Annotated in this window: 104 protein-coding genes (2 of these 104 running past the window's edge); 54 read left to right on the top strand and 50 right to left on the bottom strand. The window is 71.2% G+C overall.

What is annotated here, in order from left to right:
* The 7 genes from ACZ7PG_RS09405 to ACZ7PG_RS09375 form a co-directional block, all read right to left on the bottom strand.
* Positions 1–179, bottom strand: partial view of an MBL fold metallo-hydrolase gene (locus ACZ7PG_RS09405; RefSeq protein ID WP_470238591.1) — the beginning only. 883 nt of this gene lie to the left of the window's left edge; only the first 179 of its 1,062 coding nucleotides appear in the window; its start codon is at positions 177–179; the stop codon falls past the left edge of the window.
* 10 nt (positions 180–189) lie between these two features.
* Positions 190–1,266: a fatty acid desaturase family protein gene (locus tag ACZ7PG_RS09400; RefSeq protein ID WP_470238590.1), complete on the bottom strand. Its 1,077-nt coding sequence runs from the start codon at positions 1,264–1,266 to the stop codon at positions 190–192.
* Positions 1,267–1,312: 46 nt separating this feature from the next.
* Positions 1,313–3,688 (bottom strand): ATP-binding cassette domain-containing protein, encoded by a 2,376-nt coding sequence (locus tag ACZ7PG_RS09395; RefSeq protein ID WP_470238589.1) that lies wholly within the window; start codon positions 3,686–3,688, stop codon positions 1,313–1,315.
* 23 nt (positions 3,689–3,711) lie between these two features.
* Positions 3,712–3,957 carry an AraC family transcriptional regulator gene (locus ACZ7PG_RS09390; RefSeq protein WP_470238588.1) on the bottom strand — a complete coding sequence of 82 codons (246 nt, stop codon included), beginning with the start codon at positions 3,955–3,957 and terminating at the stop codon, positions 3,712–3,714.
* A 10-nt stretch (positions 3,958–3,967) separates the two neighbouring features.
* Entirely contained in the window at positions 3,968–4,378 is a 411-nt protein-coding gene (locus tag ACZ7PG_RS09385; protein ID WP_470238587.1) for a VOC family protein, read from the bottom strand.
* 10 nt (positions 4,379–4,388) lie between these two features.
* On the bottom strand, positions 4,389–4,847 hold the full coding sequence (locus tag ACZ7PG_RS09380; RefSeq protein WP_470238586.1) for a helix-turn-helix transcriptional regulator: 459 nt from the start codon (positions 4,845–4,847) through the stop codon (positions 4,389–4,391).
* Positions 4,848–5,072: 225 nt separating this feature from the next.
* On the bottom strand, positions 5,073–5,963 hold the full coding sequence (locus ACZ7PG_RS09375; RefSeq protein ID WP_470238585.1) for a LysR family transcriptional regulator: 891 nt from the start codon (positions 5,961–5,963) through the stop codon (positions 5,073–5,075).
* Positions 5,964–6,074: 111 nt separating this feature from the next.
* On the opposite strand from ACZ7PG_RS09375, the gene ACZ7PG_RS09370 reads away from it, so the two are divergent.
* The gene (locus ACZ7PG_RS09370) at positions 6,075–7,421 is read left to right on the top strand and encodes an MFS transporter (protein ID WP_470239025.1); all 1,347 of its coding nucleotides are present in this window, start codon (positions 6,075–6,077) and stop codon (positions 7,419–7,421) included.
* Between the two features lie 399 nt (positions 7,422–7,820).
* Here ACZ7PG_RS09370 and ACZ7PG_RS09365 read toward each other — a convergent pair whose 3' ends face one another.
* From ACZ7PG_RS09365 to ACZ7PG_RS09345, 5 genes are read right to left on the bottom strand one after another with little or no spacing between them, the layout of a single operon-like run.
* Positions 7,821–9,257: an NAD(P)/FAD-dependent oxidoreductase gene (locus ACZ7PG_RS09365; protein WP_470238584.1), complete on the bottom strand. Its 1,437-nt coding sequence runs from the start codon at positions 9,255–9,257 to the stop codon at positions 7,821–7,823.
* Positions 9,250–9,480, bottom strand: coding sequence for a ferredoxin (locus ACZ7PG_RS09360; RefSeq protein WP_086675010.1), 231 nt, complete (start codon positions 9,478–9,480; stop codon positions 9,250–9,252). The genes ACZ7PG_RS09365 and ACZ7PG_RS09360 overlap by 8 nt, the downstream gene beginning before the upstream one ends.
* Before the next feature lies 1 nt (position 9,481).
* Entirely contained in the window at positions 9,482–10,099 is a 618-nt protein-coding gene (locus ACZ7PG_RS09355) for a ferric reductase-like transmembrane domain-containing protein (protein ID WP_360679319.1), read from the bottom strand.
* Positions 10,092–10,895, bottom strand: coding sequence for a DUF4142 domain-containing protein (locus ACZ7PG_RS09350; RefSeq protein WP_470238583.1), 804 nt, complete (start codon positions 10,893–10,895; stop codon positions 10,092–10,094). The genes ACZ7PG_RS09355 and ACZ7PG_RS09350 overlap by 8 nt, the downstream gene beginning before the upstream one ends.
* A complete protein-coding gene (locus ACZ7PG_RS09345; protein WP_470238582.1) occupies positions 10,879–11,436 on the bottom strand; it encodes a hypothetical protein in 558 nt (185 codons plus the stop codon). The genes ACZ7PG_RS09350 and ACZ7PG_RS09345 overlap by 17 nt, the downstream gene beginning before the upstream one ends.
* 266 nt (positions 11,437–11,702) lie before the next feature.
* On the opposite strand from ACZ7PG_RS09345, the gene ACZ7PG_RS09340 reads away from it, so the two are divergent.
* The 4 genes from ACZ7PG_RS09340 to ACZ7PG_RS09325 all read left to right on the top strand — a co-directional run bounded on the left by ACZ7PG_RS09340 (position 11,703) and on the right by ACZ7PG_RS09325 (position 15,930).
* A complete protein-coding gene (locus tag ACZ7PG_RS09340) occupies positions 11,703–12,266 on the top strand; it encodes a sigma-70 family RNA polymerase sigma factor (protein WP_470238581.1) in 564 nt (187 codons plus the stop codon).
* A gap of 7 nt (positions 12,267–12,273) precedes the next feature.
* A complete protein-coding gene (locus ACZ7PG_RS09335; RefSeq protein WP_470238580.1) occupies positions 12,274–13,068 on the top strand; it encodes a zf-HC2 domain-containing protein in 795 nt (264 codons plus the stop codon).
* 356 nt (positions 13,069–13,424) lie between these two features.
* Entirely contained in the window at positions 13,425–14,927 is a 1,503-nt protein-coding gene (locus ACZ7PG_RS09330) for a DUF1996 domain-containing protein (RefSeq protein WP_470238579.1), read from the top strand.
* Positions 14,928–14,970: 43 nt separating this feature from the next.
* The gene (locus ACZ7PG_RS09325; RefSeq protein WP_470238578.1) at positions 14,971–15,930 is read left to right on the top strand and encodes an SCO0930 family lipoprotein; all 960 of its coding nucleotides are present in this window, start codon (positions 14,971–14,973) and stop codon (positions 15,928–15,930) included.
* A gap of 838 nt (positions 15,931–16,768) precedes the next feature.
* Here the strand turns inward: ACZ7PG_RS09325 and ACZ7PG_RS09320 are convergent.
* Positions 16,769–17,833, bottom strand: a complete 1,065-nt coding sequence (locus ACZ7PG_RS09320; RefSeq protein WP_470238577.1) for an Lrp/AsnC family transcriptional regulator — start codon at positions 17,831–17,833, stop codon at positions 16,769–16,771.
* A 68-nt stretch (positions 17,834–17,901) separates the two neighbouring features.
* On the opposite strand from ACZ7PG_RS09320, the gene ACZ7PG_RS09315 reads away from it, so the two are divergent.
* The 4 genes from ACZ7PG_RS09315 to ACZ7PG_RS09300 are packed head-to-tail and all read left to right on the top strand — an operon-like array spanning position 17,902 to position 21,909.
* On the top strand, positions 17,902–19,095 hold the full coding sequence (locus tag ACZ7PG_RS09315) for a M20 metallopeptidase family protein (protein ID WP_470238576.1): 1,194 nt from the start codon (positions 17,902–17,904) through the stop codon (positions 19,093–19,095).
* Positions 19,092–19,298, top strand: a complete 207-nt coding sequence (locus ACZ7PG_RS09310) for a hypothetical protein (protein ID WP_470238575.1) — start codon at positions 19,092–19,094, stop codon at positions 19,296–19,298. Before ACZ7PG_RS09315 ends, ACZ7PG_RS09310 begins: the two co-directional genes overlap by 4 nt.
* On the top strand, positions 19,295–20,710 hold the full coding sequence (locus ACZ7PG_RS09305; RefSeq protein WP_470238574.1) for a sodium:solute symporter family protein: 1,416 nt from the start codon (positions 19,295–19,297) through the stop codon (positions 20,708–20,710). The genes ACZ7PG_RS09310 and ACZ7PG_RS09305 overlap by 4 nt, the downstream gene beginning before the upstream one ends.
* Positions 20,707–21,909: a metal-dependent hydrolase family protein gene (locus ACZ7PG_RS09300; RefSeq protein ID WP_470238573.1), complete on the top strand. Its 1,203-nt coding sequence runs from the start codon at positions 20,707–20,709 to the stop codon at positions 21,907–21,909. The genes ACZ7PG_RS09305 and ACZ7PG_RS09300 overlap by 4 nt, the downstream gene beginning before the upstream one ends.
* Here the strand turns inward: ACZ7PG_RS09300 and ACZ7PG_RS09295 are convergent.
* Positions 21,906–22,175, bottom strand: coding sequence for a DUF2255 family protein (locus ACZ7PG_RS09295; protein WP_470238572.1), 270 nt, complete (start codon positions 22,173–22,175; stop codon positions 21,906–21,908). The two genes, ACZ7PG_RS09300 and ACZ7PG_RS09295, sit on opposite strands and share 4 nt — an antisense overlap.
* A gap of 100 nt (positions 22,176–22,275) precedes the next feature.
* Positions 22,276–23,073 (bottom strand): alpha/beta fold hydrolase, encoded by a 798-nt coding sequence (locus ACZ7PG_RS09290; protein WP_470238571.1) that lies wholly within the window; start codon positions 23,071–23,073, stop codon positions 22,276–22,278.
* Between the two features lie 63 nt (positions 23,074–23,136).
* Between ACZ7PG_RS09290 and ACZ7PG_RS09285 the strand changes: the two genes are divergently transcribed.
* Positions 23,137–23,523, top strand: coding sequence for a RidA family protein (locus tag ACZ7PG_RS09285; protein WP_470238570.1), 387 nt, complete (start codon positions 23,137–23,139; stop codon positions 23,521–23,523).
* On the opposite strand, the gene ACZ7PG_RS09280 is transcribed toward ACZ7PG_RS09285, so the two are convergent.
* The gene (locus tag ACZ7PG_RS09280; protein WP_470238569.1) at positions 23,520–24,677 is read right to left on the bottom strand and encodes a steroid 3-ketoacyl-CoA thiolase; all 1,158 of its coding nucleotides are present in this window, start codon (positions 24,675–24,677) and stop codon (positions 23,520–23,522) included. The genes ACZ7PG_RS09285 and ACZ7PG_RS09280 overlap by 4 nt on opposite strands.
* A gap of 231 nt (positions 24,678–24,908) precedes the next feature.
* On the opposite strand from ACZ7PG_RS09280, the gene ACZ7PG_RS09275 reads away from it, so the two are divergent.
* The gene (locus ACZ7PG_RS09275) at positions 24,909–26,135 is read left to right on the top strand and encodes a cytochrome P450 (RefSeq protein ID WP_470238568.1); all 1,227 of its coding nucleotides are present in this window, start codon (positions 24,909–24,911) and stop codon (positions 26,133–26,135) included.
* Here the strand turns inward: ACZ7PG_RS09275 and ACZ7PG_RS09270 are convergent.
* Complete coding sequence (locus ACZ7PG_RS09270; RefSeq protein WP_470238567.1) at positions 26,107–26,286, bottom strand: hypothetical protein; 180 nt, start codon at positions 26,284–26,286, stop codon at positions 26,107–26,109. The genes ACZ7PG_RS09275 and ACZ7PG_RS09270 overlap by 29 nt on opposite strands.
* 122 nt (positions 26,287–26,408) lie before the next feature.
* Between ACZ7PG_RS09270 and ACZ7PG_RS09265 the strand changes: the two genes are divergently transcribed.
* Both ACZ7PG_RS09265 and ACZ7PG_RS09260 read left to right on the top strand, forming a co-directional pair.
* Positions 26,409–27,200 carry a transglutaminase-like domain-containing protein gene (locus ACZ7PG_RS09265; RefSeq protein ID WP_470238566.1) on the top strand — a complete coding sequence of 264 codons (792 nt, stop codon included), beginning with the start codon at positions 26,409–26,411 and terminating at the stop codon, positions 27,198–27,200.
* Positions 27,201–27,266: 66 nt separating this feature from the next.
* On the top strand, positions 27,267–28,286 hold the full coding sequence (locus tag ACZ7PG_RS09260; protein ID WP_470238565.1) for a YhjD/YihY/BrkB family envelope integrity protein: 1,020 nt from the start codon (positions 27,267–27,269) through the stop codon (positions 28,284–28,286).
* Here ACZ7PG_RS09260 and ACZ7PG_RS09255 read toward each other — a convergent pair.
* The 6 genes from ACZ7PG_RS09255 to ACZ7PG_RS09230 all read right to left on the bottom strand — a co-directional run bounded on the left by ACZ7PG_RS09255 (position 28,261) and on the right by ACZ7PG_RS09230 (position 33,266).
* Positions 28,261–28,872 (bottom strand): TetR/AcrR family transcriptional regulator, encoded by a 612-nt coding sequence (locus ACZ7PG_RS09255; protein WP_470238564.1) that lies wholly within the window; start codon positions 28,870–28,872, stop codon positions 28,261–28,263. The genes ACZ7PG_RS09260 and ACZ7PG_RS09255 overlap by 26 nt on opposite strands.
* A 15-nt stretch (positions 28,873–28,887) precedes the next feature.
* Positions 28,888–30,051 (bottom strand): thiolase domain-containing protein, encoded by a 1,164-nt coding sequence (locus tag ACZ7PG_RS09250; RefSeq protein ID WP_470238563.1) that lies wholly within the window; start codon positions 30,049–30,051, stop codon positions 28,888–28,890.
* Positions 30,048–31,061, bottom strand: coding sequence for a thiolase domain-containing protein (locus ACZ7PG_RS09245; RefSeq protein ID WP_470238562.1), 1,014 nt, complete (start codon positions 31,059–31,061; stop codon positions 30,048–30,050). The genes ACZ7PG_RS09250 and ACZ7PG_RS09245 overlap by 4 nt, the downstream gene beginning before the upstream one ends.
* A gap of 7 nt (positions 31,062–31,068) precedes the next feature.
* Positions 31,069–32,046 (bottom strand): Zn-ribbon domain-containing OB-fold protein, encoded by a 978-nt coding sequence (locus ACZ7PG_RS09240; RefSeq protein WP_470238561.1) that lies wholly within the window; start codon positions 32,044–32,046, stop codon positions 31,069–31,071.
* 64 nt (positions 32,047–32,110) lie between these two features.
* Complete coding sequence (locus ACZ7PG_RS09235; protein WP_470238560.1) at positions 32,111–32,443, bottom strand: hypothetical protein; 333 nt, start codon at positions 32,441–32,443, stop codon at positions 32,111–32,113.
* Positions 32,444–32,477: 34 nt separating this feature from the next.
* The gene (locus tag ACZ7PG_RS09230; RefSeq protein ID WP_470238559.1) at positions 32,478–33,266 is read right to left on the bottom strand and encodes a crotonase/enoyl-CoA hydratase family protein; all 789 of its coding nucleotides are present in this window, start codon (positions 33,264–33,266) and stop codon (positions 32,478–32,480) included.
* A 61-nt stretch (positions 33,267–33,327) separates the two neighbouring features.
* Here ACZ7PG_RS09230 and ACZ7PG_RS09225 point away from each other — a divergent pair, with 61 nt between their 5' ends.
* Both ACZ7PG_RS09225 and ACZ7PG_RS09220 read left to right on the top strand, forming a co-directional pair.
* Positions 33,328–34,944, top strand: coding sequence for an acyl-CoA synthetase (locus tag ACZ7PG_RS09225; protein WP_470238558.1), 1,617 nt, complete (start codon positions 33,328–33,330; stop codon positions 34,942–34,944).
* A 13-nt stretch (positions 34,945–34,957) separates the two neighbouring features.
* Complete coding sequence (locus ACZ7PG_RS09220) at positions 34,958–36,058, top strand: NAD(P)H-dependent flavin oxidoreductase (RefSeq protein ID WP_470238557.1); 1,101 nt, start codon at positions 34,958–34,960, stop codon at positions 36,056–36,058.
* A 40-nt stretch (positions 36,059–36,098) separates the two neighbouring features.
* On the opposite strand, the gene ACZ7PG_RS09215 is transcribed toward ACZ7PG_RS09220, so the two are convergent.
* Entirely contained in the window at positions 36,099–36,899 is an 801-nt protein-coding gene (locus ACZ7PG_RS09215; protein WP_470238556.1) for a S1 family peptidase, read from the bottom strand.
* Between the two features lie 412 nt (positions 36,900–37,311).
* Between ACZ7PG_RS09215 and ACZ7PG_RS09210 the strand changes: the two genes are divergently transcribed.
* The 7 genes from ACZ7PG_RS09210 to ACZ7PG_RS09180 all read left to right on the top strand — a co-directional run bounded on the left by ACZ7PG_RS09210 (position 37,312) and on the right by ACZ7PG_RS09180 (position 42,461).
* On the top strand, positions 37,312–38,085 hold the full coding sequence (locus ACZ7PG_RS09210; RefSeq protein ID WP_470238555.1) for a GntR family transcriptional regulator: 774 nt from the start codon (positions 37,312–37,314) through the stop codon (positions 38,083–38,085).
* Positions 38,086–38,143: 58 nt separating this feature from the next.
* A complete protein-coding gene (locus ACZ7PG_RS09205; protein ID WP_470238554.1) occupies positions 38,144–38,524 on the top strand; it encodes a DoxX family protein in 381 nt (126 codons plus the stop codon).
* 43 nt (positions 38,525–38,567) lie between these two features.
* Positions 38,568–39,077, top strand: a complete 510-nt coding sequence (locus ACZ7PG_RS09200) for a hypothetical protein (protein WP_470238553.1) — start codon at positions 38,568–38,570, stop codon at positions 39,075–39,077.
* A 138-nt stretch (positions 39,078–39,215) separates the two neighbouring features.
* Positions 39,216–39,740, top strand: coding sequence for a hypothetical protein (locus ACZ7PG_RS09195; RefSeq protein ID WP_470238552.1), 525 nt, complete (start codon positions 39,216–39,218; stop codon positions 39,738–39,740).
* 23 nt (positions 39,741–39,763) lie between these two features.
* A complete protein-coding gene (locus ACZ7PG_RS09190; protein WP_470238551.1) occupies positions 39,764–40,198 on the top strand; it encodes an SRPBCC family protein in 435 nt (144 codons plus the stop codon).
* Positions 40,195–41,610, top strand: coding sequence for an MFS transporter (locus ACZ7PG_RS09185; protein ID WP_470238550.1), 1,416 nt, complete (start codon positions 40,195–40,197; stop codon positions 41,608–41,610). Before ACZ7PG_RS09190 ends, ACZ7PG_RS09185 begins: the two co-directional genes overlap by 4 nt.
* 164 nt (positions 41,611–41,774) lie before the next feature.
* Positions 41,775–42,461 (top strand): RlpA-like double-psi beta-barrel domain-containing protein, encoded by a 687-nt coding sequence (locus ACZ7PG_RS09180; protein ID WP_470238549.1) that lies wholly within the window; start codon positions 41,775–41,777, stop codon positions 42,459–42,461.
* A 57-nt stretch (positions 42,462–42,518) separates the two neighbouring features.
* On the opposite strand, the gene ACZ7PG_RS09175 is transcribed toward ACZ7PG_RS09180, so the two are convergent.
* The 4 genes from ACZ7PG_RS09175 to ACZ7PG_RS09160 form a co-directional block, all read right to left on the bottom strand.
* The gene (locus tag ACZ7PG_RS09175) at positions 42,519–44,180 is read right to left on the bottom strand and encodes a fumarate hydratase (RefSeq protein ID WP_470238548.1); all 1,662 of its coding nucleotides are present in this window, start codon (positions 44,178–44,180) and stop codon (positions 42,519–42,521) included.
* Between the two features lie 618 nt (positions 44,181–44,798).
* Positions 44,799–45,827 carry a sigma-70 family RNA polymerase sigma factor gene (locus tag ACZ7PG_RS09170; protein WP_155542247.1) on the bottom strand — a complete coding sequence of 343 codons (1,029 nt, stop codon included), beginning with the start codon at positions 45,825–45,827 and terminating at the stop codon, positions 44,799–44,801.
* 289 nt (positions 45,828–46,116) lie between these two features.
* Complete coding sequence (gene dtd, locus ACZ7PG_RS09165) at positions 46,117–46,542, bottom strand: D-aminoacyl-tRNA deacylase (RefSeq protein WP_470238547.1); 426 nt, start codon at positions 46,540–46,542, stop codon at positions 46,117–46,119.
* Complete coding sequence (locus tag ACZ7PG_RS09160) at positions 46,539–48,041, bottom strand: DUF7782 domain-containing protein (RefSeq protein WP_470238546.1); 1,503 nt, start codon at positions 48,039–48,041, stop codon at positions 46,539–46,541. Before ACZ7PG_RS09160 ends, dtd begins: the two co-directional genes overlap by 4 nt.
* Before the next feature lie 28 nt (positions 48,042–48,069).
* Here ACZ7PG_RS09160 and ACZ7PG_RS09155 point away from each other — a divergent pair, with 28 nt between their 5' ends.
* Both ACZ7PG_RS09155 and ACZ7PG_RS09150 read left to right on the top strand, forming a co-directional pair.
* Entirely contained in the window at positions 48,070–49,335 is a 1,266-nt protein-coding gene (locus tag ACZ7PG_RS09155) for an amidohydrolase (RefSeq protein WP_470238545.1), read from the top strand.
* A 17-nt stretch (positions 49,336–49,352) separates the two neighbouring features.
* Positions 49,353–49,688 (top strand): DUF3099 domain-containing protein, encoded by a 336-nt coding sequence (locus ACZ7PG_RS09150; protein WP_470238544.1) that lies wholly within the window; start codon positions 49,353–49,355, stop codon positions 49,686–49,688.
* Between the two features lie 3 nt (positions 49,689–49,691).
* On the opposite strand, the gene ACZ7PG_RS09145 is transcribed toward ACZ7PG_RS09150, so the two are convergent.
* From ACZ7PG_RS09145 to ACZ7PG_RS09125, 5 genes are read right to left on the bottom strand one after another with little or no spacing between them, the layout of a single operon-like run.
* Positions 49,692–50,564, bottom strand: coding sequence for a carbohydrate kinase family protein (locus tag ACZ7PG_RS09145; protein WP_470238543.1), 873 nt, complete (start codon positions 50,562–50,564; stop codon positions 49,692–49,694).
* A complete protein-coding gene (locus ACZ7PG_RS09140; RefSeq protein WP_470238542.1) occupies positions 50,561–51,466 on the bottom strand; it encodes a pseudouridine-5'-phosphate glycosidase in 906 nt (301 codons plus the stop codon). Before ACZ7PG_RS09140 ends, ACZ7PG_RS09145 begins: the two co-directional genes overlap by 4 nt.
* Positions 51,467–51,475: 9 nt before the next feature.
* Complete coding sequence (locus tag ACZ7PG_RS09135) at positions 51,476–52,087, bottom strand: HD domain-containing protein (RefSeq protein WP_470238541.1); 612 nt, start codon at positions 52,085–52,087, stop codon at positions 51,476–51,478.
* Complete coding sequence (locus tag ACZ7PG_RS09130; RefSeq protein WP_470238540.1) at positions 52,084–52,566, bottom strand: pyridoxamine 5'-phosphate oxidase family protein; 483 nt, start codon at positions 52,564–52,566, stop codon at positions 52,084–52,086. The genes ACZ7PG_RS09135 and ACZ7PG_RS09130 overlap by 4 nt, the downstream gene beginning before the upstream one ends.
* Entirely contained in the window at positions 52,566–53,354 is a 789-nt protein-coding gene (locus ACZ7PG_RS09125; RefSeq protein WP_470238539.1) for a sporulation protein, read from the bottom strand. Before ACZ7PG_RS09125 ends, ACZ7PG_RS09130 begins: the two co-directional genes overlap by 1 nt.
* Positions 53,355–53,421: 67 nt before the next feature.
* On the opposite strand from ACZ7PG_RS09125, the gene ACZ7PG_RS09120 reads away from it, so the two are divergent.
* Both ACZ7PG_RS09120 and ACZ7PG_RS09115 read left to right on the top strand, forming a co-directional pair.
* Entirely contained in the window at positions 53,422–53,664 is a 243-nt protein-coding gene (locus ACZ7PG_RS09120; RefSeq protein ID WP_470238538.1) for a DUF3039 domain-containing protein, read from the top strand.
* A 163-nt stretch (positions 53,665–53,827) separates the two neighbouring features.
* On the top strand, positions 53,828–54,664 hold the full coding sequence (locus ACZ7PG_RS09115; protein WP_470238537.1) for a hypothetical protein: 837 nt from the start codon (positions 53,828–53,830) through the stop codon (positions 54,662–54,664).
* Positions 54,665–54,725: 61 nt separating this feature from the next.
* On the opposite strand, the gene ACZ7PG_RS09110 is transcribed toward ACZ7PG_RS09115, so the two are convergent.
* The gene (locus tag ACZ7PG_RS09110; protein WP_470238536.1) at positions 54,726–57,875 is read right to left on the bottom strand and encodes an efflux RND transporter permease subunit; all 3,150 of its coding nucleotides are present in this window, start codon (positions 57,873–57,875) and stop codon (positions 54,726–54,728) included.
* Between the two features lie 88 nt (positions 57,876–57,963).
* Complete coding sequence (locus tag ACZ7PG_RS09105; RefSeq protein WP_470238535.1) at positions 57,964–59,127, bottom strand: YihY/virulence factor BrkB family protein; 1,164 nt, start codon at positions 59,125–59,127, stop codon at positions 57,964–57,966.
* A 236-nt stretch (positions 59,128–59,363) separates the two neighbouring features.
* Here ACZ7PG_RS09105 and ACZ7PG_RS09100 point away from each other — a divergent pair, with 236 nt between their 5' ends.
* The 5 genes from ACZ7PG_RS09100 to ACZ7PG_RS09080 all read left to right on the top strand — a co-directional run bounded on the left by ACZ7PG_RS09100 (position 59,364) and on the right by ACZ7PG_RS09080 (position 66,595).
* Positions 59,364–61,100 carry a DEAD/DEAH box helicase gene (locus ACZ7PG_RS09100; RefSeq protein WP_470238534.1) on the top strand — a complete coding sequence of 579 codons (1,737 nt, stop codon included), beginning with the start codon at positions 59,364–59,366 and terminating at the stop codon, positions 61,098–61,100.
* 659 nt (positions 61,101–61,759) lie between these two features.
* On the top strand, positions 61,760–62,899 hold the full coding sequence (locus tag ACZ7PG_RS09095) for a sugar ABC transporter substrate-binding protein (protein ID WP_470238533.1): 1,140 nt from the start codon (positions 61,760–61,762) through the stop codon (positions 62,897–62,899).
* A 242-nt stretch (positions 62,900–63,141) separates the two neighbouring features.
* Positions 63,142–63,915 (top strand): ATP-binding cassette domain-containing protein, encoded by a 774-nt coding sequence (locus tag ACZ7PG_RS09090; RefSeq protein ID WP_323334881.1) that lies wholly within the window; start codon positions 63,142–63,144, stop codon positions 63,913–63,915.
* Positions 63,916–63,935: 20 nt separating this feature from the next.
* Complete coding sequence (locus ACZ7PG_RS09085) at positions 63,936–65,402, top strand: sugar ABC transporter permease (protein ID WP_470238532.1); 1,467 nt, start codon at positions 63,936–63,938, stop codon at positions 65,400–65,402.
* Between the two features lie 11 nt (positions 65,403–65,413).
* Positions 65,414–66,595, top strand: coding sequence for an ROK family protein (locus ACZ7PG_RS09080; protein WP_470238531.1), 1,182 nt, complete (start codon positions 65,414–65,416; stop codon positions 66,593–66,595).
* A gap of 138 nt (positions 66,596–66,733) precedes the next feature.
* On the opposite strand, the gene ACZ7PG_RS09075 is transcribed toward ACZ7PG_RS09080, so the two are convergent.
* On the bottom strand, positions 66,734–66,910 hold the full coding sequence (locus ACZ7PG_RS09075) for a DUF7455 domain-containing protein (RefSeq protein WP_284745229.1): 177 nt from the start codon (positions 66,908–66,910) through the stop codon (positions 66,734–66,736).
* Between the two features lie 342 nt (positions 66,911–67,252).
* Between ACZ7PG_RS09075 and ACZ7PG_RS09070 the strand changes: the two genes are divergently transcribed.
* The 3 genes from ACZ7PG_RS09070 (at position 67,253) to ACZ7PG_RS09060 (ending at position 71,092) form a co-directional block, all read left to right on the top strand.
* Positions 67,253–68,059, top strand: coding sequence for an EamA family transporter (locus ACZ7PG_RS09070; RefSeq protein WP_470238530.1), 807 nt, complete (start codon positions 67,253–67,255; stop codon positions 68,057–68,059).
* Between the two features lie 854 nt (positions 68,060–68,913).
* Positions 68,914–70,260, top strand: a complete 1,347-nt coding sequence (locus tag ACZ7PG_RS09065; protein ID WP_470238529.1) for a type I glutamate--ammonia ligase — start codon at positions 68,914–68,916, stop codon at positions 70,258–70,260.
* 49 nt (positions 70,261–70,309) lie between these two features.
* The gene (locus tag ACZ7PG_RS09060) at positions 70,310–71,092 is read left to right on the top strand and encodes a DUF6885 family protein (protein ID WP_470238528.1); all 783 of its coding nucleotides are present in this window, start codon (positions 70,310–70,312) and stop codon (positions 71,090–71,092) included.
* Here the strand turns inward: ACZ7PG_RS09060 and ACZ7PG_RS09055 are convergent.
* Positions 71,070–72,515: an amino acid permease gene (locus tag ACZ7PG_RS09055; RefSeq protein WP_470239024.1), complete on the bottom strand. Its 1,446-nt coding sequence runs from the start codon at positions 72,513–72,515 to the stop codon at positions 71,070–71,072. The genes ACZ7PG_RS09060 and ACZ7PG_RS09055 overlap by 23 nt on opposite strands.
* Before the next feature lie 126 nt (positions 72,516–72,641).
* Here ACZ7PG_RS09055 and malQ point away from each other — a divergent pair, with 126 nt between their 5' ends.
* The 9 genes from malQ (at position 72,642) to glgB (ending at position 90,752) form a co-directional block, all read left to right on the top strand.
* Positions 72,642–74,594 carry a 4-alpha-glucanotransferase gene (gene malQ / locus ACZ7PG_RS09050; protein WP_470238527.1) on the top strand — a complete coding sequence of 651 codons (1,953 nt, stop codon included), beginning with the start codon at positions 72,642–72,644 and terminating at the stop codon, positions 74,592–74,594.
* A 78-nt stretch (positions 74,595–74,672) separates the two neighbouring features.
* Positions 74,673–76,799 carry a glycogen debranching protein GlgX gene (glgX, locus tag ACZ7PG_RS09045; RefSeq protein WP_470238526.1) on the top strand — a complete coding sequence of 709 codons (2,127 nt, stop codon included), beginning with the start codon at positions 74,673–74,675 and terminating at the stop codon, positions 76,797–76,799.
* Positions 76,796–79,072: a malto-oligosyltrehalose synthase gene (gene treY, locus ACZ7PG_RS09040; RefSeq protein WP_470238525.1), complete on the top strand. Its 2,277-nt coding sequence runs from the start codon at positions 76,796–76,798 to the stop codon at positions 79,070–79,072. The genes glgX (ACZ7PG_RS09045) and treY overlap by 4 nt, the downstream gene beginning before the upstream one ends.
* On the top strand, positions 79,069–80,781 hold the full coding sequence (gene treZ / locus ACZ7PG_RS09035; protein WP_470238524.1) for a malto-oligosyltrehalose trehalohydrolase: 1,713 nt from the start codon (positions 79,069–79,071) through the stop codon (positions 80,779–80,781). The genes treY and treZ overlap by 4 nt, the downstream gene beginning before the upstream one ends.
* A gap of 50 nt (positions 80,782–80,831) precedes the next feature.
* On the top strand, positions 80,832–82,979 hold the full coding sequence (gene glgX / locus ACZ7PG_RS09030; protein WP_470238523.1) for a glycogen debranching protein GlgX: 2,148 nt from the start codon (positions 80,832–80,834) through the stop codon (positions 82,977–82,979).
* Between the two features lie 352 nt (positions 82,980–83,331).
* A complete protein-coding gene (locus ACZ7PG_RS09025; RefSeq protein WP_470238522.1) occupies positions 83,332–85,314 on the top strand; it encodes a maltotransferase domain-containing protein in 1,983 nt (660 codons plus the stop codon).
* A 38-nt stretch (positions 85,315–85,352) separates the two neighbouring features.
* On the top strand, positions 85,353–87,161 hold the full coding sequence (gene treS / locus ACZ7PG_RS09020; RefSeq protein ID WP_470238521.1) for a maltose alpha-D-glucosyltransferase: 1,809 nt from the start codon (positions 85,353–85,355) through the stop codon (positions 87,159–87,161).
* A 5-nt stretch (positions 87,162–87,166) separates the two neighbouring features.
* Positions 87,167–88,540 (top strand): maltokinase N-terminal cap-like domain-containing protein, encoded by a 1,374-nt coding sequence (locus tag ACZ7PG_RS09015; RefSeq protein ID WP_470238520.1) that lies wholly within the window; start codon positions 87,167–87,169, stop codon positions 88,538–88,540.
* Between the two features lie 4 nt (positions 88,541–88,544).
* On the top strand, positions 88,545–90,752 hold the full coding sequence (glgB, locus tag ACZ7PG_RS09010) for a 1,4-alpha-glucan branching protein GlgB (RefSeq protein WP_470238519.1): 2,208 nt from the start codon (positions 88,545–88,547) through the stop codon (positions 90,750–90,752).
* 49 nt (positions 90,753–90,801) lie between these two features.
* Here glgB and ACZ7PG_RS09005 read toward each other — a convergent pair whose 3' ends face one another.
* Complete coding sequence (locus ACZ7PG_RS09005) at positions 90,802–91,440, bottom strand: hypothetical protein (protein ID WP_470238518.1); 639 nt, start codon at positions 91,438–91,440, stop codon at positions 90,802–90,804.
* 95 nt (positions 91,441–91,535) lie between these two features.
* On the opposite strand from ACZ7PG_RS09005, the gene ACZ7PG_RS09000 reads away from it, so the two are divergent.
* Entirely contained in the window at positions 91,536–91,928 is a 393-nt protein-coding gene (locus ACZ7PG_RS09000) for a hypothetical protein (protein ID WP_470238517.1), read from the top strand.
* A gap of 66 nt (positions 91,929–91,994) precedes the next feature.
* On the opposite strand, the gene ACZ7PG_RS08995 is transcribed toward ACZ7PG_RS09000, so the two are convergent.
* Positions 91,995–93,386 carry an RNA polymerase sigma factor gene (locus ACZ7PG_RS08995; RefSeq protein WP_470238516.1) on the bottom strand — a complete coding sequence of 464 codons (1,392 nt, stop codon included), beginning with the start codon at positions 93,384–93,386 and terminating at the stop codon, positions 91,995–91,997.
* A 209-nt stretch (positions 93,387–93,595) separates the two neighbouring features.
* A complete protein-coding gene (gene ppgK / locus ACZ7PG_RS08990) occupies positions 93,596–94,363 on the bottom strand; it encodes a polyphosphate--glucose phosphotransferase (protein WP_470239023.1) in 768 nt (255 codons plus the stop codon).
* A 64-nt stretch (positions 94,364–94,427) separates the two neighbouring features.
* On the opposite strand from ppgK, the gene ACZ7PG_RS08985 reads away from it, so the two are divergent.
* Complete coding sequence (locus tag ACZ7PG_RS08985) at positions 94,428–95,246, top strand: inositol monophosphatase family protein (RefSeq protein WP_470238515.1); 819 nt, start codon at positions 94,428–94,430, stop codon at positions 95,244–95,246.
* 205 nt (positions 95,247–95,451) lie between these two features.
* Here ACZ7PG_RS08985 and cei read toward each other — a convergent pair whose 3' ends face one another.
* Positions 95,452–96,135 carry an envelope integrity protein Cei gene (gene cei / locus ACZ7PG_RS08980; RefSeq protein WP_470238514.1) on the bottom strand — a complete coding sequence of 228 codons (684 nt, stop codon included), beginning with the start codon at positions 96,133–96,135 and terminating at the stop codon, positions 95,452–95,454.
* A 516-nt stretch (positions 96,136–96,651) separates the two neighbouring features.
* On the opposite strand from cei, the gene ACZ7PG_RS08975 reads away from it, so the two are divergent.
* Complete coding sequence (locus tag ACZ7PG_RS08975; RefSeq protein WP_470238513.1) at positions 96,652–96,960, top strand: DUF4193 domain-containing protein; 309 nt, start codon at positions 96,652–96,654, stop codon at positions 96,958–96,960.
* Between the two features lie 140 nt (positions 96,961–97,100).
* Here ACZ7PG_RS08975 and ACZ7PG_RS08970 read toward each other — a convergent pair whose 3' ends face one another.
* Entirely contained in the window at positions 97,101–97,583 is a 483-nt protein-coding gene (locus ACZ7PG_RS08970) for a DUF3093 domain-containing protein (protein WP_470238512.1), read from the bottom strand.
* 24 nt (positions 97,584–97,607) lie between these two features.
* Between ACZ7PG_RS08970 and dut the strand changes: the two genes are divergently transcribed.
* A complete protein-coding gene (dut, locus tag ACZ7PG_RS08965; RefSeq protein WP_470238511.1) occupies positions 97,608–98,111 on the top strand; it encodes a dUTP diphosphatase in 504 nt (167 codons plus the stop codon).
* Positions 98,111–98,773, top strand: coding sequence for a DUF3710 domain-containing protein (locus ACZ7PG_RS08960; RefSeq protein WP_470238510.1), 663 nt, complete (start codon positions 98,111–98,113; stop codon positions 98,771–98,773). Before dut ends, ACZ7PG_RS08960 begins: the two co-directional genes overlap by 1 nt.
* A gap of 44 nt (positions 98,774–98,817) precedes the next feature.
* On the opposite strand, the gene ACZ7PG_RS08955 is transcribed toward ACZ7PG_RS08960, so the two are convergent.
* Positions 98,818–99,501 (bottom strand): alpha/beta fold hydrolase, encoded by a 684-nt coding sequence (locus ACZ7PG_RS08955; protein WP_470239022.1) that lies wholly within the window; start codon positions 99,499–99,501, stop codon positions 98,818–98,820.
* Positions 99,502–99,637: 136 nt separating this feature from the next.
* Here ACZ7PG_RS08955 and ACZ7PG_RS08950 point away from each other — a divergent pair, with 136 nt between their 5' ends.
* A complete protein-coding gene (locus ACZ7PG_RS08950) occupies positions 99,638–100,018 on the top strand; it encodes an OB-fold nucleic acid binding domain-containing protein (protein ID WP_072480405.1) in 381 nt (126 codons plus the stop codon).
* A gap of 9 nt (positions 100,019–100,027) precedes the next feature.
* On the top strand, positions 100,028–100,753 hold the full coding sequence (locus ACZ7PG_RS08945; RefSeq protein WP_470238509.1) for a DUF3159 domain-containing protein: 726 nt from the start codon (positions 100,028–100,030) through the stop codon (positions 100,751–100,753).
* A gap of 149 nt (positions 100,754–100,902) precedes the next feature.
* Here the strand turns inward: ACZ7PG_RS08945 and ACZ7PG_RS08940 are convergent, their stop codons facing one another.
* Together ACZ7PG_RS08940 and ACZ7PG_RS08935 are read right to left on the bottom strand one after the other, a co-directional pair.
* Positions 100,903–101,559, bottom strand: a complete 657-nt coding sequence (locus tag ACZ7PG_RS08940) for a potassium channel family protein (RefSeq protein ID WP_470238508.1) — start codon at positions 101,557–101,559, stop codon at positions 100,903–100,905.
* Positions 101,556–102,221 (bottom strand): potassium channel family protein, encoded by a 666-nt coding sequence (locus ACZ7PG_RS08935; RefSeq protein ID WP_442875848.1) that lies wholly within the window; start codon positions 102,219–102,221, stop codon positions 101,556–101,558. The genes ACZ7PG_RS08940 and ACZ7PG_RS08935 overlap by 4 nt, the downstream gene beginning before the upstream one ends.
* Positions 102,222–102,314: 93 nt before the next feature.
* Here ACZ7PG_RS08935 and ACZ7PG_RS08930 point away from each other — a divergent pair, with 93 nt between their 5' ends.
* Genes ACZ7PG_RS08930 through ACZ7PG_RS08920 form a run of 3 tightly spaced genes read left to right on the top strand, consistent with a single transcriptional unit; the run spans position 102,315 to position 106,128 of the window.
* Entirely contained in the window at positions 102,315–104,348 is a 2,034-nt protein-coding gene (locus ACZ7PG_RS08930) for an APC family permease (RefSeq protein WP_470238507.1), read from the top strand.
* The gene (locus ACZ7PG_RS08925; protein WP_470238506.1) at positions 104,345–105,532 is read left to right on the top strand and encodes a class I SAM-dependent RNA methyltransferase; all 1,188 of its coding nucleotides are present in this window, start codon (positions 104,345–104,347) and stop codon (positions 105,530–105,532) included. The genes ACZ7PG_RS08930 and ACZ7PG_RS08925 overlap by 4 nt, the downstream gene beginning before the upstream one ends.
* Positions 105,533–105,564: 32 nt before the next feature.
* The gene (locus tag ACZ7PG_RS08920) at positions 105,565–106,128 is read left to right on the top strand and encodes a TIGR03086 family metal-binding protein (protein WP_470238505.1); all 564 of its coding nucleotides are present in this window, start codon (positions 105,565–105,567) and stop codon (positions 106,126–106,128) included.
* Here ACZ7PG_RS08920 and ACZ7PG_RS08915 read toward each other — a convergent pair whose 3' ends face one another.
* The 4 genes from ACZ7PG_RS08915 to ACZ7PG_RS08900 all read right to left on the bottom strand — a co-directional run bounded on the left by ACZ7PG_RS08915 (position 106,129) and on the right by ACZ7PG_RS08900 (position 109,723).
* Complete coding sequence (locus ACZ7PG_RS08915) at positions 106,129–106,581, bottom strand: hypothetical protein (protein WP_470238504.1); 453 nt, start codon at positions 106,579–106,581, stop codon at positions 106,129–106,131.
* Between the two features lies 1 nt (position 106,582).
* A complete protein-coding gene (locus ACZ7PG_RS08910) occupies positions 106,583–107,065 on the bottom strand; it encodes a MarR family winged helix-turn-helix transcriptional regulator (protein ID WP_470238503.1) in 483 nt (160 codons plus the stop codon).
* Positions 107,066–107,702: 637 nt separating this feature from the next.
* Positions 107,703–108,140 carry a hypothetical protein gene (locus tag ACZ7PG_RS08905; protein WP_470238502.1) on the bottom strand — a complete coding sequence of 146 codons (438 nt, stop codon included), beginning with the start codon at positions 108,138–108,140 and terminating at the stop codon, positions 107,703–107,705.
* A 113-nt stretch (positions 108,141–108,253) separates the two neighbouring features.
* Entirely contained in the window at positions 108,254–109,723 is a 1,470-nt protein-coding gene (locus tag ACZ7PG_RS08900; protein ID WP_470238501.1) for an aldehyde dehydrogenase family protein, read from the bottom strand.
* A 185-nt stretch (positions 109,724–109,908) separates the two neighbouring features.
* On the opposite strand from ACZ7PG_RS08900, the gene dxs reads away from it, so the two are divergent.
* Positions 109,909–111,822, top strand: coding sequence for a 1-deoxy-D-xylulose-5-phosphate synthase (gene dxs / locus ACZ7PG_RS08895; protein WP_470238500.1), 1,914 nt, complete (start codon positions 109,909–109,911; stop codon positions 111,820–111,822).
* Between the two features lie 127 nt (positions 111,823–111,949).
* Here dxs and ACZ7PG_RS08890 read toward each other — a convergent pair whose 3' ends face one another.
* Positions 111,950–113,229, bottom strand: the 3' portion of a protein-coding gene (locus ACZ7PG_RS08890; RefSeq protein WP_470238499.1) for a purine-cytosine permease family protein. The gene runs 22 nt beyond the window's last position; only the last 1,280 of its 1,302 coding nucleotides appear in the window; its start codon lies off the right edge, out of view — the gene reads right to left on this strand; it ends in the stop codon at positions 111,950–111,952.

Raw genomic sequence — 113,229 nt, 5'->3', positions numbered from 1 at the left:
AACATCTCGCGGAAGATGGTCCGCATCGACGCCACGGTCATCGGGAGCCGGGGCGCGGCGTTGCGGAACACCTTGCCGTCGAACTGCGGCGACGTGCGGACCCGCTCGGCCCGCGCGCCGGTGGCCTTCGCACCGAACGCCGCCGGCAGGTCGCGCAGAGCAGCGATCGTCTTCCTCATGCCTCCGAGTCTACGAACGGTTCCTGAGAGGTGCCCCAGCTTCATGCAGGTGGGTGAGGGCCTGCCGGTAGGACTCGACGAGGCTCGTCTGCAGGTAGGGGACGCCCAGCTCGGCGCAGTACCCCTCGACGATCGGCTGGGCCAGCCGCAGGTGCCGCGACGGCATGCTCGGGAACAGGTGGTGCTCGATCTGGTAGTTGAGGCCGCCGAGGGCGACGTCGGTGACGAGGCCGCCGCGGACGTTGCGCGAAGTCAGCACCTGCTTGCGGAGGAAGTCGAGCGCGGGCTGCCCGGTCAGCGTCGGCATGCCCTTGTGGTTGGGCGCGAAGATCGATCCCATGTAGACGCCCCAGAGCGCCTGGTGGACCACGAAGAACAGGACCGCCTTGCCGGGGGAGAGCACGGTGATCAGCGCGCCGAGGTAGACGACGACGTGCGTGGCCAGCAGCGAGGCTTCCACCCAGCGGCGGCGCAGGCCCGGCTTGACCACCGCGCGGATCCCCGAAACGTGCAGGTTGAGCCCTTCGAGCGTCAGCATCGGGAAGAACAGGAACGCCTGGTACCGCCCGATGAACCGCGCGACCCCGCCCGCGTTGCGGGCCTGGTTCTCGGACCACACGAAGATGTCCGGGTCGACGTCGGGGTCGAGGTCCTCGTGGTTCGGGTTGGCGTGGTGGCGGGTGTGCTTGTCCATCCACCAGCCGTAGCTCATCCCGATGCCGAGGTTGCCGACGAGCATCCCGGCGATCTCGGTGGGCCGCCGCCGCCGGAAGACCTGCTTGTGCGCGAGGTCGTGCGAGAGCAGCGCGATCTGCGCGAACATGACGGCCTGGAACGCGGCGACGGCCAGCTGCCACCACGAGTCCCCGAGTAGCGCGAAGGCGACCCACCCGGCGGCGAACAGCCCGCCCACGACGGCGAACCGGGCGGTGTAGTAGCCGGGGCGGCGCGTCATCAGGCCGGCGGCGGAGATGCGTTGGCTCAGCCGGGCGAAGTCGCTGCCGGTGTGCACGAGGTTCTCTGTGGTCACCGGCAGCAGTCTTCCTGGTAGGGGTTCGTCGCGGAACCCGGAGTGCCCCCGGCACATTCCGGGGGCCTGCCCTACCGCCGAATCTGGTATAGGGGCTCCTTGATCAGCCGACGTACTCCGCGAGGTGCTCGCCGGTGAGCGTCTTGCGCGATTTCACCAGGTCAGCGGGGGTGCCTTCGAAGACGACGCGGCCGCCGTCGTGGCCCGCGCCCGGGCCGAGGTCGATGATCCGGTCCGCGTGGGCCATGACCGCCTGATGATGTTCGATGACGATCACCGATTTGCCCGAGTCCACAAGTCGGTCCAGGAGGCCAAGCAGCTGCTCGACGTCGGCCAGGTGCAGGCCCGCCGTCGGCTCGTCGAGGACGTAGATCCCGCCCTTTTCCGCCATGTGCGTCGCCAGCTTGATCCGCTGCCGCTCGCCGCCGGACAGCGTCGTGAGCGGCTGGCCGAGCGTCAGGTAGCCGAGGCCGACGTCGGACAGGTGTGTAAGGATCTTGTGAGCCGCGGGGAGCGTCGCCTCGCCTTCGGCGAAGAACTCCTCCGCTTCGGCCACGGACATCGTGAGCACTTCGCTGATGTCGCGTCCGCCGAACTTGTAGTCCAGCACCTCCGCCATGAACCGCTTGCCTTCGCAGACCTCGCACGGCGTGGCGGTGCCGGCCATGATCCCCAGGTCCGTGTAGACGACGCCGGCGCCGTTGCAGTTCGGGCACGCACCTTCGGAGTTCGCGCTGAACAGCGCCGGCTTGACGCCGTTGGCCTTGGCGAACGCCTTGCGGATCGGCTCCAGCAAGCCGGTGTAGGTCGCCGGGTTGCTCCGGCGCGAGCCGCGGATGCCCGTCTGGTCGACGGTCACGACACCTTCGCCGCCGGACACCGAGCCGTGGATCAGCGAGCTCTTGCCCGAGCCCGCCACCCCGGTCACGACGGTCAGCACGCCGAGCGGGATGTCGACGTCGACGTCCTGCAGGTTGTGCGTCGACGCGCCGCGCACCTCGAGGAAGCCCGACGGCGACCGCACCGACGACTTCAGCGACGCGCGGTCGTCCAGGTGCCGTCCGGTGAGCGTCCTGCTCTTGCGCAGAGCCGCCACGGTGCCCTCGAACACGACCTCGCCGCCGGCCGAACCGGCGTGCGGCCCGAGGTCGACGACGTGGTCGGCGATCGCGATCGCCTCCGGCTTGTGCTCGACGACCAGCACCGTGTTGCCCTTGTCCCGCAGCTGCAGCAGCAGGTCGTTCATCCGCTGGATGTCGTGCGGGTGCAGGCCGATCGTCGGCTCGTCGAAGACGTAGGTGACGTCGGTGAGCGACGACCCGAGGTGGCGGATCATCTTGGTGCGCTGGGCTTCCCCGCCCGAGAGCGTGCCGGACGGCCGGTCGAGCGAGAGGTAGCCGAGCCCGATCTCGACGAACGAGTCGAGGGTCCGCCGTAGCGCGTCCAGCAGTGGCGCGACCGACGGCTCGGCCAGCTTCCCGACCCAGCCGGCGAGGTCGCTGATCTGCATCGCGCACGCGTCGGCGATGCTGATCCCGTCGATCTTCGACGACCGGGCCTCCGCCGACAGCCGCGTTCCCTCGCAGTCCGGGCACGTGGTGAACGTGACCGCTCGCTCGACGAACGCGCGGATGTGCGGCTGCATCGAGTCGACGTCCTTCGACAGCATCGACTTCTGGATCGCCGGGACCAGCCCCGAGAACGTCAGGTTGATGCCCTCGACCTTGATCTTGGTCGGTTCCTTGTAGACCAGGTCGTTGAACTGCTTCTTCGTGAACTTCTTGATCGGCTTGTCCGGGTCGAAGAAGCCGGAGCCGCGGAAGATGCGGCCGAACCAGCCCTCCATGCTGTAGCCCGGAATCGTGATCGCGCCTTCGTTGAGCGACTTGTCCTCGTCGAACAGCGCGGTCAGGTCGATGTCGTTGACCTTGCCGCGGCCCTCGCAGCGCGGGCACATGCCGCCGGTGATGCTGAAGCTGCGCCGCTCTTTGATCTGCCGCCCGGCCTTCTCGATGGTGACCGCGCCCGCGCCGCTGATCGAAGCGACGTTGAACGAGAACGCCTGCGGCGAGCCGATGTGCGGCTGCCCGAGCCGGCTGAACAGGATGCGCAGCATCGCGTTCGCGTCGGTCGCGGTGCCGACGGTGGAGTGCGGGTTGGCGCCCATCCGCTCCTGGTCGACGATGATCGCCGTCGTGATCCCGTCGAGGACGTCGACGTCCGGCCGGGCCAGCGTCGGCATGAACCCCTGCACGAAGGTGCTGTAGGTCTCGTTGATCAGCCGCTGCGACTCCGCGGCGATCGTGCTGAACACCAGGGACGACTTGCCGGAGCCGGAGACGCCGGTGAACACCGTCAGGCGCCGCTTCGGCAGCTCGACGCTGACGTCCTTGAGGTTGTTCACGCGCGCGCCGTGGACGCGGATCAGGTCGTGGCTGTCGGCGACGTGCGGCGCGGACTTCCTCGTGGGCTTGGTCATCGGGTCTCCAGCGTTCGGGGCGGTCAGCGTGGTTCTGGGACGAGGTCTGCGGCGGGGACGCGGGCGCGGCGGTGGTAGTCCTGCGGGGAAATCCCGTACGCCAGCCGGAAGCGGTGCACGAACCGGGGCACCGGCAGCTCGGCCAGCCGGGCCAGTGCCTCGAGGTCGAGGGGACGCGCGTGGGTGCGGTCGATGTGGTCGCGGACGCGCCGCAGCCGCGTCAGCTCACGGAAGTGCTCGCGGGCGGCGACGGTCAGGCCGAGGCACATGCGGGCCGCCTCAGCGCAGTTCTTGGATGCGCAGGAGGTTGCCGGCCGGGTCGCGGAAGGAGCAGTCGCGGACGCCGTAGGGCTGGTCGACCGGCTCCTGGACGACCTCGGCGTTGCCCGCTTCGAGCTTCGCGAAGAGCGCGTCGAGGTCCGTGCTGGCGAGGTTGATGGAGGCGTAGGTGCCCTTGGCCATCATCTCGGCGATCATGCGGCGCTCGTCGTCGGTGAGGCCGGGTGTCGCGGACACCGGGCTCAGCACGATCGCCGTGTCGGGCTGGTTCGGCGGGCCGACGGTGATCCAGTTCAGCTCGCCGTACTTGACGTTCATCCGGACCTCGAAGCCGAGCAGGTCGCGGTAGAAGGCGAGCGACGCTTCCGGGTCGGTGTGGGGGAGGAAGCTCGAGTGAATGGTGACGTCCATGACGGTCACCCTAGGTGGCCGCCGAGGGCCGCGCTTCTCGATTCCTGATCGGTCTGGTGACCTGTTTGGCCACGCACGGCACCATGCCCGCGGTCGCCTCGGCCTGCTCCTCGCGGTAGACGCTCGGCGGCACGCCGACCAGCTCGGCGAACCGCGTGCTGAAGGTGCCCAGCGACGAGAAGCCGACGGTGAAGCAGACCTCGGTGACGCTCAGTTCGCCCTTGCGCAGCAACGCCATCGCACGCTCGATCCGCCGCGTCATCAGGTACGAGTACGGTGACTCTCCGTAGGCCTTGCGGAACTGCCGGCTGAGGTGCCCGCCGGACATGTTGACCCCGCGCGCGAGCGCTTCGACGTCGAGCGGCTGGGCGTACTCCCGGTCGATCCGGTCCCGGACCCGGCGCAGCAGCGCGAGGTCGCGCAGGTACTGGGCCGTGGCGGTGCTGGTCACGCTCGAATCGTGCCACATCGGACAGCTCCGGCGGAGAGCTTCGTGTCGTCCCCCCAAACACGCGTGTCGTCCTTCCGATCACGCGTGTCGACCGTTTCCGCACGACATCGGGCGTGCGCCGAGGGGCATCACGCGTGATTGAGGGGGCATCTCGCGTGACTGAGGAGGCATCACGCGTGATTGGAGGGGCATCACGCGTGATTGTCGACCCTCCAATCACGCGTGATTGGAGGGTCGACACGGTCAGCGGAGGGCGTCGCGGATCGTGTCGCGCAGCCAGCGCTGGGCCGGGTCCGCGTCCAGGCGGGCGTGCCAGTGCAGCCGGACGTCGACCTCCGGCAGGTCCACCGGCATCGGGAACCAGCGCAGGCCCAGCGCCGGGCCGTGCTGCTCGGCGAGGCGGCCGGGGACCATGCCGACGTAGCCGCTCGACGCCACCAGCAGCGTCGCCACCGCCGACGTCGGGACCACCGCCGCCACGTGCCGGCGCAGGCCGAGCGCGGCCAGTGCCTCGTCCAGCGGACCGCGGGCCAGGCCGCGCCGGGACGCCGACACGTGCGGGTGCCGGCACAGCTGCGACGGCGTCGGGCGGCGGCCGCGGCCCAGCGGGCTGTCGGCGCGGACGATGCCGACCAGCTGTTCGCGGTACAGCACCGCGGTCCGGATGTCCGGCGCCGGGGCGTCGCCGACGCCGATGTCGAGGTCGATCGAGCCGTCTCGCAGCGCCTCCGGGCTTTCGCTGCCCTCCGCGACGAAGCGCAGCGTGACGCCCGGGGCGGCCGCCGCCGTCGCCTCCACCGCCGCCGACGCCAGGGTCGCCGCCACGCCGTCGTTGATCCGGATCGTGAACGTCCGCTCGAGGCCGGCGACCGAGAAGTCCACGTTGACCAGCGACGCGGCCTCGTCCAGCAGTGACCGCACCCGCGGCGCCGTGCGGAGCGCGAACGGCGTCGGCGCCATCGCGCGGCCGGCGCGCACCAGGATCGGGTCGCCCATCGCCCGCCGCAGCCGGCCCAGCGCCCGGCTCGTCGCCGGGATGGACAGGTGGAGGCGCTCGGCCGCCGCCGTCACGCTCCCGTCTCGTAGCAGCGCGTCGAACACGCGCAGGAGGTTGAGGTCGAGCTGGTCGGACATGGTTGCATCGTACGCAATCCAGGGTTGCCGAAGTTGCGTGGCGCGAACAGTCCGGCGTTTCCTACCGTCGGCCGCATGGATCTCGGGAAACGAAGTGGCCTGCTCACGCTCATGTGCGCCTGCGTGGTGCTCGTCGTCGGCATGGTCGCGGCGGTCAACCTCGCCGTCCCGATGCTCGCGGCGAGCGCGCTGCACCCGTCGGCGGCCGCGCTGGTCTGGATCGTCGACACCTACGTCATCGTGTTCGCCTGCCTGGTGATCCCGGGCGGCGCTGCGGGCGACCGGTTCGGCCGCAAGGGCGTCCTGCTGGCCGGGCTCGGGCTGTTCGCCGCCGGCGCGCTGCTCTCGGCGGTGGCCCCGGACGTCGTATCGCTGCTGGCCGGCCGGGCGCTCACCGGGGCCGGGGCCGCCGCCGTGCTGCCCAACTCGCTCGCCGTCCTGCTGCACGCCGTCCCGCCGGAGAAGAAGGCCGCGACCATCGCGACCTGGGCGTCGATGACCGGCATCGGCGGTGTCCTCGGCAACGTCGGCGGCGGGCTGGTCCTCACCGGCGGCTCGTGGCGCTGGCTGTTCGCCGCCGTCGTGCCGCTCGCCCTGGTGACCGCCGCCCTGGTGGCGCGCACGGCGCCGGTGTCGTCGCGCCACGACCGCGGGCTGGACCCGCTGGGCACGGTGCTGCTGGTCGGCGCGTCGGTCGCTCTGCTGGTCGGGATCGTCCAAGGTCCCGAGGCGGGCTGGGGGAGCGCGGTCGTCGTGACCGGGTTCGCCGGCGCCGCCGTGCTGTTCGCCGCGTGGACGTTCGTCGAACTGCGCGTGGCGCACCCGCTGCTGGACCCGCGGCTGTTCCGGATCGCGGGCCTGCGCAGCGCCTGCCTCGGGATGACGACGATCTTCTTCGGCATGTTCGCGCTGTTCTACGTCAACGCGTCGTTCCTGCAGTACGCCAAGGGGTTCGGCGTCCTGGGCACCGGGCTGGGGATCATCCCGCTGACCGTCCCGATCATCCTCGGCGGCCGCCACGCCGGCCCGCTGGCGCGGCGGATCGGCCTCGACACCACGGTGGCACTGGCCTTCGCGTTCGTCGGCGGTGGCCTGCTCGGACTGTCCACGAGCGACGCGCGGACGCCGTACGCGGGCTACGCGGCTTGGCTGGTGGTGACCGGGATCGGCGTGACACTGGCGCTGCCGACACTCTCGGGCGTGATCGCCGGCTCGCTGCCGCCGGACCGGGCGGGTGTCGGCACCGGGCTGCAGGCCACCACCCGCGAGTTCGGCAGCGCGCTCGGCGTCGCCGTCATCGGCACGGTCATGACCGCGGCGAGCCACGGGCCCGACTTCGTCACGGCGTTCGTCGCGGGCGCGGACGCCGGGCTGCGGGTGGTCGGGATCGTGGTGCTGGTGCTCGGCGTGCTCGTGGTGGCCGAATCGAAGGTCTCACAGGGGGTCAGGACGAGGTGAAGGCCGTCTCGAGGGTTCCCGTTTCCCTCGAGACGGCCTTCGCCGGTGCAACCCCGAACCCGACTTTCGACCGTGACGGCCTTTCCGGCGGCATACCCTTCCGCCGGAAAGGCCGTCACGGACGTGCACGCCGCGGCGGCGGAACCGCCGTGACGTTCGACCCCGGACCCCCGCCCGGTGCGCCGGGAGAAGGCCACCCCGGGGGCGTCGGGTTCCCTCGGGATGGCCCTCTCCTGGCCCGCCGGACGCTCGGTCTTCGACTTCGGGCGGAAAGCCCTGTCACCGGACGCGAGGCGGGCAGAGGGACGTTGGGGGCCGGTCACCACACCGCCCAGCCGCGGAGGGGATGTGGTGACCGGCAAGGGACGATGGCCGCCGCGCGCAGCCACGTCCCGGCTTTTACCTCCCCATCGGAATGGCCATCGTCGGCAGCGCCGCTCCGGGCTGTGCGGCGAACGCCGTGGTGGGCGGGGCCGCGAGGGCGGGGAACGCCGTCGTGGGGATGTTGTTGGCGAACTCGCTCTCGAACTCGCGCTCGAAGGCCTGCTGGTCGAAGCCGCTCTCGAACTCCGTCGGCACCTCGGCCGCCAGTGCCGCGATGGCCGGTTCGACCGTCGGGACCTCGGCCACCTCGGGGGCGGGAGCGGGCTCCGGCTCCGGCACGTACTCGGGCGCGGGCAGCCGGCGGTCCAGCTCGGCCATCCAGTCGAGCATCGCGCGCGGCTTGTCCCACGCGGAGATGCCGACGAGCCTGCCGTCGCGGATGAAGCCGGTGATGCCGTCGGCCAGCGTGACCGTGTCCTCGGCCAGCGAAGGCATCCCGCACATCTGCAGCCGGGTGTCGTACAGCGTCGACCAGGCGCGGGGGAGCGGGGTGAACGGCTTCGCGCTGGACTGGCCCATCAGCAGGTTGTCCGCCGCGTGCCGGGCCGACTCGACGGCGTTGATCCAGTGCTCGACGCGGCGCGGGGTCTCGTCGAACCGCAGGTTCGGCCAGCGCGCGATGTCGCCGGCGATGACGACGTCGGACGCGCCCTCGGCGAACAGCTTCGAGTCGCAGAGCACGCCGTCGCTGATGTCGAGGCCGGAGCCGCGCATCCAGTCGACCGACGGGACGCTGCCGATGGCGAGCACGACGACGCTGGCGACCAGCAGCTGGTTGTTCGTCAGGTGCAGCCCGACGGTGTCCTTCGTGCTGATCCAGTGCCGCACTTCGCTCTTCATCGACAGCTTCGCGCGGTGCTCGTGGTGCGCCTCGACGACGCCGTTGGAGACGCGGTCGCCGAAGCGGTGCAGCGGGGCCTTCGCGTGCCCGATGAGCGTGACGTCCCGGCCGATGTGCCGCATGCTCGCGGCGAACTCGTTGCCGATCAGGCCGGCGCCGATCACGACGGCCGGCTTCTTGCTGGCGTTGAGGCAGCGCCGCACGGCCATCGAGTCCTCGACCGTGCGCAGGATCCGCACGCGCGGGTCGTGCCGCGGCGTCCCGGGCAGGTGCCGCGGGTAGACGCCGGTCGCGGCGATCAGGCCGTCGTACCAGAGGGACTCGCCGCCGGGCAGGTGCACGACCCGCTCGGTGGTGTCCAGGTGCGTGACCCGCGCGCCGAGGCGCCAGTGGACGTCGAGGTCCGGCAGGTAGTGCGAAAGGCCCACGTCGCTGGGCCGTTCGGTCCCCATCACGAGTGCCTTGGAGACCATCGGCCGGTGGTAGGGCCGCCGCGCTTCGTCGCCGATGAGGACGATCTCGCCGTCGAAGTTCTGCTCGCGCAGCCGTTCCGCGGCGCGCAACCCGGCGACACCCGCGCCGACGATGACGATCCGGTCGCCGTCAGCCATCGAGCTCTCCTCTCATCACGACCGCCTGCATCGGGCAGCAGCGGGCCGCCATCTTCGCCTGTTCAATCGTGGTCTCGTCCAGCAGCCGCGTGTGGAAGCGCAGGCGGCCGTCCTGGCCGAGGTCGAACACGTCCGGCGCCTCCATGGCGCAGATGCCGTAGAGCTCGCACCGGTCGTTGTCGACGCTGATCCGGGGCCCGCCACCGGGCAAACGGAAGGGCATGTCAAGCCACCTGCTCTTCCACGAGTCCGATGCGTTCGAGGGTCCGCGCGGGCATGAACCGCAGCAGCGACGTCGTGACCGCCGGGACGAGCAGCGTGATGCCGCCCAGCCAGACGACCGCGAGGTGGCCGTTGGCGATCGAACCGAACCACGCGTGGAGCGCGGTCAGCGCGACGGCCGGGTAGGCGCAGCGGTGCAGCCACAGCCAGCGGCGGTAGGAGGTGAACCGCTGCAGGCCCGCCGTGAGCGCGATGGCCAGCATGACCTCGAAGCCGACGATGCCGATGCTGTGCCGGGTCTCCTGGCCCGACAGGAAGGGGAGGAACAGGTACTGCAGGCTGTACGGCTGGACCGTCAGGTAGAAGAAGCCCAGCGCGTGGATGCCACCGAAGATGATCGTGCCGGTGGCGAGCACCATGTGGGAGCTGCGCAGTGCCTTGCGGCCGGTGACCGAGCGCACCCAGCCGGTGGCGGTGAGCACACCCCAGGTGAGCGTCAGCATCATCGCCGCGTAGGACGCCCGGGCGGCGAAGGCCGCGAGGCCGCGGGCCGCCGGGTCGGTCTTCGGCTGGAACTGCTGCGTGAGGAAGATCGTCGCGTCGTGCCAGGTCTCAACCATGGGTGCCCCCGGTTCTCACCGTGGCCGGCCGGCGCGTGGCCCGGCCGCGGCCGCGGTTGCCCTTGATCTGGCGCAGCACGTAGAAGAGACCGCCGCCGACCAGCAGGAACAACGCCGCCACCACGGCGATCTGGGACGTGTCGAGGCCGAGCGGCTGCCCGGCGGGCGCGGACGTGGCGGAGACGACCGGCGCGGGAAGCGCCGTGTAGTCGACCATGCCGGTGCTCTCGAGCATCGTCATGTGCCGCATGACCGCCTGGTTGCCGACGGTCGCGAACGCGCGCACGTCGTCGTTGCGGGTGCCGGCGCGCAGCTGCGCGAGGACGGCGAACACGGCGCCGTGCGCCGAGCGCAGCCGGTTGGCGAAGACGCTGTCGAACGACGGCCCGGGGGGCGCGTTCATCTCTTCGAGGAGCCAGCCGCGCTGCTCGTCGGAGGGCTGGTCGGGCACCGGCGAGTTGAGCTTCGCCGACAGCGCGCGGGTCGCGACGTCGAGGCGGCCGTGGTCCATCATGATCGCGAAGCCGACCGCCTGGACCTTCGGGCTGCCCTTCTGCATCGCCATCATGCCCGAGGGCATCTCCCACAGACCGGCCTGGCGGACCTTGTTCAGCAGGATGGCGTCTTCGGGCGAGATGGCGGTGGAGCTCGTCTGGGCGATCGAGGCCGGGGACACCGACGCGAGCAGCGTCAGCACCGCGACCAGCACGAACAGGATCCGGACCAGCGGGCGGGAGCGTTCGAGCGGGGACGGAGGGATGAGCTCCGGGCCGGCGAACTCAGAGGCCGAAAGCATTTTCCCTCCACTGGTCCTGGGTCAGCGTGATCTTCTTGCCGTCGGGCGCGATCGGGTACCAGGCCTGGTCGGCGCCCTGACCGGACGTGTCGGCCGGCTCGCTGTCACCGACGAAGTGGTACAGCGGCCAGCCGGCGAGGGTGGCCTGCTGGGTGCCGTCGTCGCGGGTGAGCTCACCGATCAGCGACTGGTCGACGTCGATCGGCGCGGGACCGCCGGTCTTGACGGGGATCCACTTGGTCGCGCAGGCGTCGTTGCAGTTCGACCGCGGCGGGTTGGTCGAGTCGCGGTCGTATCGGTAGATCGTGTAGCCGGTCCCGTCGACGAGCATGAGGCCGAGGTCGAAGGTCTTCGCACCCCTGAGCTGGCTCTTCATCGGGTCGTTGGGGTTGGCCGTGATCGGCTGCGGCATGGCGAGGGTCATGGGGGCCTGCATACCGGGCATCTGCATGCCGGCACCGCTGCCTGCGGCGTAGCCACCCGAGGTGGTGGCGGCGCCGGCGGTACAGGCGGTGAGCAGGGCGAGTGCGGTGAGGCACACGGCGGCGGGGACCACCGTACGGGGAATGCGTATCACTGCTCCTCCGGAGGGCATGACTACGCGCAGTAGCCTGGGGTGAGGCGAAAATGCGCGCGAAAGATCCACAGTGGACGAACAGTCCGGAGTGGATGTGGAGCGTTGCGGGGGACAACGCGTTGTCGGGGGTCTTCGGTAGGGGATACGGACACGGTTCGGAAACGGTTCAAAAAAGTTTCGCTGCATATTGGTACTGGACGTAGGCCGTCCGGACCACCAGGATGTCCCGCGTGGGACGGCACACTCGAGCGCTGAGACCCGTCGAAGATCAGGAAGTCGTGGGTGTTGAGCCCAACGACGCCCATGATGATCTGGCGAAGGCGCTCTACCAGGAGTTCGGCGGGTCCCTCATGGCGTTCGCGCTCCGCCTGACCGGCCACGACCGGCAGTGGGCCGAAGACGTCGTGCAGGAGACCCTGATCAAGGCGTGGCGGAACGCGGACAAGCTCGACCGCCAGCCGGAGATGCTGCGCGCCTGGTTGTTCACGGTCGCGCGGCGCATCGTCATCGACGGCTGGCGCAGCCGGAGCGTGCGCCCCCAGGAGCTCGAGGAGATCGAATCCGACGCGATCACGGTGTCCGACGAGTCGGACCGGACGCTCGCCGCGATGATCGTTTACGAGGCGCTGCAGGGCCTTTCGCCCGAGCAGCGGGAGGCCATCCAGCAGACCTACCTGCGGGATCGGACCGTGAACGAGGTGGCGGCGACCCTCGGCGTGCCCCCGGGCACCATCAAGTCCCGCATCCACCACGCCGTCCGCGCGCTGCGCCGGGCCCTGCGTGAGCGGGGGTGAACTGAGGGTGGCCGGGTCCGCACACACCGACGTCGCCGCGTACGTGCTCGGCGTCCTCAGCGAGGCCGAGAGCACCCAGTTCGAAGCCCACCTCATGAACTGCCCGCACTGCCAGCTCGACCTGATCGAGCTGTACCAGCTGCCGGACGTCCTCGACCTCGTGAAGCGCAGCTGGCCCGAGCCGCCGATGCCGGCGCCCAGTCCGCGCACCCTCGCGCCCGGGCCCCGCGTGCTGCGCGGCCTGATGGAAGAGGCCTCGGTCAAGCGCCGCCGGCGCAAGCGGCTCGGCATCATCGCCGGCACCGCGGCCGCCGCGCTCGTCGTGGCCGGCCCGCTGGTGACCCTCGCGGTCCGCCCGGCCGACGCCGTCCCGCCCGCGTCGCTCTCGGCGCCGAGCACCAAGCAGCCCCCGCCGGTGACGAGCGTCCTGGCGACGAGCATCCCGGCGCCGCCGTCCACCGGTGCGCCGGCGGGCAGCGGCCAGACCTACGGCCGGGGCAGCGGCAGCGGCGGGTCCGCGGTCAGCGCCGTCGTGACGGTGTCCCCTGTGGAGTGGGGCAGCCGCGTCGACCTCGAGCTGCGCGGCATCGTCGGGCCGCTGAAGTGCCAGCTGTTCGCCATCTCGACGACGGGTGACGCCCGCGTCGTGTCCGGCTGGTCGGTGCCGCCCAAGGGCTTCGGCATCCCCGGCTCCCCGGAGCCGTTGCGGCTGCAGGGTTCCATCTCGCTGCCGATGGACCAGATCGCCCGCTTCGAGGTCCGCGGCGACGACGGCACGGTCCTCGTCGTCGTGCAGCGCTGACTTTCTTCTTCCGCACCCTGTCTTGTCTGAACCACGTCTTGCCTGAACCACGGTCGTGATCCGGCCGTGGTTCAAGGCATGGACCAGACTTCCTTTTCCGGCCCGCAGCGCGGTGACCTCGATGAATGGCGCGCGGTTGCGTTTCACTTGATAACGAACAGATAACGGGCTGGTCGCTTTTGAACCTCGGAGCGCTCACGTCCGTATCCCCCAATGCATCCCCCGATGCGTCCCGACAGCCGGAACCAGAGCTCCCCGCGGGTTCCGTGCGATCTCGACCTCAACCAACGGTAGTTCTTGCCCGGGCCGCCGCGCTATTCGGCGTGCCCGGAATAACGAACGAGGTGAACTAGTCTATGGCCCGGAATTCTCGGTCCCCCGTGACGGGCAAGCATCGCGTCGCCCGCCGTACCAAGATCGCCATGGGCGCGATCGGCCTGGCGATCGCCGTCGGCGCACTCGCCGTCGCGGTCTCGACGGGCCGCACGGGCGAGGCCAGCGCGGACCCCGCGGACCCGTCGTTCTTCATCGACATCAACAAGGTTCCCGCCGGCAACAACGTCAACGCGGCCTTGAAGAAGAAGGGCACCCAAGGGTCCTTCACCGTCGACTGTGGAACGAACGCGGACGGCGCGCACCACAACCCGGACAACTTCATCGCCCAGCCCGGGATCAAGAACGGCGCGCAGCACCTGCACGACTACGTCGGCAACGTGACCACTGACGCCGATTCGAGCCTCAAGAGCCTGCTGGCCGGCGACACCACCTGCAAGAACGGTGACCAGTCGGCCTACTTCTGGCCCGTGATCCGCATCGACCGCGAGGACAACGCGGCCAACGAGAGCGAGAACCAGAAGGCGCAGCAGAACCAGCAGGGCAAGACCGGCGACGTCCAGCAGGACCAGAGCGCCAAGGACGCGCAGGCCGCGGACGACGCCGGGCAGGGCCAGGACGCCCAGAACCAGGACGCGCAGGACCCGAACGCGCAGGACCAGCAGGACGCGCAGGACCCCAACGCGCAGGACCAGCAGGACCCGAACGCGCAGGACCAGAACGGTCAGCAGCAGAAGAAAAAGAACACCGGTGGCGGCGCGACCCGCAACGGTGACGCGAGCGCCCAGCAGCAGGACGGGCAGAACCAGCAGGACCAGCAGCAGGCCCAGGACCGCCGTCGTGGCGGTCAGAACGGTGGCCAGAACAACGGCGGCAAGAACAACGGCGGTCAGAACAACGGTGGCCAGAACGGCAACCAGAGCAGCTCCGCCGCCGCACCGCCGGCCGAAGAGCTGGGCGGCCCCGAGGGCGCGAACGAAGAGGTCGGCGACAACGACGGCGAGATCGTCGAGCCGGAGTCCGCGACGCTGAAGTTCATCGGCGGTGGCGCCCAGAAGGTCGTCGCGATGCCGCTCGGCCTGAAGATCCTTTACGGTGACGCCAAGCAGAGCACCAACGGCCCGGCCAACGCCCGGCCCAGCTGGACCTGCACCGGGTTCGAGGACCGCCTGACCGACCTTTACCCGATCTGCCCGCAGGGCAGCAAGGTCGAGCGGATCCACAACTTCCCGAACTGCTGGGACGGCAAGAACACCGACAGCGCCAACCACCGCACGCACATCGTGTTCGCGAACCAGCAGGGCAAGTGCCCGCAGGGCTTCAAGAACGTGCCGCAGCTGCAGGTGACGCTGGTCTACGACGTCCCGCAGGACGTCCAGCAGAAGGGCCAGTACAAAGTGGACGCCTTCGCCCAGGAAAAGCACAACCCGCGGTCCGATCACGACGACTTCGCGAACGTGATGAGCCGGAAGATCATGGGCCGTCTGGTCAACTGCATCAACTCCGGCAAGGCCTGCGCGGAATAACCCTTCCGCACCAGTCACTCCACGCCAGGAGGGAGAACGTCCGATGAACCGTGCTCGTCCGAGTGCCGTTGCACTGCCCGCCGCCATCGCCGGTCTCGCGCTGGTCGCGGCCTGCGGGACCAACCCGTACGCCACGTCCGGTGCGGTCCAGCCGGTGTCGCTCGGCGCACAGCAGCAGCTCTCGGCGAGCACGGTTCAGCCGGCCCCCGGGGCCGGCCAGGCCCAGCTGGTGAAGTCCACTGTGGATGGTCTCGGCGCGGTCCTCGCCGACGCCGAAGGCCACACGCTCTACCGCTACGCCAAGGACTCCGGCAATCCGCCGAAGGCCACCTGCGTGGCCGCCTGCGCGCAGATGTGGCCACCGCTGCTGTCCGACTCCCCGGCACTGGCCGCCGGGGTGGACGCGCAGCTCGTCGGCCTGGTCACCCGGCCCGACGGCCGCAAGCAGGTGACGGTCGGCGGCTGGCCCGTCTACTCCTACGCCAAGGACACCGGTTCCGGGATCGCGCTCGGCCAGAACGTCAGCGCGGACTGGGCGGCGATCACGCCGGTGGGGGAGAAGGCGGCCGCGGAAAGCCGGCCCGCCGCCCGGACCAGCATCGGGACCGCCGACATCGGCGGCCTCGGCTCGGTCCTGACCGACGAGGCCGGCCGCACGCTCTACCTCTTCACCCGGGACGGCCGAGGGTCCGGAACGTCCACTTGCGACGGTGCCTGCGCACGGACGTGGCCGCCCCTGCTCGTCGACGGCCGGATCACCGTCGCCGAAGACATCGACACCGGACTGGTCGGCCAGGTCACCCGGACCGACGGGAGCAAGCAGGTGACCGTCGGCGGCTGGCCCGTCTACACCTACGCCAAGGACGGCGCGCCCGGCGAGGCGACCGGCCACGGCGCGGGGAACACCTGGTACGCCATGGAACCCGATGGCTGCCGGGTCGACCCGTCGCGCCGGCCGGACGACTCCGTCGCGACGGCGTCCGCCTCCACCGGCGGGTACTGACCCGCCCCACGAACCCCGGCCCGGCGGACACTTCCCTCCACCTCACCCCCCCGAGTCCGCCGGGCCGGTAGCACCACCCGAAGTACCGCGGGACCCCCGTCCCGCGCCCCGAGCCCCGGCCCGGGTGGACGCTTCCCTCCACCTCACCCCCCAAGTCCCCCGGGCCGGGATTCCTCACCCCACACCGATCCGGCAGCCGCCGGGTCAGCGAAGGAGGAAACAGGCGGGCGCCTCCCCGCCCCGCGAGTTCCGGCCGGTGGACACTTCCCTCCACCTCACCCCCCCAGTCCACCGAGCCGGAACTCCTCCCCATGTCGACCCCCCGATCACGAGTGATGCCCCTCCAATCACGCGAGATGCCCTCCCGATCACGCGAGATGCCTCCCCAGTCACGCGAGATGCCCCTTCAGTCACGCGAGTCCCGCCCAGTCCCGAGTGATGCCCCTCCAATCACGTGCGATGCCTCCGCAATCACGCGAGATGCCCTCCGAGTCACGCGAGTCCCGCCCAGTCGCGAGTGATGCCTCCCCAGTCACGCGAGATGCCCCGTCAGTCACGCGAGATGCCTCCGCAATCACGCGAGTTCCGCCCAGGATCACGCGAGATCCGCTCCCAGCCACACGAGATCCGCACCAGGCACGCGAACCGACCGTCCGGCTACGCGAGCCGACTTCCCAGGTACGTGAGATCCGCGCGAGTCACCACTCCGCTCACGCGAGATCCGCCCAGACCTCCCAGATCTCCCAGACTTCCCGGCCCGCCGGCCGCCCCGCGGTCACCCGGCCGGAATCCCCCGAAGACCCCGGTCCGGTGGATGCTTCCCTCCACCTCACCCCCCTCATCCCCCGGACCGGCCCACGCTGCGGTCCCCGTGCTCCGGCACGGGGACCGCGGCCCAGAAGTCCAGCGGCACGCGCCCGGTCCCGCGCCCGGCCGCGTCGAGCAGGCGGCCCATCAGCTTGACGCTCCGCAGCGTCACCGCCCGGCCGGTGATCTCCAGCCACGGCAGCTTCGCCGCCAGAACCGCCTCCAGCGGCAGCGTGTCGTGGTGCGACGGCAGCCACACCACCAGCATCAGGTTCGCCGCCCCGGTCAGGCCCGCGCACATGCGCACCTCCGGCAGCATCGCCAGCGACCGCGCGGTCGTCTCCAGCTTGTCCGGCGGCACCCGCAGCCACAGCGTCACCGTGACCGGCGCGGGCGACACCGACCGCGCGATCTCGCACCGGATGCGGATCGCGCCCCGTCCGAGCAGGGCGTCCAGCCGGCGCCGCACGGTCGTCGCGCCGACGCCGAGCTCGATCGCCAGCGCCGCCGCCGACGCGCGGGCGTCCACGCCGAGGGCCAGGATCAGCGCCCGGTCCGCGTCGTCGAACCGCAGGGGCGCGCGGTTCTTCACCGGCTTCACCGACAACGCTTCGCGCTGCCCCGGCGAGATCGCCCGCACCCGCCACCGGCTGCCCTCGGTGAACATCCGCGGCGACAGCACCGTGCGCGCCCGCGTCACCCCGGGCACCGTCGCCACCCGGTCCAGCACGTGCGCCCCCAGCTCGCGCAGGGTCGGCGCGACGACGTGGGCGAGCAGGTCGCACGGCCCGGCCACGTGCTCGACGGTGACGACGTGGACGTCCGCGGCCAGCGCCGCCGCGACCCGCAACGCAGCGCCCGGCGCACAGTCGATCTCGACGAACGCCAGCGCCAGCTGCGCGGTCAGCTCCCCGCCGATGTAGGCGGTGAGCCACGCGTCCCCGCGCTCGACCAGCGTGTCCCAGTGCCGGGCGGCGGTCACCGCGCCCAGGCCGAGCGCGCGGCCCACCGTCGACCACGACGCCCGCGGCGCGGCCTGCAGCGCGTCGACCAGTTTGAGGTCCTGCTCGGTCAACATGGCGGATTCTTCGCTCATCGACCCTCACAGCGGTGGTTTCGGGTAATTCCTGCGGCTATTGTGCTCGACACTTGCATGATCTGCGGATGACCCTGCGCTCGGACGCCGCCGCCCTGCTCGACGACCTGGTCGCCCTCCGCCGCGACCTGCACCGCATCCCCGAGATCGGCCTACACCTGCCGCGCACCCAGGAGCGGGTCCTCGCCGCCCTCGACGGCCTGCCCCTGGAGATCAGCCTGGGCAAGAACCTCTCGTCGATCACCGGGGTCCTCCGCGGCGGCAAGCCCGGCGGAACCGTCCTCCTGCGCGGCGACATGGACGCGCTCCCGGTCACCGAGGCCAGCGGTGAGGAGTTCAGCTCGACCCTCGACGGCGCCATGCACGCCTGCGGCCACGACCTGCACACGGCGGGCCTGGTCGGCGCGGCCCGGCTGCTCGCCGCCCGCAAGGCCGACCTCCCCGGCGACGTCGTCTTCATGTTCCAGCCCGGCGAAGAAGGCTGGGACGGCGCCGGCCACATGATCGAGGAGGGCGTCCTGACGGCGTCCGGCAAGCACGTCGACGCCGCCTACGGCCTGCACGTCTCGGCCGCGAGCTACGCGAAGGGCCAGTTCGTCGCCCGGCCCGGCACGCTGATGGCGGCGTCCGGTGCCCTCGAAGTCCGCGTACGGGGCGAAGGCGGCCACGGCTCGTCGCCGCACGACGCCCGCGACCCGATCCCGGCGGCGTGCGAGATGGTGACCGCCCTGCAGACGATGGTGACGCGCACCTTCGACGTCTTCGACCCGGTGGTGGTCACCGTCGGCTCGTTCCACGCCGGCACCCGGCGCAACATCATCCCGGACGACGCGGTGTTCGAGGCGACGCTGCGGTCGTTCTCACCGGAGGTCGCGGCCCGGGTGGGGGAGCGGGCAGTGCAGGTCTGCCGGGGCATCGCCGACGCGCACGGCCTCGACATCGACGTCACCTACGAGCCGGAGTACCCGGCGACGGTCAACGACGCCGCCGCGTACGACTTCGTCGCCGCCACGATCCGTGACGTCTTCGGCGAAGAGCGGTTCACCGAGATGGCCGACCCGATCACCGGTTCGGAGGACTTCTCGCGCGTGCTCGAACGCGTCCCCGGCGCGTACCTGTTCCTCGGCGCGTGCCCGACGGACCCGGACTCCGCGCCGGACAACCATTCCCCGCGCGCGAGGTTCGACGACAGCGTGCTGGGCGACGGCGCCGCGCTGCTGGCCGAGCTCGCCGTCCGCCGCCTCGGGCTCCTGGCCGGGTGACGGGAGTGCGCAGCTACCACTGGCCCCCGCTGCTGCCCGTGCTCGCGCTGGTCGTGATGCCGTTCCTGCCGTTCGTCAACACCACCGGGCTGTGGCTCGGGCTGCCGCGGATGATCGTGTGGGGCGCGTTCTGGTGCCTCATGTTCACCCCGGCGCTGCTGCTGTCCGAGCGCCTGATGCGCGGGCGGGAGGAGGACTCGTGATCCTCACCTTCACCCTCGCCGGCATCGTCCTGATCGGCGTCCTCGGCTTCGTCGGCCGCCGCAAGCCCGTCGCCGACCTGGCCGAGTGGACCGTCGGCGGCCGCCGCTTCGGCGCGCTCACCATGTGGTTCCTGCAGGCGGGCGAGGTGTTCACCACCTTCACCTTCCTGGGCATGGCCGGCCTCGCGTTCTCCGGCGGCGTCGCGGCGATGTACGCGCTGCCGTACGTGCCGATCGCCTACGTCGTGCTGTTCTTCCTCGCGAAACGCCTCTGGACGATGGGCAAGGAGCGCGGCTACCTCACCCAGGGCGACTTCCTCGAGGACCGCTACTCCAGCCGGGCGCTCGGGACGGTGTCCGCGGTGCTCGGCGTCGTGTTCGTGCTGCCGTACCTGCAGCTGCAGATCACCGGGCTCGGCCTGATCGTCCGGCTGGTCACCGGCGACAGCGCGTCCGGCACGCTGAGCATGGTGACCGGCAGCGTGCTGGTGGTCGCGTTCGTGCTGTGGGCCGGGCTGCGCGGCGTCGCGGCGACGTCCTACTTCAAGGACGGGATCATGCTCGTCGCGCTGGTGGTGCTGGCCATCGCGGTGCCGACGCACTTCGCCGGCGGGATCAGCGGGGTGTTCCACAAGATCGAACAGCTGCACCCGGAGAAGCTGATCATCCACAGTGGACCGAACGACCACGTCTGGTTCGTGACGAGCATGCTGGTCAGCGCGATCGGCGTCGGGCTGATGACGCTGCCGCACTCGTGGCCGGCGCTGATGTCGGCGCGCGACCCGAAGGTGCTGCGGCGCAACTACGCCTGGATGCCGGTGTACGAGCTGTGCCTGCTGCTGCCGATGATCATCGGGTTCGCGGCGATCCTCGTGGTGTCGAAGGGGAGTGACCCGAACGGCGTATTGCTGACGCTGTCGAAGGACGCGCTGCCGGGGTGGGTGACGGGGATCATCGTCGTCGCCGCGACGGCCACCGCGATGGTCCCGGCGGCCGGGATCCTGATCGGCATCTCGTCGCTGGTGGCGCGCAACATAGTCCGTGTCCGCAGTGGCCGCAAGCAGTTCTGGATCAACCACGGCACGGTTGTGCTCGCGAGTACTCTTGCCCTCGTGCTGGGCATCTTCCGGCCGGACCTGCTGGCCAACCTGCTGTTGCTCACCTATTCGGGGTCGGTCCAGCTGGCGCCGGCCAACCTGCTGGGCTTCCTGCGGCGGGTGCCGGTCGGCAAGGGCCCGGTGTTCGCCGGGCTGATCGCCGGCGAGCTCGTGGTCGTCTGGCTGACCTTTGTGGACACTCATTTCGCCGGCACGGTCAACGTGGGCCTGATCGGGCTCGGCGTCAACGTCGTCGTGCTGGCTCTGACCGCCGCTGCCGTGAGCCGGCGGACTTCTTCCGTGGAGGCGGCGTGACACGCACGGTTTTCACCGGTGGTTCGATCTTCGACGGCACGGGTGCCGAGCCGGCGGCGGCGGACGTCGTCGTCGAGCACGGCCGGATCGTCGACGTCGGCACGGACCTGGACGGCGACGAGGGCGTCGACTGTTCCGGCGCGGTGCTGCTGCCCGGGCTCTTCGACTGCCACGTGCACGTCACGGTGTCGGAGATCGGGCTGCTGTCCCGGGTGCAGAAGCCGTTCTCCTACCAGTTCTACGAAGCGGCGCGGAACCTGTGGGCGACGCTCGGGCTGGGCATCACCACGGTGCGCGACGCGTCGGGCGCGGACCTCGGCATCAAGCAGGCGGTGGACGACGGGCTGATCCCGGGGCCGCGGCTGCAGATCTCGATCGGGCTGATCAGCCAGACCGGCGGCCACGGCGACAGCTGGAACCCGTCGAGCATCTGCGTTCCGCTGCTGGTACCGCACCCGGGCCGCCCGGACGCGACGGCCGACGGCCCCGACGAGATGCGCCGCGTCGCTCGTACGCTGCTGCGCGCGGGCGCGGACGTGCTGAAGGTGTGCACGACCGGCGGCGTGCTCTCCCCGCGCGACGACCCGCGACATTCGCAGTACACGCCGGAGGAGCTGGAGGTCCTGGTCGCCGAGGCGGCCGCCCAGGGGCGCCCGGTGATGGCGCACGCACAGGGGTCGGCGGGCATCAAGAACGCGGTCCGGGCGGGCGTGCGGTCCATCGAGCACGGCATCTACCTCGACGACGAGGCGATCGAGCTGATGCTGGGCCACGGGACGTGGCTGGTCCCGACGCTGATCGCCCCGGTCAACGTGGTCCGCGCGGCTGATGCCGGGGTGGATTTGCCTGCGTCGGTGGTGGCGAAGGCGCGGGAGGTGGTGGAGGTGCACCGGGACTCGGTGCGCCGCGCGTACGCGGCGGGGGTCCGCATCGCGATGGGGACGGACAGCGGGGTCGGGCCGCACGGTACGAACCTGGAGGAGCTGGCGTTGATGGCGGCGTGCGGGATGACGCCGGCGGACGTGTTGGAGGCGACGACGTCGTCGGCGGCGCGGCTGATGGGGTTGGACGGCGAGCTGGGGCGGCTCGAGCCGGGGCTGCGGGCGGATGTCGTGGTGGTGGCGGGGGATCCTTATGACTTCCCGGCTTTGGCGTCGAACATCCGGGAAGTCTGGAAGGACGGGATCCGGGTGGTTTAGCGGCGATCGAGGCGCAGGGTGGTCGCCGCGGCTCCGGCCGTCACCATGGCGTCGGTGCCGCCGCCGGTGTACTTGGTGCGGTAGGCGGCATCCACGTCCGCGGTGACCCGCGCGGAAGCGTTGCCGATGTCCTCGATGGCGACTTCGGCTTCCAGACCCGGCACGCGGATGTGCGCCGAGCGCGACCGCACCGCGTCCCCGAACCAGCCGGTACTTGGGCCGCGTGCATGCGGCAGTTGTACACAGCCCTCGCCGGATGTGGACAACCTCGGCGCCAGAGTCCCGATTCGCGTGCTTTGTCGTGGCCTGCCGGTAAACTGGGCATGGGCACGCCCCCCAGGGAAGGGCGGGGCTGCTCGCGTTCGATCAGAGCTCCGGGGAAAGCAGGTCCTTCAACGCCACCGCGAACTTCGCCGGGTTCCGTTGCGGCGCCAGATGGGCCCCCGGCATCTCGGTGAACGGCAAACCCAGCTCCAGCGCCAGGATCTTCGCCGGCTGGTAGTGGTACCGGCCGCGGCTGCCCTCGCCCGCCGCCGGGATGATCTCCGTGCTTGCCTTGCGCAGCGCGCGCAAGTCCGGGAGGTAGTCGAAGAACTCCGTCAGCTCGCGGTCGAACAGGCGGACCCAGTCGGCCTCGTGGGGGAGGCGGAGGTTCGGGAGGTCGGGCAGGGCCGCTCCCGCGATCGCGTCGGCGAAGCGCGTCACCGCCGTCAGGAGCTCGCCCGAACGGGCCAGCCGGACCTGCTCCGCGGCCGCCTCGAGCCAGCCGGCCGCGTCCGGCATCAGGTGTACCGCCGGGGGTTCGTGGGCTACCAGCGTCGTCACGCTGGCCGGGTACCGGGCCACCAGGTCGAGGCCGATCAGCGCGCCCGCGCTCGAGCCGAACACCAGCGCCGGGCCGTCGGTCGCGTGGTTCAGCACTGCCCGCGCGTCGGTGGCCTGGCGCGATACCGGGACCGGGCCCGTGGTGGTGTCCGTGCTGCCGAAGTGGCCGCGCCGGTCGTACGTGATGACGGTGTAGTCCGCGTACAGCTGCTTCGCCAGCGCGCGGTAGGAGTCACCCGATCCGGTGCCGCCCGCGATCAGCAGCAGCGCCGGGCCCTCGCCGCCGCGGCGGACGAGGAGCTCGCCGTCCTCCACCGGGCAACGGCTTTCCGAGATCATGCCTGAAGTCAAGCACAGACAATGAAGTGGACGGCGCGGTGGTCGATCCCTAGCGTGCGCGGCATGGCTGAACGGCGAGCGATCCTCAGCGGGTCGACCTTCGAGGACCAGATCGGCTACGCCCGCGCGGTGGTCGACGGCGACCGCGTGTACGTCTCGGGCACGACCGGCTTCGACTACACGACCATGACGATCCCCGACGACGTCGTCGAGCAGGCGGCCCAGTGCCTGCGCAACATCGAGGCGGCGCTGACGGAAGCGGGCTGCACGTTCGCGGACGTGGTCCGCGTGCGCTACCTGCTCCCGGCGCGCGAGGACTTCGAGCCGTGCTGGCCGGTGCTGCGCAAGGCTTTCGCGGACGTCCGCCCGGCGGCGACGATGCTGCAGTGCGGCCTGGCGGACCCGCGCATGAAGATCGAGGTCGAGGTGGACGCCCACCTGCCCGGCTAGAGCCGTTCGATGATGGTCGCCGTCGAGAGGGCGCCGCCGGCGCACATCGTCACCAGCGCTGTCGATGCGTCGCGGCGTTCCAGCTCGTGCAACGCCGTCGTCAGCAGGCGGGCTCCCGTGCTGCCCACCGGGTGGCCCAGCGCGATCGCGCCGCCGTTGACGTTGACCCGGGCCGGATCCGGCGCCATGACCTGCTGCCACGACAACGCCACCGAAGCGAACGCCTCGTTCACCTCGAACAGGTCCGGGTCGGCGATGGTCATGCCCGTCTTCAAGAGCACGCGTTCGGTCGCGCGGATCGGGCCGTCCAGGTGGTAGTACGGCTCCGCGCCGACCAATGCCTGCGCCACGATCCGGGCCCGCGGACGCAGTCCCAGCGCAGCCGCCCGCGAAGCGTCCATCAGGAGCAGCGCCGCCGCGCCGTCGGAGATCTGGGATGACGTTCCCGCCGTGTGGACGCCGTCCTCCACCACCGGCTTCAACTGCGCCAGGCCCTCGACCGTCGTCTCGCGGAGGCCCTGGTCGCGGCCGACCAGGCGCGTCTCCCCGGTCGCCTCCCCCGAGGAGTCGAGGACCGGAGCCTTCACCGGCGCCACTTCGCGATCGAAGTGCCCCGCCTCCCACGCGGCCGCCGCCTTCTGCTGGGAGGCGGCGCCGAACGCGTCGACGTCGGCTCGCGTCAGTCCGCGCCGGACCGCGATCCGCTCGGCCGCTCCGTACTGGTTGGGCAGGTCGATCGACCACGACGCCGGTCGCGGGGACGTGCCCGCGCGGTTCGTGCCCAGCGGCACCCGGCTCATCGCCTCGACCCCGCACGCGACGCCCACCTCGATGGCGTCCGCCGCGATCAGGCCCGCGACCAGGTGGGTCGCCTGCTGTGCCGAGCCGCACTGGGCGTCGATCGTCGTCGCGCCCGCCGTCTCCGGGAGGCCCGCGTGCAGCCACGCCGTGCGCGTCACGTTGCCGGACTGCTCGCCGGCCTGCGTGACGCAGCCGCCGATCAGCTGCTCGACCAGGGCCGGGTCGATCCCGGCGTGGTCGAGCAGGGCCAGTTGCGCGGCGCCCAGCAGCTCGGCCGCGTGGAGGCCGGCCAGCAGGCCGCCCCGCTTGCCGATCGGGGTCCGCACGGCTTCGACGATGACCGGCACACCCATGTCGTCCCTTTCGTCGGGCAACGCTCTTCAGACACTCAAAAACTAGAACAAGTTATCGTTCCGTGCAAGCGTCCCCAGGGACGACGTGATCTTGATCTTTGTCGACTGAGCATTCGCTCACCTGGCCTCATCGGTAAAGTTAACGGGTTTCACTGAACGTCTTCCGCAAGTGAACACCGTATGCTCTAATCGCTGTTAGAACGTGTTTCAAGGCGAACCGTGGGAGGCAACGTGGCCGCTCCGCTCATCCCCGCCGGTTTCGACTTCACGGACCCGGACCTCTACGCCGAACGGCTGCCGCTGGCGGAGTTCGCTGAGCTCCGGCGCACGGCCCCCGTGTGGTGGAACCCTCAGAAGACCAACACCGCAGGCTTCGGCGACGACGGCTACTGGGTCGTCTCGCGCCACGAAGACGTGAAGGAGGTCTCGCGCGACAGCACGCTCTACTCGTCCAGCGAGAAGACCGCGATCATCCGCTTCGACGAGAGCATGACCGAGGACCGCCTCAACGCGAACCGCCTCGTGCTGCTCAACATGGACGCGCCGCAGCACACGAAGCTGCGGAAGATCGTGTCCAAGGGCTTCACCCCGCGCTCGATCGCGAAGCTCGAGGACACCCTGCGCGACCGCGCGGAGCGGATCGTCTCCGAGGCGCGCAAGAAGGGGTCCGGCGACTTCGTCACCGACGTCGCGTGCGAGCTGCCCCTGCAGGCCATCGCCGAGCTGATCGGCATCCCGCAGGAAGACCGGCTCAAGATCTTCGACTGGTCGAACCAGATGGTCGCCTACGACGACCCGGAGTACGAGGTCGAGCCACTGGAGGCGTCCACGCAGCTCATCGGCTACGCGTGGAACATGGCCGAGGACCGGCGCAAGTGCCCGATGGACGACATCGTCACGAAGCTGATCCAGGCCGACGTCGACGGTGAGGCGCTCGGCTCGGACGAGTTCGGCTTCTTCGTCATCCTGCTCGCGGTGGCCGGCAACGAGACCACGCGCAACGCCATCACGCACGGCATGAAGGCGTTCCTCGACCACCCGGACCAGTGGGAGCTCTTCAAGGAGCAGCGGCCGAAGACGGCGCCGGACGAGATCGTCCGCTGGGCCACCCCGGTGGTCGCGTTCCAGCGCACCGCCACCCGCGACACCGAACTGGGTGGCGCGCACATCCGCAAGGGCGACCGCGTCGGCATGTTCTACAGCTCCGCCAACTTCGACCACGAGGTCTTCGCGGACCCGGAGAAGTTCGACATCCTCCGTGAGGACAACCCGCACGTCGGCTTCGGCGGCACGGGTTCGCACTACTGCATCGGCGCCAACCTGGCCCGGCTGGAGATCGACCTGATCTTCAACGCGATCGCGGACGTGATGCCGGCGATCACGGAGGCGGCGCCCCCGGTGCGGCTGCGGTCCAGCTGGCTCAACGGGATCAAGCACTACCCGGTTCGCTACGCCTGAGGAATTCGAGGACCCGCCGCCGGGTGAGCCCGGCGGCGGGTTCGTCGTGCTCGGGGCCGCCGGAGTTGGTGTAGAGGTGGCCGATGCCCGGGTAGCGGAACACCTCCGCGCCGGCGGCGGTCCGGGCCCAGCCGGCCAGTGCTTCCGACACGCCGGGCGCGGACGAGTCGCCTGCCTGAGTTCGTGCGGCCGCCTGCGCGGCATCGGGACCTTTTTTCGTGAACCGGGCGTCGACGGACAACGATACCGGCCGGGGGATGACATCATGAAGCGATGTCCCCGCGAGCGACCGTCGACGTCGAGTTCTCCGTCCGGGTCACCGAGCCCGGTCTCGCCGCGATCTCGGTCGCCGCCGCGCACGCGGACACCGAGGAGCTCACCGTTTCCTGGCACGGCGAGAGCGAGGTCGCCGAGTTCGAGCACGGGACCCGGGCCGAGGTCTTCGAGCTGCCCGCCGGGGAGCACCGCATCACCTACCACGCCGAGCGGGCCGTCACCGACGGTGAACCGGAGCCGGTGACGCTCGTCGAGCGCGCCGTCTTCACGCGGCCGAGCCGGTACTGCCCGTCCGACCGGATCGCCGGGCTGGTGCCGCCGGAGCTGTTTTCCCTCCGGAACACCAAGAAACAGGTCGACACGATCGTCCGCAACGTCCACGAGCGACTGTCCTACGTGGTCGGTTCCAGCCGTCCGAACACCGACGCGGTCGACACGCTCCTCGCCGGGGAGGGGGTCTGCCGCGACTTCGCGCACGTCTGCATCACCCTGTGCCGGTTCCTCGACATCCCCGCGCGCTACGTCGGCGTCTACGCGCCCGGACTGTCCCCGATGGACTTCCACGCCGTCTTCGAGGCCGGGATCGACGGGCACTGGTACGTCTTCGACGCCACCCACCTGGCACCGCGCCAGACGATGCTGCGCATCTCCACCGGCCGCGACGCCGCGGACACGTCGTTCCTCGCCACCCTCGGCTGCGAGCTCGACTTCCTGGGCAGCACGGTGTTCGCGACGACGGACACCGCGCTGCCCCAGGACGACTGGCAAGAGCTGGTCGTCCTGGGCTGATCCGATCGGATGGTCCGACCGCGTGTTGTCTGCGCGAAGTGGCCTTCAGCTGGGTAGACAGTGTCCGTGAAGAGTTCCCCCAAGGCCCCGAGCCCCTGGGCGCGGGCCCGTGCCCGGTACCGGTGGCTGGACCACATCGCCCGCGCGACCAACCGCTACATCGAGTGCGGCGGCTACCACTACGTCGCCTCGATCACCTACTTCAGCCTGCTGTCGCTGGTGCCGCTGCTGATGGTCGCCTCGTCGGTCGCCGGGTTCGTGCTGGCCAGCCAGCCGCACCTGCTCGACACGATGGTCCACGCGATCGTGTCGACGCTGCCCGGCGGGCTCGGCGACAAGGCCACCGACCTGCTCACCGGGTTCGTCGAGCAGCGCACCAGCGTCGGCGCGTTCGGTCTGGTCATCGGCCTCTACTCGGGCTGGAACTGGATGAACGCGCTACGGGACTCGCTGACCGCGCTGTGGGGGCAGAACCGCTCCGACCAGCCGCTGTACCGGCTCATCGCCGTCGACCTGCTCGCGCTGCTCGGCCTGAGCGCGGCGCTGCTCGTGTCGTTCACGCTCACCCTCTCCGGCACCGCGCTCGGCGGCTACCTGCTGCGGCTGGCCGGGCTGGACGACACGAGCTGGGGCCACCAGCTCGTGTCGGCGTCCTCGGTGCCGCTCTCGCTGGCCGCCGACTGGCTGGTGTTCCTGTGGGTGCTCACGCGGCTGCCGCGGCAGAAGGTGGGCGTGCGCAGCGCGGTGCGGGGCGCGATCGCCCTCGCCGTCGGGTTCGAGGTGCTCAAGCTGGCCGGGGGCATCTACCTCCGGCTGATCGGCGACTCGCCGACCGGCATCGCGTTCGGCTCGGTGATCGGCCTGATCTTCTTCATCTCGCTCGTCGCGCGGCTGCTCGTGTACGTCACGGCGTGGACCGCGACCGGCTCCGACGCGCCGCCGCGGCCGATCCAGCCGCCGGCGCCGGTCGTGCTCGAGCCGGTGGTCGTGGTGGACCCGCCGGTCGCGGTGCCGGCCGCGGTCGGCGTGGTGACCGGGGTGGTGGGGACGCTGCTGGCGCTCAGGTGGCGACGTTCGCGAGACTGAAGAGCCGCATCAGCTGGTGGTCGATCAGCGCGATCGCCGCTTCCGGGGTGCGCTGGCCCAGGACGATGCTGGTCTGCAGGCCGTCGACGCTCGACAGGAGCAGCTCGGCCTCCGGCACCAGCTCGAGATCCGGTGCCACTTCGCCGCGGTCGCGGCCCAGCGCCAGCAGGTCCGCGGTCAGCCGTTCCAGGTCGGGGGGTGTGGCGCTGAACGCCGACGCCAGCCCGGGGTCCGAAAGGGACCGCACGAAGTAGGCGAGGTGGACGAGGTAGCGCGTGCGGCGCCCGTCGTCCACCGGCAGCATCCCGACGAGCAGCGCGCGCAGCACCTCGCGCGGGGTCGCGTCCTCGTCGGGGCCGATGTCCGCGCGGGCGGTCTCCCCGGCGTCGGCGTTGAGGATTTCGAGCGCGCCGAGCAGCAGGTCGTCCCGCGTGCCGAAGTAGTACTGGACGAGCCGCAGCGAGACCCCGGCCTCGGCCGCGACCTTGCGCAGGGACACGTCTTCGAGCCCGCGCGCGCTCGCGATCCGCCAGACGGCTTCCGCGATCTGGCGGCGGCGCTGCTCGTGGTCGGCGAGTCTCGGCATGGTGGGTCGAGCGTATCAACGCGGCTTTTCGGCGCCGACGACCCACATCGAGAAGTACTGCGACCCGCCGCCGTAGGCGTGCCCGACCGCGATGCGCGCGCCGTCCACCTGGTAGTCCCCGGCGCGGCCCATGACCTGCTTCGCGGCTTCGGAGAAGCGAAGCATGCCGGACGCGCCGATCGGGTTGGACGAGAGCACCCCGCCGGACGGGTTCACCGGCAGCCGCCCGCCGATCGCCGTCTCACCGGCCTCGGTGACCTTCCAGCCCTCGCCTTCGGGCGCGAAACCCAGGTTCTCCAGCCACATCGGCTCGAACCACGAGAACGGCACGTAGATCTCGGCGACGTCCACTTCGGACATCGGGTCCTTGATGCCGGCCTCGGCCCACAGCGCCGCGGCGGCGTCGCGCCCGGCCTGCGGGTTGACCTGGTCGCGGCCGGCGAACGTCGTCGGCTCGGTCCGCATCGCCGTCGCGTGGATCCACGCGGCGCCGCCCTCGACGGCGTCCCCGGCGGCTTCGTCGCCGAGCACCATCGCGCACGCGCCGTCGGACGACGGGCACGTCTCGTCGTAGCGGATCGGGTCCCACAGCATCTGCGACTTCTGCACCGACTCGACGGTGATGTCGGCCTGCCGCAAGTGCGCGAAGGGATTCAGGGCGCCATTGCGCCGATCTTTCGCCGCGACGATCGCGCCGACGTGGTCGGGCGCGCCGGAGCGGCGGATGTAGGAGCGCACGTGCGGGGCGAAGTAGCCGCCCGCGCCGGCGCCGACCGGCATCTGGAACGGCGGCAGGATCGACAGGCCCCACATCGCGTTCGACTCGGACTGCTTCTCGTAGGCCACGGTCAGCACCCGGCGGTGCACGCCGGACTGGACGAGCGAGGCCGCGACCAGTGCCGTCGACCCGCCGACCGAACCGGCGGTGTGCACGCGCAGCAACGGTTTCCCCGTCGCGCCGAGTGCGTCGGCGAGGAAGAGCTCGGGCATCATCACGCCCTCGAACAGGTCCGGCGCCTTGCCGAGCACGACGGCGTCGATGTCGGCCCAGCCGACCTGGGCGTCGGCCATCGCGCGGTCGATCGCTTCGCGGAGCAGGCCCGGCATCGAGACGTCCTGCCGCTTGGCGCGGTGGTGCGTCTGGCCGGTGCCGAGCACGGCGGTGAGCTGCTTGGTCATCGGGCCTCCAGCACGGTCACCAGGTTCTGTTGCAGGGCCGGGCCGCTCGTCGCGTGCGCCACGGCCTTGCGGGACTCTCCACTGTGGATCCGGGTCGCCGCCTCACCGATGCGGGCGAGGCCGGCGGAGAACATCGGGTTGGCGGCCAGCGCCCCACCCGAGGGGTTGATCTTCACGGTGTCGTCGAGCTTCAGTGCCGTCCGCAGGATCAGCTCCTGGTGCGTGAACGGCGCGTGCAGCTCGGCGAGGTCGACGCCGTCGAGGTCCAGGGCCCGCGCCGCGATCTCCGTGGACGGGCTGCGCGTGAGGTCGCGCGCGCCGAGGACGGGGGAGTCGACGCGGTGCTCGATGCCCTGGATCACGGCGGGGTGCTCGACGATGTCGCGCGCGCGTTCCACTGTGGACAGGACGATCACCGCGGCGCCGTCGGTGATCGGCGCGATGTCGTGCCGCCGCAACGGATCCGCGAGATAGGGCGTGTCGAGCAGTTCGCTGACGTCCTGGCCGGTGCCCCGGGCGGCGACCTCGGCGAGGTCCTTTTCGGACCAGAGGCCGGCTTCCAGGCCCATTCGCGCCTGGATCCCGGCGATCGAGACCGAGTCCGGCCACAACGGCGTGACGACGTACGGGTCGAGCTGCAGGGCGAGCACCCGGCGCAGCTGCCCGGCGCTGGACTTGCCGAAGCCGTAGACGAGCGCGGTCTCGACCTCGCCCATCTTGATCTTCAGCCAGGCCTCGTAGAGCGCCCAGGCGGCGTCCATCTCGACGTGCGACTCGTGGATCGGCGGGAACGCGCCGATCGCGTCGACCGCGGCGATGAACGAGAAGGCCCGGCCCGCCAGGTAGTCCGACGAGCCGGAACACCAGAAGCCGATGTCCTGTTTGGACAGTCCGGTCTTTTCGAAGACCTCGGCGAAGATCGGGACGAGCATCTCCACGCCGTTGGTGGTGCCCGGGGTCTCGCGGACGTTGGGGGCCTTCGCGAAGCCCGCGATCGCGACGTCTGGCATCAGGACCTCACAGGTGGTGGGCGAAGGTTTCGTAGGCCGCGTCCGGCTCGCCGGTCGGCTCGAAGTGGTCGATGTTCTCCAGCGACGTCCACCACTCGTCGCGGGGTTTCCAGGCGGCGCGCACGCGCATGCCCATCTTGACGTCTTCGGCGGCGCAGCCGAGGACCAGGTGGAGGAACGCGATGTCGGCGCCGTCGAGCAGGATGTACGCGGCGACGTACGGCGGCTTGAGGCGCTGGCCGAGGAACGGGACGTTGACGATGCAGAACGTCGTCACGATGCCGGCGTCGGGCAGTTCGACCTCGTCGGTCGTGGGGACGCCGTCGGTCGGGCAGGCGCCGCGCGGCGGGATGTAGACCTTCTCGCAGGCGGGGCAGCGCTGGCCGATGAGCTTGCCTTCGGCGAGCCCGCGCAGGTAGCGGCTCTCCTCGGGGGACGCGGAGTGCTGGTACTTGAGGTGGACGGGCGTGATGACCACGCTGACCGGAGCGCCTTCCTCGCGCTCGGCGACCGGGGGAGCGGGCTCGGTCGGCGTGGTGTCCTCGGCGCCGGCCGGGAGGAAGTAGGCGATGTCGCGGATGTGCCCGACGGTCTCCCCGGCCCACTTGACCCGGACGCGCTGTCCACTGTGGATGTTGCAGGGCTCGCCGGCGTCGACGGCGTGGAGCATCGCGGTGTCGGCGCCGTCGAGTTTCACGAGCGCCCAGGCGAACGGCCGGCTCAGCGGCTGCCCGTCGAGCGGCTCGGGGCACCAGGACCACGAGACGACCGTGCCCTCTTCGGCCACCGGGACGAACTCGCTGAGCTGTTCGGCGGTGACGGGGTCGTACTCGACGGGCGGAACGTGCACGCGGCCGTCACTGCCCCGGATGCCTTCGATGCGGCGTTCGCGGAGCGCGTTCACGAACCGGCCGAGAACGGGCCCGGTGGAGCGCGTGTAGTCGAAGCCGACGTTGAGGGGTGCCGCCAGTGGTGTCTCGGTCACGCCTTGAGTGAAACACGTTCTCGTTCTGGCGGCAAGATCCAGCGCACCGCACGTGTAACGCGTTCTAGATCTGCCCTGGTTGCGCACCCGCTCGCTGCTGGACGAGCATCGCCACGCCGTCCAGGATCCGGTCCAGGCCGAACGTGTGGTCCAGCTGCCGCTCCTCTTCGGCGAGCCGGCCGAGCAGGGTGCTGTAGGCGGCGATCGACTCGCCGGACGCGGCCGCACCGAGGTCGGTCGCCGGCCGTCGCCGGGCTCGTCGAGTTCGGCGGGCGAGGCCTTCGGTCTCGGCCGGCTCTACGGCCGCGCGCACGATGGCCGGCACGCTCGGCCTCGGCCCCGGCTCGCCGTCCCGTTCCCGGAGCAGGGCCGATGAGGGTGGCAGCTCGTCGTTCATCGTCGACGGGGACGAGCCGGTCCGGGCCTGAGGGTCAGCGGCCCTTGAACTCCGGCTTCCGCTTCTCCGAGAACGCCTTCGGCCCTTCCTTCGCGTCCTCCGAGGCGAAGACCTCGATCCCGTACTGCGAGTCGAGCTTGAAGGCCTCCTCCTCGTGGAGACCCTCGGTGTCCCGGATCGTCCGCAGGATGGCCCGCACGGCCACCGGCCCGTTCGCGTTCACCAGGGAAGCCAGCTCCAAAGCCTTCGCGAGCGCCGTCCCGTCCGGCACCACGTGCCCGATCAGGCCGATTGCCAACGCCTCCGAAGCGGACAGGTGACGCCCCGTCAGCAGGATGTCCGCGGCCACCGTGTACGGGATCTGCCGCGGCAGCCGCACCGCCGACCCGCCCATCGGGAACAGGCCCCAGCGCGCCTCCGACACCCCGAAGCGGGCCGAAGCTCCCGCCACCCGGATGTCGGTCCCCTGGAGGATCTCCGTCCCGCCCGCGATCGCCGGCCCCTCCACCGCCGCGATCAGGGGCTTCGTCAGGCGACGCCCCTTCAAGAGCCCCGGGATCCGCGAAGGGTCGAACTTGCCCGAGGCGAACGACTTCGACGGCGAGTTCCGGGACATCGACTTCAGGTCCGCGCCCGCGCAGAACGCGCCGCCCGCGCCGGTCAGGACGCAGCTGCGGATCGAGTCGTCGGAGTCCACGCGGTCCCACGCGGAAACCATGATCGACATCATCTCGCCGGTGATCGCGTTGCGGGCCTCGGGCCGGTTCATCGTGACGACGAGGGTCTGGCCCTCCTGTGAGACCAGCGCGTGCGGTTCACCCACGGAAACCTCCTGAAGGAGCAGTGCCATTGCCCAGAACGATAACATGTTCTACTTTGAGGGCGTGGCACTCAACATCGCGGATCTTCTGGAGCACGCCGTCGACGCCGTGCCGGAGCGCGTCGCGGTCGTGTGCGGCGACCGGCGGGTCACCTTCGCCGGACTGGAGGCGCGGGCCAACCGGCTCGCCCACCACCTCGCCGCGCACGGCGTGGGACGCGGGTCCCACATCGGGGTCTATTCCCGCAACTCGATCGAGGCCTTGGAGGCGATGATCGCGGCGTACAAGCTGCGCGCGATCGCCGTCAACGTCAACTACCGCTACGTGCACGGCGAGCTCGTCTACCTCTTCAACGACGCCGATCTCGCCGCCCTCGTGCACGAGCGGAGCTACGCCGACAAGGTGAGAGCCGTCCTGCCCGAGGCGCCGAAATTGAAACACGTTGTCGTCGTCGAGGACGGCAGCGACGGCGACTTCGAGAGCTACGGCGGCGTCGAATACGAAGCCGCGCTCGAGGCCCAGTCGCCCGAGCGCGACTTCGAAGAGCGCAGCGACGACGACCTCTACATCCTCTACACCGGCGGCACCACGGGCTACCCGAAGGGCGTGCTCTGGCGCCACGAGGACATCTGGCGCGCGCTCGGCGGCGGGATCAACTTCGTCACCGGCGAATACGTCCCGGACGAGTGGACGCTCGCCGAGCAGGGCAAGGCCGGGAGCCTGACCCGGCTGCCCGCCGCGCCGCTGATCCACGGCGCCGCGCAGTGGGCCGCGTTCGGCGCCCTGTTCACCGGCAGCCCGGTGGTCTTCGTGCCGCGCTTCGAAGCCCACGACATCTGGAAGGCCGTGCAGGAGCACAAGGTCCAGGTCCTCACGATCGTCGGCGACGCGATGGCGCGGCCGCTGATCGAGGCGTTCCGCGAGGGCGGCTACGACGCTTCGTCGCTCGTCGCCGTGTCGAGCCACGCCGCACTGTTCTCGCAGTCGGTGAAGCAGGAGTTCGTCGAGCTCGTGCCGAACGCCGTCATCACCGACGCGATCGGCTCGTCGGAAAGCGGCTTCACCGGGATCGGCATGGTGGCCAAGGGGTCCGACCACAGCGCCGGCCCGCGCGTCAGCTTCGGCAAGGACGCCATCCTGCTCGACGACGACGGCAACCTCGTCGAGCCGAAGGCCGGCGCGATCGGGCTGATCGGCCGCCGCGGGCACGTCCCGCTCGGCTACTACGGCGATCCCGAGAAGAGCAAGACGATCTTCGTCGACATCGACGGCGTCCGGTACGTCGTCCCCGGCGACTACGCGCGCTACGAGGAGGACGGCACGGTCACGCTGCTCGGCCGCGGCTCCCAGTGCGTCAACACCGGCGGCGAGAAGGTCTACCCGGAGGAGGTCGAAGGGGCGCTCAAGTCGCACCCGGACGTCTTCGACGCGCTCGTCATCGGGATCCCGGACGAGCGGACCGGCCAGCGCGTCGCCGCCGTCGTCCAGCTCCGCGAGGGCGCCGAAGCCGACCTCGCCGGGATCGAGCGGCACGTCCGGGGCGAGGTCGCCGGGTACAAGGTGCCGCGCACGGTCTGGCTGGCCGACGAGATCGGCCGCTCGCCCAGCGGCAAGCCGGACTACCCGTGGGCCCAGCGCTACGCCGCCGACCACGAACCGGCCGCGGCCCAGCCCGTCTAGGAGGACATCACCAGTGCGGACTTCCCTGTGCGACCGGCTCGGCATCGACCTGCCGATCATCGGGTTCACGCCGTCGGAGCACGTCGCCGCGGCACTCAGCCGCGCCGGCGGGCTCGGCGTGCTCGGCTGCGTCCGGTTCAACGACGCCGCCGAGCTCGACCGGGTGCTCACCTGGATGGACGAGAACACCGGTGGGAAGCCCTACGGCGTCGACATCGTGATGCCGGCGAAGATCCCGGCCGAGGGCACCCAGGTCGACCTCTCGAAGCACATCCCGGACGGGCACCGCGCGTTCGTCGACAAGGTGCTGCGCGACCTTTCGGTGCCGCCGCTGCCGGACGACACCGACGAACGCGCGGGGGTGCTCGGCTGGCTGCACTCGGTGGCCCGCTCGCACGTCGAGGTCGCGCTGAACCACCCGATCAAGCTGATCGCCAACGCGCTCGGCTCGCCGCCCGCCGACGTGATCGGCCAGTGTCACGACCGGGGCGTCCCGGTCGCGGCGCTCGCCGGGAAGGCCGAGCACGCGGTCCGGCACGTCGAGAACGGCGTCGACTTCGTGGTCGCGCAGGGCTACGAAGCCGGCGGGCACACCGGCGAGATCGCGTCCATGGTGCTGGTGCCGGAGATCGTCGACGCGGTCGACGTCCCGGTGCTCGCCGCGGGCGGGATCGGGTCCGGGCGGCAGGTGGCCGCGGCGCTCGCGCTCGGCGCGTCCGGCGTCTGGATGGGCTCGATGTGGCTCGCCACCGAGGAGTACCTGCAGACCATGGGCGAGTCCGTGGCGATGCAGCAGGCACTGGTCGGCGCGACGTCGTCGGACACCGTCCGGACGCGGATCTACACCGGCAAGCCGGCCCGGCTGCTGAAGACCCGCTGGACGGAGGCGTGGGCCGCGGCGGACGCGCCCGAGCCGTTGCCGATGCCGCTGCAGAACCTGCTGGTTTCCCACGCCCACAACCGGATCCACGCGGCGAACGACCCGAGCGTGGTGTCGATGCCGGTCGGGCAGATCGTCGGCCGGATGAACGCGGTCCGCCCGGTCGCCGACGTCGTCGCGGACCTGGTGGCCGGCTACGAAGAAGCACTGTCCCGGTTGGACAAGACGCGCTGAAGGGGGCCCGCCGCGGCGGGCCCCCTCTTCGCGGAAGCGGTTACAGACCGGCGGCGGCCGCGGCGATCTTCGACGCGAACGTGCTCACCTCGGTGTAGACGCCGGGGGCGTGCGGCCGGGCGCAGCCGTCACCCCAGGAGACGATGCCGACCTGGATCCAGGCGTTGGCGTTGTCGCGGCGGAACATCGGGCCACCGGAGTCGCCCTGGCAGGTGTCGACGCCGCCCGCGGTCAGGTTGCCGGCGCAGATCTCGGCGCTCGGGATGAGGTCGGGGTAGCTGCCGCCCTGGGCGGCGCAGGTGCTGTCGGACACGAACGGGACGGTCGCCTTCAGCAGGTACCGCTGCTGCGCGCCGCCTTCGCGGGCCGCGCCCCAGCCGGCCACGGTGAACGTGCCGGTGTTGTAGGTCGACGTCGTCGCGATCGGCAGCGTCGAGAGGCCGGTGACCGGGCTCGCGAGCTTGATCAGCGCCCAGTCGCCGCCGGTCGAGGTGCCGTAGGTGGGGGACTGGTAGACGTAGGTCGACTTGATCTTCTTGGCGCTCGTGCTCTGCAGGTCGACCACGCCGACGGTCGCCGTGATCGAGGTGTTCGACCCCGTCCGGCTGACGCAGTGGGCGGCCGTCAGGACGATCTGGTTGGTGTAGAGCGCGCCGCCGCAGCCCATCGACAGCCGGACCATGAACGGGAACTCGCCCTGGGCGGCCCGGGTCCCGCCGACGACGTCGGTGGACGGTGGCTGGGCCGCGATCGCGGGGGTGGCGAACGACGCGGCCGCGGCGACCGCGGCCACCGCGGTGGTGACGTTTCTGAGCAGGGTGAACCAGCGCTTGGGAGCCAAGGGGATCAGTCCTTCCAGTGTCCACAGTGGAAGCCGTTGCCGTCAGCGGCCCCATGACTACACCAGGTGGTCACATACCCGGACAACCGACTTTCTTCGGATGTTTCGGGCGGTTGGGTGATTTCTCACCGGCGGATCCGACGAACGCCGTAGGCCGATGGGCCCAGCAACATCGTGAGCGCGGCCGCCCGGCACCGCCGGCGTACGCGACGACGGTCGGTCTTCCCGGGAATTCACCGAGCCTTTCCTGGCCGTAAACGGAGGTTCCGCCGGAATTCGAAGGAATCGCGGCCGATCGCGCGGAAGATGTCGCATTATCGGGCCCGGACCGGGGGAAAGGCATCCGGGTGATCCTCCGTGTCCCGCGCCACAGCGAACCGTGGTGGTCGGGGAAACGAATAGGGTCGGGTGCGTGCCCGCCCCTTCGCGTCATTACCGCCTGTCCGCCGACGGTCCCGTTCTCGACGGGATTCCCGAGCACGGCCGTGTCCCGCGTTACTACGCGGTCAAGGTCGAACTGCTGGCGGTGATCGCGGAGCTCGGTGAAGGATCGGTGCTGCCCACCGAACGGGAGCTGTGCGAGCGCTTCGAGGTGTCGCGGGCGACCGTCCGGCAGGCGGTCAGTGAGCTCGTCCTCGAGGGCAGGCTCAGCCGGCGGCAGGGGAGCGGCACGTTCGTCGCCGGCCCGAAGCTGGTGCAACCGCTGGCCCTGGTGAGCTACACCGAGGGGCTGCGGCGCCAGGGCATCCGGCCGGGCCGCACGGTCATCACGCTGGAGCGGCGCCTGGCCGGCAGCGCGCTGGCCGCCGACCTGCAGGTCACCTCCGACGCCGAGGTGATCCACATCGAGCGGGTGCTGCTGGCCGACGAGGAGCGCGTCGGCCTGGAGTCGACATATCTCCTGGCCGAGCGGTTCCCGACGCTGATGGAGGAGTTCGACCCGGGGCAGTCGCTGTACGCGTGCCTGCGAGACCGGCTCGGCGTGGTGTTCGACGGCGCCGAGGAGCGCGTCGAGACGGTGCTGGCGACCCCGCGCGAGGCCCTGCTCATCGGGACCAACCCGGCCCTGCCGATGCTGCTCATGCACCGCATCTCCTGGGGCCCGGACGGCGCGCCGTTCGAGCGGGTGCGCTCGCTGTACCGGGGTGACCGGCTCAGCTTCGTGACCCGCCTCGGCCGCGCCTGACTGTCACGTTCGCCAGGACGTCCTCGTTCCTCCCGCACCAGTCGAAAGGGAGGACGTCATGAATGTCGCACTGTGGGTCGGTCAGGTGCTGCTGGCCGCGATCTTCGCCCTGTCGGGTGCGCTGAAGTCGACGATGTCGCGGCAGCGGATGCTCGAAACGGGCCAGACGGGCGCGGCGGCCTACCCGCTGCCGGTGGTCCGGTTCACCGCGATCTGCGAGCTGGTCGCCGTGGTGGGGTTGATCCTGCCGGTGCTGCTGGGCGTCGCGCCGGCGCTCACCGGCTGGGCGGCCGTGGGGCTGGCGGTGGTGATGGTGGGCGCGATGGCGATGCACGGCCGCCTGGCGGTCGTCGGGCACAAGCCGGCGGAGTGGCGCAACGTCGGGGTCAACAGCCTGATCTTCGCGGTGTGCGTGTTCGTCGCCGCCGGGCGGCTTTGACAGCGGGATGCAACCGGACGGGGGTCTGCTCCGTCTGGCAGGTATGCGCACAGTGCTGGGTACGGGTCTGCTGCTCCTCACGCTGACGGCCTGCGGGGCGGCGAACACGGCCGCGCCCGCGGGGAGCAGTACCGGGCCGGAGACGCCGACGACGTCGTCGGCGCTTCCGTCACCTTCGTCCCCGGTGCCCGGTTCGCCCACGGCCGCGCCGCCGCCGTCGCAGACGGTCGGCCGCCCGACGCAGGGCATCGCCCCGGGCGACGACGTCATCGCCGAAACCCAGGTCGACGCGCGCGGGCTGCCCGAGGGCTACCCCCGCAGCCTCACGCGGAGCACCGACGGCAAGACGCTGATCCTCCAGGCGGAGGAGGGCGGGTGCCGCCGCATCTCGGCCCACGTCGGCGACCAGACTCCGCAGCAGGTGGTCGTGCTGGTCGCCGTCACCACGGCGAAGAAGGGCCAGATGTGCCCGGACTACATCAAGGAGATCAGTCTTCCGCTGGCCTTGGCCGCACCGCTCGGAACCCGCACCGTGGTGCTCCGGCAGGGCTGAGGCGCCGCACCGACGCTGGGAGGGTGACCCGGGCTGCCCGGGGCACCCTCCCAGACCATGTCCGGACCCGGACCTCACAACGCCGGCCGGATCGATCTTCCGTGCAACCCCCCGGCGCCCCCGTTCCGTCTTCGGGACATGAGGTACTTAGCGAAGGTGGCCGGGACAGGCGCGATCCTGCTGATGGTGACGGCCTGCGCCGGCCAGAACGTGCCCATCAGCCAGCCCGCCGCCGGGGGGACCTCCACGGACCCCACCGGCAGCGTGTCGACGTCGCCGACGGCGCCGAGCGAGTCGGTGCAGCCGGCGCCGCCGTCGGCGAACCCGCCGGGCAAACCCCGGCTGACCGTGCCCGAGGGCAGTACCCCGGTGCCGCCGAACAAGGTGGACGCCGCCGCGCTGCCCAAGAACTACCCGCACGAGGTGTGGACGTCCAACGGCGGCACCATCCTCAACATCCGCGCCCAGGAGGGCGGCTGTGGTCACGCGCTCGGCGAGGCGAGTGAGCAGGCGGGCGACCACGTCGTCGTCAACCTGAGCGAGACCAAGGCCCAGACCGGCCAGATGTGCACGATGGACATCCGGTACCCGGTCATCTCGGTCGCCCTGGCCGCGCCGCTGGACCAGCGCACCGTCGTGCTGAAGACCACGCCGCAGAAGTGATCACCCTGGCTTAGGCTCGGGTGATGGGAAGCCGCCAGGTCTCACGCACCGCGATCGTCGCCACGACCCCGGAGAAGATCTTCGGGCTCCTCGCCGATCCGGCCCAGCACCCGCTCATCGACGGATCCGGCACGGTCCGGGCCGCCCAGTCCGGCGGCCCGGACCGGCTGACGCTCGGTGCCAAGTTCGGCATGGACATGAAGATGGGCGCGTCGTACAAGATCCTCAACACCGTGGTCGAGTTCGAAGAGGGCAGGCTGATCGCCTGGCGCCACTTCAACGGGCACCGCTGGCGCTGGCGCCTCGAACCCGTCGACGGTGGCACCGAGGTCACCGAGACGTTCGACTGGTCGACGGCCAAGTTCCCGCTCGCCATCAGCCTCAGCCCGTTCCCGCGCAAGAACGCCGACGGCATCGAGAAGACCCTGGCCCGGCTCGGGGAGCTGTTCCCGGCTTGACCACGGCCTCGCCGCGGCCGGTGCGACGGCGGGTGGTCCTCGCGATCTGCTGCCTGAGCCTGTTCATCGTCGGGCTCGACAACACGATCGTGAACCTCGCGCTGCCGTCGATCCGCCACGAGTTCGGCGCGTCGGTCTCGAGTCTGCAGTGGACGATCGACGCGTACACGCTCGTGCTGGCGAGCCTGCTCATGCTGTCCGGCTCCACCGCCGACCGGATCGGCCGGCGCCGGACGTTCCAGACCGGGCTCGCGCTGTTCAGCCTCGGCTCGCTGCTCTGCGGGCTCGCGCCGAACGTCGGCCTGCTGGTCGCCTTCCGCGCGCTGCAGGCGATCGGCGGGTCGATGCTCAACCCGGTCGCGCTGTCCATCGTCGCCAACGTCTTCACCGAACCCCGTGACCGCGCCCGCGCGATCGGCGTCTGGGCGGGGGTCAACGGGCTGAGCCTGGCGGTGGGGCCGGTGCTCGGCGGCGTGCTCGTCGCCTGGGCGGGCTGGCGCTCGATCTTCTGGATCAACGTCCCGGTCGGCGTCGCCGCGATCGTGCTGACGGTGCTGTTCGTCCCGGAGTCCCGTGCCCCGCGCCCGCGCCGCCTCGACCCGGTGGGGCAGCTGCTGGTGATCGTCCTGCTGGCCTCGCTCACCTACGGGATCATCGAAGGCCGCGGTTCGGGCGCGCCGGTGATGGTGGGCTGCTTCCTGATCGCCGCGGCGGCGCTGGCGGTGCTGCTGCCGTACGAGCGACGGCGCCGGGACCCGTTGCTGGAGCTCAGGTTCTTCCGCAGCGTCCCCTTCTCGGGCGCGACGCTCACCGCGGTCGCCGGGTTCGCCGCGCTGTCGGGCTTCCTCTTCCTCACCACGCTCTACCTCCAGGAGACGCGCGGCTTTTCGGTGCTGCACGCGGGGTTGCTGACCCTGCCGATGGCGGTGCTGACCGCGGTGGGCGCGCCGCTGTCGGGCCGGATGACCGGGATCCGGGGCCCGCGACTGCCCTTGCTGGTGGCCGGCGCCGGGATCGCCGCGTCCGGCGTCGTCCTGGCGGGCATCGGCCCGGACACGCCGATCGCGCTGCTGGTGGTGGGTTACGTCTGTTTCGGCATCGGCTACGGCCTGCTCAACGCGCCGATCACGAACGCGGCGGTGTCCGGGATGCCACGCGAGCAGGCCGGCCTGGCGGCGGCGGTGGCGTCGACGAGCCGTCAGGTGGGGACGTCGCTGGGGGTGGCGGTGGTCGGCGCGGTCGTCGCGGGGAGCGCGGGGACGCCGCCGGGGACGGGCCGGGCGGTGTGGGCGATCGTCGCGGGCTGCGGGGTGCTGGTGTTCCTGCTGGGGCTGGTGACGACGGGCCGCTGGGCGACGGCGACCGCGGCGCGCGTGAATGGTCCGGACCACGACGACGCCCCGGTGGCCTGACCACCACGCGATCCGCTGCTGAGCGCCGCTTGTCCGACCAGTGGTCCGGACCACCCCGGCCGGTCGGTGTCGAAGTCGTCGAAAAGTCTTTTGAAATCTCGGTGAACCGCCGCTGTTACCGAGCCGTATCCATCAGTGAGGTGGTGATCAGAGAGGAGGGGCCCATGCCCCGCTTGAGTAGTGGTCGGCACCGCAAGCAGGCGACCGTCGGTCTGGCCGCGTTGCTGGGGGTCGCGGGTGTCACCGCGACCGCCATCGCGCTGAGCAGCCCGGCGGGCAACGCCGCGGAAGCGCCCAAGGAGAACTGCGGGGGGCTCGACACCGCGCTGCAGAACAACCTGAACTTCATCGCGGGCCAGCAGGCGGCCCCGGACGCGCAGTCGGCCGCGCGGATCGCCAACCGGCAGGCGGTGGTCGACCTGATCCAGCAGCGGCGGCAGGTCGCGGGCTGCACGGCGAACGTCGCGGCGAACAACGGCCAGGCCGCGCAGGCCCCGGCCCAGCAGGCACCGGCCGCCCAGGCCCCGGCGCAGCAGGCGCCCGCGCAGCAGAACCAGAACCAGAACCAGGCCGGGGCGAACACCGGCGACCAGGGCGCGACCGGCGACGTCGTGTGCGCCGGCTCCACCGTGACGCTCTCGGGCGAGGGTGGCGCGCCGGCCGCGTCGAGCAACCAGTTCCCGGCGGGGACGAAGCTGAAGGTGACCAACCTGGACAACTCGAAGTCCACGACGGTCGAGGTGACCTCGGTGTCGGGCAGCTGCACGCTGCTCAACAACGCGGCCTTCGAACAGGTTCGGGAACCCGGAAAGTTCCTCATCCGGCGCGCGCGGATCGAGCGCGTCGGCTGAGGGAGCAGGGAAGAAAGGGGGCACCGGCGGCGGGCCGGTGTCCCCTTCCCTTGTGGGTCAACGGAAGCTGATCTGCAGCACCGGGTCGCCGGTGCTCTCGAAGAAGTCGTTGCCCTTGTCGTCGATGACGATGAAGGCCGGGAAGTCCTCGACCTCGATCTTCCAGACGGCTTCCATGCCGAGCTCGGCGTACTCGAGGACGTCGACCTGCTTGATGCAGTCCTGCGCGAGCCGCGCGGCCGGGCCGCCGATCGAGCCGAGGTAGAACCCGCCGTGCGACTGGCACGCGTTGGTGACCTGCTTCGACCGGTTTCCCTTGGCCAGCATGACGAGTGAGCCGCCGGCGGCCTGGAACTGCTCGACGTAGGAGTCCATCCGCCCGGCCGTCGTCGGCCCGAACGAGCCGGACGCGTAGCCCTCCGGCGTCTTCGCCGGCCCGGCGTAGTAGACCGGGTGGTTCTTCAGGTAGTCCGGCATCTCCTCACCGGCGTCGAGGCGCTCGGCGATCTTCGCGTGCGCGATGTCGCGGGCGACGACCAGCGGCCCGGTGAGCGAAAGCCGCGTCTTGACCGGCAGCTGCGAGAGCTGGGCGCGGATCTCGGCCATCGGCCGGTTGAGGTCGACGCTCACGACGTCGTCGGAGAGGTCCTCTTCGGTGACGTCGGGGAGGAACCGGGCCGGGTCGCGCTCGAGCTGCTCGATGAAGACGCCGTCCGCGGTGATCTTCGCCTTGGCCTGGCGGTCGGCGGAGCAGCTCACGGCGACGCCGACCGGACAGCTCGCGCCGTGGCGGGGGAGCCGGATGACGCGGACGTCGTGGCAGAAGTACTTGCCACCGAACTGCGCGCCGATGCCGAACTGCCGGGTCATCTCGAGGACCTGCTGCTCGAGGTCCCGGTCGCGGAAGGCATGGCCCAGCTCGGAACCCTCGGTCGGCAAGTTGTCGAGGTAGCGCGCCGAAGCGAGTTTCGCGACCTTCAAGTTGAACTCGGCCGACATCCCGCCGACGACGATCGCGAGGTGGTACGGCGGGCAGGCGGCGGTGCCGAGGCTGCGCAGCTTCTCGTCGAGGAAGCGCGCGAGCCGCTTCGGGTTCAGGACGGCTTTTGTTTCCTGGTAAAGGAAAGTCTTGTTGGCGCTGCCGCCGCCCTTGGCCATGAAGAGGAACTCGTAGGACGGGTCGTCCTGCCCGTCCTTGTGGTAGAGCTCGATCTGCGCGGGCAGGTTGGTCCCGGTGTTGCGTTCGTCCCAGAAGTTGACGGGCGCCATCTGCGAGTAACGCAGGTTCAGCTGCTGGTAGGCATCGAAGATGCCCTGCGAGAGGGCCCGCTCGTCGTCCCCGCCGGTGAGGACGCCCTCGCCGCGCTTGCCGACGACGATGGCGGTGCCGGTGTCCTGGCACATGGGGAGGACCCCGCCGGCCGAGATGGCGGCGTTGCGCAGCAGGTCCATGGCGACGAACCGGTCGTTCCCGGAGGCCTCGGGGTCGTCGACGATGGCCCGCAGCTGCTTCAGGTGTGACGTGCGCAACAGGTGCTGGATGTCGCTGATGGCGGTGCGCGCGAGGGTGGTGAGCGCGGCGGGGTCGACCTTCAGGAACGTCCGCCCGGCGGCTTCGACGGTCTCGACGCCCTCGTCGGTGACCAGCCGGTACTCGGTGGTGGTGTCCTTGCCGAGGGGGAGGACTTCGGTGTGCTGAAACGTGGTGGTGGACGGCACTGCCAGGCTCCTTTGCCAGCTCCGGGATCGGTCCACCCTACGGCGGCTCGGCGGCCACGCGGCCGAGGCATCCGCTCACTGTGGGCCACCCCACGCTCGTCCCGCGTTCGGAAGCCGCTCGGTGAACCCCCACCACCCCGAAGCCCCGATTGTGACTACGGCCGGCAGGACCGCGTCAAGGCGGGAAAGATGCCTTGACCCGGCACCGCCGGCCGTGTTCTGGCTTCGGATCGGGGTTGCGGGGAGGTCTGGGTGGGTGGGTGGGGTGCGGGTTGTGCTGCCGGCTTGCCTTCGCGTTCGCCCCGGACTTTTGGTCGGGAGGCCGGGTCCACCCCGACGGACCCGACCTCCCGGGGAGAGCGGCCGGGTGCGTGCACACCCGATCGCGTGGTCTCTGCCCGTCCCGCTAAGCCGCTCCACGAATGTGGCGTGACGAAGGTCATAAGTCAACGCGGCCGAACGGGTGTTGGCGAGGGTTTGCTACCCCGGTCCGGTGACCACGAAACCCCGTTTTCGTGGAGAATTTTCCGGGACCGCCACGCAAAACACGGAAGTGCTGGTCGTGGACGTGCGGAAGGGGGGGGTGCCTGGGCACCCGCCCCTTCCGTAACCTGACGATCAGCTGGCGTAGGCGCGGAGCCGGTCCGCGCGCTCGCCCTGGCGGAGCTTCGACATGACCTCGCGCTCGATCTGGCGGACGCGCTCGCGGGACAGGCCGAAGTGCTTGCCGATCTGGTCGAGCGTGCGGGGCTGGCCGTCGTCGAGGCCGTAGCGGAGCCGGATGACCTGCTGCTCGCGGTCGTCCAGCGTCGACAGGACCCGGCGCAGGTCGTCCTGCAGCAGGCTCGAGATCACGGCGCTCTCGGCGTCCGTCGCCTCGGAGTCCTCGATGAAGTCGCCCAGCGGGGCGTCCTCCTCCGTGCCGACCGGCATGTCCAGGCTTACCGGGTCACGCGAGTGGTCGAGCAGGTCCGAGATCTTGTGCGCCGGGATGCCCGACTCGGCCGCCAGCTCCTCGTGCGTCGCGTCGCGCCCGAGCTGCTGGTGCAGGTCGCGCTTGATGCGGGCGAGCTTGTTGACCTGTTCCACCAGGTGGACCGGGAGCCGGATCGTGCGCCCCTGGTCGGCCATCCCCCTGGTGATGGCCTGGCGGATCCACCAGGTCGCGTAGGTCGAGAACTTGAACCCCTTGGAGTAGTCGAACTTCTCCACCGCGCGGATCAGACCCAGGTTCCCCTCCTGGATCAGGTCGAGCAGCGGCATCCCCCGGCCGGTGTAGCGCTTGGCCAGCGAGACCACCAGGCGGAGGTTGGCCTCCAGCAGGTGGTTCTTGGCCACGTGCCCGTCACGGACCAGGGCGGAGAGCTCCTTGCGGCGCTTCGGGGTGAGGTTCTCCCCGGTGTCCAGCATGTGCTGGGCGAAGACGCCGGCTTCGATGCGCTTGGCGAGCTCGACCTCGTCGGCCGCGGACAGCAGCGCCGTCTTGCCGATACCGTTGAGGTAGACACGCACGAGGTCGGCGGCGGGGCTCGGGGCGTCGAGGTCGCCGTCGGCGAGCGCCCCCACGCTCACCGGCTCCTCGGACACCTGAGCCGGGATGCGCTCGCGAATCCCGCGCGACTCGCGTTCGAGAGTCTGGACTGACATTCTGCCTCCCCGGTCACGGGCTGAACGTGTTGCTGCGGTCGTCCCACCGGGTGCGCACCCGCGGACCGGGGCCTGTGGAGCCCGGTACGCCGGTCCGGCCGGCTTGGCTGGACATCTGTCACAACGCTCCGGGTTTCCAAAACGTTCCCGGCTCGCCTGAAAAGGAGACGGCCGCGGGCGCGCTCCGGTTGCTCCACCATTGCTGAGCTTTTGCTGAGAACAGTCCGTGACCGGGGAACCTGAGAATCCGATGTGAATCGGGTCAGGATGTGAACCGTCCCAGCGTGGTCTAGACCTCTACGAGAACCGTGAACGGACCGTCGTTGACGCTCGAGACCGCCATCATCGCCCCGAAACGGCCCGTCGCGACCGTGGCGCCGCGGCCGCGCAGCTCGGCCACGACGGCGTCCACCAACGGCTCGGCGACCTCCGGCCGGGCGGCCTGCGTCCACGACGGCCGGCGCCCTTTCTTCGTCTCGCCGTAGAGGGTGAACTGGCTCACCACGAGCAGCGGGGCATTCGCCGTGGCGCATGATTCCTCGTCGCGCAACACGCGCAGCTCGTGCAATTTGCGCGCCATCACGGCGGCCTTCGCCGCGTCGTCGCCGACGTGGATTCCCAGCAGCACAAGCAGACCGGGTTCGGCGATCGCCCCGACGACCTCGTCGTCGACGGTCACGTCCGCCCGCGTGACGCGAGCCGCGACGGCCCTCACCGGCCCGCCGGAAGGAGCATTCCGTGCCGGACGAGCTCGCGGACGACGGGCAGCGCGGCGGCCGCCAGCTCCGAAGCTTCCAGGCCCTGCGCGGCCGCGAGGAGCTCGATCAAGTCCTCCAGAGGCAGCGCACCGCGGCAGCCCGCCAGCAGCCGCGCGGCCAGGTCGTCGACCTCGTGGTGCCAGCCCGGCCCGTCCGTGCGGTGCAGCCGCCGGATGGTCGTCGCCCAGCCTTCGTCGCCGGGTTCCTCGACGCTTTCCAGCAAGACCGTGTCCGGTACCACAAAACGGACATCGAGCAACGAATCTCCCGATTCCCGCAACCATTCCACGCGGTCGAGCCAGCCGGCCGCCTCCGGGCCCAGCGGGTCGTCGTAGGCCTGGCGGAGGTCCTCGCACACCACGGTCGGGGTGCGCCCGGCCGCGCGCCGCAGCGTGACGAAGCCGAACCCGATGCCCTGGACGTCGTTCGCCGCGAACCAGTCGAGCCACGCCGCCGCCTTCGCCCGGCCCTCCGGCGAGCGCGGGTCGAGGCCCGCGTCCCGCAGCCAGGTGCCGACGTAGAGCGCCGGGTCGGCGATGTCGCGCTGGACGAACCAGGCGTCGGTCTCGGCGGGCAGCCAGCGGCTCACCCGGTCGGCCCAGTCCTCGCGGCCGGTGTGCAGCCAGGAGCCGAGCAGGTGCCCGACGCCGCCGTCGTTGAGGAAGCCGGGCAGCTGCCGGACGACCAGCGCGCTGGCGTCGTCGCCGGCCAGCCCGGAGTCGCGGTAGGTGTAGTCGACGCGGGCCGGGCCGACCACGAACGGCGGGTTGCAGACGATCTGGTCGAACTTCCGCCGCGCGACCGGCGCGAACCACTCGCCGCGCACGAGCTCGACGTCCAGCTCGTTCAGCCGGAACGTCGCCGCGGCCAGCGCCAGAGCCCGCGAAGAGACGTCGGTGGCCGTCACGCGCTGGGCGTGCCGGGTCGCGTGCAGCGCCTGGACACCGTTGCCGGTGCCCACGTCGAGCAGGGTGCCGACGGGACGGCGGCCGGTCGCGCGGATCAGCGACAGCGACGCGTGCCCGACGCCCAGCACGTGGTCCTCGGGCACGGTCCGGCCCAGCACGTCGGCGTCGAGGTCGGACACGACCCACCAGGAGCCGTCGTCGTCGCCGTGCGGCCGGATGTCGAGGGCGGCGCGGTAGCCGTCGGCCACCGGGGCGAGCACCCCGGCGGCGACCGCGTCCTCGGGCGCGAGCGGCGCGAAGGCGGCCTTGACCGCGGTCTCCGGCTCGGTCCCGCCCAGCAGGAACAGCCGGATCAGCGTGCCCAGGTCGCCCGCGTCCCGGCTCGCGCGTTCGGCCGGCACCGGCTCGCCGCGCCCCAGCGCCGCCTGCGCGGCTCCGCCGAGGGCGGCCACCACGCCGTCGGCGTCGTAGGACGTGCGCCGGAAGGCCTCGCGCAGCCGCGCGCAGACGTCGTCGGACAGGTCGGGCAGTACGCTTCGCGTGCTCACGGTGGGTAATGCTGCCACGATGGCCCTCGTGACCCTTGAACGCGTCCTCGCCCCGCTCGACGCGGCGCTGCCCGAGCTCGAAGCGCTGTACATCGACTTGCACCGGCATCCCGAGCTGTCCTTCGCCGAGACCCGGACGGCGGCCGAGCTGGCCCGGCGGCTGGAGCGCGACGGCTACGAGGTGCACACCGGCATCGCCGGCACCGGCGTGCTGGGCGTGCTGCGCAACGGCGAGGGCCCGACGGTGCTGCTGCGCGCGGACATCGACGCGCTGCCGGTCGAGGAGAAGACCGGGCTCTCGTACGCGAGCGTCGCCCGCGGCACCGACGAGCACGGCACGGACGTCCCGGTCATGCACGCGTGCGGGCACGACATGCACGCCACCTGGCTCTCCGGTGCCGCGGCGCTGCTCGCGAAGGGCCGCGACACGTGGTCCGGCACGCTCCAGGTGGTCTTCCAGCCGGGCGAGGAGGGCGCGGGCGGCGCGGTCCGGATGGTCCGCGACGGCCTGTTCGACCGCGCCGGGACGCCCGACGTCGTGTTCGGCCAGCACCTGGTGCCCGGCCCGGCCGGCTGGGTGCTGACCCGGCCCGGCGTGATCATGGCCGCGACCGACACGCTGCGCATCACCCTGCACGGCCGCGGCGGCCACGGCTCGCGCCCGGAGACGACCGTCGACCCGGCCGTGCTGGCCGCGTCCGTGGTGCTCAAGCTGCAGACGATCGTCTCGCGCGAGATCGCCGCCACCGACTCGGCGGTGGTCACCGTCGGTTCGCTGCACGTGGGCACCGCGAGCAACGTCATCGCCGACGACGCCGTGCTCGAGGTGAACGTCCGGTCCTTCGACCAGGCCGTCCGCGAACGCGTGCTCGCCGCGGTGGAACGGATCGTCAACGGCGAGGCCGCGACGGCCGGCGCGCCGAAGCCGCCCGAGATCGTCCGGTCGGGTTCGTACCCGATCACCGAAAACGACGAAGCGGTCAACGACGCGCTCACCGAGGTCTTCCGCGGCCACTTCGGCGCCGAAGCGGTGATGCCGGCCCCGCTGGTCACCGGCAGCGAGGACTTCAGCGAGTTCGGCCGCGCGGCCGGCGTCCCGTCGGTGTTCTGGCTGGTCGGCGGCTTCGACGCGGAGACGGTGATCACGGCGATGACCGAGGGCCGGTTCGAGCGCGACATCCCGTCCAACCACTCGCCGCGCTTCGCCCCCGTGTTGCACCCGACCTTGCGCACAGGCATCGAGACGCTCGTCGCCGCCGCGTTGAGCCGCTTGCCTCACCCAGGTGACGCATGAGCCCCGCAGGTGGGACGATGGCAGACGGAGGTGGTGCAGTGACCATGCCCGCCAACGACTCGGACCCGGTGCTGATCACCGCGGCGGCCCCGTCGTACGAAGAGCAGTTCAAGGCGCGCAAGCGCAAGTACGTGATCATGATGGCGTGCCGCATCCCGTGCCTGATCCTCGCCGGGCTGACCTACCACACCTGGTGGCTGGCGCTCGGGTTCCTCGCGATCTCGGTGCCGCTGCCGTGGATCGCGGTCCTGATCGCGAACGACCGCCCGCCCCGCAAGTCCGAGAACGTCTCGACCTACCAGCACGAGGCGACGGCCATCGAAGGCACCAGCCACCGGGTCATCGACGGCTGAGCGTCACGTCGGCTGCGGACCCACCTTCCCGACGGCCAGCGCGCCCAGCCGCGTCCCGTGCCGCAGGATGTCCACAGTGGACTCCCCGGCCAGCCAGCCGGTGAGCACGCCCGCGTCGAAGGCGTCGCCGGCGCCGGTCGAGTCGAGGCACTCGGCCTCGATCGCCGGCACGCTCGTGACGCCGCCGGCGTCGACCCAGCTGGCGCCGTCCAGCCCGGCGGTCACGACCACCGCGCCGACCGTGCCGAGCAGCTCCTTCGCCGACGCCGGGTCCGCCGAACCGGTCAGCGCCACCAGTTCCTCGGTGTTGGGCAGCAGCAGGTCGACCCCGCGGACGTCGTCGAGGAACGCGGCCGGGTCGGTGATGTGCGCGGCGGCCTGCGGGTCGACCGACGTCGTCAGCCCGGCCTCCTTCGCGGCGGCCAGCGACGCCAGACCCGCGGCCCGCGACGGCGGATCGAGCAGCACGTAACCCGACAGGTGGAGGTGCCGGGCGCCGGCCAGGGCCTCGGGGGTGACGTCCTCGGGCGCGAAACGCTGGTTCGCGCCGCGGTCGGCGAGCATGCTCCGCTGCCCGGAGCCGTCGACCATCACCACGACGCAGCACGTCGGCGCCTCCGCGTCGACCGCGAACGCGCACCGCACGCCCGCGGCCTCCAGCTCGGCCCGGATCAGCCGGCCGCCCGGGTCGTCGCCGATGCGCGCGAGCAGCGTCGTCTCGGCGCCGAGGTACCGCAGCCACAGCGCCGTGTTGGCGCCCGAGCCACCGCCGGTGAACCGGATCTTCGCGCGGGCGTCACCGCCGTGCGGCAACGGCTTGTCGTGCCGGGCGATCACGTCCAGGGCCGCGTCGCCGACCACCACGATTCCGCTCACGACAGCGCCACCGCCACCTCGGTCGCCAGCTTCGCATTGTTCAGCACCAAGGCCTCGTTCGCGTCGATGCTCACGCCACCGCTCGCCGTGTGGAAGTGCTCCAGCAGCACCGGCGTGACGTCGGCGCCGTGCACACCCCGCTCGGCGACCAGCGCGAGGCCTTCCGCCAGCAGCCGGTCGTGCAGCTCTTTGTCCATTTCGGACGCTTCGGGGATCGGGTTCGCCAGCAGGACACCGGACTTCGCGTACGCGCGGTGCGCGGCGACCACGGCGGCGGCCTGCTTCGGGTCGTCGACGCGCCAGCCGACCGCGTGGCCCGACGAGCGCAGGTAGAACGCCGGGAAGTCGTCGGTGCGGTAGCCCAGCACCGGCACCGAGTTCGTCTCCAGCACCTCGAGCGTCGCCGGGATGTCGAGCACCGACTTCACGCCGGAGCAGACCACCACCGTCGGTACCTTCGCGAGCACGCCGAGGTCCGCCGAGACGTCCCACGACTGCGCCGCGCCGACGTGCACGCCGCCGAGCCCGCCGGTGGCGAACATCCCGATGCCGGCCGCGGCCGCGAGCGCCGACGTGCTCGCCACGGTCGTCGCGCCGGAGCGGCCGAGGCCGACGGCCGGGCCGAGGTCGCGCAGCGACAGCTTGTCCAGGCCGGCGTCCGGCGCGCAGACGCGCTCGAGCTCGGCGGGGGAGAGGCCGACGACGACGCGGCCGTCGAGCACCGCGATGGTGGCCGGGACGGCGCCGCCGTCGCGCACCACGCGCTCGAGGCGGTGGGCGACGTCGAGGTTGCGGCCGGCGGGGAGGCCGTGGGACAGGATGGTGCTCTCGAGCGCGACGACGGGGTGCCCGTCACGCAGCGCCGAGGCGACCTCTTCGTGCAGGTTGAGTGGGGTGGTCACGAGGAACCATCATCGGTGATCGTCCTGTTCCCGGCGCCAGTGGGTCAGCTCGGCCGTCAGGTTCGCCCGCGCGGCGCTCGCCCAGCGTGTCCGGGCGGCTTCGCTGCGGTAGAGCGTCCGGGTCAGCATGCTTTCGAGGACGGCGATGCGGCCTTCGCGCCAGACGTCGTCGGGGTACTTCGCGTACTCCTCGCGCACGGCCTCGGCGTACGCCGCGTACCGCTCCTTCGGCGCGCCGAGGATGGCGAGATCGGCGTCGAGGAGGGCGGTGGCGAGGGCGTCGTCCGGGGGAGCGTCGTGCTTGATCGTCGCGAGGATCAGGCCTTCGACGCGCTCGACGTGTGCTTCGGCGACCCCGGCCAGCGCCTCGCGGGCCCAGGCGGCGCTGGCGCGTTCGTCTTCGCCGGGCTTCGCGTCGTAGACGACGTCGTGCGTCCAGGCCGCGACGGCGAGCACTGCGCGGTCGACCTCGCCCAGATCCGAGGCCAGCCAGGCGGAGTCCCGCGCGACGGCGGCCGCGTGGTCGAGGGTGTGGTAGCGGCGGTGGGGTTCGGCGTAGCGGACCTCGAGCCCCGCCCGGGGCACGCCACCCAGGGCCGTGACGGCTGCGGCCCACTTCACGGGAACGTCCAGCGCGTCGGGGTGCCGGTGAAGTCCTTCTCCCGCAGGCCGAACGCCTTCTCCGGGAGCAGCCGCATCGACGCGTTGTCGAGGAAGTCCTCGCCGTAGGCCGTCGCGTACTTCGCGTTCATCGCGTCGAGGAACGTGCGCAGCGCGGCCGGCTCGGTGACGATCTCGGCCGTCCCTTCGACGACGACGGGCTCGTACGGGTCTTCCGTGGCGATCGACACGGCCGAGCCCGCGGCGATGTTCCGGGCCTTCACCGACCGCGGGGACGAGGAGAACCACAGCACCTCTCCGGTCCACACGGCCCAGACCGGCATCAGGTGCGGGCGCCCGGCCGGGGTGACGGTCGCCAGCCAGAAGTCGTGCGACTCCCGCAGCCGCGTCTCGGCCCACGACCAGGGCAGCAGCCCCGACGGATCGGCCGCGATGCCGTAGCCGGGCATGTGCGGCCGCTCGGCGCGGGGCGTGGCCATCAGTCGAAGATGCCGCGCGGCCGGGCGACCTGGTCCAGCCAGTCTTCGAGCTGCTTCTCCCAGTTCACGTCCGGCTTCATCGTGAACATCCCCAGGAAGTCCTGCCCGCGCCCGCCGAAGCCGCCGGTCTTGCTCACCCGGACCCGCTTGGTGACCTCCAGGACGACGTCGGTGCGGCTCGACGACGCCAGGAACGTCACCGCGAGCTGCGAAAACACGCTCGCGAAGCGCGGCGAAGGCGTGAAGCGGATCTCCTGGAAGAACGGCAGCTGCTGCTGGGCGCCGTTGATCCGGCCCTGTTCGAGGATCGCCTCGCGGAAGGTGAAGCCGGTCCGGCTCAGCGCGTCGAGGACCCGCTTCTGCGCCGGGAGCGGCTCGATCGCGACGGCGTCGGCGTCGAACGGGTCGGACACCGACGAGGCCAGGTCCAGCTCGGCGCGCACGCCGACCGCCATGCCGGTCAGCGGCTTGGCGAAGACGCTCGTGACGGGCGTCTCCCACGGCAGCGGCACCTCGAACGGCAGGCGCACCTGCTGGCCGGCGCGGATCGTCTCGGCGCCGACCAGGTGCTGGGAGCCGAAGGGGAGGTCCTCGGTCTTGTCCGTGCCGGGGACCTGGACGCGGGCCAGCAGCGTCACCGCGAGGCCCTTGATCTCCTGGTCGACCTCGCCGCCGGTCAGCAGCACCTCGCCGTGCAGGGGACGGCCGGGGGAGGCGGTCCGGTCGAGCAGGCGGGCGTCGATCTTCGCCCCGCCCGAGCCGAACGTCGCGAGCACCTTCTGGAACATGCCGCCGATCCTGCCAGGTCGAGGGGCTTTCGTACGAGGTTCGACGGGACTCGGGCACAATGGCCGGGTGAGCACCGAGACGCTGATGAAGCCGGAAACCACGCCCGAGGGCACGGACACGGCCGACGACGACACCCCGAAGATGTTCCACTACGTGAAGAAGAACAAGATCGCCGAGAGCGCGGTCATGGGCAACTTCGTGGTGGCGCTGTGCGGCGAAGTCTTCCCGGTCACGAAGTCGCCGAAGCCCGGTTCGCCGGTCTGCCCGGACTGCAAGAAGATCTTCGACGGGCTGCGCCCGGGGGAGTGACCCCGGCCTGATCCCCGGCGGGTGAGCCCGCCGGGGCTTCTTGCTGTCCGGAAGCGGACAAGTCGTCGAACAAACGTGAAAAACCTTCATTCGGCGGGTGCGCGGGATGCCGGGGACCTGGTAAATCCAGCGGGCCAGGTTCCCTCACCCACCGGAGTCGCACATGCGCAAAACGGGGATCGTCGTCGCCGCCGTCGCCCTGCTCACGGCCTTCTCGCCCGCACTGGCCCAGGCCGCCACGGGCTGGACGGAGGTCGGCTCCGACCACGCACGGGCCCTCGACGAGAGCCAGGGGCTGGCCACGATCGTGCGGCCGTCGGGCACCACCATCCGCTACACCGGGATCAGCACGATCCCGGCGGACCTGAACTCCCAGGGCTGGAACCACGTCGGCGACCCGGGTTCGGCCCAGGGCTTCTACGTCGAGCCCTACCAGCGTGACGACCGGGGCGCGAAGCTATTCCGCGTCCAGGCGCCGGACGGCTCGTGGGCGAACTACAAGCACACCCTCGAGTCGTGGGAAGCCAACAACAACTCCTTCGCCGCGGTCTCGCCCGACGCCCGGTGGATGGTGGCGGGGGAGTGGGGCACGATGGACCGCCTCCTGGTCCACCCGATGCCCGGCGTGGCGGCCACCGACCCGGCGCAGAACCTGCCGCTCGCCGGCACGGTCCGGCTCGACCACCCGGTCCGCGACGTCCAGGGCTGCGACTTCCAGACCGCGACCCGCCTGCTCTGCGCGTCCGACGACCCGGACGGCAGCCTCTTCGGCACCACCAAGCCGCTGCTGCAGGTCGACCTCGCGGGCCCGCTGTCCGGCTCGGACGTCGCGGGGCACGTGACGTCGCTGGGGCAGCTCCCGCTGCGCAGCGGCTGCAGCGGCAACTTCGAGGTCGAGGGCATCGACTTCGACGAGCGGGACGGCACCCTGCGCGTGATCGTGATGTCGCCGAGCATCTGCATCCTCTTCGACAGCATGACCTACCGCTTCAAGCAGTGAAATGCCGAAGGCCCGGCACCTCCCGAGGGAAGTGCCGGGCCTTCGTCATGCGGTCAGGCGGTCAGGCCGTCGGCGCGGGGTCCAGGGACTCCGAGGCCGGGGCCTTCGCCGGGTTCCGCTTCGCCTCGCGGCGTGCCTTCCGGCGTTCCTTGCGGGTCTCGACCATCGTGTAGAGGGTCGGGACCAGCACCAGCGTCAGCAGCGTCGAGCTGACCAGCCCGCCGATCACCACGATCGCCAGCGGCTGCCCGATGAACCCGCCCTGCCCGGTGATGCCCAGCGCCATCGGGACCAGCGCGAAGATCGTCGCCGCCGCGGTCATCAGGATCGGCCGCAGCCGGCGCCGGCCGCCTTCGGTGACGGCGTCCGCGACGCTCATCCCCTCGGCCCGGTACTGGTTGATCAGGTCGATCAGCACGATCGCGTTGGTCACCACGATCCCGACCAGCATCAGCATGCCGATCAGCGCGGGCAGCCCGAGCGCGGTGCCGGTGGCCAGCAGCAGCCCGATCGCGCCGGTCGCGGCGAACGGGATCGACACCAGCAGGATCAGCGGCTGGATCAGGCTGCGGAACGTCGCCACCATGATCAGGAACACGATCGCGATCGCCGCCAGCAGCGCCAGGAACAGGTTCGAGAACGCCTCCTGCTGGTCCTGGCTCACGCCGCCGAGCGAGTACGACGCGCCGCCGGTGAAGGTCAGGCCGTCCAGCTTGGACTGGATGTCCGCGGTCGTCTTGGTCAGGTTGTCGCCGGTGTTCTTCGCGGTGACCGTGGTGCTCAGGTCGCCGCCGGTGCGGTGCACCGACGCCGGTCCGTCCACAGTGGACACCTTGGCGACCTCGTCGAGCCGGACGACCCCCGTGGGACCGGGGATCTGCAGGCCCTTCACCTGGTCGACCGTGGCCGGCGCGGAGCCGGCGCGCAGCACGATGTCCGTGCGCTGCCCGTCGACCGGCAGCTGCGTCACCGTGCGGCCGGCGATCGCCTGGTTGGCGACCTGCCCGATGCTGCTCGCCGACAGCCCGTGCGCGGCGGCCGCGGCGTCGTCCACCTCGACCTGCACCCGCGGTGAGCCGACGGCCAGGTCACTGGTCACCTCGGCCAGCCCGGACACTCCGCTCAGCGCCTGCACGACCTGGTCGGACGCGGGCTTCAGCGCGGCCTCCGACGGCGCGGTCACCGTCACCGAGACCTGGTCGGAGTTGAAGCCGGACGCGTCCGCGCCGATCTTGATCTCGCCGAGCTCGGGCCGGGACGTCAGCTTCGACCGCAGGCGGTCGGACAGCGCGTCGAGGTCGGTGTCCTTCGCGACGGTCACCGAGATGCTGGTGTTCGTCCCGCCCCCGAAGCCGAACGCGCCCCCGCCGCCGATGCTGACCTGGTAGGTCTGCACCGCGGGCTCCGCCGCGAGCGCCTGTTCGACGGTCGTGGCCGCCTTCTCCTTCGCCTCGACGCTGGTGCCCGCGGGCAGCTTCTGCGTCATGTTCAGCGTGGTGCCGCCGGACTGGTCGAGGAAGTTCGTGTTCAGCCGCGTCGCGAGCCCGACGGTGCCGGCGAAGATCAGCAGTGCCAGCAGCACGACGGTGAGCCGTCGCTTCGTCGCGAACCGGATCACCGGCAGGTAGGCCCGCTGCAGGAAGCCGCGGCGCTCCTTCTCGACGGCCGCTTCGCGCGCCCGCTCGGCTTCGATGGCGTCCGCCGGGATCTCCGGCTGCTTCAGGAACCAGAACGCCAGCACCGGAACCACGGTCAGCGAGACGAGCAGCGAAGCCAGCAGCGCCACCGTCACGGTGACCGCGAACGGCGAGAACAGCTCGCCGACGAACCCGCCGACGAACGCGATCGGCAGGAACACCGCGACGGTCGTCAGCGTGGACGACGTCACCGCGCCGGCCACCTCGCGGACGCCGTCGAGCACCGCCCGCTGCTTCTCCTCGCCGTAACCCAAGTGCCGCTTGATGTTCTCCAGCACGACGATCGAGTCGTCGACCACCCGGCCGATCGCGATGGTCAGCGCGCCGAGGGTGAGCAGGTTGAGCGACAGGTCGCCGGTCCACAGCGCGATCAGCGCGACCACCACCGACAGCGGGATCGACACCGCGGTCACCAGCGTGGAGCGCACCGACAGCAGGAACAGCAGGATCACGAGCACGGCGAACGCCAGGCCCAGCAGGCCTTCGGTGGTCAGGCCGCTGATCGCGTCCTTCACCGGGGTGCCCTGGTCGAACACGACGCTCATCTCGGCGCCGGTCTTCTTCCCCAGGTCCGGCAGCTTGTCGCGGACCGCGTCGGAGATGGCGACGGCGTTCCCGTTGTCCACCATGGTGATCGAGAGGCCGAGGCTCGGCTTCCCGTTGGTGCGCGTGATCGACGTCGGCGGCGCGAAGCCGGTCTGGACGTCGGCGACGTCACCCAGCTTCACCGGCCCGCGAGCGGGCGCGCCCGGCCGCGAGGCCGCCGAAGCCGCGCTGGGCGTGAGGTAGAGGTTGCGGAGGCTGTCCACAGTGGTCTGCCCGCCGCCGACCTGGACGCTCAGCGTCTTGCCGCCGTCGGTCAGCGTGCCGGCCGGCACGGCGGCGCCGGCGGTCTGCAGCGTGGTCGCGATCGACGCCGGGTCGACACCGGCGGCGGCCAGCTTCGCGTAGTCGAGCGTGATCGTGACGCGCGGCTGCTGCACGCCGGTGACGGTCACCGTGCGGACGCCGTCGATCTTGCGCAGCTCCGGCGCGACCTGGTCGGTCAGTGCGGGGGCCAGCTTCTGCGGATCACCGCTGGTGCCCGCGGCGACCAGGACGACCGGCAGGTCGTCGGTGCTGCCGGCGGACACCGCCGGCTCGGAGTTCTGCGGCAGCCGCGGGCGGACCTGGTTGACCGCCTGCTGGATCTGCGAGACGGCCGCGTCGAGGTCGGTGCCGAACGCGAACTGCGTGACGACGCGCGAAACCCCGTCCGACGACGTCGAGTTGATGTCTTCGAGACCCTTGAGCCCCTGCAGCGCGCCCTCGAGCGGCTCGGTGACCTGCTTGTCGACCGCGTCCGGCGACGCCCCCGCGTACGCCGTGACGATCTGGGCCTGCGGGAACTGCAGCGACGGGAACAGCTGCTGCTTGATCTGCGGCAGCGCGAAGGCACCGAAACCGACGATGACGAGCGCGAGCAGGCCGATCAGGCTTCGGTTGCGCAGGCTCAATCTGGCCAGCACGGACATGACTTGGGAACCCCCTCGGGAACGACGCGGCGACCGACGCCGGCGTCAGTGACCCGCCGAGCTTGCCATGTCCGAACTGAGGAGCGACTCAGTCTGAGGGTGGATTCCGGGTCGTCCCTGGGGAGGAGACCCGACCCTGAGCAGCGCTGGGTGCCGGGTCCGGCGCGCTGGGTGACGACTCGTCCTCTTCGGACGGTCCGGCGGCCTCCTCCGGCGCGGCACCGTTGGGGGAGACGTCTTCGGGGGCCGGGCGCCGCAGCGGCGTGGTCGTGCGCTCCCACAGCTTCCGGCCGTCCTCCGAGCGCAGCCGCTCGGAGGCGCGTTCCATCTCCAGCCGGCGCCACTTGCGCCGCTGCCGCCGGGTCGCCTTCGCCGGCCACAGCTCCTGGATCGCGCTGTTGAAGTAGGCCCCGCCCACCACGGCCAGCCCGATGAAGAACATCAGCAGCAGGAACGCGATCGGCGCGGCGAGGGCGCCGTAGGTGTAGCCGGTCTTGGTGATCCAGTTCAGGTAGATGCGCAGGCCGATCGAGGAGAGCAGGAACACGACCATCGCGAGCACCGCGCCGGGCAGCCCGCGGTGCCACGGCAGCTTCCGCGGCAGCGCGAGCTTGTACAGCGTCGTCAGCGCGAGGGTGATCACGACTCCGAGGGTGGGGAAGTAGAGCGCGCCCACCCAGGACGACACGGTGGGGCGCCAGTCGGTGGGGAAGAACTCCGGCAGCAGGTCCGGGCCGATCGCCAGCAGCGGCAGGCCCACCACGAGGATCACCAGGCCGGCCAGGTAGAGCAGCAGCGCGAAGATCCGCTGCCAGACGTCGTTGCGGACGCCGTACTGGTCGTGGGCGACGGTGATCGCGTCCACGAACGACGACATGGCCGACGACCCCGCCCACAGCGAGATCAGGAAGCCGACCGAGACGATCTCGCCCTTGCCGACGGTGAGGATGCTGTTCACGGTCGGCTCGATGATGTCCTGGACGGCGTTGCTGCTGAAGACCGTCTTGCAGAAGCCGATGATCCGGTCGTGCACGGCGGCGACCACGTCCTGGCCGAACCATTCGCCGATGAAGCCCAGGGCGCCCAGCAGCCCCAGCAGCAGCGGCGGCAGCGACAGCGTCTGCCAGAAGGCCGCTTCGGCGGCCTCGGAGAAGATGTTGCCTTCCCACGCCTTGCCGAACGTGCGCGTGACGAGCCGCCACGGCCCCTTGCGGGCCACCTTCATCGCTGCGGACGGCTGAACCTCACCCATGACGTGTCCAGCATGGTCCATCCGTGCTGATTTGGCTCGTCACCACCCATGCACCCGGGCGTGTCGGGGGACATCACCCGTGCCGGTGCCGGGAACTGTCGGACCCGGCCGGTAGACTCGGTCCAGTGCCCTCACCGCAGTCGCCAGCCCGGTTGTCACAGCCGAAGTCGGTACCACAGTGAGGGTTTTCGCACGTCAAAGCACTTGGAGCACGTGAGCGAGGGGGAGGATCGGCGATGACGGAGACGCAGCTCGGGGCGCCTCCCGCGGAGAAGGACTCGACCGCGCGCCCGCTGCGGGCGTGGCAGCGGCGGGCGCTCACCAAGTACCTGACCCGCCGGCCGAAGGACTTCCTCGCGGTGGCGACGCCCGGCGCCGGCAAGACGGTGTTCGGCCTGCGGATCGCCGCCGAACTGCTGTCCGACCGCACGATCGAGGCGGTCAGCATCGTCACCCCGACCGAGCACCTCAAGCACCAGTGGGCCGCCGCGGCCGCGATGGCCGGGATCCAGATCGACTCGAACTTCCGCAACACCACCGGCGTCACGTCGTCGGACTACAACGGCGTCGCGCTGACGTACGCGCAGGTCGCGGCGCACCCCACGCTGCACCGGGTGCGCACCGAGAACCGCAAGACGCTGGTCATCCTCGACGAGATCCACCACGGCGGCGACGCCAAGTCGTGGGGCGACGCGATCCGCGAGGCGTTCACCCCGGCCGTGCGTCGCCTGTCGCTGACCGGGACCCCGTTCCGGTCCGACGACTCGGCCATCCCGTTCGTCACCTACGAGCCGGACTCCGGTGGCTTCCAGCGCAGCAAGGCCGACCACTCGTACGGCTACGCGGACGCGCTGGCCGACGGCGTGGTCCGGCCGGTCGTCTTCCTCGCCTACTCCGGTGAGGCCTCCTGGCGCACGAGCGCGGGGGAGGAGTTCACCGCGCGGCTCGGCGAGCCGCTGACCGCGGAGCAGAACGCCCGGGCGTGGCGCACCGCGCTCGACCCGGCCGGCGAGTGGATCCCGGCGGTCCTGCAGGCCGCCGACACCCGGTTGTCGCAGGTGCGCCAGAGCGTGCCGGACGCGGGTGGCCTGGTGATCGCCACCGACCAGGAGTCGGCGCGGGCGTACGCGAAGATCCTGGAGCGGCTCTCGGGCGAGACGCCGACGCTGGTGCTCTCGGACGACCCGAAGGCCTCGGGCCGGATCAAGGAGTTCTCCGAGACCAACGAGCGCTGGATCGTGGCCGTCCGGATGGTTTCCGAGGGCGTCGACGTCCCGCGGCTGGCGGTGGGCGTGTACGCGACGAGCGCGTCGACCCCGCTGTTCTTCGCCCAGGCGATCGGCCGGTACGTGCGCGCCCGGAAGAAGGGCGAGACGGCGAGCGTGTTCCTGCCGTCGGTGCCGGTGCTGCTGGAGCTCGCCAGTGAGCTGGAAGCGCAGCGGGACCACGTGCTGGGCAAGCCGCACCGCGAGCAGGAAGGCTGGGAGGACGAGCTCCTCGCCCAGGCCAACCGCACCGAGGACGAGCCGGGCGAGGAGGAGAAGGCGTTCACCTCGCTGGGCGCCTCGGCCGAGCTCGACCAGGTCATCTACGACGGCAACTCGTTCGGCACGGCGGTGTTCTCGGGTTCGGACGAGGAGCAGGAGTACCTCGGCCTGCCCGGGCTGCTGGAGCCCGACCAGGTGCGGGCGCTGCTGCGGAAGCGGCAGGAAGAGCAGGTCGCGGACGAGAAGCGCCGCAAGCCCGCGAAGCAGGAGGCCGCGCCGGCGCCGGCCCGTTCGCAGTCGGTGAGCGAGCGCCTCGGCACCCTGCGCAAGGAGCTGAACGCGCTGGTGGGGATGTACCACCACCGCACGAAGAAGCCCCACGGCGCGATCCACAACGAGCTGCGCCGGGTGTGCGGCGGCCCGGTGACCGCCATGGCGACCATCGAGCAGCTCGAGGAACGGATCGTCACCCTGCGGACCTGGTGAGGCCCGACCTGAGCGCAGCCCGTCCACGCGTCGGGCCCGGCCGCCTTCGCGCGGCGCCGCGGTCAGTTCGCCGCCGAGCGCCCGCGCGCGTTCGGCCACGCCGCCGGCTCCCCGGGACCCGCGGTGTCGCCCGAGAGGCTGAAGCTCGGCCGTCACCGTCCGTTCCGCCGGGGCGCGCCGGACCTTCCACAACTCCGTGACGTTGCGTGGCCGATCGGTCGTGCCCCGGCTGCCCGCGCGTCCCCCGGCCGGTGGTGCTTCGGGCACGTTCCGGTCCGAAGTTCGCAAGTCGGCGACCAATCGCGCGCGGTTGCCGTGGATTCACCACCACTTCGCGGCGGATCGCGCTGGGTGTACACCAGCGGAGTATCTTCGCCTCGGCAGGAAACCTGGATGTAACACACGGTAAGTGCTGGCGATCACATCGTCAGCGGATCTACTCTTTCCGGGCGACCCTCAGCCTGTGTTGCCGAACCGTGTCCAATTGGTGTCATTTAATCGATCCAGCTATCTTCCCCGCAGCCGCTCAGCGGCATATGTTGTCGCCCACAACATATGCGCGACGGTGCGCCGGGACCCTCCGGATCACCGCCTCGCAGGGCCCGAGACGACGTCGAGGGCCCACTCGTCACCAATGCTTGGATCCGGAAGGAACGAGGATGCGCAGCAGAACCCTTACCCTCCTCGCCGCCACGGTGAGCACCGGCCTGGTGCTCTCCGCTTGCGGTGCCAACAGTTCGGACAGCGGGGGCACGGGGAGCAGCTCCGCTTCCTCCTCCGCGCCGGCCGCCGCGGGCGGCGCCAGCGGCAAGGTCGGTGTCATCCTCCCGGAGACCGCCACCTCGGCCCGCTGGGAAGCCTTCGACAAGCCGATGCTGACCGCCGCGCTGACCGCTCAGGGCTTCGAGGTCGACGTCCAGAACGCCCAGGGTGACAACCAGAAGTTCTCCACCCTGGCGGACGGCTTCATCAGCTCCGGCGTCAAGGTCCTGGTCATCGCCCCCGGTGACCCGGCCGTCGGTGCGGCGGTCGAGGCCAAGGCCAAGACCGCGGGCATCCCGGTCATCGACTACGACCGCCCGAGCCTCGGCGGCTCCGCCGACTACTACGTCTCGTTCGACAACGAGAAGGTCGGCCAGCTGCAGGGCCAGGCCATGGCCGACGCGCTGAAGAGCAAGCCCGGCGCGGGCTTCGTCCAGATCGAGGGCGCCCCGACCGACAACAACGCCACGCTGTTCACCAAGGGCCAGGACTCCGTCCTCGACCCGCTGAACACGGCGGGCACCCTCAAGCGGATCCAGAAGCAGCCGATCAACGACTGGGACAACCAGCTCGGCGGCACGACGTTCGAGCAGATCTTCACCGCCAACGGCGGCAAGGTCGACGGCGTCGTCGCGGCGAACGACGGCCTGGCCGGCGCGGTCATCACCATCCTGAAGAAGAACGGCCTCAACGGGAAGGTCCCGGTCACCGGCCAGGACGCCACCGCGGACGGCCTGATGGCGGTCATGCGCGGCGACCAGTACATGACGGTCTTCAAGCCGATCAAGGAAGAGGCCGAGGCCACCGCCAAGCTGGCCGCCGCCCTCGCCAAGGGTGACACCGCCGGTGCGGACGCGATCGCCACGGCGAAGCTGCACGACCCGAAGAACAACCGGGACATCAAGTCCGTGCTGCTGACCCCGACGACGATCCTGGAGAAGGACGTCAAGACGGTCGTGACCCAGGGCTACGTGAAGGCGGCCGAGATCTGCGGTGGCGACCTCGCCGCCAAGTGCAGCTCGCTCGGCATCTCCTGACCCGCCCCCGTTACCGATCCGGCCAAAAGTAGGCCGCCCCTCGAGCGGCACGTAACCGTTGCCGCGAGTCTTCGGCCGTGACTGTGGCCGGATCGGTGACGAACGGTGCTGTACCCAAGAACAGCCGGGCCGGGACGCGCACCCCGACGGCGCGTCCCGGCCCGGTCCCCACTCCCCGTTCGCGGGGATCGCCTGGCCCCAGCGGCGGCAGAGGGCATCAGAAATTCGGAGAAATGCCATCCATGAGTGAGCCCATCCTCGAGATCAAGGGCCTGAACAAGAGCTTCGGCCCCGTCCACGTCCTCCACGACGTGGACTTCGACGTGCGTGCGGGCGAAGTCACCGCCCTGGTCGGCGACAACGGCGCCGGCAAGTCGACCCTCGTCAAGTGCATCGCCGGCATCCACCCGTACGACTCGGGGGCCGTGCGGTTCAACGGCAAGGACACCCACATCCGCGGCCCGCGTGACGCCGCGGATCTCGGCATCGAGGTCGTCTACCAGGACCTCGCGCTCGCCGACAACCTCGACATCGTCCAGAACATGTTCCTCGGCCGCGAGCGCGGCAGCTCGTGGAAGCTGGACGAAGCCAGCATGGAGAAGGCCGCCCGCGAAACGCTGGCCTCGCTCTCCGTCCGGACCGTCAAGTCCGTCCGCACCCCGGTCTCCTCGCTGTCCGGTGGGCAGCGGCAGACGGTGGCCATCGCCAAGTCGGTGCTGTGGAACAGCAAGGTCGTCGTCCTCGACGAGCCGACCGCCGCCCTCGGCGTGGCGCAGACCCGGCAGGTGCTCGACCTCGTCCGCCGGCTCGCCGAGCAGGGCCTCGGGGTCGTGCTGATCAGCCACAACATGGCCGACGTGTTCGAGGTCGCGGACCGCATCTCCGTGCTCTACCTCGGCCGGCTCGTCGCCGAGGTGCACACGAAGGACGTCAGCCACGGCCAGGTCGTGGAGCTGATCACCGCGGGTCGCTCCGGTGACCTCGGTCTGGCCCGGCCCGAAGCCGTGGTCCTGTGAGCGGGAAGAAAGAACCGGAAATGACTGAAACCCCTGCCAAGCACGAGGTCGACACCCCGGCCGCGGAAGCGCTCGCGCAGACCCAGAACCCGACCGCGGCGATCACCGACTTCGGCATCGACACGACATCGATGTCAACCGGTGAAGCGCTGCGTGACTACTTCGCCCGCATCCGGGCCGGTGAGCTCGGCTCCCTGCCGTCGCTGTTCGGCCTGCTCGTGCTGGTGATCCTGTTCAGCGCGCTGTCGGACAACTTCTTCACGCTGGCCAACATCGCCAACGTGTTCCCGCAGGGCGCGGGCGTGATCATCATCGCGATGGGCATCGTCTTCGTGCTGCTGCTCGGCGAGATCGACCTCGCCGCCGGTGTGGCCTCCGGCACCGCCGCGTCGGTGATGGCCCTGCACTATGTCCATGCAGGCAATTTGCTGGGCACCTTGGGCTCCGGCGTGTTCGTCACGTTCATCGCGGTCCTCGCCGCGGCGATGCTGCTGTCGGCCTACCAGCGGATCTGGGGCGGTGCGGCGCTGTCGCTGGTCGGCCTGCTGATCGTCGCGATCGGCGTCCCCGCCAACGCCTGGCTGGAGATCCTGCTGGCCATCTGCGTCGGCACCGCGATCGGCTGCATCACCGGCTTCCTGGTGTCGAAGATCGGCATGCCGTCCTTCGTCGTGACGCTGGCGCTGTTCATCGTGTGGCAGGGCGTCCTGCTGCAGTTCATCGGTGAGGGCGGCACGATCGGCATCACCAACTCCGACGTCCTGTACAAGATCGCCAACGGCAACCTGAACGTCCTCGGCAGCTGGATCTTCTTCCTCGTCGCCGCCGGTGGGTTCGCGGTGATCACGCTGCTCAGCCACTTCCGGCGGCTGCAGCGCGGTCTGGTCGTCCAGCCGACGGCGCTGGTGATGGCCAAGGTCGGCGCGCTCGTCGTGCTGTCGGCGCTGGGCACCTGGCTGCTGACGGTCAACCGTTCGCCGAACAAGGCGGTCGTCACGATCGAGGGCATCCCGTACGTCATCCCGATCATGCTGGTGCTGCTGGTGGCCGGGACCTACGTGCTCAACCGGACCAAGTACGGCCGGTACGTCTACGCGGTCGGCGGCAACAAGGAAGCCGCCCGTCGCGCCGGTATCGACGTGCCGAAGATCCGGGCGAGCGTGTTCGTCATCGGTTCGGCGGTCGCGGCGATCGGCGGCATCGTCGCCGCGTCGAAGGTCGGTTCGGTCAGCCCGCAGTCCGGTGGCCTCAACACGCTGCTGTACTCGGTCGGCGCGGCCGTCATCGGCGGCACGTCGCTGTTCGGCGGCAAGGGCCGCGTGGCCGACGCCGTCGTCGGTGGCCTCGTGATCGCCGTGGTCATCAACGGCCTGGGCCTGCTCAAGCAGCCGGCCGCGGTGGTCAACATCGTCACCGGTCTGGTCCTGTTGCTCGCCGCCACGGTCGACGCGCTGTCCCGGCGCCGCGCGGCTGCGTCGACGCGCTGAACCAGCCTGGCATGATCAAGCCCGTGTCCAGCTCACCCGTTGCTCGACCGGACGAGGTGCGCCGGCACAACCGCACGACCCTGCTCCGCCTGCTGCACGTCGGCGGGCCGAGCACCCGGGCGACCCTGGCCGCGGAGCTGGGGCTCAACCGGAGCACGATCAAGACCCTCGTCGATGGGCTGGCGGAAGCCGGCGTCGTCGAGGAGAAGGTGCCGAGGCCGGGACGAGGGGCGGGCCGCCCCTCGCTCCTGGTCCTGCCCCAGCCGCACGCGGCGGTCGTGCTCGCGGTCGACCTGCAGGTCGAGCACGTCGCGATCGCCCTCGTCGGGCTGGGCGGCCAGATCCTGGGCCGCAACAGCTGGAACCTGCGTGGCCGGATGGGCCAGCCCGACGAGGTCATCACGCACGTCATCGAGTCGACGGCGATCCTGGCGAGCGACCTCGACGTGACCCCGGTGGCGGCCGGGGTGTCGGTGCCGGGCGTCGTCCGGCGGGCCGACGGGTACGTGCACGAAGCTCCCAACCTGCGCTGGACCGACGTCGCGCTCGGCGAGCGGCTCGGCGCGGTGCTGCAGATCCCGATCCTGGTCGGCAACGACGCCGAGTTCGGCGCGGTCGCCGAGCACCTGCGCGGCGCGGCCCGCGGGGCGTCCGACGTGGTGTACATCTCGGCGGACGTCGGGGTCGGCGGCGGCGTCATCGCCGAGGGGTCGGCGCTGCGCGGCGGCTCCGGCTACGTCGGCGAGATCGGGCACATGGTGATCCGCCCGGACGGGCGTGACTGCTACTGCGGCAGCAGCGGCTGCTGGGAGACCGAGGTCGGCGAGGCGGCGCTGTGCCAGGCGCTCGGCCTGCCCGAGGACACCCCGCGCGGGGCGATTCTGTTCGAGCTGCGCGAGCTGGGCCGCGACCCGGAGGCGGCGCTGTCGCGGCTGGCGGAGTTCGCCGAGTGGCTGACCCTGGGGCTGATCAACGTCGTCAACCTGCTCGGGCCGCAGCTGGTGATCCTCGGTGACCTGCTGACGGTGCTGCCGGAGGCGGTGCTGCGGCACGTCGGCTCGGAGGTCCGCCGGCGGAGCCTGGTGAGCCGGGCGGTCGGCGGCACCCGCATCATCAGTTCGGCGCTGGGGGCCGATGTGAAGCTGCTGGGCGCGGCGGAAGTCGCGTTCGAAGTCGTGCTGGATTCTGTATGATTTCCTGTCCGGTTTCGTGTCCGGAATAGGTATCTTCCGCGGCCTTACCGTGATATCCGCCACGCACTTTGCAAGTTGCAGAAAAACGAAGACGGCCGGTGCCTGTGCGCACCGGCCGTCTTCGGCGTTTCGGAGTGGTTACCGCTGGATGTCGGCGGACAGTTCCTTGAGCTTGGCCTCGTGCTCGCGGGCGTGGTGCCCGCAGAAGAGCAGTTCGCCACCCTTGAGGATGGCTCGTACCTGAGCTGCAGCTCCGCACCGGTCACAGCGGTCGGCGGCGGTCAGTTCGGGGCGGGTGAGCGTCGGCGTTGTCATGGGGGTCTCCCTCCGTCCCGGCACCGGTTGCCCGGTGCCATCGATCCAGCTACGCCCACTTCGGGACTGATGCCGGTGGCGGCGATCGCCTTCGGCTCCGCGGTGTTCGTGCTTCCACTCTTCCAGACGTTTCGCGGCTCGCAAGTGTTCCCGCGCCGGTGGGACCTGAGTCACGCCGATTTACCCCGGATGTCGTAGCGGCATCCCGCAATGCAGGAGACGAATACCCGGAGAGTTACGTTTTCCGTGGTCAGGCACCATGGGGTGGTGAGTACGGTGACTTCGCCCCGACGGGTTTCCCGGGTCCCCGCTCCGCTGTTGTTCGTTCTCAGCGGAATTTCGATGTACGCCGGAGCGGCCGTCGCGGTCGGCCTTTTCGGCCACGCGACGCCGGCGGGGGTGGCGTGGCTGCGCTGCCTCGGCGCGGCGGTGGTGCTCCTGGCCTGGCGCCGCCCCGGCCGCGCGGCCTGGCGCGGCCACCGGCTGGCGCTGGCGATCGCGTTCGGCGTCGTGACGGCGGGCATGAACGTGCTCTTCTACGAGGCGATCGCCCGGCTCCCGCTGGGGACGGTGGTGGCGATGGAGTTCATCGGCCCGGTCCTGGTGGCGGCGTTCGGCTCCCGCTCCCTGCGCGACGTGCTGGCGGTGGTCCTGGTGGCGTGCGGGGTGGTGGCGATCGCGGACGTCCAGCTGTCGGGGTCGGTCATGGGCGTTTTGTTCGCTTTGGGCGCAGCGGCGGCCTGGGCGGGCTACATCCTGCTGGGCAAGCGGGTGGCGTCATCGGACGGATCGGGCATCGACAGCCTGGCGATCGGCTTCGCGGCGGCGACGGTGGTGCTGTCCCCGCTGGCCGTCGGGACCGGGGAGGTGTGGTCTTCGCCACGGATGCTGCTGCTGGGGGTCGGGGTGGGGGTGCTGTCGACGGTGGTGCCGTATGCGCTCGACCAGGTGGTGCTGCGCCGGCTGGGGCAGGCCCGGTTCGCGGTGCTGCTGGCGCTGCTGCCGGTGACGGCCGGGGTGATGGGGTTCGTGGGGTTGGGTCAGGTGCCGTCGTGGCCCGAGGCGCTGGGGACGCTGGCTGTGGTGGGTGGGGTGGCGTTGCGGAGCCGGGATGAACCCGTGCGGCCTGCTCCGGAGCCGCCGGGGTGAGGGCTGGCGGCCTGGGCGCTGCCAGGCTGGGCGCTGGTGGGCCGGCGAGGCGCTGGACTGGGCGCTGCCAGGGTGGGCGCTGGCGGGTCGGCGAGGAGCCGGACTGGGGCGCTGCCAGGCTGACAGCGTCCCGGGCTGGGTGCCGCCGGCTGAGTGCCGCTGGGCTGACCGCTGCCTGGTTGGGCGCCGCCAGCCTGAGCGCGCCTGGCTGGGCGGTGCCGTCAGGTTGGCGAGGCGCCGAACCAAGTGCCGCCAGCTAAGTGCCGCCAGGCTGACCCGCCGCCGGGCTGACGGCTTGCCTGGCAGAGTGCCGCCAGCCTGAGCGCACAGGGCTGGGCGGCGTCCCCGGGCTGGGTGCCGCCGGGCTGCCGGGCCGCTCGCGGTCCTGCAGCCGGCCGGGCCGAGCGAGCCGCCGTCAGGCAGCGTCGCGAATGAGTCATTCGCGACTTTCGAGGTCCCGAATGCGTCATCCCCGATGTTCGGCCCACTCCGAACCGGCCGCGGCGCCTTCGCCGGGCCGCTTGTCCACAGGCCGGCCGTGATGTGGACAACCGAGCCACGGCGACCGCTTGCCGGGGCTTTTCGTCGGCCTCCGCCGATACGCTGGACAGGGGTCGTCCCCCAGGGAAGGGCGGGGCGTGTCCGGGGCCGGGCCGGCGACAAGACCGCCGACCGCCCGAGCGGCTGCAGCTGCCCCAGCAGGCCGCAGCTCCCCGCGTCGGGCGGCCGCTCCCCGCGTCGGGCGGCAGCTCCCGCGTCAGGCCGAGGGCAGGTGCTCGCCAGGCACCCGCCCGGCGGCCGTGATGGCTTCCGTCACCTCGGACCGCGATACTGAGCCGGAGGAGGCGGGTGCCATGACCAAGGCGGCGTCGGCCGCGGCGAAGGACTTCGCCGCCGCCGGGGTGGGTGGGGTCCACCTCGCCTGGGCGGACAACAACGGCATCCCGCGCTCGCGGATCGTTCCCGTCGGGGGGCTTGCCGAGGCCGCTACCCGGGGCGTCGGTGCCACCTCGTTGTTCGCCGTCTTCGACAGTCACGATGCCATCACCTATGGCCACACCGGCCTCGCCACGCCCTCCGGGGATGTCCGGCTCGTGCCCGTCGTCGAGCGGCTGCGGCGGCTCGCCGGGCAGCCCGCGCTCGCCTGGGCTCCCGTCCGGCAGCTCACGCGAGACGGCGATCCGTGGCCCTACTGCCAGCGCTCCGTCCTCGAAGCGCAGGTCGCCGAGGGCGCCAGGCGCGGCCTCGAGTTCCGGGCCGGCTACGAGCTCGAGTTCGCCGTCGCGCCCGCGGGCAGCACGGACGTCGTCGGCGCTCCCGGGCACCCCGGGCCCGCCTACAGCCCGCACGCCCTCGTCGGGCTCGACGGCTTCGTCGCCGCTCTCCTGCACGACTTCGCCGCCAACGGCCTGCGGATCGGCCAGCTGCACGCCGAGTACGGCGTCGCGCAGGTCGAGCTGTCGCTCGCCGCCACCGATCCCGTCTCCGCCGCCGACGACCAGCTGCTGGCCCGCCAGACCATCCACGCCGCCGCGCACGCGCACGGCCTCGTCGTCAGCTTCGCGCCGCTCATCGGGCTCGGCGCGGCCGGCAACGGCTGGCACCTGCACACCTCCGTCCGTCGCAAGGGCCGCAACCTCCTCGACGACGAAAGCGGCGTCCCCACCGGTGACGGCGCCGGCTACCTCGCCGGCCTGCTGCGCGACCTGGCGGCGCTGACCGCGATCACCGCGCCGAGCGTCCCGTCGACCCTGCGGCTGCGCCCCGGCTACTTCGCGGGCGCGTACGCGTTCTGGGGCGTCGAGAACCGGGAGGCGCCGCTGCGGTACGTCCCCGGCTCTCCGCTGCTGGGCGCCGACCACGCGAACGTCGAGCTCAAGACGTCGGACGCCTCCGCCAACCCCTACCTCGCCCTGGCCGTGGTGCTGGCCGCCGGGATGGCCGGCATCGAAGACTCCGCCGCGCTGCCCGAGCCGATCGCCGAGGACCCGGGCGGCTGGACGGAAGGCGAGCGGGAGACGCGCGGGGTGCGCCGGCTGCCGGCCGACACCGCCGGGCAGGACGCCGCACTCACGGCCTCGCCGCGCGTCGCCGGCGTGCTCGGTGACGACCTGCTCGGGGCCTTCCGGGCGTCCGACGCGGCGTGGGCGGCCGAGCGCACGGCCGACGAGATCGTCGCCGCGCACCTGTGGCGTTATTGAGGTCTGGGAGAATGACCCCATCGAATCCGGGAAACCGCTGAGGGGACCGATGTCTTCGGGGATCGACGGCGGGCAGCTCGACCTGTCCGGGGTGCGGTGGCTGCCGGGCGGGGCCCGGCTGGCCGCCCTCGCCCAGGCGGAGCTGCCCCAGAAGGACGGCCTGGCCGCCGCGTTCTGCGGGCTCGCGGCCCTGCGCGCGGCCGGGCTCGACGTGCCCGACCAGGACGCCGTCGCGATAGCCGCGGGGACGGTCCGCGGGCCGGTCGTGCGCCCGCCGGGCGAGGCGGGCCGCCCGGAGTTCCGCCTGCCCGTGCCGATGGTCGACGACCCGGCCGCGGCGGGGACGCGCGTTTCCGGGCTGGCGACGGCGATCGGCTCGCTCTCGGGCGGGGCCCTCGCGGCGGTACCGGTGACGGGGGAGTGGACCACCGAGACGCTGTTCGACCTGCTGGTCGGCCTGTGGGACGTGCCGCGCGTCGCGGTGATCGCCCGGATCGACGGCGCCGAGCTCGGCGCCCACGACACGCCGGAACGCGCGCTGCTCGACTACCTCGACACCGGCGTCCCTCCACTGTGGACGTCCCGCTGGCGGCCACCGGGCGGGCACTTCGTGCTCTTGGCGGGCATCCGGATCGGTGCCGAGGGCACGCTGCTGTCCGTTGTGGACACCTACCCGTCCTTCGGCGACGAGGGGATCCACGGCCAGCCCGTCGAATGGGTTGCCGCGGCGCTGGCCGGGCTGGGCGTGCTGGTGGTCGTCGACGCGGACCAGGTCGCCGTCACGCGCGAAGCGGCCCGCGTCGCCGGCCTCACTCCGTCGTTCTGGGACTGACTTCCTCTGCGTTCCCGGGCGCGAAGCGGGAGTGCCGCCGGCCGTAGGTGACGTAGATGACCAGGCCGAGCGCCAGCCACACGGCGAACCGGATCCAGGTGAGCACGTTGAGGTTGAGCATCAGGTAGAAGCACGCCAACGCGGCCACGATCGGCACCACCGGTGAGAACGGCACGGAGAACGGCCGGTCCAGGTCGGGCCGGCGGCGGCGCAGCACCGGCACCGCGACGGCCACGATGATCATCGCCGACAGCGCGCCGATGCTCACCATGTCGGCCAGCTCGGAGATCGGGATGAACGCGGCCAGCACGGCGATCAGCACGGCGCCGCCGATGGTCATCCGGTGCGGGGTGCCCCAGCGCGGGTGGGTCCGGCCGAGCGCCTTCGGCAGCAGGCCGTCGCGGCCCATGGCGAAGCCGATCCGGCCGATCGTGACCAGCTCGACCATCATCACCGACGTCAGCCCGGTCACCGCGCCGAGCGAGATGAGCGCGCCGACCCAGTGCTGGCCGACCTTGTCGAACGCGTCCGCCAGCGGCGCGCCGGTGTCGATGTCGGTGAACGGGATCATCCCGGTCAGCACGATCGAGACGCCGATGTAGAGCACCGCGCACACGGCCAGCGCGCCGAGGATGCCGACGCGGAGGTCCTTCTTCGGGTTCAGCGTCTCCTCGCCGAGGTTCGCGAGCGCTTCGAAACCGGTGTAGGCGAAGAAGACGATGGCGGCCGCGGTGACCATCCCGGCGATGCCGTAGACGGACTGCTCCAGGCCGAGCGCGGCCTGGACGATCGGCTGCTCCAGCACCGTGCTGCCGTTCGCGGGTGCCTGGGCCGGCGGGATGAACGGCGTCAGGTTCGCGCCCTTGACGAAGAACAGGCCGACCGCCAGCACCAGCACGCAGACGGCGACCTTCACGCAGACGAGCAGGTTGGTCAGCCAGGCCGACTCCTTGATGCCCAGCACGGCGACGACGGTCAGCACCGCGATGATCAGCACCGCCCCGACGTTCACCTTCGCGTCCTCGCCGAACCACTCCGGCGACAGCCCGAGCAGGTTGGCCAGGTAGCCGGACCAGCCGCGCGACACCACGGCGGCGCCGAGCGCGAACTCCAGCAGCAGGTCCCACCCGATGATCCAGGCGAACACCTCGCCGAGGGTCGCGAAGGCGTAGGTGTAGGCGCTGCCGGCCGTCGGGACGCTGGAGGCGAGCTCGGCGTAGCAGAGCGCCGCGAGCCCCGCGACGACCGCGCCGAGCACGAACGACAGCGTCACCGCGGGCCCGGCGTGCGTCTTCGCCTCGACGCCCGCGAGGGTGAAGATGCCGGTGCCGATGATGATCCCGACACCGAACCCCACCAGGTCGCGCCCGCGCAGCCGCCGCTTGAGCTCCCCGGAGTCCTGGCGCTTCAGGACGTCGTCCACGTTCAAGGTTCTCCGCACACCCATGGGGAGAAGTTAGAAGGTCACGGAGATTTCCGCAGAACGGTTCCGGGGTGACGTGACCCCGCGCGGATGGCGCGATCGGTCCCGCACCGGAATGCTGGGCCGGTGCCCGACGAGACCCCCACCCGCAGCCCCCTGCACCTGCTCGCCGACCGTTACGGCGTCGCCACCCGGTACGAGAACTCCGACCAGGTCTGGGTCGACGTCGAAGACGACGTCGTCGTCGCCGTTCTGGGGCAGTTCGGGGTCGACGCGACCAGTGACGACGCCATCGCCCGGGCCCTCGACGTGCGCGAAACCCCCGGCGGGCTGCCCCCGACGATCGTCGTGAAGGAAGGCAGCACCCGGAGCCTCGGCACCAACGCCGAGATCTTCCTCGAAGACGGGGGCCGGCGCGTCACCGCCGGCGATCTCCCGGCCGACCTGCCGCTCGGCTGGCACCGGATCGTCACCGCCGACCAGGACGTCGTGCTCGCCGTCGTGCCCGCGAAGCTGCCGGACGTCCCGCCCGCCTGGGGCTGGATGCTGCAGCTCTACGCCCTGCACTCGGCCGGCTCCTGGGGCATCGGCGACTACGCCGACCTCGCGACCTTCGCCGCCCGCTCGGCCTCGGAGCTGGACGCCGGTGTGCTGCTGGTCAACCCCGTGCAAGCCTTCAGCCCGGCCCACCCCGTCGAGCGGTCGCCCTACTCGCCCGCGAGCCGGCGCTTCGCCAACCCGATCTACCTGCGCGTCACCGCCACCGAGACCTACGCGCGGGCCGGCGCCGCGACGCAGGAGGCCGTGCAGTCCCTGGCCCCGGACCGCGACGGCGAACTGATCGACTACGACGCCGTCTGGACGGCCAAGCGCGCCGCGCTCGAGCTGCTGTGGCCGCACCGGGTCGAAGACCTGCCGAAAGACCGGGACCTCGAGGACTTCGCCCTCTTCTGCGCCCTCGCCGAGCAGCACGGCGCCGACTGGCGGGAGTGGCCGGCGCCACTCCGGGACCCCGGCGGACCCGAGGTCGAAAAAGCTCGCGAAGACCTCAAGGACCGCGTCGGCTTCCACACCTGGCTCCAGCACCTCTGCCGGGAGCAGCTGGAAACCGCCCGGAAAGCGGCGAAAGACGCCGGGATGACCGTCGGGATCGTGCACGACCTGCCCGTCGGCGTGCACCCCGGCGGGGCCGACACCTGGGCGGTGCGGGACGTCTTCGCGGCCGACGTCCGCGTCGGCGCGCCGCCGGACGCCTTCAACCAGCAGGGACAGGACTGGAACCTGCCGCCGTGGCGGCCGGACAAGCTCGCCGAGGCCGGGTACGCGCCGTTCCGGGACGTCATCCGCGGCGTCCTGCGCTACGCCGACGGCATCCGGGTCGACCACATCGCCGGGCTCTGGCGGCTCTGGTGGATCCCGCCGGGCGAGCCCGCGCACCGCGGCACCTACGTCCACTACGACGCCGAAGCCATGGTCGGCGTGCTCGCGCTCGAGGCGCACCGGGCCGGCGCGGTGGTCGTGGGGGAGGACCTCGGCACCGTCGAGGACACCGTCACCGAGACCATGCACGAGCGCGGCATGCTCAGCTCGGCCGTCCTGTGGTTCGAACGCGACTGGGACGCGCCGGGCAAGCCGTTCACGCGTCCGTCGAGCTGGGACCCGGAGGCCATGGCCAGCATCTCCACCCACGACCTGCCGACGGTCTCCGGCTGGCTGAAGGGCGAGCACGTCCGGGTCCGGGCCGAGCTGGGGCTGCTGGACCGGGGCGTCGAAGCGGAGGAAGAGGCGGCCGCCGCCGAACGTGAAGCTTTGTTCGAACTCGTTGCGCGCGAAGGGATTCCGGCCGGCGACCCGGTCGTCGCCCTGCACACGCTGCTCGCCGAAGCCGCGTCACGCCTGGTGCTGACCTCGCCGGCGGACGTGGCGGGCCAAGTGCGGCAGCCGAATCTGCCCGGGACCGTCGACCAGTACCCTAACTGGCGGATCCCCCTTCCCGTCAGTGTCGACGGCTTCTTCACCGCGAAGGGGGTGCGCGCCGCGATCGCGCCGCTGGCGGCGGCGCGTCCCTTGCCCCGGTAACGGGTACCCCACGGCACGCGATTCCCGTCCGTCAGCACGGACACCCGGCACAACCTGCGAAAGCTCGAGGAGAACCCAGTGCGGCCCTGGCCCGGAACGCCCTACCCGCTCGGCGCCACCTATGACGGAGTCGGGACGAACTTCGCCCTGTTCTCCGAGGTGGCGGAGCGGGTCGAACTGTGCCTCTTCGACGACGACGGCAACGAAACGCGGTACGCCCTGGAAGAGGTGGACGGCTTCGTCCACCACGGCTACCTGCTCAACGTCCAGCCCGGCCAGCGCTACGGGTTCCGGGTGCACGGCCCGTACGACCCGGCCCGCGGCCTGCGCTGCAACCCGAACAAGCTGCTCATCGACCCGTACGCGAAGGCCGTTTCGCACGGCGTGAAGTGGGACGAGTCGCTGTTCGGCTACCAGTTCGCCAACCCGGAGGAGCGCAACGACGACGACTCCGCCGGCCGGGTGCCCTACTCGCTGGTGGCGAACCCGTTCTTCGACTGGGGCAACGACCGCCAGCCGAAGCGGCCGTACAACGAAACGGTGATCTACGAGGCCCACGTCAAGGGCATGACCGTGAATCACCCGTTCGTGCCCGAGGCGCTGCGGGGCACCTACGCCGGCCTGGCGCACCCCGCCGTCGTCGAACACCTCCAGAAGCTCGGCGTGACGGCGGTGGAGCTGCTGCCGGTGCACCAGTTCGTCTCCGACCACGGGCTGGAGGAGAAGGGCCTCACGAACTACTGGGGCTACAACACGATCGGCTTCTTCGCGCCGCACGACTCCTACGCCGCGATGCCCGGTGAGGGCGGCCAGGTCCAGGAGTTCAAGGGCATGGTCAAGGCCTTCCACGAGGCCGGCATCGAAGTGATCCTCGACGTGGTTTACAACCACACCGCGGAGGGCAACCACCTCGGGCCGACCTTGTCGATGCGCGGCATCGACAACGAGGCCTACTACCGGCTGGTGGAGGGGGAGCCCGAGTACTACATGGACTACACCGGTACCGGGAACTCGATGAACGTGCGCAACCCGCACACGCTGCAGCTGATCATGGACTCGCTGCGGTACTGGGTGACCGAGATGCACGTCGACGGCTTCCGCTTCGACCTCGCCTCGGCGCTGGCGCGCGAGTTCTACGACGTCGACCGGCTGTCCACGTTCTTCGACCTCGTGCAGCAGGACCCGATTGTCAGCCAGGTCAAGCTGATCGCCGAGCCGTGGGACGTCGGCCCCGGTGGCTACCAGGTCGGCAACTTCCCTCCCCTGTGGACGGAGTGGAACGGGCAGTACCGCGACACCGTCCGCGACTTCTGGCGCGGGGAGCCCTCGACGCTCGGGGAGTTCGCGTCGCGGATCACCGGCTCGTCGGACCTCTACCAGGACGACGGCCGCCGCCCGTTCGCGTCGATCAACTTCGTCACCGCCCACGACGGCTTCACGCTGCGGGACCTGGTGTCCTACAACGAGAAGCACAACGAGGCCAACGGCGAGGACGGCCGCGACGGCGCCGACGACAACCGCTCGTGGAACTGCGGGGTGGAAGGCGAGACCGACGACCCGGAGGTGAACGAGCTGCGCATCCGCCAGCAGCGCAACATGCTCGCCACGATCCTCCTGTCGCAGGGTGTGCCGATGATCCTGCACGGCGACGAGATCGGCCGTACCCAGCAGGGCAACAACAACGTCTACTGCCAGGACTCCGAGATCGCCTGGATGGACTGGGAGCTGGCCAAGGAGAACGCCGGCCTGGTCCAGTTCGTCGGCGGGCTGACCGCGTTCCGGCACGGGCACCCGGTGTTCCGCCGCCGCCGCTTCTTCCAGGGCGGCCCGGTCGGCAAGGGCGAGAAGCTCGGCGACATCGCCTGGTTCACCCCGGCCGGCGAGGAGATGACCGAGCAGAACTGGGACGACGGCTTCGGCAAGGCGGTCGTCGTCTTCCTCAACGGCCAGGCGATCCCGGACCTCGACCCGCGCGGGATGCACGTCGAGGACGACTCGTTCCTGCTCGCGTTCAACGCGCACTACGAGGACATCGACGCCAAGCTGCCGGGCAACGGCTACGGCCAGGCCTGGACCGTCGTCATCGACACCGCGACGGGCGAGGTGGAGCCCCGCGACGCGAAGTCCATCGAAGGCGGCGGCCAGTTCACCCTGCCCGCCCGCTCCCTGATCGTGCTGCAGCGGACGGAGACGGAGTCCGAATGACGGTGCCGGAGTCGACCTACCGGGTGCAGCTGCGCCCGGAGTTCCCCTTCAGCGACGCCGCGGAGATCGCCGGCTACCTGCGTGACCTGGGCATCGGGGCGCTCTACGCGTCGCCGGTGCTGGACGCGGCGCCCGGCTCGACCCACGGCTACGACGTCGTCGACGCGACCCGCGCGCGGCCCGCGCTGGGCGGCGAGGAAGCCCGGCAGGCGCTCAGCGCGAAGCTGAAGGAGCTCGGGCTCGGCCTGGTCGTCGACATCGTGCCGAACCACATGTCGGTCGAGGTGCCGAAGGTCAACCGGTGGTGGTGGGACGTCCTGGCGCACGGCCGCGACTCGGAGTTCGCGTCCTTCTTCGACGTCGACTGGGACCGCGGCCCGCTGCTGCTGCCGGTGCTCGGGGACGATGACGCCGTCGCCGAGCTGACCGTCGACGGCGGCGAGCTCGCCTACTACGACCACCGTTTCCCGATCGCCCCCGGCACGGAAAGCGGGACGCCGCAAGAGATCCACGAGCGCCAGCACTACCGGCTGGTCGGCTGGCGCCGCGGCAACGCGGAGCTGACCTATCGGCGGTTCTTCGACATCACGAACCTGGCCGCGGTCCGCGTCGAGGACCCGACCGTGTTCGCCGAGACGCACGGGGAGGTCCTGCGCTGGGTCGCCGACGGCGACGTCACCGGCCTGCGCGTCGACCACCCGGACGGCCTCGCCGACCCGGGCGGCTACTTCCGGCGGCTGCGCGAGAACGCGCCGAACGCGTGGATCGTGGCCGAGAAGATTCTGCACCCGGGCGAGCCGCTGCCGCAGAGCTGGCCGGTCGACGGCACCACCGGCTACGACGCCCTGCGCGAGGTCGCCGGCGTCTTCGTCGACCCGGCCGCCGAGCCCGCCTTCACCGAGCTGGCCACGGAGCTGGGCGTGAAGACCGGCTACCACCGCGTCGAGGCCGAGGCCCGGCGCCTGGTCACCGACCACATCCTGGTCGCCGAGGTCCGGCGGATCGCCGCGCTGCTGCCCGACGTCGACCCGGAGCAGGCCCGGCAAGCCGTCGCCGAGACGATGGTCGCCTTCCCCGTCTACCGCTCGTACCTCCCCGAAGGCGCGGCGAACTGGGCGGCCGCGATCGCCGGGGCCCGGCAGGCCCGGCCGGACCTCGCCGACGCGCTGGTCCTCCTCGACGCCTACGTGACCAAGAACCCCGACAGCGAGCTGGCCACCCGCATCCAGCAGACGTCCGGCATGGTCGTGGCCAAGGGCACCGAGGACACGACGTTCTACCGCTACACCCGCTTCGCCGCGCTCAACGAGGTCGGCGGCAACCCGGACCGGTTCGGCCTCGGCGTCGAGGAGTTCCACCGCCTGGCGGCCGAACGCGAGGCCGGGCACCCGGCGTCGATGACGACGCTGACCACGCACGACACCAAGCGCTCGGAGGACACCCGCGCGCGGATGGCCGTCCTTGCCGAGGTGCCGGGCGAGTTCGCCGAGGCCGTCCGCCGGTGGACCGCGCGCCGCGGGATCGACGAGCCGTCGCTGAACCTGCTGGCCTGGCAGACGCTGGTTTCGACGTGGCCGATCGAGCCGGCCCGGCTGCGGGACTACCTCGACAAGGCGGCCAAGGAAGCCAAGCTCCGGACCAGCTGGACCAGCCACGACGAGGCGTTCGAGGCCGACGTCGCCGCCTGGCCCGACGACGTCATGGGCGACGCCGGACTGGCGTCGGACATCGAGGCGTTCGTCGGGCTCATCGAGAAGCCCGGTTACGCGAACTCCCTCGGCCAGAAGCTCGTGCAGCTGACCGCGCCCGGCGTCCCGGACGTCTACCAGGGCACCGAGCTGTGGGACTTCTCGCTGGTCGACCCGGACAACCGCCGCCCGGTCGACTACGCGGTCCGGCGCGAGATCCTGGCCCGCGTCCTCGACGGCGAGCTGCCGGACATCGACGCGTCGGGCGCGGCGAAGCTGCTCGTGGCGCACAAGGCGCTGCGGCTGCGCCGCGAACACCCGGCGCTGTTTCGCGGCTACCGGCCGCTGCGCGCCGAAGGGGTCGCGGCCGAGCACTGCCTTGCCTTCACCCGGAGCGCGGACCTGGCGGTCGCCGTGACCCGGCTGCCGGTCGGTCTCGAAGCCGCCGGCGGCTGGCGCGACACCGTGCTCCCGCTGCCGGCCGGCGTCTGGACCGACGTCCTGACCGGCCGCGAGGTCACCGGCGACCTGGCGGCCCTGTTCGAGCGGTACCCCGTGGCGTTGCTGGTGCGAGGAGACGCATGAGGTTCAGCGTGTGGGCCCCGGCGGCCCGCCGGGTCCGGGTGAGCGTCGACGCCGGCGTGCACGAGATGACCGCCGGCGACGGCGGCTGGTGGCACGCCGAGGCGGAGGGCATCAACTACGCCTTCCTGCTCGACGACTCCGGCGACCGCCTGCCGGACCCGCGGTCGCGGTGGCAGCCCCACGGCGTCCACCAGGAGTCGCGCGTCTACGACCACGGCGAGTTCGAGTGGACCGACGACGCCTGGCACGGCCGGCAGCTCCCCGGCGGGGTCGTCTACGAGCTGCACGTCGGCACGTTCACCGAGGGCGGCACCTTCGACGCGGCCATCGACCGGCTCGACCACCTCGTCGAGCTGGGCATCACCCACGTCGAGCTGCTGCCGGTCAACTCCTTCGACGGCACCGCCGGCTGGGGCTACGACGGCGTCCTCTGGGGCGCGGTCCACGAGCCCTACGGCGGCCCGGACGGCTTCAAGCGGTTCGTCGACGCGGCCCACGCGCGCGGCCTGGCCGTCGTGCTCGACGTCGTCTACAACCACCTCGGGCCGTCGGGGGCCTATCTCGACCGCTTCGGGCCGTACTTCGCCGGCCAGAACGACTGGGGTCCCGGCCTCAACCTCGACGGCGCCGGTTCGGACGAGGTCCGCCGGTACGTCGTGGACAACGCGCTGAGCTGGTTCCGCGACTTCCACGTCGACGCGCTGCGCCTGGACGCGGTGCACGCGCTGCTCGACCGGCGGGCCGTCCACCTGCTCGAACAGCTCGCGGTCGAGACCGAGGCGCTGTCGGCGGCGCTGAACCGGCCGCTGACGCTGATCGCCGAGTCCGACCTCAACGACCCGAAGCTCGTCACGCCCCGCGAGCGCGGCGGGTACGGCCTGCACGCCCAGTGGTCCGACGACTTCCACCACGCCCTGCACGTCCAGCTCACCGGCGAGGAGTCGGGCTACTACACGGACTTCGCCGCGGGAGACGCCGTCGAGCGGGTGCTGCGCGAGGTGTTCTTCCACGCCGGGACCTGGTCGTCGTTCCGCGAGCGGACCCACGGCCGTCCGGTCGACACCCGCACCGTGCCGGGCCACCGCTTCCTCGCCTACCTGCAGAACCACGACCAGATCGGCAACCGCGCGACCGGCGACCGGCTGTCCGCGACCGTGTCGCGCGACCGGCTGGCGTGCGGCGCGGCCATCCTGTTCTGCTCGCCGTTCACGCCGATGGTGTTCATGGGGGAGGAGTGGGCGGCGAGCACGCCGTGGCAGTTCTTCGCCTCCTTCCCGGACCCGGAGCTGGCCGAGGCGGTCCGCACGGGCCGCCGTCGCGAGTTCGCCCGGCACGGCTGGGGCGAGTCCGACGTGCCCGACCCGATGGACCCGGCGACGGTCGAGCGCTCCCGGCTCGACTGGGCCGAAGCGGACACGCCCGGCCACCGCGAGACCCTCGAGCTGTACCGGACGTTGATCCGGCTGCGCCGCGAGCGGCCCGAGCTGGCCGGCCCGTGGGTCGCCGACCTGCGGGTGGACACCGCGCCGGACGGCTCTTGGTTCTTGCTGCACCGCGGTGGGCTGCGGCTGGCCGTCAACTTCGGTCCCGGCCCGGTCACGCTCCCGCTGGCGGCCACCGCGACCCTGCTGACCTGGGCCGGGGCCACCGCGGACGGGAGTTCCGCGGTCCTGCCGCCGGAGAGTTTCGTCCTGGTCGAAACCCCGTAACCGGAAGTCACATCGCGCGCGATGTGACCCGGATCTGGGACGATTCAGGAATGGCCACACGACCCTCGACCCAGCACGTCCTCGCCGGACGCCCGTTCCCGCTCGGCGCCCACCCCGAGGCGGGCGGGGTCCGGTTCGCGATCACCTCCGCCGTCGCGGACGCGGTCGACCTGTGCCTGATCGACGCCGACGGGTCGGAGCGCCGGATCGCGCTCACCGAGCGCACGTTCGGCGTCTGGCACGGCCTGGTGCCCGGGGTGACGCCGGGGCAGCGGTACGGCTACCGGATCCACGGCCCGTACGACCCGGCCCGCGGCCTGCGCTGCAACCCGCACAAGCTGCTGCTCGACCCCTACGCCCGGCAGATCACCGGCGGGCTCACCGACCTGACCGCGGCGCAGGGCTTCACCGGCGACCCCGAGCGCGGGCCGATGTCCACAGTGGACTCCCTGGGCAGCGTGCCGCTGTCGGTCGTGTCGTCGCCGGGCGGGCCGGACACCGGCGTCAAGCCGGAGGTCCCGTTCGAGGAGGCGGTGATCTACGAGCTGCACGTCAAGGGGTTCACCCAGCAGCACCCGTTCATCCCGGAGGCGCTGCGCGGCACCTACCTCGGCCTGGCCCACCCGGTGGCCATCGAGTACCTGACCCGGCTCGGCGTCACGTCGGTGGAGCTGCTGCCGGTGCACACGTTCCTCGACGAGCCGTCGCTGGTCCGGGCCGGCCGGCACAACTACTGGGGGTACTCGCCGCTCGGCTTCTTCGCGCCGCACGCCGGCTACGCCAGCGAGCCCGGCCACGAGGTCGAGGAGTTCCGCCTGATGGTGGCCGCCCTGCACGCGGCCGGCATCGAGGTGATCATCGACGTCGTGTTCAACCACACCTGCGAGGGCGGCCCCGACGGGCCGACGCTGAGCTTCCGCGGGCTGAACGCGCCCGTGTACTACCTGCACACCGAGCGCGGCCACATGGCCGACATCACCGGCTGCGGCAACACCCTGGAGGCCGGCTCGCCGACCGTGGTCCGGCTGGTCACCGACTCGCTGCGGTACTGGACGCAGGAGCTGGGCGTCGACGGCTTCCGGTTCGACCTGGCCAGCACGCTCGGCCGGGCCCGCGGCGGCCCGTTCGACCCCGCGTCGACGCTGCTCACCGCGATCACCACCGACCCGGTGCTCTCGCGCTGCAAGCTCATCGCGGAGCCGTGGGACGCCACCGGCGAGGGCTACCGCGTCGGCGGCTTCGGCGCCCAGTGGGCGGAGTGGAACGGCCGCTACCGCGACACCGTGCGCGACTTCTGGCGCGGCGCGACCGGCGTCCGCGACCTCGCCTACCGGCTGTCCGGCTCGTCGGACCTCTACGACCACAACCTGCGCCGGCCGTGGCAGTCGATCAACTTCGTCACCGCCCACGACGGCTTCACGCTGCGGGACCTGGTGTCCTACAACGAAAAGCACAACGAGGCCAACGGCGAGGACAACCGCGACGGCACCAACGACAACCGCTCGTGGAACCACGGCGCCGAAGGGGACACGGCCGACGAGGGGATCCGCGGGCTGCGCGCGCGGCAGGTGCGGAACATGTTCGCCACGCTGCTGCTGTCCACCGGCACCCCGATGATCACCGCGGGCGACGAGTTCTGGCGGACCCAGGGCGGCAACAACAACGCGTACTGCCTCGACGACGAGACGTCCTGGCTGGACTGGACGCCGGGGGACCCCGAGGCGGAGGCCATGTTGACCTTCGCCCGCCGGGTCGTGCGGCTGCGGTCGATGAGCCCGGCGCTGCGGCAGCCGGAGTTCTTCGAAGGCCGGACGACACCGACCGGCAAGCCGGACCTGGTCTGGTTCCGCCCCGACGGCGAGGAGTTCGGCGAGACCGACTGGTTCGAGGACCGGCACACGCTCGGCATGTGGGTCGACGGCTCGAACAGCCAGGCCCGCAACCGCGACGGCGAGCTGGTGCCCGACCACTCGTGGCTGATGTGGCTGCACGCGGGCGACGAGCCGGCCGAGGTGACGCTGCCGGGCCGCGAGTACGGCGAGACGTTCAAGCCGACGCTCGACACGAGCACCTCCGACGGCAACCCGGCCAACCCGGGCACCCTCGAAGCCAAGAGTCGCGTGACGCTCCAGTCGCGTTCCCTGCTCCTGCTCCGCGCCCCCCGCCTGGCGGCGGACCCCGCCCCCGAACCCTACTGACGCGTACCCCACCGGACGACACACGCACCCAGCCGGACGACACGCGTATCTGGCCGGACGACACGACGTGGGGCCGGGCTCCGCCGCCGTGTCGTCCATCCGCGTGCGCGTGTCGTCCGGCGGAGTACGCGTGTCGTCCATTCGGGTACGGGTGTTCAGCGGCCGCGGCCGGCGGCCGGGCCCCGCGTGGACTTAACCTGCCGGACATCCGCCCGAAATTCGTTGCGGGGAAAGCGTTTCGTCCGCACCGGGGTGGGTACAGAACAAAAGAGCCCTGCCTCGTTCGTGCTTGATCGAGTCAGGCAGACTGACGACGCCTGCGTCCAAACCGACACTTCGAGGGGCGTTGCCCATGACCGGCCGGCTCGGTATCGACGACGTCTCCCCCAGCGTGAGCTGCGGCCGGTATCCGGCCAAAGCCGTTGTGGGGGAACACATCCCGGTCACCGCGACCGTCTGGCGCGAGGGCCACGACGCCGTCGCGGCCACCGTCGCGTGGCGCGGTCCCGGCGACCGCTTGACGCGCCAGACGCGGATGGTACCGCGCGGTCCCGACCACCCCGACGAGTTCGCCGCGGTGATCGTCCCGGACACCACCGGCACGTGGACCTACCGGATCGACGCGTGGAGCGATCCGTGGGCGACGTGGGAGCACAACGTCGAGGTGAAGATCGCCGCGGGGCAGGGCCCCGAGGACCTCGCCAACGACCTCGAGAACGGCGCCCGGCTGCTGGAGCGCGTCTCCCGCCGCCCGGACCGCCGGGCGGAGAAGGCGCTGCTGACCGGCGCGCTGACCGCGTTGCGCGACGAAGAGCGGGGCCTCGCCGAGCGGGTCGGACCCGCGCTCTCGCCCGAGGTCCGCCGGCTCATGCACGAGTTCCCGGTGCGGGAGCTGATCACCAAGGGCAAGCCGCACAAGGCGTGGGTCGACCGCCCCCGCGCCGCGTTCGGCTCCTGGTACGAGCTGTTCCCCCGCTCCACCGGCGGCCTCGACGCCGAGGGCAACGCGGTCCACGGCACCTTCGCCACGGCCTCGGCCGCGCTCGACCGCGTCGCGAAGATGGGCTTCGACGTCGTCTACCTGCCGCCGATCCACCCGATCGGCCGCGTGAACCGCAAGGGGCCCAACAACACCCTCGACGCGCAGCCGCACGACGTCGGCTCGCCGTGGGCCATCGGCTCCGACGAGGGCGGCCACGACGCCATCCACCCGGACCTCGGCACCTTTGACGACTTCGACGCCTTCGTCGCCCGCTCGGAAGAACTGGGCATGGAGGTCGCGCTCGACTTCGCGCTGCAGGCCGCGCCGGACCACCCGTGGGTGCTCAAGAACCAGGAGTTCTTCACCACCCGCCCGGACGGGTCGATCGCCTACGCGGAGAACCCGCCGAAGAAGTACCAGGACATCTACCCGATCAACTTCGACAACGACCCCAAGGGCGTCTACGAGGAGATGCTCCGGGTCATCACGGTGTGGATCGACCACGGGGTCAAGATCTTCCGGGTCGACAACCCGCACACCAAGCCGCCGGACTTCTGGGCCTGGCTCATCCAGTCGGTGAAGGACGCCCACCCGGACGTCCTGTTCCTGGCCGAGGCGTTCACCCGCCCGGCGCGGCTGTGGGGACTGGCCCGGCTCGGCTTCACCCAGAGCTACACGTACTTCACGTGGCGGACCGGCAAGCAGGAGCTGATCGACTTCGCCATCGACCTGCGCGAGCACTGGAACGAGGGCCGGCCGAACCTGTTCGTCAACACCCCGGACATCCTCCACGAGTCGCTGCAGCGCGGCGGGCCCGGCATGTTCGCGCTGCGGGCCGCGCTGGCCGCGACGATCTCGCCGACGTGGGGCGTCTACTCGGGGTACGAGCTGTTCGAGCACGTCCCGGTCCGCGAGGGCAGCGAGGAGTACCTCGACTCCGAGAAGTACCAGCTGCGTCCCCGCGACTTCGAGCGCGCCCTCGCCGAAGGCCGCTCCCTGGAGCCGTGGATCGCGAAGCTGAACGCCGTCCGCCGCGCGCACCCGGCGCTGCAGCAGATGCGCACCCTGCACTTCCACCACGTCGACAACGACGCGCTGCTGGCGTACTCCAAACAGGACCCGGCGACCGGCGACACCGTGGTCACCGTCGTGACCCTCGACCCGTACGGGCCGCAGGAGGGCACGCTGTGGCTCGACACGGCCCAGCTCGGCTTCGAGGCGCACGAGCGGCTGATCGCCCACGACGAGGTCACCGGCGACACCTGGGACTGGGGGCCGGCGAACTTCGTCCGGCTCGAGCCCTGGCGGGCCGTGGCGCACGTGGTCTCGGTCCGGCGGCGGCTGGCCGGTTAGCAGGGGAAGGAACGGATCGAGGGACTGAGGTGGAACACATGGCGGAGGAACCCCGCCCCGACGCCGCGCTCGGGCTGGACGGCGTGCCGCACACCGGTGAGGCGATCACCGCCGACGGCATGCTCGTGGAGCCCCAGGCCGGCGACTTCCGCTCGGCGCAGCAGGCGCCGAGCAGCCCGGACTGGTTCAAGGGCGCGGTGTTCTACGAGGTGCTGGTGCGCGCCTTCGCCGACTCGAACGGCGACGGCACCGGCGACCTGCGCGGCCTGGCCGGCCGGCTGGACTACCTGGCCTGGCTCGGCATCGACTGCCTGTGGCTGCCGCCGTTCTACGCGTCGCCGCTGCGCGACGGCGGGTACGACATCAGCGACTTCCGCGCGGTGCTGCCGGAGTTCGGCAGCGTCGAGGACTTCGTCTTCCTGCTGAACGAGGCGCACCGGCGGGGCATCCGGGTGATCACGGACCTGGTGCTCAACCACACCTCGGACGCGCACCCGTGGTTCCAGCAGTCCCGTCAGGACCCGGACGGCCCGTACGGCGACTACTACGTGTGGAGCGACGACGACTCCCGCTACGCCGACGCGCGGATCATCTTCGTCGACACCGAGACGTCGAACTGGACCTACGACCCGGTGCGCGGCCAGTTCTACTGGCACCGGTTCTTCTCCCACCAGCCCGACCTGAACTTCGAGAACCCCGACGTCCAGAACGCGATGATCGACACCCTGCGGTTCTGGCTCGACCTGGGTATCGACGGGTTCCGCCTGGACGCCGTGCCGTACCTGTTCGAGCAGGAGGGCACCAACTGCGAGAACCTGCCGCGCACGCACGAGTTCCTCAAGCGCTGCCGCAAGGTCGTCGACGACGAGTACCCCGGCCGGATCCTGCTGGCCGAGGCGAACCAGTGGCCGTCGGACGTCGTCGAGTACTTCGGCGACGCGGCGGTCGGCGGCGACGAGTGCCACATGGCGTTCCACTTCCCGCTGATGCCGCGGATCTTCATGGCCGTGCGCCGCGAGTCGCGCTTCCCGATCTCGGAGATCCTCACCCAGACCCCGGAGATCCCCAGTGGCACCCAGTGGGGCATCTTCCTGCGCAACCACGACGAGCTGACCCTCGAGATGGTCACCGACGAAGAGCGCGACTACATGTACACGGAGTACGCCAAGGACCCGCGGATGAAGGCCAACATCGGCATCCGCCGCCGGCTGGCCCCGCTGCTGGACAACGACCGCAACCAGCAGGAGCTCTTCACGGCGATGCTGCTGTCCCTGCCGGGCTCGCCCGTTCTGTACTACGGTGACGAGATCGGCATGGGAGACAACATCTGGCTCGGCGATCGTGACGCGGTGCGCACACCCATGCAGTGGACCCCGGACCGCAACGCCGGGTTCTCCTCATGCGACCCCGGCCGGATCTACCTGCCGGTGATCATGGACCCGGTGTACGGCTACCAGGGCCTGAACGTCGAGGCGCAGTCCAACAACGCGTCCTCCCTGCTCAACTGGACCCGGCGGATGATCGAGGTGCGCAAGGAGCACCACGCGTTCGCCGAAGGCGAGTTCGTCGACCTCGGCGGGTCCAACCCGAGCGTGCTGGCGTACAAGCGCCAGTGGCGGCGCCCGGACGGCGGCGAGGACGTCGTGCTCTGCGTGAACAACCTTTCCCGGTTCCCGCAGCCGGTGGAGCTGGACCTGTCCGCGCACCGCGGGTGCGTCCCCGTGGAACTGACCGGCGGCGTGCGCTTCCCGGGCATCGGGGACCTGTCGTACCTGCTGACGCTGCCGGGGCACGGCTTCTACTGGTTCCAGCTGACGAGCCCGGGAGACGAAGGCGAAACGAGGTGAGTCCCTTGTCCGACCCGCGTGAGCTGGTCGACGACCTGCTCGGCGACCTGGAGCACTGGCTGCCGGAACAGCGCTGGTTCGCCGGCAAGGACCGGCCGGTGACCGGCGTCCGGGTGCTCGGCGTGACCGAGCTGGTCGCGGGCGACCCGCAGCTGCTGCACGTGGTCGTCGAGGTCGCCCAGGGTGACCGGCGCGAGCCCTACCAGCTGCTCGTGGGCCGGCGGACGCACCCGCCGGAGATCTCGTCGGGCAGCTGGATCGGTGCCGTCGGCGACCTCAACGCCTACGAGGCGTCCGGCGACCTCGACGTCACCGGCGTGCTGCTGGACCTGATGGCCCGGGAGGCCACGGTGGGCTCGCTCGTCTTCGAGCACGAGCCCGGCGTGGAGCTGGACACCGGGCTGCGGGCGCGGCCGATCACGTCCGAGCAGAGCAACACGTCCCTGGTCTACGGCGGGCAGTACATCCTCAAGCTGTTCCGGAAGCTGACGCCGGGCAAGAACAAGGACCTGATGCTGCACCGGGCGCTGCAAGGCGTCGACAGCAAGCACATCGCGCCGGTGCTCGGCTCGATCACCGGCGACCTCGACGGCGAGCCGACCACGGTCGGCATGCTCCAGCAGTTCGTCGCGGACGCGGTCGACGGCTGGGCGATGGCCACCACCAGCGTCCGCGACCTGATGGCCGCGCCGGAGCTGCACGCCGAGGAGGTCGGCGGCGACTTCGCCGGCGAGGCCGAGCGGCTCGGGCGCGCGGTGGCCGAGGTGCACGCGGACCTGGCCGAGGCCCTCGGCAGCGAGCCGGTCGACGCCGACGAGCTGGAGCGGTCGGCGAAGGCGATGCTCGTCCGGCTCGACACCGTCGCCGCGCGGGTGCCGGAGCTGGCCGCGCACGCTCCCGGGCTGCGGGCGGCGTTCGAGAAGCTGCGCGCGCTGCCCGCCGACTCCGTGACCATGCAGTACGTCCACGGCGACCTGCACCTCGGCCAGGTGCTGCGGACGGTCACCGGCTGGCTGCTGATCGACTTCGAGGGCGAGCCGGCGGCGCCGGTGGAGGAGCGTCACGCGCTGCGGTCGCCGTTGCGCGACGTGGCGGGCATGCTGAGGTCGTTCGACTACGCGGCCCAGCAGATGCTGGTCGGCCAGCCGGACGACACGGCGCTGGCCGCGCGGGCCCTGGAGTGGTCGCACCGCAACCGGGCGGCGTTCTGCGAGGGCTACGCCGCGGTCGCGGCCGACCCGCGCGAACAGGGCGAGCTGCTGCGCGCCTTCGAACTGGACAAGGCGGTCTACGAGGTGGGCTACGAGCACGCGAACCGGCCCGACTGGCTGGGTGTGCCGCTCGCCTCGATCGCCCGGATCACCGATGGAGAGGGATGACGCCGTGAACGCGGTTCCGGAAGGCCTCCCGGCCGCCGCCCCGGCGGCCGCGGACATCGACCGGCTGCTCGCCGGCTCGCACCACGACCCGCACTCGGTGCTGGGCGCGCACGCGGTGGGCAAGGGCTTCGTGGCCCGGGCGCTGCTGCCCGGCGCCAAGGCCGTCGCCCTGCGCAGCGGCGAGCACCGGTACCCGATGGAACCGGTGATCGACGCCCTGTTCGCCGTCGCGGTGCCGGAGCACCCGGGCGACTACCGGCTGGAGATCGACTACGACGGGCACTCCGTCACCGCCGACGACCCGTACCGCTGGCTGCCCACGGTCGGCGAGCTGGACCTGCACCTGATCGGCGAGGGTCGCCACGAGCGGCTCTGGGAGGCGCTCGGCGCGCACGTCCGTTCGTACGAGACGCCGGGTGGCGTCGTCGAGGGGACGTCGTTCGCGGTCTGGGCGCCCAACGCCCGCGGCATCCGCGTGATCGGCGACTTCAACGGCTGGGACGGCCGCGGCCACGCGATGCGCTCGCTCGGTTCGTCGGGCGTCTGGGAGCTGTTCGTGCCGGGCGTCGGCGCCGGCTCCTGCTACAAGTTCCGGATCCTCGGCGCCGACGGCAACTGGCGCGAGAAGGCCGACCCGATGGCGTTCGGCACGGAACTCCCGCCCGCGACGGCGTCGGTCGTCACCACCTCCGGGCACCTGTGGGACGACGACGCGTGGGTCGCCCAGCGCGAGGCCACCGAGTGGTCCGCGGCGCCGATGAGCGTCTACGAGGTCCACCTCGGTTCGTGGCGGCCCGGGCTCGACTACCGCGAGCTGGCCGACCAGCTCGGCGACTACGTCATCGAGACCGGCTTCACGCACGTGGAGCTGCTGCCGGTGTCGGAGCACCCGTTCGGCGGCTCGTGGGGCTACCAGGTGACGTCGTACTACGCGCCGACGTCGCGCTTCGGCTCCCCGGACGACTTCCGCTACTTCGTCGACCGCCTGCACCAGCGGGGCATCGGTGTCCTGGTCGACTGGGTGCCCGCGCACTTCCCGAAGGACAGCTGGGCGCTGGCCAAGTTCGACGGCACCGCGCTGTACGAGCACGCGGACCCGCGTCGCGGCGAGCAGCCCGACTGGGGCACGCTCGTGTTCGACTTCGGCCGCAACGAGGTCCGCAACTTCCTCGTCGCCAACGCGCTGTACTGGATCGAGGAGTTCCACCTCGACGGCCTGCGCGTCGACGCCGTCGCGTCGATGCTCTACCTCGACTACTCCCGCAACGAAGGGGAGTGGCTGCCGAACCAGTACGGCGGCCGCGAGAACCTGGACGCGGTGAAGTTCCTGCAGGAGCTGAACGCGACCGTCTACAAGCGACACCCGGGCGTCGTGATGGTGGCCGAGGAGTCGACGGCGTGGCCGGGCGTCACGCGCCCGACGCACCTGGGCGGCCTCGGCTTCGGCTTCAAGTGGAACATGGGCTGGATGCACGACACGCTCCGGTACCTGTCGCACGAGCCGATCCACCGCGCGTACCACCACAACGAGATGACGTTCTCGCTCGTGTACGCGTGGAGCGAGAACTTCGTCCTGCCGCTGTCGCACGACGAAGTGGTGCACGGCAAGGGATCCCTGTGGGGCCGCATGCCGGGCGACGCCTGGAACAAGGCGGCCGGGCTGCGTTCGCTGCTGGCGTTCATGTGGGCGCACCCGGGCAAGCAGCTGCTCTTCATGGGCGGCGAGTTCGGCCAGCCGTCGGAGTGGTCGGAGCAGCGGTCGCTGGACTGGCACCTGCTGGACGAGCCGCTGCACCGCGGGGTCCAGGACCTGCTGCGTTCGCTGAACTCGGTGTACCGGTCGTCGCCGGCGCTGTTCAGCCAGGACACCTCGCCGGACGGCTTCCGCTGGATCGACGCGAACGACTCGAGCGGCAACGTGCTGAGCTTCCTGCGCATCGGCACCGACGGGTCACGGCTGGCCTGCATCGCGAACTTCTCGGGCGTCCCGCACCACGACTACCGGGTCGGCCTGCCGGCGGCGGGCCGCTGGCGCGAGGCGGTCAACACGGACGCGGAGGCCTACGGCGGCTCGGGCGTCGGAAACCTGGGTTCGGTGGAGGCCACGGAGGACCCCTGGCACGGCCAGCCGGCCTCGGCAGTCCTCCAGCTCCCCCCGGCCGGGGTCCTCTGGCTCACCGAAGAAACCCCACCGACCCCCGAACTCCCGTGACGGAAAGGGCATCACGCGTGTCGCCCCTCCAATCACGCGTGATGCCCCTTCAATCACGCGTGATGCCCTCCTGATCACGCGTGATGCCCCTTGAATCACGGTCGGCTTCGCGTTTTTCGCGGGCCAGGCGGGCCGCGCGGCGGCGACGGCGGCGGGCCGGGGCGTCCAGGTACCAGGCGAACTGCATGAGCCCGGGCTGCGCACCCGGTACCCACAGCACCAGCGGGTCGTCGTCGCCGACGCGCAGGACGAGCTCCGCGGGCAGGTCGGTCCACCGGCCGGTCGTCCCGCCCAGCGCGACCTTGGCTTCGCTGATCGCGGCGGGCTCGGCGTGCCACCGTCGTTCGAGCTGGCCGGACGACCAGGCCAGCAGCTCGAGCGAGTGGAGCCGCGGCTCGTGCACGAGGAACACGAGGTCGCGCGCCGTCGTCCGGGCCCGGCGGCCGCGGTCGTGCACGGCGTAGACGTGGGCCGGGTGACGGCCGGCCGCACGGAGCCGGCGGCGCACCCGCCCGAGCCGGACCCGCGACGCCGTCCCGTGGGCGCGGGCCGTGAGGTGGATCGTCACCGTCACGAGCGCGACCGCGGCGGTGACGCCCAGCAGCCAGGCGCCGTCGCCCAGCGCGGAGATGATCCAGGCCAGGGCCGCCGCGCCCAGGCCGAGGGCGAGCAACACCGCACACGGCACAGCAGTTCCTCCCCGGCACAGTCGTGATGGGGAGGTTTTACCGTTCGTCGCCGGGGAGGGGTCCCGAAACGCCCGCGCGGGCTTACGATGAGGGCATGGCCGGCGCCGGCGGCGTCCTCGCGAACCTGATCCTGTTCGCCGTGGTCTGCATCGCTCCCACGGTGCTCTTCTGGTGCGCGCTGCGCGCCCCGAAGCTGCTTCGCCGGCTCCTCGAGAAGCGCGCGAAGCCCCAGCCGCAAGGTCCCCCGATCGAACGCGTCGCCGCGGACCTGCGGCGGGTGCACCGCCTGCTCGCCGGCTACCCGTCCGGCACCCCGGCGGCGCGCCGGCTCGGCACGCGCCAGGCGTACGACGAGCTCCTCACCCAGGCGTGCCGCCAGATCGGCGTCCCGCACCGGCTCGCCGAGCTGCCCGAGGGCATGGACCGCGAGATCGAACGCCTGCGCGTCGAGGAGTCTCTGCGGGAGCGCGGCCTGGCCGTGCCCTGATGTCCTATGTGGACACAAAGAAACCCGCCACCGAGAAAATCTCGGTGGCGGGTTTCTGAAAGGAACTCAGTCCAGGTAGTCGCGCAGGACCTGCGACCGCGACGGGTGGCGCAGCTTCGACATCGTCTTCGACTCGATCTGCCGGATGCGCTCACGGGTGACCCCGTACACCTGGCCGATCTCGTCGAGCGTGCGCGGCTGGCCGTCCGTGAGGCCGAAGCGCAGGCGGACCACGCCCGCTTCGCGCTCGGACAGCGTCTGCAACACCGACTGGAGCTGGTCCTGCAGCAGCGTGAACGACACCGCGTCCACCGCGACGACCGCTTCGGAGTCCTCGATGAAGTCACCGAGCTGCGAGTCGCCCTCGTCGCCGATCGTCTGGTCGAGCGAGATCGGCTCACGCGCGTACTGCTGGATCTCCAGGACCTTCTCCGGGGAGATGTCCATTTCCTTGGCGAGCTCCTCGGGCGTCGGCTCGCGGCCGAGGTCCTGCAGGAGTTCGCGCTGTATGCGGCCGAGCTTGTTGATGACCTCGACCATGTGCACCGGGATGCGGATGGTGCGGGCCTGGTCGGCCATCGCGCGGGTGATCGCCTGGCGGATCCACCACGTGGCGTACGTCGAGAACTTGTAGCCCTTGGTGTAGTCGAACTTCTCCACCGCGCGGATCAGGCCGAGGTTGCCCTCCTGGATCAGGTCCAGGAACGCCATGCCGCGGCCGGTGTAGCGCTTGGCCAGCGACACCACGAGCCGGAGGTTCGCCTCCAGCAGGTGGTTCTTGGCGCGCTCGCCGTCGCGCACGATCCACTTGAGATCGCGGCGCATCTGGGTGACGAGCTTCTCGCCCTCCTCCTCGGCGGTGCGCACGCGCTCGGCGGCGTAGAGCCCGGCCTCGATCCGCTTGGCGAGCTCCACCTCCTCCTCCGCGTTCAGCAGCGCGACCTTGCCGATCTGCTTGAGGTAGGCACGCACGGAGTCGGCCGACGCGGTGAGCTCGGCGTCCTTGCGCGCCTGGCGCAGGGCCTCCGACTCTTCCTCGTCCCAGACGAAGTCCGGGTTGTCGGAGCTCTTCGCGGCCGCCGCCTTGTCGGCCGCGGCACCACGACGGCGCTGCGCCGGGGTCTCTTCCTCGTCGTCGTCATCGTCGTCGTCATCCGTCGAGCCGGTGTCCGGCTCGTCGACGACGGTTTCGTCGACGACGTCGACCTCGACCTCTTCCAGATCCGACAAGTCGGGTGAGTCGAGCTCGCCTTCGGGGCCCTCGGGACCGTCGGGCTCGCCGTCCTCGCCCTTGGTCGCGGGCTTCTTCGCCGGTGCCTTCTTGGCCGGAGCCTTCTTGGCAGTGGTGGTCTTGCGGGCCGCAGGCTTCGCCGTCCCGGTGGCTGCCTCTTCGGCCGGCTCGCCGGCTGCGGTCGCTGTCTTCGTCCCGCCTCGGGTTGCGGTTCTTGCGGCTGCCACTTACGCCCTTTCGCAGCGGTCGATCATGACGAGCAGCGGACACGGAGCCACTGCTGCCTCACATTCGGGATTCACGCCTCGGCCTGCGGTTTTCGCCTCCGCAGCCGTGGGCCGTGTTCCATTGTAACGACGGTACGCGCATGCGTCGCGAAGCGATCACCCTCCGGCCCGGTTCGGCGCCCGGATCGGCACCGGAACCCGTGCCGGAACTAGTGCTGGATGCCCTCGCTCGCGGCCACCGCGGCACCCACGATCCCGGCGTTGTTCTGCAGCGTCGCCACCAGGACCGGAGTGCGGATGTCCAGCAGCGGCACCCATTTCTCGGCCTTCTTGCTGACCCCGCCGCCGACGATGAACAGGTCGGGCCAGATCAGGTTTTCGAGCACGGTCAGATAACGGTGCACGCGCTTGGACCATTCGGGGTACGAGAGGCCCTCGTTGTCCTTCACCGAGGCGGCCGCGCGCTTCTCCGCGTCGTGGCCGTCGATCTCCAGGTGACCGAACTCGGTGTTCGGGACGAGCTTGCCGTCCTGGAACACCGCGCTGCCGATGCCGGTGCCGAAGGTGAGCAGGGCGGTGACGCCCCGGCGCGCGACGGGGTCGCCGAAGCGGATCTCCGCCATGCCCGCCGCGTCGGCGTCGTTGAGCATCGCGACCTGGTCGACGCCGCGGCCGAGGCGCTTGGCGAAGAGGGCGTCGGCGTCGGTGCCGATCCACTGCTTGTCGATGTTGGCCGCGGTGTGCGCGACGCCCTTCTTGACGACCGCCGGGAGCGTCACGCCGACCGGGCCGTCCCAGCCCGCCTGCGTCACGATCTCGGCGACGACGTCCGCCACCGCCGACGGCGTCGACGGCTTCGGCGTTTCGATCCGGATCCGGTCGCCGATGAGCTGCCCCTTGTCCAGGTCGACCAAGGCGCCCTTGATCCCGCTGCCGCCGATGTCGATGCCGAAACCTCGGCGGGTCGCCTCCACCACGGACGTGGTCCCTTCTCGCACGATTCAGAAGCCTGCCTCGGAGACTTTAACCGGATGTGGTGACATGTCGGACGTGGGAGTTGACGAGTCGTTGCTGAAAAGCGTCGCGGTGCAGGTCGCGACGGACGCCGCCGAGCTGGTCCGCGAGGCCTGGGAGGGGATGGCCCGGGGGCGCTCGGTGGCCGTGGACACGAAGTCCGCGGACACCGACGTGGTGACCGCGGTGGACCACGAGTCGGAACAGCTCGTGCGCGCCCGGCTGGCTTCGCTGCGGCCGGGGGAGCCGGTGCTCGGCGAGGAAGGCGGCGGGTCGGCCGGCGACGGCGTGACCTGGGTCGTCGACCCGATCGACGGCACGGTCAACTTCCTCTACGGCCTGCCGTGGTTCGCGGTGTCGGTGGCGGCGCAGGTCGGCGGCGAGTCGGTGGCGGGCGCGGTGGTGGAGCCGGCGAGCGGGCGCGTCTGGTCGGCCGCACGCGGCCAGGGCGCGTTCCTGGACGGCCGCCGGCTGGCGGTGTCGGCACCCGCCCGGCTGGAGCTGACGCTCGTCGGGACCGGGTTCGCGTATGCGGCCGAGCGGCGGACGCGGCAGTCGCGCTTCGCGGCGGAGCTGCTCGGGCGCGTCCGCGACATCCGGCGCAACGGGGCGGCGTCGCTGGACCTGTGCGCGGTGGCGGCGGGCTGGCTCGACGCGTACGTGGAGCACGGGCTGCACCGCTGGGACTGGGCGGCGGGGGCGCTCATCGCGGCGGAGGCGGGCGCACGGGTGCACCTGCCGGGATCGGCCCCGGAGCTGGGCACGGACGCGACCTACGCGGCGGCGCCGTCGATCGCGGATCCGCTGCGGAAGGTTCTCGCGGACTGCGGCGCGTCGGAGGTCTGAGGGCGGGTCGCGAACGTCTCATCCGGGACTCCGGCATCGCGAACGCCTCATCGGGGACCTCTGGCGTCGCGAACGGGCCGTTCGCGACGCCGGGTCGCCGGAACTGTCGGTGCTCGCCGGTAGCGTGGAAAACGGGGGCGCCCCCACGCGCGCGGGTCGGGTCGCAGGGGCGTTGGGTCTCTGAGGCGTTGTGCGCGCTCGGGCCTCAGCAGCCGACGTCGTGGGCCGAGGCGAGCAACGTCTGGTCGATGACCGGGGCCTTCGCGCCGGCCGACTGCTCGTTCGTGCCGCCCCCCTGGTGGGCCTTGGACCAGTCGGCGAGCTGGGTGAGGATCTGGCGGGCCTCCGCGCGCGGCCTGAGATCCCCGAAGAGGCTGCCCGTGACCAGGTCGACGCTCGCGTCTTTGCGGTTGTCCTGGACCAGCTCGGCGCACGGGACGACCAGGCTGAGCGTCCGGGCCGCGGTGACGCCGTTCTCGCCGAAGCGGATCTGGCCGCGGCACTTGGCCACGCGGCCCTCGTAGGCGGGATCGTTGGCCGGCTCGCCGGCGCCGGTGAAGCCCAGCTCCTTCAGCGCGGTGGTGGCGATGCCGCCCTGGCCGCGGGTGCTGGAGGCGTTGAGGACCTTGACGGCGACCTTGTCCGGCGGCACCGGCGCGCGGTCGTCGAGCGCGTTGTGGGGGAGCGTGCTGAACGTGACACCCGGCGGCGGGCTCGCGGCCGGGTCGCACTTCACGGCCTCGTCGACGTCGCCCTTGCCGACCGCCGCGTTGATCCAGACGATGATCGCGCCGAGCGCGAGCACGCCGATGACGATCAGCGCCGGCAGCGGCTTGTGCTTGCGATAAGGCCGCGCCTCACGGTCCCCGATGCCGTTCCCCGACGCCACCTGCCCGTCCCTTCCCGAACACCGAACCCGGCCGGTGCGAACCCGGCACCGTCGTGGCCGATCAGCCTAGGCGCTGCGGCCGGTGCCCGGCGTCCCGGGTCACCTCGCCGGTTTCCGGTGTTTTGCTCGTCGTCGCGGACCTCGTCCGCGACGGTTCCCCGTGCGGCGATCGCACCACGGCGGGGTCGGCCGGGGCAAGCGGACACGGGCCGCCGGTGAAGTTCTCCACCCGCGGGCAACCCGAATGGACGACAACGCGTCTTACCTGCGGGTTCCCCCTGTCGGGTGACGATTTCGGGGCAATGTCTGACTCGTTGCAGAACCGTCGCGGGCGTGAGCTACCCTTCCCGGGCTCCGGCCGCAGGAAGAGGCCCATAAAGAAGAGACCTCGGTCACTTCGGCCGTCGGGCACAAACAGCGGCCCTGGAACGTTGACCAGCGGCACGGCGGACTCACGGGCGCACCCGGGGGTCCGGGAAAACGACTACACAAGCTGATCGCAGGGGTGAGGGACACATGGCTACCGACTACGACGCTCCGCGCCGCAGCGAAGCCGACGAGCTGGCCGAAGACTCGTTGGAGGAGCTCAAGGCCCGGCGGAACGAGAACCAGTCCGGCGTCGTCGACGTCGACGAGGACGCGACCGCCGAGAACTTCGAGCTGCCGGGTGCCGACCTTTCCGGGCTTTCCGGGGAGGACATGACCGTGAAGGTGGTGCCGAAGCAGGCGGATGAATTCACCTGCTCCGTGTGCTTCCTGGTGCACCACCGCAGCCGGCTGTCGGAGGAAAGCGGCGGACGCCTGATCTGCCGCGACTGCGCCTGATAGCGCGGGATCTCGGACAGGGTTCAGGGGACGAACAGACGCGGAGAGCCTCGAGGGCACCAAGGGGGAGGCTCGAAGCGCTGGGGACAAGGGGGCCGGCCGGCAGGCCGGCCCCCTTCCCATGTCCTGAGGGGCCGGGGTCAGGCGCCCTTGACCAGCTCGGCGACGCGCTCGGGGTGCCGGGTGCTGAACAGCCAGTACGGCGTCGGGTCGGCGGGGTCGGTGAGCGTGATCCGGACGACCGGGCCCACCCAGCCGCGGTGCAGCACGTACGCGGCGGGGTCGCCGTCGCGGCCCAGCGCCTTGCGCTTGGCGTCCTTGTCGAAGATCTCGATCTTCCCGGCGTAGCGCAGCGGCAGGTGCGCGTCGCCCACCCACAGCTCCGGCTCGTCACCGCCGGTGACGCGGACCTTCGCCCGGCCCAGCGACAGCATCAGCCCTACCACGACCGGCAGCGCGATCACGTACGGCAGCCACGCCCGGACGCCGGGGTAGCCCATGTCGACCTCGGCGGCCAGCAGGATGGCGCCCAGCACCGGCAACGGCCAGCCCCACCACGGCACGTACAGCCGCTCGGAGTGCCGGACCGCGGCACTCGCGGCCGTCTTCGCAGATTCACCCACGGGTAGAGAGTAATCTCGCCGCCCGTGTCCAGCGTTCAGGTACTCCTCTCCCGGCTCGACCCGGATGTCCCGCCGCCCGCCTACGCCCGGCCGGGCGACGCGGGCGCCGATCTCGTCACGACCTCGGATATCGTGCTGAAACCCGGGGAACGCGGCGTCGTCGGCACCGGCGTCGCGATCGCGCTCCCGCCCGGGTACGCGGGGTTCGTCCACCCGCGGTCGGGCCTGGCCGCCCGGGTCGGCCTCTCGGTGGTGAACACGCCGGGCACGATCGACGCGGGCTACCGCGGGGAGATCAAGGTCTGCCTGATCAACCACGACCCGGTGCACCCGGTGAAGCTCACGCGCGGCGACCGCATCGCCCAGCTGGTCGTGCAGCGGGTCGAGCACGCGGTGTTCGTCGAGGTCGCCGAGCTCGACGCCACCGAACGGGGCGACGGAGGCTACGGCTCCACGGGTGGACACGCCACACTGGGAGCACAGGCGCTCGGCGCGAGCGCCGGCGCGGGGGAAGGAACGGAGAAGTAGTGGGGATTTTCGGACGCAAGCGGCGGACCGAGGGCGAGTCCGCCGGCAGGCACGCCGCGCCCGAGGCCGACGACACGATCGAGGACGAGGCGTACGACGAGGACTCGGAGCTGTCGGACGTCTCCGACGGCCCGTTCGACGTCGCGGACTTCGAGGACGACGGCGTCCCGCGGATCGACCTCGGCTCGGTGAAGGTGCCGGTGCCCGACGGATCCCAGGTCCAGGTCGAGATGGACCCCGAGACCGGGGGCGTGCGCGCCGTGCACGTCGTCACCGAGCAGGGCCAGATCACGGTCAGCGCCTACGCCGCGCCGCGCACCGGCGGCCTCTGGCGCGAGGTGAGCACGGAGCTCGCCGAGCAGCTGCGGGCCGACGGCGCCAAGGTCAACATCGGCCGCGGCGTGTGGGGCCTGGAGATCTCGGCCATCGTCGGCGACGTCTCGCTGCGGTTCGTCGGCATCGACCGGCCGCGCTGGATGCTGCGCGGCGTCATCGCCGGGCCGCAGTCGGAGGCCGCGGCGGCGGTGGAGGTGCTGCGCGGGATCGTGCGGCGCACGATCGTCGACCGCGGTGACGCGCCGATGCCGGTCCGCACCCCGCTCACCATCACGCTGCCCGACGCCGTCGCCGAGCACATCGCGGCCCAGCAGCAACAGGGCTGACCACGTCTTTGAGGGGCACCCGCGCGCGACCGCGCGGGTGCCCCTCAGTGCGTTTCGAGGGCCCTCAGGAAGGCGAGCACGGTCGCCCGGCCCAGGGACTCGCGGTCGGCGCCCAGCGCGTCCAGCGTCGTCTCGCCGAGGGCGGCGCGGGGGAGGGCGCGGGCCCACTCCGATGCGACTTTCGTCGGGTGGATGGGGTCGTCGGTGCAGGTGCCGATCCCGGCCGGGACGGCCAGCGCGGAGAGCGCTTCGAGCGTCGGCGCCGGACGGTCCGCGGCGGCGCGCAGGCCCGCCGCCAGCCCGTCGCCGTGGCGGCGCCACGCCCGGTCCAGTTCCGCACGCAGCCAGTCCGGGCTGCCCGCCGTCTGCGCCAGCGCCGCGCCGACCCCGGAGCCGGCCACCAGATCCGCGGACAGCGTCGCGGCCAGCGATGCGGGTGCCAGGCCCGGCGGGCCGTTCCAGGCCGGGAGCGCGGCCAGCAGGCCCCCGCAACGGCCCGGATTGGCCACCGCCCACTCCGCGGCCAGGTGGGCGCCGAACGAAATGCCGCCTACGAGCAGTTCGCCGTGTTCGTCCGCCAGCGCGTCCAGCGTCGCGAGGTAGCCGTCCGCCAGTGCCGCACCGGGCGGCGGCGGTGGCGCGATGAGCGGGACACCGAGGGCGCGCAGGGGGCCGGCGAAGACCGCCCGGACGAACACCTCGTCCGAGCCGGTGCCGGGCAGCAGCACCGCGGCGGGAACTCTGATCGCGGACGTCACGTTGCGATCTTTGCGCAAAGGCGTTTCCCTGGCGGAGACCGCAGTACCCTTGAACCGCACGGGCCGCAAGCAGTTTTGTCGCCGGCCCCGGAGCACAGGAGCACCTATGTCCGCCAAAGACGGCGGCTACTTCAGCCGGCTGGTACGCAAGCTGACCAGCGACGTCGACGAGCTCGACGCCGACGAGATGTCGATGAGGTCCGGCGCCGAGGGCGCGCAGCGGGCCTGCGACTGCCGTTCCGGCGAAGAGGTCACCGTGATGGGGAGACTGCGCAGCGTGGAGCTCTGCCCGACGAACGAGGCCGCCACGCTGGAGGCGGAGCTGTTCGACGGGACACAGGGCGTGACGCTAATCTGGCTCGGCCGCCGCCGGATCCCGGGCATCGAGCCTGGCCGGACGATCAAGGTGCGCGGCCGGATGGCCGAGCGTGACGGCCAGAAGGTGCTGTACAACCCCTATTACGAGCTCCAGAGCCCAGTGAGTTGATCACCCATCGTGACTGAACCCGCCCCGAGCGAGAAGAAGACAGACGCGGAGGAAGAACCGCAGCCGACCCTGCTCGAGCAGATGGGCGGCGTGTCCGGCCTGATCTACTCGTCGGTGCCGGTGATCGTCTTCGTCCTGGCGAACGCTTTCTTCGGCCTGACCGCCGCCATCTGGACGTCGGTGGGCAGCGCGGTGGCGATCACCGTGCTGCGGGTGGTCCGCAAGGAGCCCCTGCAGCCGGCGATCTCCGGTTTCTTCGGCGTCGCGATCGCGGCGTTCATCGCCTACCGCACGGGGTCCGCGAAGGGGTTCTTCCTCTTCGGGATCTACGCGAGCCTGGTGTACTGCGGGATCTTCGTGCTGTCGGTGGTCGTGCGCTGGCCGATCGCGGGCGTCGTGTGGAACGTGCTGAACGGCACCGGCCAGGCGTGGCGCAAGGACAAGCCGTCCCGCTACGGCTACGACATCGCGACGCTGGCCTTGGCGGCCGTGTTCGCCGCCCGGTTCGTCGTCCAGCGGTGGCTGTACCAGGAGGACTACACCGGCTGGCTGGCCTTCACGAAGATCGCCATGGGGTACCCGCTGTACGCGCTGGGCCTGCTGGTGGTGGTCTGGGCGGTGCGCCGGTCGGACAAGCGGCTGAAGGCACAGGCCGAGGACGAGCCCAAGCCGGAGACCGACGCCGAAGTCGAAGCCCGGCTGCGCGCGAAGTACGCCCAGGCTCCCGAAGCCTGACGGTTCGCTCCGGGCCCGGTGCGCTGCTCGCGAAGCGACACAACCCGCGCGCGTGGGGGACCCCCGGTTTTCACATTACCGGCCGGCACCGACAGCTTTCGATCACGAAGAAGGCCCCGGCAGCATCTGCCGGGGCCTTCCTCGTGAACTCAGTACCCCAGCGCCGTCCGGATCTCCGGCTCCACGTCCGCCGTCGCGACGAACAGCAGCTCGTCGCCGGGCTCCAGCGGGTCCTCCGGCTGCGGCACGATCACCCGGTCACCCCGCAGGATCGTCACCAGCGCCGCGTCGCGCGGCAGCGAAAGTTCGCTCACCGGCTTGCCGGCCAGCGGGGTCTCCGCCGGCAGCGTCAGCTCGACGAGGTTCGCGTTGCTTTGGCGGAACGTCATCAGCCGCACCAGGTCGCCGACGCTGACCGCCTCCTCGACCATCGCCGCGAGCATCCGCGGGGTCGACACCGCGACGTCGACGCCCCAGGCGTCGGTGAACAGCCACTCGTTGGCCGGGTTGTTCACCCGCGCCACCACGCGCCGCACCGCGAACTCCGTCTTGGCCAGCAGGGAGACGACCAGGTTTGCCTTGTCGTCGCCGGTGGCGGCGATCACGACGTCGCACTGCTCGATCCCGGACTCCTCCAGGATCGACACCTCGCACGCGTCGCCCAGCACCCAGTCGGCCTGCTCGACGGTCTGCGGCTCGAACTGGTCGGCCTCCCGCTCGATGAGCATCACCTGGTGCCTGCCGTCGATCAGCTCGTTGGCGATCGAGCGCCCCACCGCGCCCGCGCCGGCGATCGCGACCCTCATGCCTCGTCCTCCGGTTCGCGATTGGCCACACTCGTCACGTCGCTGACGGTGCCGGAGCGCGCCGCGACCCACACGTCGTCGCCGTCCTGCACCATCGTCTTGCCGTCCGGCAGCACCGGCGTGCCGAAGCGCATGATGAACGCCACCCGCGCGCCGGACGCCTCCTGCAGGGACCGGACGGAGTGCCCGACCCAGCCCTCGTGCAGCGGCAGCTGCAGCAGCGCGACGTTGCCCGACGGGTCCCGCCACGCCGACGCGACGCCGTCCGGCAGGAGCGTGCGCAGGAACCGGTCGGTGGTCCACGGCACGGTCGCCACCGTCGGGATGCCCAGCCGCTCGTACACGGCCGCGCGCTTGTGGTCGTAGATCCGCGCGACGACGTGCTCGATGCCGAAGTTCTCGCGCGCGACCCGCGCGGAGATGATGTTCGAGTTGTCGCCGCTGGACACCGCCGCGAACGCGCCGGCCCGCTCGATGCCCGCTTCGATCAGCACCTTGCGGTCGAACCCGACGCCGACGACCTGCTGGCCGTGGAAGTCGCTGCCGAGCCGCCGGAACGCCTGCTGGCTCTTGTCGATGACGGCCACCTCGTGGCCGAGCCGCTCCAGCGCAGCGGCCAGAGACGCGCCCACCCGGCCGCATCCCATGATCACCACGTGCACGCCCTGCCTCCTCTTCGGCGGTTAACCCGTCCGTACCTACCCGGACATGCCAGCGCCGAACCTACCGTGCACCCCGGCGGCTACGCTTCCGTGGTGTCGAAGTTCCCGACCGTGCTGAAACGCCTGGTCCTCGGACGTCCGTTCCGCAGTGACAGGCTCGCTCACACGCTCCTGCCGAAGCGCATCGCGCTGCCTATCTTCGCGTCCGACGCGCTCTCGAGCGTGGCGTACGCCCCCGAAGAGATCTTCCTGACGCTGAGCGTCGCGGGCCTCTCCGCCTACGCGCTGGCGCCGTGGATCGGCATCATGGTCGCGCTGGTGATGCTGGTCGTCGTCGCGTCGTACCGGCAGAACGTGCACGCCTACCCCAGCGGCGGCGGCGACTACGAGGTCGCCAACACGAACCTGGGCGGGAAGTTCGGGCTGACCGTGGCGAGCGCGCTGCTCGTCGACTACGTCCTGACGGTCGCCGTGTCCACTTCGTCCGGTGTGGCCAACATCGGGTCGGCCGTGCCGTGGGTGGCGCAGCACAAGGTGCTCGCGTCGATCGTCATCGTGGTCGTGCTGACCTCGTTGAACCTGCGCGGCATCCGGGAGTCGGGGAAGGCCTTCGCGATCCCGACATACGGGTTCATCCTGGGCATCATGGTGATGGTCGCCTGGGGCCTGTTCCGGGCGGCGACCGGCGCCGACATGAAGGCCGAGAGCGCCGGGTTCACGTTGAACGCCGAGGGGACCTTCGCGGGCGTCGCGTACGCCTTCCTAGTGCTGCGCGCGTTCTCCTCCGGTGCGGCGGCGCTGACCGGGGTCGAGGCGATCAGCAACGGCGTCCCGGCGTTCCAGAAACCCAAGTCGAAGAACGCGGCGACGACGCTGCTGATGATGGGCCTGCTCGCGGTGACCATGCTGGTCGGCATCATCACGCTGGCCTCGATCACCGACGTCAAGTTCGCCGAAGACCCGGCGGAGCAGCTCGCCGGCGCGCCCGCCGGCTACGAGCAGAAGACGATCGTCGCGCAGATCGCGCACGCGGTGTTCGCCGACTTCCCGCCGGCGTTCTACTACATCTCCTTCTCCACCGGCATCATCCTGCTGCTGGCCGCGAACACCGCGTTCAACGGCTTCCCGGTGCTGGGCTCGATCCTGGCGCAGGACCGCTACCTGCCGCGGCAGCTGCACACGCGCGGCGACCGGCTGGCGTTCTCCAACGGGATCCTGTTCCTCTCGGCGTTCGCGCTGGTGCTGATCATCGCGTTCGACGCCGAGGTCACGCGGCTCATCCAGCTCTACATCGTGGGTGTGTTCGTGTCGTTCACGGTGAGTCAGGCCGGCATGATTCGGCACTGGAACCGGTTGCTGGCCAAGGAAACCGACCCGGCCAAGCGGCGGCGGATGCGGCGCTCGCAGACGGTGAACGCGGTCGGCCTGACCATGACCGGCGTCGTGCTGGTGATCGTGCTCATCACGAAGTTCCTGCTCGGCGCGTGGATCGCGATCGCGGCGATGGTGGCGATCTTCGTGCTGATGACGGCTATCCGCAAGCACTACGACCGCGTCGCCGACGAGCTGAAGGACCTCGGCGACACCCCGACCGTGCTGCCGTCGCGCAACCACGCGATCGTGCTGGTGTCCAAACTGCACCGGCCGACGCTGCGCGCGCTGGCCTACGCCAAGGCGATGCGCCCGGACGTCCTCGAAGCCGTGACGGTCAATGTGGACGATGCGGACACGCGCAGGCTCACCGCTGAATGGGACGCCCACAACTTCAAGGTGCCGCTGAAGGTCGTCGAGTCGCCCTACCGCGAAATCACGAAACCGGTCCTGGACTACGTGAAGCGCGTGCGCGGCGACAACCCGCGCAACGTCGTCACGGTGTTCATCCCGGAGTACGTGGTCGGGCACTGGTGGGAACAGGTGCTGCACAACCAGAGCGCGCTGCGGCTCAAGGGCCGCCTGCTGTTCCAGTCCGGTGTGATCGTCGCGAGCGTGCCGTGGCAGCTGGAGTCCTCGGCCAAGGCGGCCGCGCGCGTCCGGAACGAACGTCCCGCGGCCGGCGACGTCCGCCGCGGCTTCTCACCCAACGGAAAGCCGGTCACGGCGCCGAAGCCCAAGGAGCCTGCCGAATGACGAGCTGGCTGGGCCGGGTCCTCGAGGTCGAGGTCGGCGCGGTGGCGCACGGCGGCCACTGCGTGGCGCGTGCCGACGGCCGCGTCGTGTTCGTCCGGCACGCGCTGCCGGGCGAGCAGGTCCGCGTCGAGGTCACCGAGGACAACGGCGGGTCCTTCTGCCGCGGCGACGCGATCGAGGTGCTGTCGGCGTCGGAGTTCCGGGTCGAACCGCCGTGCCCGCTCGCGGTGCCCGGCGGTTGCGGAGGGTGCGACTGGCAGCACGCTTCCCCCGCGTACCAACGCTCGTTGAAGGCTTCGGTGGTGGCGGAACAGCTCCAGCGGCTGGCCGGCATCGAGCGCGAGGTCGTCGTGGAGGCTCTCGACGGCGGTCCGCTGGACTGGCGCAGCCGCGTCCGGCTGGTCGCCGACCGCGAGGGACGCGCGGGCCTGCGCGCCCACCACAGCCACCGGGTGGTGGCCCTGGAGGACTGCCCGATCGCGGTGCCGGGCGAGCTCGACGACGTCCTGGCGCGGCGCTGGCGGCCGGGCAGCGAGCTCGAGGTCACCAGCGACGGCGACGGCGGTGTCCACGTGCGCGAGCTGTCGACGGTCCGCGGCAAGGTCCGCGCCCGGCAGCTGGCGGGCGGCGTGGCCGTTCAGCACGCGGCCGGGCGCGACTGGCACCTCGACGCGCACGGCTTCTGGCAGGTCCACCCGGCGGCGGCGTCGACGCTGGCCGCCGTCGTGGCCGAGTGGGCGGACGCCCCCGCGGGTGGTTCGGCGTGGGACCTCTACGCCGGGGTCGGGCTGTTCGCGTCGGTGCTGGCTTCGCAGGTCGGCCCGGCGGGCCGGGTGCTGGCGATCGAGTCCGGCCGGCGCGCGGTCGCCGACGGCGAGAAGAACCTGGCCGACCTGCCCCAGGTCTCCTGGGAGGCCGGGCGCGTCGAGCACGTGCTGGAGTCGGCCCCGAAGCCCGTGGACGTCGTGGTGCTGGACCCGCCGCGCAAGGGGGCGGGCAAGGCGGTGGTGGAGTCGATCGTCGCGGGTTCACCCGATCGGATCGTCTACGTGGCGTGCGACCCCGCGGCACTGGCCCGTGACCTGGCGACCTTCGCGTCGCACGGCTACGGCCTGACGGATCTGCGGGCGTTCGACGCGTTCCCGATGACCCACCACGTGGAGTGCGTGGCGCTGCTGTCCTGAGTTTTGTCGGTGGTGACCGTCACACTGCGGGCATGACTCCTCTCGACGACTTCGATCGCGCGGCCTCGACGGTGACTTCCCTGGTCAGCGCGCTCCGTGACGACCAGTGGACCCTGCCGACGGCGTGCGCGGACTGGGACGTCCGCGCGGTGGTCAACCACCTCGCGCACGGCAACGCGAAGGTCGCGTTCTGGGCCGGGTTGGGTCCACCGGTCCCGGACGGCGACTATCTCGGTGCGTCCCCGGCTTCGGCTTTCGTGGCGTCCGTCGCGGCGGCGCGGGAGGTGCTGGCCTCGCCCGGGTTGTTCGCGCGGAAGGTGACGACCCCGCTGGGGGAGGTGCCGGGCGTGTTCCTCGTCCACATGCGCGTGAACGAGTACCTGGCCCACGGCTGGGACCTCGCGGCCGCGACCGGTGCGTCGACCGACCTGCTGCCGGACCTCGCGGAGGGGGCGCTGGAGCAGTGGCGGTCCCGGTTCGGTGCGGCGCCCCGGCAGCCGGGCGGCCCGTTCGGACCGGAGGTGGAGGCACCGCCCGGGGCGACGCCGGCCGACCGGCTGGCGGCGTTCCTCGGCCGGAAGGCGGTGAACGGCTAGCTACCGCTTGGCGAAGAAGTCCCGCGACGGCCGAGGCGCCCACACCAGGACGACGACGGCGAGCTGCGCGAGGGCGGCCACGGGGATGACGGCGTGGAACATCGGCGACGACGACCACGAGAAGAAGCCGAAGACCACCGACAGCAGCTGCGAGACGACGGTGAGCCGGCGCGTCCACGGCCGGCCCGAGCCCAGCTTGACGACCAGGAGGAGGCAGAGGAGGAGCAGCAGGCCGTGGAAGACGGCCCCGGAGACCACGGCGACATCGGCCGACCGCGCGACCTCGGCGGCCCCGAAATCCGGGTGCTGCACGGCGATCTGATCACGCAGGGTGTCCTCGCGCGCGCCCATGACGATCGGGATGACGAGGTGGCTCAGCCCGACGAGGGCCAGGAGGGCCCGGGCGGCCTGGACGGGCTTGGGTGCGCTCTTCGCGCGGGTGGTCGTGTCCACGTCAGTCCTCCTGCATGCGGGCCCGCTGCCAGCGCGGGCCGGTCGGTGGGGTGCTGCTGGTTTCGCCGCGCCGGGCCCAGGCGTCGTTGAGGCGGGTGATGAGGACCCGCGCGGTGGCGACGTCTTCGTCCGGCCAGTCGGCGATGACCTGCGCGAACACGGCGGCACCGGCATCGACGGTGGCGTCGATCTCGGCCTGCCCACCCGGCGAGACCCGGACGAGAAAGGTCCGCGAGTCACCCGGATCCGCCTCGACGACGACGCGGCCATCCCGTTCGAGAGCGGAGAGGTGCCGGCTGGTGGCGGACGCGGTGAGGCCGAGCTCCGCGGCAATATCCCGCGGCCGCAGCGGCCCCCGGGCGGAGACAAGCCCGAGCACGCGGACGCGAGTGAGGTCGATCCGCCGCGAGATCTGCCGATGTCCCTGGTCGATGAGCTCCATAACGGCCCGCGCCAGCTCGGCGGCTTCGTTTCGTTGCGGCATGAAACGAGTTTAGCGGAGGTGTGGGCGTTGCGGGAAGGCTCGCTTCAGCCGCCGCTCCGCGATCAGTGCGGCTCCGGCACCCCACTAACACCGCCGCGCTCGCGATCAGCGGGGCGGCAGCACCTCGCTCAGCTGCTGCCCGGTCGGCCGCCGTCATCGCGACCCGGACATCGGCAGCGCTCAGGGCCGGCCGCACTCCGCTCAGGCCTCTGGGCGCGCCGCGAAGGTCGCCGCCGGGCCGGCTGCGGCAGCGCTGGGGGCCTGCTCACGCCGCTCGGCGAGCCGCGAAGGCTGCTGGCAGGTGCCCCAGAGCAGCGCCGAAGGGCGCCGTACCCCGCTCAGGCCGCTCGGCGCACCGCGAACGCCGCCGCCAAACCGGCCAGCCGCGACCTGCGGGCATCGGCCACGCCCTGCTCACGCCGCTCGGCGAGCCGCGAAGGCTGCTGGCAGGTGCCCCAGAGCAGCGCCGAAGGGCGCCGTACCCCGCTCAGGCCGCTCGGCGCACCGCGAACGCCGCCGCCAAACCGGCCAGCCGCGACCTGCGGGCATCGGCCACGCCCTGCTCACGCCGCTCGGCGAGCTGCGAAGGCTGCCAGCAGGTGCCCCAGATCAGCGCCTAAGGGCTGCCGCACCCAGCTCAAGCCGCCCGGCGCACCGCGAACGCCGCCGCCAACCCGGCCGCCGTCATCGCCACCCCCGACACCAACAGCACCCACGACCCCGCCCCCGGTACCACCCGCGCCGCCGGCTGCATTCTCGTCACTCCCGGGAGCGTCACCACCAGATGGCGCAGCACCACGCCCGTCACCACCAGACCCGGGAGGCACGTCATCGCCAGCGGCTCGTCCTGGTGGCGGGCGAACGTCAGGTACGCCAGCGTCCCCGCGATCAGCACCGCTGCCGCGCAGACCAGGCGCAACCCCAGGTCCAGCTCCGGATCCGGCGTCCCCGGCGGGAGCATCCCGGGGTAGTCCGCCGTGCGCAGGGTCAGGCCCGCGATCACGCCGAGGCTCGCGATCCCCACCGCCACGGCGCGCGGGCCCCGAAACCGCTTCCCCGGTCGATGCTGGTCCACTCCGGCCTCCCTGCGTCGCGGTGGACGCAGCATAAGACGCGGGAAACGGCTTTCCGAGCACCTTTCCGGCGCTGGGCCGTTCGGTGGATCCCGATCGGGCGACGCGCCCCGCGTCAGCCGGCGAACCAGTGCTGCGGTGCCGGCCGGAGGTTCTGGTAGATGTGCTTGACCTCGGTGTACTCGGCGAGCCCCGTCGGGCCCAGCTCGCGGCCGAAGCCGGACTGCCTGTAGCCGCCCCACTCGGCCTGGGGCAGGTACGGGTGGAAGTCGTTGATCCAGACCGTCCCGTGGCGCAGCCGCCCGGCCACGCGCTGCGCCCGCCCCGCGTCGTTCGTGAACACCGCGCCGGCCAGGCCGTAGTGGGTGTCGTTGGCGATGCGGACCGCGTCGTCCTCGTCGGTGAACGTCTCGACCGTCAGCACCGGCCCGAACGACTCGTCGACGACCGCCGACGAACCCTGTTTCACCTGGTCCAGGATGGTCGGCAGGTAGTAGAAGCCGTCGGCCAATGCCGGGTCGTCCGGCCGGCGGCCACCCGTCCGGAGCACCGCGCCCTCGGCCAGCGCCGCCGCGACGTACGCCTCGATCTTCGCCCGGTGGGCCGCCGAGATCAGGGGGCCCGTCTCCGCCCGGGAGTCGAACGGCCCGCCCAGGCGGATCCGCTCGGCCCGGCGCACCAGCTCGGCGACGAACTCGTCGTGCCACTCGCGCTGCACGATCAGCCGCGTGCCCGCCGAGCACACCTGGCCCGAGTGCAGGAACACCGCCGTCAGCGCGTAGTCGACCGCCGTCTCGAAGTCGGCGTCGGCGAAGACCACGTTCGGGTTCTTCCCGCCCAGCTCCAGGGCCACTTTCTTGACCGTCGCGGCCGCCGCGGCGGCGATGACGCGCCCGGTCGCCAGCCCGCCGGTGAACGACACCAGGTCGACGTCCGGGTGCTCGGCCAGCGGCGCGCCCACCTCGGCGCCCGCGCCCAGCACCAGGTTGCCGACCCCCGCGGGCAGGCCCGCCTCGGTGAGCAGCTTCAGGAACAGGATCGAGGTGTGCGGCGTCAGCTCGCTGGGCTTGAGCACGAACGTGTTGCCCGCGGCCAGCGCCGGCGCGATCTTCCACACGGTCTGCAGCAGCGGGTAGTTCCACGGCGTGATCAGCCCGCAGACGCCGACCGGTTCGTGCACGATCCGGCTGAACGCGTCCGGGTTGCCGGTGTCGACGACGCGGCCCGCGTCCTGCGCCGCGAGCTTGCCGAAGTACCGCAGGCAGGCGGCGATGTCGGCCATGTCGTAGCGGCTCTCGACCAGGCGCTTGCCGGTGTCGAGGGACTCGGCGCGCGCGAACGCCTCCGCGTCGCGATCGAGGAGGTCCGCGGTGCGCAGCAGCAGGTCACCGCGCAGGTGCGCGGGCGTGCCGGGCCACGGGCCGGTGTCGAACGCCCGCCGCGCCGCCGCGATGGCGGCCTCGGTGTCCTTGGCGGTGCCCTCGGCGACGGTCGCGACCAGGGAACCGTCGGCCGGGCAGCGGATCTCCCGCCGGCCGCCGCCGATCGCGTCCACCCAGTCGCCGCCGATGAAGAAGTCCGCCATGCGTCCCATTCTCGTGGCCACAGCGCGTGACCGCCACAGCACCGCGGGGAGACGAGGTTCACCCCGGGAGATGACGTGTGATCGCGCTCCGCCTGTGACGCCGGACGCGGCGGGCGGAGGCGCGGTGGCCGTCCTCCGTAGACTGGCCGGACGCGGGGCGTGCCGATCAAGTGAGGTGGAGACGAGTGACGTTGCTGGAGTCCGTCAACGGACCGGCGGACCTGAAGCGCATGAGTGTCGAGGACCTCGGCGAACTGTCCGCCGAGATCCGGGACTTCCTCGTCGACAAGGTCCGCCGCGCCGGCGGGCACCTGGGGCCGAACCTCGGCGTCGTCGAGCTGACCATCGCGTTGCACCGCGTGTTCGACTCGCCGCGCGACGCGATCGTCTGGGACGTCGGGCACCAGGCCTACGTGCACAAGATCGTCACCGGCCGCGCCGAAGGCTTCGACCGGCTGCGCCAGACCGGCGGCGTCACCGGTTACCCGTCGCGCGCGGAGAGTGACCACGACTGGGTCGAAAGCAGCCACGCCTCGTCCGCACTGTCCTATGTGGACGGCCTGGCCAAGGCGTTCGCCCTGGGCGAGGGCGAGCGGCACGCGGTCGCCATCGTCGGGGACGGCGCGCTCACCGGCGGCATGTGCTGGGAGGCGCTCAACAACATCGCCGCGCACCGCGAGCGCCCGGTCGTCATCGTCATCAACGACAACGGCCGCTCCTACTCGCCGACCATCGGCGGCGTCGCCGACCACCTCGCGGCGCTGCGCCTGCAGCCCGGCTACGAGCGGCTGCTCGACGGCGGCCGCGAGATCCTCAAGCACACCCCGGTCGTCGGCAAGCCGATCTACGCCGCGCTGCACGCCGCGAAGGCCGGGCTGAAGGACGCCCTGAGCCCGCAGGCGATGTTCTCCGACCTCGGCCTGAAGTACCTCGGGCCGGTGGACGGCCACGACCAGGTGGCGCTGGAGAAGGCCCTGCACAGCGCGAAGACGTTCGGCGGCGCGGTGATCGTGCACGTGGTGACCGAGAAGGGCCACGGCTACGCGCCCGCGGTCAACCACGAGCACGACCAGATGCACCAGACCGACCCGATCGACCCCGAGACCGGCCTGCCGCCGGTCAAGGGCCCGAGCTGGACCGGCGTGTTCGGCGACGAGCTGGCGAAGATCGGCGCCGAGCGCGAGGACGTCGTCGCGATCACCGCGGCGATGCTGCGCTCGACCGGCCTCGACAAGTTCGCCGAGGCGTTCCCGGACCGCTGGTACGACGTCGGCATCGCCGAGCAGCACGCGGTCACGTCGGCCGCCGGGCTGGCGATGGGCGGGCTGCACCCGGTCGTCGCGATCTACTCGACGTTCCTCAACCGGGCTTTCGACCAGATGCTGATGGACGTCGCTTTGCATCGCCAGCCGGTGACGCTGGTGCTGGACCGCGCCGGCATCACGGGCCCGGACGGCCCGAGTCACCACGGCATGTGGGACCTTTCGCTGCTCGGCATGGTGCCGGGGATGCGGGTGGCTGCTCCGCGTGACCCGGCGACGCTGCGGGAGGAGCTGCGGGAGGCTGTCGCTGTCTCGGATGGTCCGACTGCGCTGCGGTTCTCCAAAGGCAAGGTCGGTACCGACGTCGCCGCGGTCGAGCGTGTGGGCACGGTCGACGTGCTGCGCCGCCCGAAGGAGGGCGCCGACGTCCTGCTGGTGACGGTGGGGCCGTTCGCGACGCTGGGCCTGGCGGCCGCTGCCCGGCTGGCGGACCAGGGCATCGGCGTGACGGTCGTCGACCCGCGCTGGGTCCTGCCGGTCCCGGCGGAGCTGGTGGCGCTCGCGTCACAGCACAAGCTCGTGGTCACGGTCGAGGACAGCGGCCGCCACGGCGGCTTCGGCTCGGCCCTGGCGGCGGTCTTCCGGGACGCGGAGTGCGACGTCCCGCTGCGGGATCTGGCGGTGCCGCAGACGTTCCACGACCTGGGCAGCCGGGACGAGGTGCTGGGGCGGATCGGGTTGACCGCTCAGGATGTGGCTCGGCGGGTTACTGAGTGGGCTTCTCGGCTTGGGTCTTCTTCGGAGTCTGCTCCGGCCAAGGATGTCAATCGCAGGTGAAAAGATTGTTCCGTGGTGGGGGCTGAGGCGAACACCTCTGCTGGTTCTGGGAACAGCTTCACCAGTACCGGATATGCCACCGCTGCCGTCGCCAACGTCACCAGCAGGCTCACGTCCACTCCGCCCGCTATGTCTCGCAGGGGCCCGCGATCATCGGCGTGTTCGCGCACAGCAGCCCGAGCGTTGTTGCCGGGATCCAGGCTGCCATTGCTCGCCAGTTCACTCCGTGGGCGAACCAATAGCGGCCGCCTCGGCGGCCCTCGTTGAACACCTGCAGGTCCGCCACGTCGTAGAAGCCGCGCCGCTGGACGAAGCCGATCATCATGATCACCATCCAGGGGGATGTGCACAGCACGATCAGCGTTGCGAACGCGTTGATGCTCGACACCATGTCCAGTGCGAAGTTGCCGATGAAGATGAATGCCACGCTCAGCGTTCCGATCAGCAGCGTTGCCTGGACCCGGGACAGCTTCGGGAAGATCGAACTGAAGTCCAGGCCCGTGCCGTACAACGACGTCGTGCCCGTGGACAGGCCGCCGATCAGGGCCACCACGATCAGCGGGATCGCGTACCACAGCGGGGAAACCGCCGTCAGCCCCGTGATGTAGTCGGCCGGGTCCGCCACCAGGGTCGCCGTCGCGATGCCGAAGCCGAACGGCAGCAACGTCGCCACCTGCGCGAGGAACGGCGCTGCCAGCAGAGAACGTTTGCTGAAAGATGAAGGGATGTAGCGGGCCCAGTCGCCGAGGAACGCTCCGAATGAGATCGGGTTGGCCAGGGCCGTCAGGGCCGCCAACGTGAACGTCGGCCAGAACGTGCCCAGTGCGTACGTTCCCGTGCCCGCGTAGCCCGGGTCGAACGTGCCGCCATAGGCGACGATCCCGAGCAGCATGATCGCCGTGCCGAGGACCACCGCTACCCGGTTGACCAGGAGCATGAACCGGTAGCCGTAGATGCAGACGACCAGCGTCGCGATCGCGATGAGCCCGTACGCCACGGCCCGTAGTGTCGCGCCGCCGTCGAAGCCGAACAGCCGTTGTGCCGCGCCGGCCACCGCGTCGCCGCTTACCCAGACCGAGATCGCGAAGAACGTTATTGCCGTCAGCAGGGACAGGAACGAGCCGACGCAGCGGCCGACCACGCCGAAGTGTGCGCCCGATGACACCGCGTTGTTCGTGCGCGTCCGTGGCCCGAACAACGCCATCGGCGCCAGTACCAGCCCGCCTACGACCACGCCGAGCGCTGTCGCCAGTGCCGCATCGCGGAAGCTCAGCCCGTACGCGATCGGGAGTGTGCCCAGGATGATCGTCGCGAACGTGTTCGCGCCGCCGAACGCCATCCGGAACAGGTCGCGCGGGCGCGATGTCTGCTCCTCCGGCGGGATCGGGGCGATGCCGTGCTGCTCGA

This window comes from Amycolatopsis sp. NPDC114504, from assembly GCF_055633595.1.
Note: the sequence above shows the minus strand (reverse complement) of the source record. Positions and strands in the feature narration are given on the sequence as shown.

Coding starts and splice junctions, on each gene's coding strand:
- ACZ7PG_RS09180 (WP_470238549.1), top strand. CDS start 41,775: ATGCCCCGCTTGAGTAGTGGTCGGCACCGCAAGCAGGCGACCGTCGGT.
- ACZ7PG_RS09025 (WP_470238522.1), top strand. CDS start 83,332: ATGACCGGCCGGCTCGGTATCGACGACGTCTCCCCCAGCGTGAGCTGC.
- ACZ7PG_RS09090 (WP_323334881.1), top strand. CDS start 63,142: ATGAGTGAGCCCATCCTCGAGATCAAGGGCCTGAACAAGAGCTTCGGC.
- ACZ7PG_RS09350 (WP_470238583.1), bottom strand. CDS start 10,895: ATGCTTTCGGCCTCTGAGTTCGCCGGCCCGGAGCTCATCCCTCCGTCC.
- ACZ7PG_RS09170 (WP_155542247.1), bottom strand. CDS start 45,827: ATGTCAGTCCAGACTCTCGAACGCGAGTCGCGCGGGATTCGCGAGCGC.
- ACZ7PG_RS09235 (WP_470238560.1), bottom strand. CDS start 32,443: ATGAACGACGAGCTGCCACCCTCATCGGCCCTGCTCCGGGAACGGGAC.
- ACZ7PG_RS09255 (WP_470238564.1), bottom strand. CDS start 28,872: ATGCCGAGACTCGCCGACCACGAGCAGCGCCGCCGCCAGATCGCGGAA.
- ACZ7PG_RS09290 (WP_470238571.1), bottom strand. CDS start 23,073: ATGATCTCGGAAAGCCGTTGCCCGGTGGAGGACGGCGAGCTCCTCGTC.
- treY (WP_470238525.1), top strand. CDS start 76,796: ATGACGGTGCCGGAGTCGACCTACCGGGTGCAGCTGCGCCCGGAGTTC.
- ACZ7PG_RS09315 (WP_470238576.1), top strand. CDS start 17,902: ATGACCCTGCGCTCGGACGCCGCCGCCCTGCTCGACGACCTGGTCGCC.
- ACZ7PG_RS09365 (WP_470238584.1), bottom strand. CDS start 9,257: ATGGCTGACGGCGACCGGATCGTCATCGTCGGCGCGGGTGTCGCCGGG.
- treS (WP_470238521.1), top strand. CDS start 85,353: ATGGCGGAGGAACCCCGCCCCGACGCCGCGCTCGGGCTGGACGGCGTG.
- ACZ7PG_RS09330 (WP_470238579.1), top strand. CDS start 13,425: ATGGCCCGGAATTCTCGGTCCCCCGTGACGGGCAAGCATCGCGTCGCC.
- ACZ7PG_RS09000 (WP_470238517.1), top strand. CDS start 91,536: ATGGCCGGCGCCGGCGGCGTCCTCGCGAACCTGATCCTGTTCGCCGTG.
- ACZ7PG_RS09250 (WP_470238563.1), bottom strand. CDS start 30,051: ATGACCAAGCAGCTCACCGCCGTGCTCGGCACCGGCCAGACGCACCAC.
- ACZ7PG_RS09150 (WP_470238544.1), top strand. CDS start 49,353: ATGGCAGACGGAGGTGGTGCAGTGACCATGCCCGCCAACGACTCGGAC.
- ACZ7PG_RS09110 (WP_470238536.1), bottom strand. CDS start 57,875: ATGTCCGTGCTGGCCAGATTGAGCCTGCGCAACCGAAGCCTGATCGGC.
- glgX (WP_470238523.1), top strand. CDS start 80,832: ATGGCCACACGACCCTCGACCCAGCACGTCCTCGCCGGACGCCCGTTC.
- treZ (WP_470238524.1), top strand. CDS start 79,069: ATGAGGTTCAGCGTGTGGGCCCCGGCGGCCCGCCGGGTCCGGGTGAGC.
- ACZ7PG_RS09245 (WP_470238562.1), bottom strand. CDS start 31,061: ATGCCAGACGTCGCGATCGCGGGCTTCGCGAAGGCCCCCAACGTCCGC.
- ACZ7PG_RS09375 (WP_470238585.1), bottom strand. CDS start 5,963: ATGTCCGACCAGCTCGACCTCAACCTCCTGCGCGTGTTCGACGCGCTG.
- ACZ7PG_RS09060 (WP_470238528.1), top strand. CDS start 70,310: ATGTCTTCGGGGATCGACGGCGGGCAGCTCGACCTGTCCGGGGTGCGG.
- ACZ7PG_RS08940 (WP_470238508.1), bottom strand. CDS start 101,559: ATGAGGGTCGCGATCGCCGGCGCGGGCGCGGTGGGGCGCTCGATCGCC.
- ACZ7PG_RS09320 (WP_470238577.1), bottom strand. CDS start 17,833: ATGAGCGAAGAATCCGCCATGTTGACCGAGCAGGACCTCAAACTGGTC.
- ACZ7PG_RS09355 (WP_360679319.1), bottom strand. CDS start 10,099: ATGGTTGAGACCTGGCACGACGCGACGATCTTCCTCACGCAGCAGTTC.
- ACZ7PG_RS09115 (WP_470238537.1), top strand. CDS start 53,828: ATGCGCAAAACGGGGATCGTCGTCGCCGCCGTCGCCCTGCTCACGGCC.
- ACZ7PG_RS09385 (WP_470238587.1), bottom strand. CDS start 4,378: ATGGACGTCACCATTCACTCGAGCTTCCTCCCCCACACCGACCCGGAA.
- ACZ7PG_RS08985 (WP_470238515.1), top strand. CDS start 94,428: ATGTCGGACGTGGGAGTTGACGAGTCGTTGCTGAAAAGCGTCGCGGTG.
- ACZ7PG_RS09195 (WP_470238552.1), top strand. CDS start 39,216: ATGAGGTACTTAGCGAAGGTGGCCGGGACAGGCGCGATCCTGCTGATG.
- ACZ7PG_RS09360 (WP_086675010.1), bottom strand. CDS start 9,480: ATGCCCTTCCGTTTGCCCGGTGGCGGGCCCCGGATCAGCGTCGACAAC.
- ACZ7PG_RS09390 (WP_470238588.1), bottom strand. CDS start 3,957: ATGTGCCTCGGCCTGACCGTCGCCGCCCGCGAGCACTTCCGTGAGCTG.
- ACZ7PG_RS09285 (WP_470238570.1), top strand. CDS start 23,137: ATGGCTGAACGGCGAGCGATCCTCAGCGGGTCGACCTTCGAGGACCAG.
- ACZ7PG_RS09190 (WP_470238551.1), top strand. CDS start 39,764: ATGGGAAGCCGCCAGGTCTCACGCACCGCGATCGTCGCCACGACCCCG.
- ACZ7PG_RS08900 (WP_470238501.1), bottom strand. CDS start 109,723: ATGGCGGACTTCTTCATCGGCGGCGACTGGGTGGACGCGATCGGCGGC.
- ACZ7PG_RS08910 (WP_470238503.1), bottom strand. CDS start 107,065: ATGCCGCAACGAAACGAAGCCGCCGAGCTGGCGCGGGCCGTTATGGAG.
- ACZ7PG_RS09065 (WP_470238529.1), top strand. CDS start 68,914: ATGACCAAGGCGGCGTCGGCCGCGGCGAAGGACTTCGCCGCCGCCGGG.
- ACZ7PG_RS08975 (WP_470238513.1), top strand. CDS start 96,652: ATGGCTACCGACTACGACGCTCCGCGCCGCAGCGAAGCCGACGAGCTG.
- ACZ7PG_RS09280 (WP_470238569.1), bottom strand. CDS start 24,677: ATGGGTGTGCCGGTCATCGTCGAAGCCGTGCGGACCCCGATCGGCAAG.
- ACZ7PG_RS09080 (WP_470238531.1), top strand. CDS start 65,414: ATGATCAAGCCCGTGTCCAGCTCACCCGTTGCTCGACCGGACGAGGTG.
- ACZ7PG_RS08920 (WP_470238505.1), top strand. CDS start 105,565: ATGACTCCTCTCGACGACTTCGATCGCGCGGCCTCGACGGTGACTTCC.
- ACZ7PG_RS09130 (WP_470238540.1), bottom strand. CDS start 52,566: ATGGCCACGCCCCGCGCCGAGCGGCCGCACATGCCCGGCTACGGCATC.
- ACZ7PG_RS09105 (WP_470238535.1), bottom strand. CDS start 59,127: ATGGGTGAGGTTCAGCCGTCCGCAGCGATGAAGGTGGCCCGCAAGGGG.
- ACZ7PG_RS09100 (WP_470238534.1), top strand. CDS start 59,364: ATGACGGAGACGCAGCTCGGGGCGCCTCCCGCGGAGAAGGACTCGACC.
- ACZ7PG_RS09380 (WP_470238586.1), bottom strand. CDS start 4,847: ATGTGGCACGATTCGAGCGTGACCAGCACCGCCACGGCCCAGTACCTG.
- ACZ7PG_RS09085 (WP_470238532.1), top strand. CDS start 63,936: ATGACTGAAACCCCTGCCAAGCACGAGGTCGACACCCCGGCCGCGGAA.
- ACZ7PG_RS08950 (WP_072480405.1), top strand. CDS start 99,638: ATGTCCGCCAAAGACGGCGGCTACTTCAGCCGGCTGGTACGCAAGCTG.
- ACZ7PG_RS09395 (WP_470238589.1), bottom strand. CDS start 3,688: ATGACCAAGCCCACGAGGAAGTCCGCGCCGCACGTCGCCGACAGCCAC.
- ACZ7PG_RS09370 (WP_470239025.1), top strand. CDS start 6,075: ATGTGCGCCTGCGTGGTGCTCGTCGTCGGCATGGTCGCGGCGGTCAAC.
- ACZ7PG_RS09070 (WP_470238530.1), top strand. CDS start 67,253: ATGTACGCCGGAGCGGCCGTCGCGGTCGGCCTTTTCGGCCACGCGACG.
- ACZ7PG_RS09075 (WP_284745229.1), bottom strand. CDS start 66,910: ATGACAACGCCGACGCTCACCCGCCCCGAACTGACCGCCGCCGACCGC.
- ACZ7PG_RS09095 (WP_470238533.1), top strand. CDS start 61,760: ATGCGCAGCAGAACCCTTACCCTCCTCGCCGCCACGGTGAGCACCGGC.
- ACZ7PG_RS09200 (WP_470238553.1), top strand. CDS start 38,568: ATGCGCACAGTGCTGGGTACGGGTCTGCTGCTCCTCACGCTGACGGCC.
- ACZ7PG_RS09205 (WP_470238554.1), top strand. CDS start 38,144: ATGAATGTCGCACTGTGGGTCGGTCAGGTGCTGCTGGCCGCGATCTTC.
- ACZ7PG_RS08925 (WP_470238506.1), top strand. CDS start 104,345: ATGACGAGCTGGCTGGGCCGGGTCCTCGAGGTCGAGGTCGGCGCGGTG.
- ACZ7PG_RS09325 (WP_470238578.1), top strand. CDS start 14,971: ATGAACCGTGCTCGTCCGAGTGCCGTTGCACTGCCCGCCGCCATCGCC.
- ACZ7PG_RS09125 (WP_470238539.1), bottom strand. CDS start 53,354: ATGTTCCAGAAGGTGCTCGCGACGTTCGGCTCGGGCGGGGCGAAGATC.
- ACZ7PG_RS09265 (WP_470238566.1), top strand. CDS start 26,409: ATGTCCCCGCGAGCGACCGTCGACGTCGAGTTCTCCGTCCGGGTCACC.
- ACZ7PG_RS09400 (WP_470238590.1), bottom strand. CDS start 1,266: ATGTGCCGGGGGCACTCCGGGTTCCGCGACGAACCCCTACCAGGAAGA.